The following is a 115,343-nucleotide window of genomic DNA, read 5'->3' on the forward strand; positions in this document are numbered from 1 at the left end:
GTTCGGCCGTCTCAAACGGTCTCTCTCGCTAAGGTCCTGATTTATATGGTGGGCGCACCAGGGCTCGAACCTGGGACCCGCTGATTAAGAGTCAGTTGGTCCGATTTCAGCGCGCCGCGTCGTTGATCAATTGCGCCGCGGGCGCAGCTACGCGACTGCGTTGCGAAAAGGCGGGCACTTTCCGCGACCGGCCCAGCAACCCCAGAAAGCCTTCCTCACATTGGCTGCCGCGAGATTCTTTTTGATCTTCCGGTGCACACACCGCGCACACGCCGCCCTCTAACCAATTGAAAAAATTTGAACTCTCGTCCCAATCCATCCTGGGCGCCGTAGAAAATCTGCGATCTAAGCGGTTCATTTTATTGATATATTTCGGATCTGATCGGCCCTATCTACAATTGGACCGACCGAGAAATCCAATTTGATGAGGCTTCTGCCACCGGGCTCTTCTAGGGCAATATATGCCTAAATTGGAAGCGGAAATCACATATTCGGATTTTCAGTGCACACGTAGCGGAGTTGAGGGCGCACACAGGTTCGTGGCCAGAATTTCTCCAGTGCTCGGCTTCCGGGCTCACTTATACTCACTTCGCGATGTGAGTATAACTTCCGCTCTTGCCACGGCCCTTCAATCGGGCGACACGCCAAAAATTGACGAGTTCGCGGGACCGTTTTAGACGCCGGCCCCGAACCGATGCGACCAAGAGCGGCAATCGATGCGTATTTGGCCGAAAGACAACCTCGGCCGAGTGCGCTCGCGCTGACGACAAATTAGCTGTCACTCACATCGCCCCGATCCCGAAGCACTTGTTGTCCATCTCCAGCGAAATGGCCAGGCCCGTTCGTTTCGCCTTTCCTAAGCTGAAATGTCGATTGGGCCGAAGCATCTTTACGAATGGGTGCCCCGACCGACGCTGCTAGTCATCAGGGGCAATTCATGATCGCACCCTTCTCCTCCCTCTCACTCGCTCGGCGTCGCCTGTTGGCGCATCTGCTCTCCGCATTGAGAGCTGCGCTTCCGATCAACCCGCCTGTTTCTAGAGGCCTGCTCACGTTGGCCCGCGCTGGATTTTTCTTGATCTACCGGTCCACACGTTATGCACACGCGGGCTTCTAACGTACTGAGAAACTTGAACTCTCGCTCCAATCCATCATGAGCCAATTTGAGTGAGCTCCGGCAAACAGGGTCTCACGAGATCATATGCACATGGTTGCCTGACCGGTGGGAATGTCGTGGTTCGAACAAGACTTCCACGCTAACGTATCGATCCACGATCGGTAACCGGCCCGTGCATTAGCCTGAATGCGTGCCCCGGCTCTCTACCGCACTCAGGCGCGGATCATCATGATTGTCGCGATATTCGAGGCCAAGCGGACCGATCGCCGAGACCTGCGTGACGTATTCGCCGGACTTTGCCCAGTGGAAATGCCACGTTTCGCCAGGCAGGACGAGGACGCTACCCGGCGGATAGGCCTCCACCTTGCCGCCGTCGAAGGTTTCGCCGAGCCCTATGTAGAAGACGCCGGACATCACCGTGTAAATCCGATCCTCCGGATGCTTGTGCGGCATCAACTTCGTGCCACCGGGCACTTTCACTCGGACGACGTAGGGACCAGATTCAGCCGGATGGCCGACCATGACGGCCAGCCGCGCGCGCGGCGGAAAGGCTGGAAATGGCTTCCACGCGATATCCTCGGGCAGGATGGCCCGGAACCTGTCTTCATCGGGCTGATGCATTTTGGTCTCCTTTGCCGATGTGCTTGATGCATTCACGTCTTGAGCGTGTCGGGGTCGATCGGCATTTTGCGCAATCGCCTGCCGGTGGCTGCAAAAACCGCGTTCGCCACGGCCGGGACGATGCCCGAGGTTCCAGCCTCACCCATTCCGCCGGGAGGCTCCGCCGACTTTACGAGGTAGACCTCGATGGAAGGCGCCTGGTCGATGCGCAGCATCTGATAGGTATCGAAGTTGGCCTGTTCGACGCGACCGCTTTTCAGCGTGATCTCACCGTAAAGGGCCGCGGTGACGCCGAACATGACGCCGCTCTGGATCTGTGCCTGCACTGTGTCGGGATTGACCACGATGCCGCAGTCCATCGCGCACACGACGCGGTGCACGCGGACCGATCCGTCCTTGGCAACCTCGACCTCCGCAACCTGCGCGAGATGGCTTCCGAAAACATTCTGCAAAGCGACGCCCCGGCCTCGCCCCTGGGGCAATGGTGTGCCCCATCCTGCCTTCTCCGCCGCAAGCTCGAGTACAGCCTTCGCACGCGGGTTGTGGTCCAGCAGCGCACGGCGATAGGCGACCGCATCCTGCTTGGCCGCTGCCGCCAATTCATCGATGAAGCTTTCGGTGACGAATACGTTGTGCGAGGGACCGACGCTGCGCCAGAAGGCCGTCGGAATGCCGGGCGGTTCGACGCGAACATATTCGACATGGAAGTTCGGAAGCGAATAGACGAGGTCGATCGCGCCTTCCGTCGTGTCGGGATCGAGCCCGTTCCTGAATGCGGGCGGAAGCCACCGCGCGATCACGGAGGAGCCGGCGAAACGGTTGCTCCATGCCACAGGTCTACCGCTCTCGTCGAGACCGGCCTCGATGCGATCGACCCAATAGGGACGGTACATGTCGTGTTGGATGTCCTCCTCGCGCGTCCACACCACCTTCACGGGACCATCGACTTGCCTGGCGATCTCGACGGCACGTACCGCGCCATCGGCCTCAAGGCGGCGCCCAAAGCCTCCGCCGATCAGATGATTGTGGACCGTGACCTTGTCGGGCGGCAGGCCGGCTGCCTTCGCTGCCATCGCCTGCACTCTTGCGATCGCCTGCGTGCCGACCCAGATCTCGCACTCATGGCCGCGGAAGTGGACCGTGCAATTCATCGGCTCCATCGTTGCATGCGCCAGGAATGGCAGGTGATAGCTTGCCTGGACCCGGGTCGCGGCGCCGGCCAACGCCTTCGCGGCGTCGCCGATGTCTTGCGCAACCGGACCGGCCTTCAGAGTGGCGTCCTCGAGCTCGCGGGCGATGTCTCGCGTGCTGAGACCGGCATGGCGCCCGTCTTCCCACTCGATCCTGAGTGCCGCCAGACCCTTCTTGGCCGCCCCCATGTGATCCGCGACGACGGCAACGGCATCGTCGAGCCTGACGATCTGGCGCACGCCTTTGATGGCCATCGCCGCACTATCATCCACCTTCTTCAGTCGACCGCCAAACACCGGCGATTGAGCCAAAGTCGCGAACTTCAGCCCGGGTGGCCGCGCGTCAATTCCATAGAGGGCGGAGCCGTTCACCTTACCCGACACGTCGAGCCGCCGAGCCGGCGTGCCGATCAGCTTGAACTCATCCGCATTCTTCAGAACCACTTTGGCAGGCGGAGGGATCATCGCAGCCTCGACGGCGAGCTCACCGTAATTGAGACGACGCCCGCTCGGCGTATGGACGACCTCGCCCGCCTCGGCCCGGCAGTGTCCTGCACCGACGCCCCAGCGCCGTGAGGCTGCTTCGATCAGCATGATCCGCGCAGTCGCGCCAGCTTCTCGCAACGGCTTCCAGGCGCCGCGAATCGCGTTCGAATTTCCGGTGGCCTGCACACCCAGCAGCGGGTTGGCATAGAGCTTTTCGTTGGGCGGCGCATGTTCGAGCCGTACCTGCTCAAGGCCGACTTCCAGCTCTTCGGCGATCAGCATCGGAATGGAGGTGTAGGTGCCTTGCCCCATTTCAACATACGGCATGGTCAGGACCACCTGACCGTCACGGCCGATCCGGATGAAGGCGTTCGGCTCAAACGTCTCGGCGGAGGAGCTTCTGCTCTCGCCAATCGGCAAGCTCAGGCCCAGCACCAGACCGCCGCCGGCCAGGGCCGTCTTCACCAGAAAGCTGCGACGGGACAGCGCGACAGTGGCGTCAGACGCCTTGCGATCCGATGTCATGATCAACGCTCCTTCACCTGCGATCCGGCGGCAAGCTTGATCGCCTCCCGAATGCGGACATACGTCCCACAGCGGCAGATGTTGCCGCTCATGGCATCATCGATATCCGCGTCGGTCGGATGAGGCTTGTCGGCGAGCAGCGCCGACGCCGACATGATCTGGCCGGACTGGCAATAGCCACATTGCGGCACTTCATGCTCCAACCAGGCCCTCTGAACCTTCGCGCCTGCTGACGTCCCGCCGATCGCTTCAATCGTGGTGACCTTGCCCTCGCCGATGCTATCGACAGTGGTAATGCAGGAGCGGACTGCCGCGCTGTCGAGATGGACCGTGCACGCTCCGCACAATGCCATGCCGCAGCCGAATTTCGTACCGGTCATGCCGAGCACGTCGCGCAACACCCAGAGCAGCGGGGTGTCGCCATCGACGTCGACGCTGCGCGGGATTCCGTTTACATCGATTGTGAAGCTCATATGATCCTCCTTGAATTGCGACAGAACGGGCACGACTTGCGGTCGCGCGCGGGACCGTTGAGTCATCCGCCCAGCTGGCCGACGTGAAAACCGAGCCGATTCTCCACGTCACCGGGGCGATGAAAGCCGCGCGCCATGAGCGCCTTGATGCGGCTCTGGGCTGCGGGGCGTGCGAGAGCGGCCAGGAACGCGTCCCACTCGGGCTTGATCTCGACATCGGGCGGCAGGCTGGCGATATCGACGAGGCGCTTGGTCTCGGCGATGGCGTCCTTGTCGAACGTGGCGATACGCATCGCGAGCGCCTCGACGAAGCCGTCCAGCTCGGCATCCGGCAAGGATCGGTTCACATAGCCATATCGTTCGGCCAGATCACCATGGACGTCGTCGGCGCTCAGTAGAACCTCAAGCGCGCGGCCACGGCCCATGAGGCGTGGCAATCGTGCCATCGGTCCTCCGCCCGGCACGAGGCCCGCGCCGACCTCCCATTGCGACAGGATCGCCTTCTCGCGGCTGGCAAAGCGCATGTCGCTGGCGAGCGCGAGCTCGCTGCCGACACCGGTCGCGCGGCCCCTGATCGAAGCGATGGATACAACAGGCGCGCGGCTGAGGCGCACCAGGGTGTCGGGCAGCGACTGCAGGCCTGTCGGTCCGGGCGGCACGGCAAGCGATTCCTCTAGCGGCGCAAGGAAATCGTAATGCGTGATGAAGAATCCCTCGACGGCGCTGTCGAACACCACCACCTTCACTTGCGGATCTGTCTCGATCGCGGTGACGATGTCGCTGAGCAGCGGAAGATGCCTGGGGCCGAAGATATTGACCGGCGGCATGTCGAAGGTGACACGCCAGTAGGTCGGCAGCCGGCGTTCTAGGCGGATCTCGTCGGTCGCAAATTTACGTTCGGGACGGTTCATGGTCTCACTCCTGATCTATGCCGTTTCAGATTGACTGGCGCAGCGGGCGGAATGCGGTGCGCATCTCCGCAGTGAACAATGCGGGCTGCTCCCAGGCTGCAAAGTGGCCGCCCTTGTCGAGCCGGTTGTAATGCATCAGCCTGGGATAGGCTTTCTCGGCCCAGCTGCGCGGCGCGGCATAGATCTCGTCCGGGAAGACGCTGACGGCGACGGGAATCTGCACCTGCTTGGGCGCGAAGAACACCAGCTTGTTCTCCCAATAGAGCCGCGCCGACGAGACCGCGGTGTTGGTGAGCCAGTAGAGCGTGATATTGTCGATCACATCGTCCCGCGACAGGCCTTCCGTCTTGCCGTCGAAGACGCGCGCGATCATCGCGGCGCTGCGCGCATCATGGTCGAGCATCCAGGACGCGAGGCCCGCGGGGGAGTCGACCAGGCCGTAAAGCGTCTGCGGCCGGTTGGACATCTCGATCGCATAGCCGAGGCCGTGCTTGTAGAATTCGTCGAGCTGATCGTAGGCGATGCGCTCCTCAGCCGAGAGGTTCGCCGGTCGCGTCCCGCCCGGCTGAAGTGCCTTGGCGATATCGTCGGGGACGGTGGCGGGCATGTTGGTGTGGATGCCGAGCAGCTCCGGCGGCGCGATCAGCGCCATCTGTTCGGTGACAGCATTGCCCCAATCACCACCTTGCGCCACGTAGCGAGTGTAGCCGAGACGCTTCATCAGCACGATCCAGGCGCGCGCGATACGCTGCGGATCCCAGCCGAGCGTGGTCGGCTTGCCGGAGAAGCCGTGACCGGGCAGCGAGGGAATGACCAGATCGAATGCGTCCCTGGCGTGCCCGCCGTGCGCAGTCGGATCGGTGAGCGGATCGATGATCTTGATCTGCTCGATAATCGAGCCTGGCCACCCATGCGTGACGATCATCGGCAGCGCGTTTTCGTGCCGCGAGCGGACGTGAATGAAATGGATGTCGACGCCGTCGATCTCGGTGACGAATTGCGGCAGGGCGTTCAACCGCGCTTCGATCTTGCGCCAGTCGTAATCGCTCTGCCAATAGCGCACGAGTTCCTGCGCTGTCCTCAGCTGCACACCTTGCGACTGGTCAGTGACGATCTCGCGATCCGGCCAGCGCGTTTCCGCCAGGCGACGGCGCAGATCGAGCAGGTCCTCCTTGGGCACGTTGATGCGGAACGGGCGGATCGCCTCGCTCGCGGCAGCCTTCGCCGGATGCAGCGGCAGCAGGCTCGATACACCGGCGGCAACGGCTCCCATCGCGGCCTGGCTCAGCAGTTGACGACGGTCGGGGTTGAGGATGTCGGCGCGCGCCTGCGTGGTCATTGCGAATCTCCCTTGCTATGATCGGTCGGTGGCCGATCTCGAGATCGGGCCGTCGCTTCGTCGTGCATGGAGATTGACGCAGCCCCCTTTGCCTGGCGAGTTATCGGTTGTTAGACCTCGTTAGCCCTTGCGAGGGTGCGCGATCAGGACGAGCGGCGATGTTGCTTCGGGCGATGCAACGCGAAACGGCGCACGACAGCGAGCCGCCGTGCGCCGTGGGCAGAAAATGCTGTTGCTTTAGGATGGCAGGGACTGACCAGCCTGCTCGCGCACGATGTACTCGGCGTACCAGTCGGGCCAACTCTCGTCGTGCACGCCAGTGCGTTTCTCGTGCTCGCCATGTGCTACCGCCGCACGACCCAGCGCAGCAGCCAGATCGGCAGCGGAGGAGAATGTCGCGCCGTCACGCTCGATGCGTCCGGGCAGTCGCGTGGTCACCTCCTGCAGGAACCAGCCGTTGCCGTCAGGATCGCTGAAGGAGGCGAACGAGCTGTAGCTACCGCGCTTCGGATCGACGCCGCCGATCCGGACGGTGCCGAACAGGTAGGGGTCATCGGCGCCGGTATGGACATCGCCACCGCCGTGAAAAGCTTCGCTGACAGCAATCCCTCGCTCGATCAACTCATTCCTTGCAGACTCGAGATCGGACACGATCAGATACAGACCGCGTGTCGAGCCCGGCGACGCCGACGTGACATTGCGGCCGAAGATCACCGAGCAGGCAGAGCCCGGCGGTGTGAACTGGACCACGCGCCATCCATCGCCAGCGGCGAAATCGGCGTCCAGTCGCCAGCCTAGACGCTCGTAGAACGCCTTGGAACGGTCAACGTCGGACACTGGAATCACGACGACTTCGAGCTTTAGATCAACGCTACGCGATGCCGATGTGCCTTTCCCTGCGTCGCGATCAACTTCAAGTTTTGCCATGTCGAACTCCCGATGTATGAGGCGGGCCCAAAGCTGACCCCGCTGTTGCATCACCTGCTTGCTCTTAGTGTCGTGGCGCAGCGTTCGTGACAGCCTTCAATCTTCAGGCGATAGTCGGCATCTCGATGGAGATCCGAGTGCCGCCCTGCCCCGCTTCGCCATTCAGGCGGGCGTGAATGCTGCGCGCAAGCCCTTCCAGGATACGGCTGCCGGTGCCCCGGAGCTGACCTGTCGCACCAATGCCGTTGTCAGCCACCGTGCAGATCCATGTGCCATCTCGGCGGAGGATCTCGATTCGGATCAACGCCTCATTCTTGCTCGGGAAGGCGTGCTTCGCCGCATTCGTGACCAGCTCGGTGATCATCAGCGCAAGCCGATGACATTGGGATGCTGATAGAACACCGTCTTCGACCAAAGCCTCGCAGCGGACGCCGGCGGGCTCCAGGACCGCTGCCGAAAGTGCTTCGCAGAGATTCTCAAAGAATGTCGCAACGGACACGGACGGCTCGTCGCTGTTCGAAAGCAGTTGGTAGAGCCTGCCAAAGGCACAGATTCGCCGCTCGAACCGATCCACCGCCCCCGAGACGTCCCGACTGCCGGCTCGGGTGAGGTCGCGGCGGACCGAGGCGCCCAGCAATGTCAGCGTGTTCTTCATGCGGTGATGGGATTCCTGCAGCACGAGCTCCCAATCCCGCGATTGATCCTCAAGGCCAGAGACGAACTGAGATCGAACGGTACCTCCGTTCGGAATGGAGCCGATGGCGGACATGATAGCCTCCCCGTTGGTTGGACCTAGCTCGAGGCTCATACTGGCCGCGCAGCGCGCGTTTAGCTCGTTAGACGTTGCGAGATTCTGTTATGATCGGCGCGGTCACGATCCAAAGCGGACCCCCCTGGGGCGACCTCGACCGCGCTGACGAATTGTCGCGGCGGCGCGATAAGCTGCTCACGCTAAAGCTAAAATGCTTGGGTTCCCCTTCAGACGTTTCGGCGGTTGGCACGCCTTTCGCCACGCCTAGGCCGTTTACTCGCAACATCGTTCTGCTAGACAGAAACGTGACAGAGTCCCTTACTGGAATTTGTGCCCATGCCGGACACCAGCGATCAGGATTCGCCGATTTCCTTTGGGGCCTTCCAGCTATTTGCGAGCTCGCGCCGGCTCGAGAAAGACGGAGCCCCGCTTCACCTCGGCGGCCGCGCGCTCGACATTCTCATTTTTCTGGCCGAACGGGCGGGCCAGGTGGTGGACAAGCGCGAGCTCATCAAGCGCGTCTGGTCCGACGTGACCGTCGACGAAGGCAGCCTCCGCTTCCACATCACCACGCTGCGGAAGGCCCTGGGAGATGCCGGCGAAGGCTCGCGATACGTCATCAACGTGCCGGGACGCGGCTACTGCCTCGCAGCCCCGCTGCTCCGCTCGACACCTTTCCACAGCCAGCCCACCCAGCCGGCCGGCCCTGCGCATCCATTGCCGTCTCCGCTGGCGAGGATGATCGGACGGGACGAAGCGGTCGAGCAGGTTTCCACCGAGCTTGCCGCGCATCGTTTTGTCACAATCGTCGGCCCCGGCGGGATCGGAAAGACCTCGGTCGCAGTGGCCGTGGCCCATCGCGCGCTCGAGACTTTCGACGGCCAGGTGTACTTCGTGGATTTCGGCGCGCTTTCGGACACGAGCCTCGTTGCAGGGACGATTGCGGCCGCGTTGGGCCTGACTGTCAACTCGGACGATCCGGCTCCGGGACTACTGACGGTCCTGCGCAGCCGGCGAACGCTGCTGGTGTTCGACAGTTGCGAGCACGTCATCGACGAGCTCGCTCCGTTGGCCGAGCGGATCGTTCAGGAGGCGCCAGGGCTGCATGTGCTCGCGACCAGCCGCGAATCCTTTCGAACGGAGGGTGAGCGCGTCCATCGGTTGCTTCCATTGGCTTGCCCACCCGAGGGCGTGGAGCTGGGGATGGCCGAAGTCCTTGCCTATCCTGCAAGCCAGCTCTTCGTGGAACGCATTGCAGAGAGCCTGAGCGGGTTCGAGCTGAGCGAAGAGGATGCGCCGCTCGTTGCCGAAATCTGCCGACGCCTGGACGGTATCGCGCTTGCCATCGAGCTCGCCGCCGGCCGTGTCGACGCCTACGGCATCGCCGGGACGGCGTCCCTGCTCGACAGCCGGTTCTCGCTGCTGTGGCGGGGACGACGCACCGCGATTCCGCGGCATCAGACTTTGAGCGCCGCGCTTGCCTGGAGTTACGACCTGCTGCCCGCAGCCGAAAGCGCGGTGCTGCGCGGATTGTCCGTGTTCGTCGGGCCGTTCACGCTGGAGGCTGCGCTCGCGGTCGCATTGAGCCAAGGCATCGGCGAATTTCAAGCGGTTGAAGCAATTTCGAACCTGCTCTCAAAATCGCTCATCGCAACTGTTCCTGCGGAACGGCTGCGCTATCGGCTGCTCGATACGACGCGCACCTTCGTCGGAGGCAAGCTCGTCGAGAACGGCGAGGCGGACCGCGTCGAGCGTGCACATGCCGAATATTTTCGCGATTTCCTGCGCGACATTGCGTTGAAGTCCGCGGGCCTGCAATCGACCGGCGGCTTCCTTCCCTACGCCGACCATCTGCCGAATGTTCGGGCCGCGCTGATCTGGAGCTTTTCGGACAAGGGCGATCGGACGATCGGCGTCGATCTGGCGGCTTCAGCCGCCCAATTCTTCCTCGAACTGACTCTGCTGACCGAGTGCTATCGCTGGACCCGGCAGGCCCTTGCCTCGCTAGACAAGCCAGCTGCGGACATTCGCCAGGAGATGACGTTGCAGGCTGCACATGGCGTGTCCGTGATGTTCACGCAGGGCAATACCGAAGCGGTACGGTCGGCGTTCACGCGCGGCCTTCAGCTTGCAGAGGAGCTTGAGGACCTACATTGGCAGCTCTGGCTTTTGCGCGGCCTCCATATCTACCTGACGAGGGTCGGCGATTTCCACGGTGCCCTGGGCACTGGAGAACGGGGAGAGGACGTCGCGCGGAAGCTGAACGATCCTGCCGCCACATTCAACGTGGAGTGGATGGTGGGGGTCGCTCATCATTTGATCGGCAACCAGCACGAAGCCGTACGGTTCTGCGCAAGCGCGATGGTGCACAACCCTGACTCGCAGCGGTTGAACATCGGGCATCTCGGCTATGACGACCGCATCGTCGCGCTGGTCGCGCTGGCGCGCGGGCTCTGGCTCACGGGACGGCCGGATCGCGCAATCGAAGCGGCCAGATACACAGTCCGCGAGGCCGAACAGCTCGAACAGCCGCTCACGCTCGGCATTTCCTTGATCTGGACCATCTACGTATTTCTCTGGGTCGGCGATTGGGCGAATGCCGAAATCCTGATCGAGCGGCTGATCGATCACTCGGCGCGACACTTTCTCGGGCCCTATCACGCCGTAGGCATCGGCCAGAAGGGCGAGCTGCTGCTGCGCCGCGGTGACCTTGCCGCTGGCATCGAGCATCTTCGCGCCAGCCAGGCCACTCTTTATGCGACGCGACACCGGATCATGACGACGGTGTTTGCTACGGCGCTCGCGGAGGGTCTCGCGGCGCAAAATCATGCGGTTGAGGCCTTGTCCACGATCGACGAGGCCATCGCGGAGATCCCCGGCCATGGCGAATCTTTCGATATGCCCGAGATGCTGAGGGTCAAGGGGGATATCCTTGTCCGGTCGGGCGAAGCCGCCGAGGCCGAACGCTTTTTCCGCAAGTCGCTCGACCTGTCGCGTCGTCAATCCGCCCTCGGTTGGGAGCTCCGCGCAGCGATCAGCCTCGGCCGCGTGTGGCAACAGAGCGGCAGAGCCGGGGACGCCCGCGCCCTGCTCGCCCCACTTGTCGCGCGCTACGGCGAGGGCCTCCAGACCCGCGACCTGATCGCAGCGAATGAGCTCCTGGGCGCACTAAATCGATAACGCCTTCAACGGGATACCGCCAAAATCCCGGCTCGCAAGTCCTAACAAGTTCTAACACGCCAAGCCGCAGCCACCCCGCCATGATGGAGGGGCTTCATGGTGATATGGCGGGACATGTCTCTTCTCGACGACGTCTTAAGTGCCAGTGGCGGCTTGGCCCGCTGGAACAGTCTAAGCCGGTTCACGCTCCACCTTTCCATCAGCGGAAAGCTGTTTGACGGCGTCGGGCGTGCCGGTGAATTCAAGGATGTGACTGCGGAAGGCGCCACCCGGACGCAATCCATCCGCTTCATGGGGATCACCGGCGGAAAGTATTCGGGCTCGTTTCAGCCGGATGCGATCACGGTCGAAACCTTGCATGGCGAGGTGCTGAGAACCTGGCGCAATCCCAGCCCTGCGTTCCCGGACTCCGACTCTGCCGTTCTCGCAGACGAGTTGCAGCTCGTCTTTTTCTGCGGCGTTGCGATTTGGAACTATGTGGTCGGCCCATTCCTGCTTGCGCGTCCAGACGTGGTTGTGGAGGAACTGCCGCCCTGGGAGGAGAGGAAGGAATCGTGGCGCCGGCTACGGGCGCGAATTCCTCCGAGCGTGATTACGCTCGCACCCGAGCAGGTGTTCTATTTCGACGCAGACGGATTGCTGCGGCGGACGGATCACGACCTCTTCGGAATGAAAGTCGTGCAATATTCCTGGGCACACGGCAGCTTCGGCGGCCTGATCGCGCCGACACTTCGCCGCGTGCACATGCTGCAGCCCGACGGAAGCGTGGTCGCCAAGCCGGTGTTGATGGACATCGAGATCTTCGACGCGTTCTTCGAATGATCGCGACAACAGCGATCGCTCTCAACGCCTAACAATACATAACGAGCCAACAGACGGCTTGGGGTGCAGATTGCACTCAGCGAGTAACGGAGTTCGAGCGAGACCCAAGCCGACGCGCCTCCACGCTCGCGTGGAGGCCTTCGAAGGCCTCCGCAAAGCGCACGCTACACTTATTGGAGAGGACACTGTCATGGACCTGCTTTCCTACGCCAAGACCATCGCTGGGCGCATCGAGGCGGAATCGACGAAAGCCAAGGTGCCGGTTGCAATCTGCATCATCGATGTACACGGCAACATCATTCTCAAGCACCGCATGAGCGGCGCCCCGACATTCTCGCTCGAACTTTCGGAGCGAAAGGCCTACACGTCCGCGCTCGTGGGGCTTCGAACCGCGGACCTGTCACCCATGGTACAGCCCGGCCAGGCGCTATTTCCGTTGATGGGCGTCGCGGGCGGACGCTTCTGTTCGATGGGCGGAGGAGCACCACTCTCCATCGACGGCCAACTCCTCGCCGGCGTCGGCATCAGCGGCGGCACCGTGGAGCAGGACGTCCGGATCCTCGAAGCAGGGCTCCGCGAACCCGCCCCCCTCGACAAGATCGAAATGAAGCTCGAGGTCGTCGTCCTCCCGGTTTCGAACGTCGAGCGTTCCAAGCGGTTCTATGCCGAACTAGGCTGGCGACTCGATATCGACTACGAAGGCAAGGACGGCTATCGCGTAATCCAGTTTACTCCGCCGAGGTCCGAGTGTTCGGTCATCTTCGGCAGCAAACTCACGACTGCCGCCCCCGGCTCGGTGAAAGGGCTTCACCTCGTTGTGTCCGACATTCAAGCGGCACGCGACGACTTGCGCCGCCGCGGCGTCGCCGTCAGCGAGCCCTTCCACGATCCCGTCGGCATTTTTCATCACATCAGCATGCACGACCTCGTCCCCGGTCCCAATCCGGAGCGCAAGAGCTACGCTTCCTACGCCTTCTTCGTCGATCCCGACGGCAACGAATGGATATTCCAGGAAATCACCGCACGACTGACCGGACATATCGAGGAAGGTGACGAGAGCTTCACGCCCGAACTCACGGCGGTTGTCCGACGCGCGGAAGCCGCCGCGCAGGCAAGCGCCGACGCAGGCGTTCACGCAGCGGCATGACATTGGAGCAATGACATGAGCATTCCGACCACGCTCGCCCTCTCAGCGGCCCTGGCCTGCGCATCGGTGCAGGCTTCGGCGCAAGATCTGCGATCGAGCCGCCGCTCGATCAGCTATCACACGGTGGATATTCGAGGCCTCAAGGTCTTCTATCGCGAAGCCGGCCCCGCCGACGCGCCGACCGTGCTTCTGCTGCACGGCTTTCCTTCCTCCTCGCGGATGTGGGAACCGCTGTTGCCGCTGCTTGCGGACCGATATCATCTGATCGCGCCCGATTATCCCGGCTTCGGCAACAGCAGCGCACCATCCCCGTCCGATTTCACCTACACCTTCGACAACATCGCCGGCGTGATCGGCGAACTCGCGAACAGGCTCGGTCTCACCAGCTACGTCCTGCTGATGCAGGACTATGGTGGTCCGGTGGGCTTCCGCATGGCGCTGGACCACCCGGAACGTGTTCGTGCCATGATCATCCAGAACGCTGTTGCCCACGAGCAGGGTTTGAGCCCGCTTTGGGACGCGCGTCGTAGATACTGGGCCGATCCCGCGCATGAACTCGAGGCGCTCAAGGCGAACTTCACGTCTCTCGAGGCGACGCGTCAGCGCCACCTCGGCTCGAGCCCACATCCCGAGCGCTACGATCCGGACGCTTGGCTCGATGAATACGCCTTTCTCACGCGTCCCGGCCAGCCCGAGATTCAGACGACATTGTTCCTGGACTACCGAACCAATGTCGCGTCCTACCCGCAATGGCAGGACTGGCTGCGCAGGAGGCAACCTCCGATCCTGGTGACGTGGGGCAAGTACGACCCCTCCTTCACCGTCGCCGGCGCGACCGCCTATCGCGACGATGTCCCGACGGCGGACGTCCACATCCTGGAAGCCGGCCACTTCGCATTGGATGAGGCGACCGACGAAGTTGCCGCCTTGGTCCGCGACTTTCTTGCAAGGCTCGAAGGGCAAAAGGGCTGACCACCAGCGGCGTAATCACGCTGCGCCTGCACACAACGGAACCACGATAGGAGCCATTCATGTCAGACGATGTTGACCACAATCGCCGCCGCTTCTTCGCAGGCGCCGTGACGATGCTCGCTGCAGCCCAGCTTACGCCGGGCACAGCCGCGGCCAAGCCTGCGAAACCTGCCGCCGGCGTCAAGATAGGAGGCAACACTTCGTTCGCCTCGCTGAAACAGATCGATGCCGGCCTTCTCAACGTCGGCTATGCCGAAGCAGGCCCCGTCGACGGCCCAGCCGTGATCCTGCTGCACGGCTGGCCGTATGACATCTACAGCTTCGTTGATGTCGCACCACTTCTCGTGGCCGCCGGCTACCGCGTAATCGTGCCCTATTTGCGTGGCTACGGCACCACGCGGTTCCTGTCCGATGGGACGATGCGGAACGGGCAGCCATCGGCGATCGCTGCCGACATCATCGCTGTGATGGATGCGCTCAGAATCGACAAAGCCACGATCGCCGGCTTCGACTGGGGCGCGCGGACTGCCAACATCATCGCGGCGCTGTGGCCGGAGCGCTGCAAGGCGATGGTCTCGGTGAGCGGCTATCTCATCGGCAGCCAGCAGGCCGGCAAGATGCCTCTGCCGCCAAAGGCAGAGCTTCAATGGTGGTATCAGTTCTACTTCGCGACCGAGCGTGGTCGCGAAGGCTATGAGAAATATCGTCGGGAGTTTTCAAAACTAATCTGGCAGCTCGCGTCGCCGCAATGGCACTTCGACGATGCCACTTTCGAGCGCAGTGCCGCGGCATTCGATAATCCGGACCACGTTGCGATCGTGATCCATAACTACCGCTGGCGTCTTGGCCTTGCCGAAGGTGAAGCAAAGTATGATGGCTATGAGGCGCTGCTTTCACGGGCTCCTGTCATTGGTGTCCCGACCATTACCATGGAGGGCGACGCCAATGGGGCTCCACATCCCAATCCGTCGGCCTATGCCAAGATGTTCTCCGGCAAGTATTCGCACCGCACGATCAAGGGAGGCGTGGGCCATAACCTGCCGCAAGAGGCGCCCAAGGCATTTGCCGCTGCCATCATGGACGTTACTGCCGACGTCTGATCAAAGCGCGACCGTCTAGCCGATCCGAGGTTCGGCTGGACGGCACCTCTGCTGCTTGGATGAGAGATCCGGTTTCTACGGCGTTTTCTTCGGTTATGCAGCGCCACTTAACAACGCTTAACGAGCGATCATCCGCATTTGGGCATACCTGTCAGGGTAGTTCTCACGAAGGAAAATCGACGGATGATTGCGCTGCTGGCGAATGCGATCGAGGCTCATGGCGGCCTAAACCGATGGAATGCCCGCAAGCGCCTCACCGCCACAATCGCGGCGGGCGGCGACGTTTGGGTCCTGAAAGGCGTCGAACAGGATCATCTGCAGCGAACCGTGCGGATTGATCTTCACCGTGAGCAGGCTCTCATTGAGCCGTTTGGAAGAAACGGCCAGCACAGCGAGTTCAGGCCCGAGCGGGTCGCCATTGTTGCCGCCGACGAACGTGTCGTCGCTGAGCGAAAGGACCCGCGCACCTCATTCGCGCGACACGATATGCGGACGCATTGGGATCCGCTGCACCGAATTTACTTCGAAAGCTGCGCCCTCTGGACCGGCCTCACCACGCCGTTCCTGCTTTCCGACAAAGCTTCGGACGTGCACGAGATCGAGCCATGCCATGAGGGAAGTGAGGTGTGGCGGGGGCTGCGGGCGACCTTCTCGCCGGCGATCGCAAGCCACAGCATCGAGCAGGACTTCTACTTCGGTCCCGACCTGCTCATTCGCCGCCATGATTATCGTGTCGAAATAGCAGGGAATTTTCCCGTCGCCGAGTACGTGTCCAACCCCGTCGACGTCGACGGCATCAAGATCCCGACGAGACGGCGCACTTATCTACGTGACGAGACGACCCTGGCCCCGATGCTTGATACGCTGATGATATCCATCGATCTCTGGGATTTGCGGTTCGACTGACCCTCAACCGGTCAGACGAGCGACGAATCGAGCATGAGCCGAGCGGCCTTCAGATCAGCCGTCTCAAACCCTTCCGAGAACTTCGCATAAGTCGCGGCAAGCTCCTCCAGGTGACTTAGCGTTCCCTGCTCGCGCCTCAGGCGCACCATCGACATATCAGTCCGCAATCGCCAGGAGAGCGCGCCCTGCTGGTCAGCCAACGCAGCCGACGACCGGAGACTTGATTCTGCGGCATGAAGATTCCCATTGCGCAGCTCCAGTTCCGCCCGCACGCGCAAGAGCTCCGGCATGTCGAAGGCGCCGCCAGCAAGCTCGATACGCGCGATCGCTTCGTTCAGTATTCCAAGTCCATCGGACGGTTGCCCGAGTTCGGCCAAGCCCCAAGACAGGTCAGCAACGAATGCGGAGGCGTAGAGCTCGTAGCGATCAGCATGCAGGCGCGGAAGTGCGATTCTCAGCGACTCGACACCGCCGCGCAAATCCCCGCCGGCGATCATCGTCTGCGCCCGGAAACCGGCCGCGACCGCCTGGTAGGGCGCGAGGCCATGCAGGCCGGCATGCGTTTCGAGCCGACCGGCCATCGCCTCGACCGCGGTCCAGTCTCCGATCCACCCGTACAGCGAGGCGGACCAGCAGAGCGCTATACAGTGCATGACGACATCGCGAGGCGCGCCGGCACCCGTCAGTGGGCGAACACAATCCACGGCTCGATCGGGAAAGCCGCGCAGCCACAACACGCGAGCAAGCGGTATCTGCGGTGTTCTGGAATAGGCAAAATGGCCGGGTCGCGCCCCGCGTAGCGCCGCGTCGTTGCGAACGCCTTCGTCCAAATGAAGCTGCGCCTCGGCCTGGTTGCCGACGAGATGATGGGATACCCCGATGAGGGCCTTTGCGCCGGCGATCCCCGCCGCATCACCGATCAGACGAGCGACGCGCTCGGCCTCAAGTGCCACCGGCAGCAGATGCCGATAATCGCCTGTCCGGCGATAGAACATGTTCAATCGCGCCAACAGCCTGAATGTGTTGGCGTCGTCTCCGATCGCGGCCGCGATCTCGAGTCCGCGTCGAAGTGCGGCCTCGGCTCGCTCGCCATTGCGTTCCGTGAACATGAAGGCATGACCGAGCGTGGCTTGAAGCTCCAGCTCCCACTTGCCTCCGCGGTGACGGTCGTCGAGAACGGCAAGCGCGCGCTCAGACCAGATGCGCGCCTCATTAAGCAGGTTGAGCTCGACGAACAGACGTGCACAACTGCCTGCGAGCGGAACACGAAGTTCGCCACCGTCGTCGTGAGCGTAGCTCCATTGAAGCGCGGCACGGGCGTCTGCCAACAGGCTGCCGCGGCCGAGCGCAGGCAACATCCGATCTGCAGAGGCAGAATCGGCCATGCCCGCTTCGAGGGAGCGGTGAATGTGTTCGGCGTGACGCCGCGCGACGTCCTGGGCTTGGCCGCTCTCACCGAGCTTGTGGAGCGCATAGGCGCGGGTGGCGTCGAGCAGGCGGAAGCTTCGCGACAAGCGGCTCGGTTGCGTCGACAACAAGGACTTGGCTACGAGTTGCTCCAGTGCGTCGACGGCGCCTTCGACAGGCTCCCCCTCTTCCACCACGACGGCAATTGCATCCTGCCGCGTAAAGGGCCCGGCAAAAATGGCGAGACGCTGAAGGACCAGCCTCTCGGCCTCGCCGATCAGACCGAAACTCCAGTCAAGCGTGGCGCCGAGCGTCTGTTGTCGCGGCGGCGCCGTGCGTCGGCCCCGCCACTCGAGCTTGAGCCGGCCATCGAGCAATGTTGCTATCTCCCGCAAGCCGTAAACGCCAACGCGTGCGGCAGCGAGTTCGATCGCCAGCGCAATGCCGTCAAGCTTGCTGCAAATCTCGGCAAGAACCTCCGCATCCTGATCGGTGATATCCAAGCGGTGGCCGGCAGCAGCTGCACGTTCGGCAAAAAGACGCGCGGCCGGATAGCTCAGCACCTCACCGGCGTTGAGCCGAGCGCCCTGCGGGGGGCCTGGTAGCGGAACGAGTTCGTAAATGTGCTCTCCCTGCACCAATAGCGACTCGCGACTGGTCGCAAGAATGGTGATGTCGGATGCCTCGCGGTGAATCGTCTCTGCCAGACGTGCGACATCTTCAATCACATGTTCGCAGCTATCGAGCACGAGAAGCAGGCGACGTCCGCGAAGAAAGTTGATGATGCTTTCGGTTGGATCGGCGTGATGAACGACGAGGCCAAGAGCGGCGGCCACCGTGGTGGCAACGAGCGTTCCATCCTTCAGAGGACCAAGATCGAGAAAGTGGATTTTCCCCTCGAACTCCTCCCACATCTTATGTGCGATCGCGATGGCAACGGTTGTCTTTCCAATGCCGCCCGGTCCCCTCAGAGTGACGAAGCGCTCGCTCAGCAGACGTGCCGAGAGCTCGGCCAGGACGTCCTCTCGTCCGACCATTCGGTCGAGGCGATATGGGAGTGCGGATGGCGGGTCTATCGCCCCGGCCTGGGTCTGCGGGATCTCCGCCGGCGGCGAACTGCGTTCGCCCCGTCGCACGGGCGCGACGAAGCAATACCCTCGGCTCGGAATATTGGTGATATAGCGGGCTCCCTCCTTCCCATCGCCCAGGGCTTTCCGGAGTTCGGCAACGTGCACGCGCAGGCTGATCTCTTCTACCGCGAGGCCAGCCCACACATATGCGAGGATGTCACTCTTCGGCACGACTTCGCCGGCGCGATCCACGAGCAGGCGCAGGATGTCAGTTGCCCGGCTGCCAAGCTTGACTGGCAACCCGTCCTTTTCGAGGATTCGTGATCGAAGAGAAAACGGGCCGAACGTGACCGGATCGAAATCCCGACCTGCCCCGGTGTTGCTGTGGGGGGAGCCGGTCGCTGCTTCCGGCTGTGTGCTGCTCTTGGGAGAGTTCATTCCGGGTGCGCGCCTTATCGCCAAGGATACGGCGAGCGCGCGGCACTGCGTAACCTCGACTGCGATTTCGGTGAGCCAGAGTATAGGCAGGGCCGGACCGAAACTCAACGGATCCGCGCGAGTCGGTTTCCGGCTTTGGGCTGCCCATCTTGAGCTCAATCAGCGCCTATGGCGACGCTCAAGGCGACACGTGTCGGCATTCGACCGAACGGCGCCCACCAGCCCATGCGACGGCCCGTCGAAATCAAGGACGGCATTGCCGCACATGGCAAGGCCAGCTGCCTTCGATCGATCGGAAGATCAACCACGTTCCGAGAACCTCGCTTCAGCCACCGCCTGGCCGAGCCTCATCTCGGTTTCGGATCGGCGCTGTAATCCTCGTTCGAGGAGAGATGCCGCGCGTTTCCGGGTGCCAGGGTGAGCCACCGATGTAAAAAAAGCCAATAACGAAGGGGGGAAGACCGCATCTGCCGGCAAAGTGACCTCATCCATCAAGGCCTTGGCACCTACGATGGCGTGCTTCTCGAACGAGGCAAGACGACGCGCAAAGGATTCAACAAAGGTGGATAGCTCCCCGTCCGGCAAGGCTCTGTTGACATAACCATAGCGTTCGGCGAGCTCCGCCGAGAAGTCGTCCGCGCCCAAGATCACCTCCAACCCACGCCCACGGCCCATCAGACCAGCCAACCTCGCCATGGGATTGCCGCCCGGCACCGCACCGAGGCCCACTTCGAATTGCCCGAGGATTGCACGCTCGCGGCTGGCGAAGCGCATGTCGCAGGCCAGCACGAACTCGCTCCCGGCCCCGCGGGCGCGCCCGCGAATCTCCGCGATGGAGGCAACCGGCGCACGTGACAGCCGAACGAGCAGGTCGATCCAGGGATGCATGCCCGTGGGACCCGGCGGCATCGCGGCGACTTTGCGCTTGTCCGCGAGCACATCCCAATGCGCCAGGAAGAAATCCGGATCCGCGCTTCGGAACACCACGACCTTGATCTCTGCATCGCTTTCGAGCTCCGCAAGCAGATCCTGCAGTTCGCCGATCGTGTCGGGATCAATCAGATTGATGGGCGGGTTATTGAACGTCGCCGTCCAGAGGCCGGAAGACGGCTTGTCGATGGTGATCTGTCGAGCCATTGAGTTTTCCCTTCCAGTCAGGAAAGACGATTCAGAACGGGGGACATGCCGACGAGAAGGTCACGCGGCTGACGCTGCGGAATTCATTGCCGACAACGCCTCGACGATTTCCTGCGTGGTCACGATCGCGCTGGCGTAGTTCGGCATGTTGATCTCCAGCGCGGCCCGCATCATGTCGTCGGAATAATCGGCAACTGCGTCCTTGACGACCGTCACGTCGTATCCGAGCTCGGCAGCAAAGCGCACGGTCGCCTCTATACATGTGTGAGCGACCAGCCCTATGACGATCAGCCGCTGGATACCATGCCGCTTGAGCTGCAGGTCGAGGTCGGTATTCGCGAAGCCGCTAGAACACCAATGTTCGTCTGCCACGATCTCTCCGGGCGCCGGCACGAATTCCGCGCGAAACTCTCCACCCCAGGTGCCGAATTCGAAGCTCTTGTTATTCCAGGCTCTCCTTTGAATTGGGGCGATGTATTTCCAGGAGGCATAATCGCCGGGCCGGTAGCGGTGATGCATGGCATAACAAACACGAATGCCGGCGTCCCGAGCAGTCTGTAGCACCTGGATCATGTGCGGAACGCAGTCGTTGCTTTCGGCCACGGCCTTGATCCGGGGCCAGATCTTGCCTCCCTCCGAGATGAAGTCGTTGTAGGGATCGACCACCAGCAGGGCGGTGATTTCCTTCTCATAGGACAGTTGTGTCATCGAACTCTCCTTTCGGGCTACCGGTTGTTCTGCAGCGCCGCGCGCTCGATGCTGGCGGCAAACAACGGTGTTTCGCTCTGGTTGTGAGCGATCGAGAAGGGCTGGCGCTGCGCCCGGAACAGCTCGAACGGAATGCCCTGCTTGCCGATGAACGTCATGAACTCGTCCGTGGCATGGGTTTTGACCCTGTTGGTGAACTCGCATTTTCCAGGTTCGATTTCCTTGACGCTCAGCTCCCAGGTCACGTGAATGGTGGTCCGCCCGTTCGGCGTGAAGACGTCGGATGTGGAGTCGAGGATCAGGTGATCTTTGCGGCCGAGCGTTTCCACGTAATGCTGAACCATGAGGCTGCCGCCGATGATCTCGACATTGATCGACATGCGCTTGCCATCGGACGTGGTCGTGAAGCCCGCGGCGATATGCGCAGGCGAACAGCCCTGATATTCGCGCTCGGACAGATTGAAGCACCAATTGGGGATATCGATCCGATCGATCGGCGCATTGATGATGGCGGTGAAGCTGGAATCGACGATCTGGTTGTTCATCTCTTGATCTCCCAATGTGTTGCATGTCATCGGCACGTTCGAGCCGAAGTCTTTCGCGGATCCGCACGGGGCAGATCCTCGTCGTACATTCGGCATTGGATTGCCGCTGTCCTGCGAACACATTGCTACGGGCGGCCGCCGTTTGCTCGTTATGCGTTGTTATGGTTCGTTAGCTTCCGCGAGACGGCTCGATATGCGAGGATTGCCACGACGAACCCGATGCACGGGCTCGTCTCGGGAGCTGCCATGAAGCTCGGCATTTCCTTATTCCGGGCCGAGTTCCAGTGTCTACCGTTCGCGGGGCGCAAGCGAGACGCCAAGATCGATCGCCAGTGCGAGCATCAGAGCGGCGCCGCCGAGTCCAAAAAGGACCGAATAGTCACTTCCGGCCTGTGCGAAGATCCACGAAAATCCGTAAGCAGCAACCGCCTGGAACAGGGCAAAGCTGGTCGTGGCGTGGCCCCACCTCGCTCGCTGTTGCTCAAGCGAGTGCGGCGCCAGTTCATGCACCCGTCCAAGGACCAGGGGCACGATCCCGGGCGTGAAGGCACCGACCACCACGCTTGAGACGATCAGTGACGCCGGCGCCGTGCTGACAGTGGGCAGCAGCACGGCCGCGGTCTCGACCAGGAACGCCGCGCGCAAAGCCGGACCGAATCCAGACCGGTCGCCCAGGTGGCCGGTGACGAGTGGCCCGACGACTGCGCCCAAGCCGTAGAGCACCCAGTAGCGGGACCCCGCGGCGATGCCCTGGCCAAGGCCACGCGCTACGAAATCGACGATGAAGACCATGTGCGGCACCAGGGCTACCGCATTGAGGCCGTACTGGAGCAGGAGCGCGCGGGCAGCCAGCGAGCCACGATGGTGCTTCGCGTCATGCAAAGGCGTGGCAACAGGTTTGGCCTCCACAGGCCAATTCCACCAGCTCGCGAGCGTGAGGAGCGCCGAAAGAAGACCAAGACCGTACCAGCTCTGCGACAAGCCCTGCTGCAGCAGCAACGGCACCAGCGTGCCCGATGCGGCCACTCCCAGGCCCACGCCAGCGAAAATCACGCCCCCGACGATGCCGCGCCGGGCGGCGGAAGTGTGCGGCAGGATGACGGAAGCCGACAGCACCATGATGATGCCGCCGGTCAGGCCGGACAGGAAGCGCCAAGCGAAGAACCACGCAAACGACAGCGGCGTTGCGCTTGCAAAAAAAGAGAGCGTAGCAAGCAACATCATCGCCCGCAGCGTGCGGACCGCACCGATTCGGGTCGCGAGAGCCCGCGCCGCGAGCGCGCCGGCGAGATAGCCGGCCAAGTTCGCCGCACCGAGATAGACGACATCTGACGCGCCGAACCATTTCGCTGCAATGAGCGCCGGAATTAGAGGCGTGTAGGAAAACCGTGCGAGCCCGAGGCCGACCAGCGACGCAGACAAGCCTGCTACGGCGTATCGCCAGGTTGATCGTGAGTCCAACTCCGGTCGCGGGTGCAACCGGGGCTTGATGTGCCGCTTCGTATCTGCAGTGGTCATGTCATCCTCCTGCGCGCGAAACCCGGGCGGATCAGTCCGTCCGCGCGGCTCGGCGGCGCCGGAATTCCGGCACGGGCAGGCCGCCCCAGCCCCAATTGTCGGTGTCGACCTCCTCGATCACCACGAAAGTGGAGTCGAGCGGCTTGCCGAGCACGTCGCGCAAGAGCTCGCTCGATCCCTTGATCAACGCAGCTTTTTCCTCCGCCGTGAGCGACGCCGCTCCCGGCTTCGTTCCCTCGCGGGTCACTTGAATGGTAACGATTGGCATGGTCTCGCTCCGCGTTCAGTGACCTGCGCTCTGGCCGCCGTCGACATGCAGGATCTCGCCGGTGACAAAGGAGGCACCCTCGAGGTAGAGCACCGCATCGACGATGTCCGACATCTCACCCATGTGGCCGACCGGGTGCAGCGCGTCGAGCTGCGCATGCGTCGCGACCGGATGCATCGGCGACTTGATGATCCCGGGCGACACGGCATTCACACGGATGCCGCGCTTGGCATACTCGATCGCAAGCGACCTGGTCGCGGCATTCAGCCCACCCTTGCTCAGCGAAGCCAGTACCGACGGCACGTTCGAGTTGGCCTGATCGACCAGCGTCGTGGTGATCTGGACAATGTGACCCGACCCCTGCTTCTCCATTTCCGCAATCGCGAGTTGCGTGACGTTGAAGAAGCCCGCGACGTTTGTGCCCATCACCGCCGCATAGTCCTCGGCCGTGTATTGCGTGAACGGCTTTGCGACGAAGATGCCGGCGTTGTTGACCAGCGTGTCGACCCGACCGAAGCGGGCGATCGCCTGCGAGACGGCGCGTTCGGCGGTGGAGCGATCGGCGATGTCGCCGGCAACGGCGAGGACGTCATCGTCGTCGGATGGCTTGATGGAGCGCGCCGTCGCCACGACGCGGTAGTTGCGATTGCGAAAACCCTGGACCAGGGCTGCGCCGATACCCTGCGACGCACCGGTGATGATGGCAACCTTCTGCTCGATACCCATGAGAGGCTCCTGTTGCTGGTTGAAAGCTCCGCCAGCGCCGGCTGGCTTGCCTCCTCAGCTACGCTGCGGCGGCTTGCTTGCGAATATCCGCGGCCCGGCAGACACTCTTTCGCCAGGCGAACGAATGCGGGGCTGGCGCCTCGAGGTGGTTGTCGCGACAAGGCTGAACGCCTAGCCTGCCACCGGAATGTGATGGTGCGGCAGGAAGGCATGGATCGACTGGATGCGATGAAGGTGTTCGTCCTTGCGGTGGACGAAGGAAGCTTGGCTGCGGCAGGGCGCAAACTCGGCCGCTCCCCGGCCGCGGTGAGCCGTGCAATCGCCTTCCTGGAGGAGCGTGTCGGCGCCGAGCTGCTGCACCGGACCACGCGATCGATCAAGCTGAGCGAGGACGGCGAGCGCTATGTCGAGGTTTGCCGCCGCGTCCTCACCGAGCTCGAGGAGGCCGAGAATATTGCGACCGGAGCGCGCGCGGCGCCGCGCGGCCTTCTCACGATCACGGCTCCCGTCGTGTCGGGCGAGATGGTCTTGCGCCCCATCCTCGATGCGTTTCTGGACGCCTGTCCGACCGTGTCGGCAAAGCTCCTGCTATTCGACCGCGCGGTCAATCTGATCGAAGAGGGTATCGACGTCGCGCTTCGCATCGGTCCCTTGGCGGACTCGTCGATGATCGCGATGCGGGTCGGCGAGATCAGCCGTGTCGTCGTGGCGGCGCCGCGCTATCTAAAGCAGCATCCGCGTATTGCCGAGCCCGGCGACCTCGCCAAGCACCAGATCGTCGCCATGGCGCATCTGCCCAATTCCTGGACGTTCGCGCCGCAGGCCGGCTCGTCAGCGCCGCGCACCGTCCAGTTCAATCCGCGCCTGATCGTCAACAGTACCTATGCGGCAGTCGCCTCCGCGGTCGCCGGGCGCGGCGTGGCGCGGATGTACTCGTACCAAGTGGCGGAGCCCCTCGCCCGCGGCGACCTCGAGATCGTACTGGCCGACCACGAGGATCCGCAGATGCCCGCGCATCTGATCTGCCCGCAGGGCCGGCTCGCGGTGCCAAAGGTGCGCGCCTTCACCGACTTTGCAGTGCCGCGCCTGAAGAAGCAGTTTGCATCGCTGAAGAGGAGCATCACGGCACGCTGATCATTACAGCAGTCGCTTAGCCGCATGCGCCTTGCACATGCGTTCCGTCCACTGCCGTCCGTGAAGAACTCTGATTTCAGATTCGACTCGCACCGAAGCCTCAATGACGGCAACTTGAACGGACCACAGTGCTACATCATGGTGCTACGCGCTGTCCGTTTCCGGCAGTTCGAGAAATGATTGTATCTGAAGCACTTTTTCACTGCCATCAGACGGTGGCGGAGAGCGTGGGAGTCAAACCCGCGATTTTCGATCATTACGCGTCGAGTAGCCGAGATTGCAAGTAGGCACTCGCCGGCCTGCTGCCCTCGGAAATCCAGATTTTGCAAATGCGCCACGAGCCTGCTCACGTTGGCTGTGGTGAGATTTTTCTTGATCTCCCGGTGCACACGTCATGCACACGCCGACCTCTAAGCGATTGAAACCCTTGAACTCTCGTTCCAATCCATCATGGGGGCCACGGAAAAGCGATGAGACAACATATGGATCATATAGACTTTCGAGCCCCCGACGGGAATAGCGGATTTCATGACCGTGCCGGGCCCGATGGCACGCTCTGCGAGCCAATCGGCGCGGGGAAAGCCGGCGCCAGACCAGACGGCAAGCGGTTCGCGGCAGCACGGCGCGGCGCCGCGCTCGAACGCGTACACGTCGAACGCGACCAGTCCGCTGCCAGCGAGTAGCGCGCGAAGAGCATGCTCACTCACGTGGGCCGTCGGAAGATTTGCCTTGATCTCCCGGTGCACATGTCGTGGACACGCCCCCTAACCAACATGAGAGATCGAAAGCGGAATCAAGCGCGCTATTGCAGCGCAGGCTGCTCCAATCACGTCGCCATGCAGCAAATCTGTGCAGCGTGGTTGCGCCTGATCAGATCAGGCTTCGCCACTCGGCCGTCGTTACCTTGCTTGTAGCGGGCCGCGAGGATTGGCGTACGCCGCGGCGCTACACCAAGCTCAAGCAGCAGCTCGCCCGAGCACTCGGGCGAGCTCGCTGGCTTCGACAGGGAGCGCCGGTCCAATGCACAAGCTCGTGAGACAGCGTCTGAAAACAATCGACCTGCTTTGCGCCCACGCATGTACCGCCTTAGCCACCAGCCGCCCGCGTGAAACGCGAGGGCAACGCCGATAAGGGGAGAGAACGAACGTTTCCTTTCCGAACGGAAGAACGTCGGAACGCAAAGCGGCAGATGACGCTATCGAGACTCTCATTCACGTCGCGCATGCGGTGTCCGTGAAAGGCCATCCAGTTCTCGATGCGACGCATGCCTGAACGTCCCAAGCCCGGCTGCGCCAGGAGCTCGGCCTTGGTGTGAAGCGACGCAATCTCGAGGAGGTAGTGCATGCGCGTCACGGGCTCTCTGCCAACCAACGCCGCAAGCGGACTGTGAACCAGAATGCCTGCAATTCGCTCAGGGAGAAGGCTTTGCCCCTGCTTGGGAACGAGAGCTTTCCTCACGGTCAATTCCAGCTAGACTTTCAGAAATTCCAAGATCGTTCTAAGAACTCCTCTAGCAAAGCCAATCGGCGTTGTCTCACACGTACACGCTGCGGTTGATCTCGATTAGACAGGTTCTAGATCGGGGAACCCCAAAGCGACAGCGGAGCACGCCTGCAGGGTGACCGCGAGAACGCCGGCTATTGTGTAATGAGAACGGGACGATTCGTGATGCGTTTCAATCTCCATCCGCGCAAGGCTTTTGGAGCTGCGATCTCTCCCGGATCGTGTTCTAGGCGATGAGTTCCCGGCGCGAGATTGTCGAGAGCAGAGACTCCGCAATCTCCTGCGACCGCACGGCAATCACCGAAAGCAGCGTGTCGCTCAGACCGTGAGAGGATTCCGAATAGCCCTGGAGGTGGATCTGCGGCCGGAACGCCGGATTGATCACGAGCCGGTAGTTGCGATCCAGCGCTGCATCGCGAATGTAGCGACGGATCGGTTCGAGAAACCCGTGCGGCGTCTCCCTGTCGTATCCCGTCGCCAGCACGACCACGTCATAAGTCGAACGACGGTTTTCGCCGCGGAACTTGTCAATCACGCCGATCTCGATGCCGTCCGGTCCCGCATCCACATTGGAAATCTCGCTGCGGGGACGCAACATGACCCTTGTGTCGCCACCGACGCGCTGCTGGTAGAGCAGCCGATAAAGCTGGTCCAGCAGGTCGGCATCGACGACGGCGTAGTTGGTGTTCCGGAAGTTGCGGACGATCGCATCCCGCCGCTCGGCAGGCTGCGCGTAGACGAAGTCCGTATAGTCGGGGTTGAAGATCTCGTTGACGAAGGGACTGCTGTCGGACGGCTTGAGAGCATGGCCGCGGAAGATCAGATCGATATGCGCTTCGGGACATCGGCCATGAAGATCGACCGTTACCTCGGTCGCGCTCTGTCCGCCACCGACGACGGCCACACGCACGGACCGGCCGCGCGGGACAACGCGCTCGATCAGGTCGAGATAGCGGCTGGAATGCAGCAGCCTGCGATCGTCGGTAGCCTTGGCAAACACCTGCGGAACATAGGGCTGGCCTCCAACCGCGACCACGAGATTTCGCGCCAGCCGCACGGTCTCCCCGCCGGCGAGCGAGCGCGAATGCACCCGCAACGACGTCACCGTCTGCCCGGCCGTCACCGGCTCGACGGCGACGATGGTCTCGCCGTAAGCGGCCTGCGACTTAAAATGGCTCGCCACCCACTGCAGGTAATCGTTGAACTCGACCCTGCTCGGATAGAACGTCCGGCAGTTGATGAAATCCAGTAGGCGGCCGCGCTTATGCAGGTAGTTCACGAAGGTGAAGGGACTGGTCGGATCGCGCAAGGAGACCAGATCTTTGAGAAACGATATCTGCATGTCGCTGCCCGGAAGCAGCATGCCGCCATGCCAGGTGAAGTGCGGCTGCTTCTCCACGAACAGCGGCGTGCATTTCAGCCGTGATCGCTTCGCGCATTCGTCCAATGCGATGGCGAGCGCGAGATTGGAAGGCCCGAATCCGACGCCAATGACGTCGTGCTCGATCGCAAGTTGATGGGACATGAAGCCGCGCTCCGCTTGCGCTTTAAGACGAGACCGTTGGGCCGGCGGCTGCCGGAAGCCAAAGCCGATCGCCGAAGAAGCGCTCGCGCAACAGCATGACCAGGGTCGCGCGCTTATGGGGAAAGTTGAAGTTCTTGATCTTTGCGAATCCCGAGCGCTCGAGATTGCGAAGCTGCTGCGTATGCGCCGCCGCCGGCTCCCCGACGATCCGCTGCGTGCGGCAATCGTCGAGGAACATGTAGTGCATCAGAGACGGCAGCCACGCGCTGATGTAACGAGCGCCGCGAAAAGCGTCCTCGCCCACGACCACGTGCCATCCCCGGTCATAGTCGTCGGCATCATAGAACGGCGCAATGCGATTTTCCTTGGCCCAATAGAGCTCGAAATAGCCGAACGGCTGCTCGCCGAAGCAGCCGATCAACGGCAGCATATGAGGATCGGCCAGAATGCCGGCCAGATATCGCCGATGCTTGTCGAGATCGCCCGCCTCGTTCCAGAATGCATCGACGCGAGGATCGTTCATCCAGCGGTGCAACAAATGGAGGTCATTCTCGAGATCGGCCACGCGAAACGAGATGACCTCCGACAGCCAGGGAATGAAACGACCGTACACCTTTCCCGCCGGCTTTGCGGCGCGGCGCGGATGACGCTTGTCGTCCGTCATGACGTGGAGTTGCGGCAATGGCGGTCGCCCGGGGTTGACCAGCCAGTTGTCCCGCCGCTGCATCACCAGTTCGGGCAGCAGCACCAGTCGCCCCTCGGACATGATGGCAAGACCACTCTCGGTCAGCTCTCGTGCAAGCGGCGCTCTCCCAGCGAAGTCCAGAACAAGCCGATCGGCGCCAGGTCGCCAGGCAAACAGCGCCTCGGCGGACGCCGACACCGCCCGTGCCGCAACCTCGCGGTCGTCCGAGGCATTCAGGATATCGAGGTGATCGACGCGCTCGCGCAGACGCAGTTCCAACGCGGTCACATCGGCGGCGACGACGCGAAGGCGATCGCCCTCCTGGAAAACGGTCTGAGCGGAATATGGGCCGACCGGGAACGCACGAGGTCCGGTCCCGGAATCCGAAGCCTTGTTCATCCGGCCCTCGCATCTCGATCATCGCTGAGGCGTGGTGTAGATCACTCGCCTACAGGCTGACAAGGAATGCGCGCACACGCAGATTAGATTCTCTACAAATCTGACGGCCTGTCGCAAAACGGGATCGTATGCCGTCATTTGTGCGACAGATGGCGCCAGCGGCTCGCTACATTGTGTCTAAAGCGGCGCATCGGTTGGAACTGCGGAAGGCCCAGCGACGTTGCTGGCCCTTGCCTCGCTTGCGACGATCTTGCCGTCGCGCAGCCGCACCAGATGATCCGCAATCCCGAAATAGCGATCATCGTGTGAGATCACGATGATGGTCTTTCCGAGACGCTTCAGATCGGGCAGCAGCTCCGTATAGAAGATGTGCCGGAACGCCGGATCCTGATCCGCGGCCCATTCGTCAAACACGAGCACGGGTCTTTCCTCCAGCCATGCATTCATCAGCGCCAATCGCTTGCGCTGTCCGCTCGACAGGTCCGTCGTCGTGAACACGCCGTTCTCGACCGAGACCTTGTGCGCGACCTCCAGCCGCTGGAGATAGCGTTCCGCCACATCAGGAACCACGCCCTCTCCACGAATGAGATCCTCAAACAGATAATAGTCGGAGAAGATGGTCGTGAAGAGCTGGCGGTAATCGTCGCGTGTCTCCGTCAGGACCGGCGAACCGTCGCGCAGCACGGCGCCGCCATGCGGAGCATAAAGGCCCAGCAACAACTTGATCAGGGTCGTCTTTCCACTGCCGTTCTGCCCCACGATGAAGACGATGTCGCCTTGCCGAACGAACAGATCAACCGGCCCGAGGACAAAGGGATCGCTGCCCGGCACGGCGCGAAAAGCATAGGTTACGCCGCGGAGCTCGATGGATTCGATGGCGGTCTTGCCGGGTGCAGCGGGCGCACTGGCCAGCAGATCGTGCTCGGGGCTCGAGAACTGCCCCGAGAGCTCCGCAATGCGGCGCATCGCGACCTGGGCGCGACCGAGCGCCGGCAGGATGCCGATGACCTGGTCAATAGGCCCGCGCATAAAGAGCAGCACCAGCACGAACCCGCTGGACACCGCAGCGGGACTGTCGGGCCACAGGAACGGTCGCAAGGTCAGCGCCACGCCGATCACGACGAAGAACAGCATCGTCCCGAACGCCCGCGCCGTCACGAACAGATTGATCGACCTGATCTGCACCGAGCTGATCCGGTCGACGGTCTGCTGGAGCTGCTCGACATAGACGCGCCGACGGCGCACCCGATTGAGGCGCAACTCCTTGGCACCTTCGGCGATCGCGCGATATTGCTTGTGCAGCTGATCTTCGGCCTCTCGCGCGGTGCTGAAGCCGCGAACGCCGCGCGTCCTCGCATATCCATGCGCCAGCGATCCCAGCACGATGACGACTCCCGTGATCAGGAAAAGCTGCCAAGACAGCACCGCCAGGTAAACCATGCAGCCGAGCGCGATCACGAGCGACACGAAAAAGGACGAAAAGAAGAACGCGAAATCGCTGATCGTGTCGACGTCCTGCGTGAGAACCGGGATCAGGCGATGCGTCCGGTAGATTTCGAGCTGATCGATCGGCGCAGCCAGGATTTTGGCGGCGAGCGACTTACGAAGCTCGGCGATGATCCGCTGTCCGACAAAATTGGCGCTGATGTCGGCGCCAATGGAACCGATCAGGATCAGAAGGCACAGGCCAGCGAAGGCGAAAAACAGCGTTACCACGTCGGCCTGCGTGGCATAAAGCCCATGATTCACGACCGCGAGCAACGCCGCGACGGAGGCACCGCCGACCACTCCGAGAACGCTGCCGCCGAGCACGAGTGGCCAGTAGGGCCGCAGGAGCTGCAGGATCTGCGTCGTCAGGCCGCTTCGTGAGTTCATGATGAGAGCCGCGCTGGAGGAGACCTGAAGCGAACCTATATGGCCGGACAAGCCGTGCCGAAGTGATGCGAATACATGATGGCAGCACCGCAACTCCAGCGGTTATTTTCGCTGCTCTTTCGATGGATTCTAATTTGGGATCGGCAATGCCTTTAATATGATGCGGGTAGTATCGCTTTTGCATCGCAGCCGGCGAGCGAGCAGGATTTTTGATCCAGAGCCGTGCCAGGCCGCGACATCCGGACATTTGAAGCGCTTGCAGGCTGGCATCGGACAGGCCGGTGGAGAATGAGTTTGGACTTGCTGATCTCCGAAACCCGCATCGCGCTTCCCGACGCCGCCGGCCTCGCCGCGCGGATGATCGATCATCTGGCCGAGCATGACATCGCCTTCGAGGACCGGGACGGTCTCATGGTGGCGAAACTGCCGTTCGGCACCAGTTTCCTCGCCGTCGAGGCCGAAGCGCTCAAGATCCGCGTCGAGGCCAACGACAAGGGCAATCTGGAAATGCTGCGCTCGGTCGTCGCCTCGCATGTGATCGAGTTCGCGGGAGACATTGCCCCAACCATCATTTGGTCAGGTCACGAATCCAACGGCGGCACGCTGGCCAATTTCCGTGAAGTGCGGCTGAAGGCCGCGATCACCCTGACGCCGCACATGCGGCGGCTGACCTTCACGGGCGACGATATCGCCCGTTTCGTGAATGACGACGACCTGCACGTGCGCCTGTATTTTCCGCCCGAGGGCCTCGCCAAGCCCGAATGGCCGTGGCCCGCGCCCGACGGACGTATCCTGTGGCCGGAGCCCGACCGCAGGCCCGTCACCCGCTATTACACGATCCGCCGCATCGAGTTGCAGAGCCGCGAAATCGACATCGACTTCGTAGTCCATGATCATGCCGGGCCGGGCTCGGCGTTCGCCGTCAACGCGACGGCCGGCGCCATCTGCGGCATGGCTGGCCCGCTCGGCCGGGGCATTCGTCCGGCGCGCTGGATGCTGCTGGCGGGCGACGAAACCGCCCTGCCCGCCATCGCGCGAACTCTGGAGACGCTGCCCGCGACAGCGGCGGGTGAGGCCTTTATCGAGGTCGCAGATCGGCGCGAGGAAGTTCCGCTGGTCGCCCCGGTCGGGGTAGCAATCCGCTGGTTGCATCGCGAGGGCCGTCCAGCCGGGACGACGCAGCTCCTGATCGACGCCGTCAAGGCGGTGCGATGGCCGCACCATCAGGACGTCTTCGCCTGGATCGCGTGTGAGGCGCAGGCGCTGAAGGCCCTGCGCAACCATCTGCGCGATGAGCGAAAGCTTTCCCGCGACCAGCTTCTGGCCGTCGCCTATTGGAGCCTACGCCAACCATGACGATCCAACACGCGCAGACGAGCGAAAGGACGCTCGCCTTGCCCGACGTCACGCAGGCCTCACTGGAAGCGCCCGCCCCCTTGTTCCAGCTCGACAAGGTCGGCTTCGCGGTGGCCGGGCGCGCGCTGCTCGAACCGCTGACGCTATCTCTTCCCGCACGCAGCGTCGTCGGGCTGATCGGCCATAATGGCTCCGGCAAATCGACCTTGCTGAAATTATTGTCGCGCCAGCAGCCGAGCTCGTCGGGAACGATCCGTTTCGAAGGCCGCGCACTGCGCGCCTGGAGCGATCGGGACTATGCCCGCAAGGTCGCCTACCTGCCGCAGCAGACGCCGCCCGCCGCCGGCATGCTGGTCAAGGAGCTGGTCGCACTCGGTCGCTATCCCTGGCACGGCGCGCTCGGACGGTTCGGTGACATCGACCGCGAGAAGGTCGCAAACGCCATGGCGTTGACCCATATCGAACCCTTTGCGGATCGCCTGGTCGATACGTTGTCCGGCGGCGAGCGCCAGCGGGCGTGGATCGCCATGCTGGTTGCGCAGGATGCCGAGTGCCTGCTGCTCGACGAGCCGACCTCGGCGCTCGACATCGCTCATCAGATCGAAGTGCTGTCGCTGGTCAGGCAGCTCGCCCGCGAGCGCAATCTCGGCGTGATCGTGGTGCTCCACGACGTCAACATGGCCGCCCGCTTCTGCGACGAGATCATCGCGCTGCATTCCGGGAAGCTGATCGCGCGCGGCACACCGGACAAGATCATGACGCCGGCCGAGCTCGAAACCATCTACGGCATCCCCATGGGCGTGATGCCGTCGCCGGACCATGGCCATCTCATCAGCTTCGCGCGGTGAGCGCCGTCAACCGCGCTGCGGGCGCAGCAGCCAGATGAGATAGGGTCCAGCAAGCATCATGGCGAAGATGCCGGCGGGCATCTGGAACGGGAAGATCACCATGCGTCCGGCCCAATCCGCCGTGACCATCAGGATCGCCCCGATCAACGCGGCCAGCGCCGCCTGATGCAGCGCGCGCTGCGCCCCCATCATCCGTGCCATATGCGGCGCGATGAAGCCGACCAGGCTCAGAAGACCAACCATCAGCGTGGCCGTCGCCGTCAGCAACGCCGTCAGCAGCATGATGATGACGCGGCTCCGCGTCAGCGAGATGCCGATCGAACGCGAGGTCGCAGGCCCCAGCGGCAGGATATCAAGCCAGCGGGACAGCATTGGCACCATGATCAGCAGAACGAGCGCCGCGGCGGCGAGGATTGCGGCCTCGGCCGGGCCGATCTGGTAGAGCGAGCCTGTCAGCAGCGACAGCAGCGTGCCGATGCGGGGATCGCCGGTCGCCAGCGCCATGGCAATGATCGCGCCGAATGCCGCGCTCATGGCGACGCCTGCCAGCAGCACGCGCTCCGGACTGAACTCGGACCGCCGGCTGAACAGCAGCACCAGCGCCAGCACGATGAAGGCGCCGATCCCGGCCGCTGCAATCTGCTCCAGCCGGGTGTGGGCGGGAAAGAGATAGAGCAGAACGATCACGCCCATCGCGGCGCCATAGCTGATGCCCATGACCTCCGGCGCGGCCATCGGGTTTCCGGTCATCCGCTGCAGCAGCGTGCCGGCGACCGCCAGCGTCGCGCCCGCGGCCAGCGCCGACACCACGCGCGGCCAGCGCCACGGCCAGAATTCCTGCAAGCCCGACAGGCCGCTCCAGCGCCAGCCGTCGGAGCCGACGCCGAGGGCCAGCGCGATCCAGACGGCGAGCAGCAGCAAGACTAAGGCCAAAAGGATCTCGCGCCAGGGATGATCGAGCCGCGCCGGAGCGGATGGCGTGAGGTTTCCCATCGGCATGGTGGCTCGCAGCCGTGGCAGCAGCACGAGCAACATTGGCGCGCCGATCAGGGCCGTCACCGCACCGGCCGGCATTTCGCGATAGCCGGGCGGGATCAGAAGCACGAGCTGATCCGTCAGCCACAGCAGCAGGGCGCCGCAAAGTGGCGCCCAGATCAGCCGGTCGCGAAAGCGGCGCGCGCCTGACAGCATGACGATGGCCGGCGCGGACAAACCGACAAATCCCATGACGCCGACCACGCTGACGACCGACGCGCTGAGCGCGATCGCGATGACGAGCGCGAAGACCCGGGCCCTCGTCAATCCGAGGCCGAGATTGCGCGCGGTCTCGTCGTCGAAGCCGAGCAGGGTCAGCGGACGAACCATCGCCGCGATCAGCACGATCGAAATCAGCAGCCGCGGCGCCAGGAAGGTGACGTTGCTCCAATCCTGCTGATTGAGGAAGCCGGCGCCCCAGATGAACAGACCGATCAGATATTCGTGGTTGAGCAGCACCAGCGCCTGGGTGGTCACCGCGCAGTAGTAGCTGACGATCAATCCAGCGAGCACCAGGACGACGGGCGACAGCGCACGCTTCCAGGTCAGCCCGAACACGCACAGGAACGCAGCGAACCCGCCGCACAGCGCAATCCACTCGCGGCCGAAGGCCAGCAGCGACGGCGCCCACAGGGTCGTCACGGCCAGCGCAAGATAGGCGCCGTTCAGGACGCCGATGGTGCTCGGCTCCGCAAGCGGATTGCGCAACACCTGCTGAGAGACCGTGCCGGCAAGACCGAGGGCTGCGCCGGCCAGCAGCGCCACTGCGATGCGCGGAAACACGGTGTAGTGCACCAGCATCTGCTGGGGATCGGTGACCTCGGGCCGCCACAACACCGGCAGCCAGGCGCCTGCGGGCAGATATCCGGACAGGTTCCGCCAGGTCAGCGCGGCCGCGGCTGCCAGCAGCAAGCCGATCAGCACCGCCGGATGCATCTCCAAGCCGGACCGGGCCGGCAGTGCCTCAACCTTGCTCATGGCTTTCCCGCGGCAGACGTTCGGCGAGAAGGCGGGCGAAACGTTCGGCCGCCGGCACGCCGCCATAGAAGAACTGGTTACCCAGGACCGTCAGCCGATGCGACCGAAGAGACGGCAGGGTTTGAAGCACAGGGCTTGCCTTCAGCAGCGCTTCGACATCGGCGACCCGCGAGGTCATCAACACCAGCCGCGCGTCCGGAACCGCGGCGAGCACTTCGAGCCCAACACTGGTATGGCCCCATGGGCCGCTCTGTCCCGTCCAGGCATTCTTCAATCCGCACCGATCGAGCACCTCCTGATAGAGGCTGTTCGGTCCGAACACGAGCGCGCGGTTGCGCGCGATCTCGCTGACGAGATAGAGCGGCTTGCCGCCGCGACCCTGGAGCCGCTCACGATAGCCGGCCATGGCGACGTCGAAACGGGCGAAATAGGCTTCGCACGCCGACTGCACTCCGAGACGTTTGGCAAGCTCCAGCGTCGAATGGCGCGCCGTGTCGAGAGGATGCCCGCCGGGTCTGAAGATCGTAAACGTTTCGACCGGCGCGATCAGCTTGAGCCGGGGGACGGCGGCCGCAATGCTGGGGTCGATGACGATGATGTCGGGCGCGAAGCTCTGCAGCAGTTCGAGATTTGGCTCCGAACGCAGACCAATTTCCTGAACCGCGGACGGAACGGGCGGCTCGACGACGAGCCGGCCATAGCGCTCGATCTCCGGAATCACCAGCGGCACAACGCCGAGCGCCAGGATCGTCTGGGCACAGGCCCAGCCGAGCGCGGCGACCCGGGGCCCGGATTGCGATCCAGCGGTTTGGGCAAACGCCATGGGCCATGGACCCGCAAGGGCCGTGCCTCCGATCGCTGCGCCCGCGCCGAGGAGCGCACGGCGGGACAGCCTATGGTCTGGAATAGACGTGCTCATGGGATCCGTTCAGGCGCCTCTCGCAGAGAGGCCGCGAGAGATGATGATCATGACATACTTTGGCTCACGCTGCATTCCATGTCAGGCCGCCTTTTCGCCAGCGGCGAGAAAGGCCTTGGCCAGCGCCCGCCCGATCGCCGCCCGCGCCTGCAAGGCATCGGCCACGACATTCCCCATGCGAAGGAATTCATGGATCATGCCGGGATAAACGTGCAGATCGACGGGAACACCGGCCGCCGCCAAGCGGGCTGCATAATCGTTTCCCTCGTCCACCAGCGGATCGAACTCGGCGAGGACGATGCATGCGGGAGCGAGGCCCGACAAATCATCCGCTGCGAGCGGTGCGAAACGCCAATCGTCGCGATCCGACTCGTCGCGGAGATATTGCCGGAAGAACCAATCGACGGTGCTACGCTCCAGAAGATGGCCGGTACCGTAGCGCTCGTAGGATGCGGAGCTTTGTCGGGAGCTGAGACCGGGATAAGCGAGAACCTGAAGCACCGGCGGCGGAAGGCCCGTGTTTGTCCTCGCTTCGATCGCGAGCGCGGCGGCAAGCGTTCCGCCGGCGCTGTCGCCGCCGACGGCGACCCGGCGGGGATCGAGCCCGATCGCGCGGCCCTCGAGGCCGATCCAGGTCAGCGCATCGACTGCATCCTCGAAAGCGGTCGGAAACTTGTGCTCCGGTGCGAGCCTATAGCCGACCGACAGCACGGCCGCACCGCTGTCCTCGGCGAGGCCGCGGCACAATGGCTGATGCGAATCGAGGCTGCCGACGACGAAGCCGCCGCCGTGCATGTAAAGAAGAACAGGAATGGGAGTGCGTTCGCTCGGCTGCGCGCTCGCATAGAGCCGCGCCTCGATGATCGCGCCATCCCGCACCGGCAGCGACAAACGCCGTTCGTAGGCGAGCGCCGGCGGATCGACGTCGAGCAGCGGCGAGGACGCATCGAAATCGGCCCGCGCCTGCGCAGCAGTCAATTGCGGAAACGGAACGCGCGCGCCGCTTTCGGTGCCGGCCTGCACCATCTCGAGCAATGCCGCGATATCTGGATCAAGACTCAAAGACTTACTCCGCTGGCTCCGGGACCGTATCCTGCGCGATCGTCGACGCCTCCGCCGGCACGAGCAGACCGCAGATCTCATCGAGCAGGCCGGCATCCCTCAGGATCGTGAAATGGTTGTCGCCGACGAAGCCGCGATCGACCGCCTTCGGCATCTGCGATTCCAGCCGATCACGCTGTGCCAGACGGGTCGAGGTCCACCAGCAGAGCGGCGTGGCTTCCAGGCCCCGCGGCAGCGCTGTGTTCTGCGCCAGCCTGTTGAGGTGCCGTCCGACTGCGAATGCAGCGGACAAATCATCGGCGCCGAGCGAGGCGTCGTTCGCTCTCACGCTCCTGCTCTGCTCCACAACAGAGGCGACCAGATCGCGGATGCGCTCCGGCGTCTCCGGCAAATCAGCGCGTTTCGCTGCCTCGACCTGCGCCTTGATGCGAGAGGCCGCAGCGCTCGGAAGAACCGCGGACAGCAATCCTGCGAGATCGTCGGCCCAGTGTGCCATCGACTCCTGCCGGTTCGGTCCGTCCGGCTGCCGCGGCACGAAGCTGTCGACCAGCGCGAGACGATCGACGCGCTCACCGCCGCGTTCGAGCTCGGCCGCGACGAGACCGACCAGCAGTCCTCCCAAGGACCAGCCGACCAGGCTATAGGGACCGCGCGGCTGCATCCGCCTGATCTCGGCCGCGTAGTCCACGGCCATGGCTTCGAGGGAGGCGTCGGTCCACGAGGGATCGACCAGCATTCTCGATTGCAGCCCGATCAGCTGCCGGTGCCCTTCGAGGCGGCGCGCCAGCGGCCCGTAGTCGAACACGGTGCCGAAGCCCCCATGCACAGCGAAGACCGGGTTCACGCCGCGAACCGCGGCATTCAGCGGCAGCAGCGCCGATGGCGCGGGTGCGACGGCGGACGCCGCGGTGGCGCTGCCGGCGAGCAAGGCGCGGATCGTCGGCTTCTGAAGCAGATCGCGCAGCTTGATCTCGATCCCGAACGTCTTGTCCTGACGGACCCGCGCCACGACCTTGAGGCACAGGATTGAATTGCCGCCAAGCTCGAAGAAATTGTCGGTGACGCCGACCTGCGGCACCTCCAGGATCTCGGACCACAGGCGCGCCATTGCAATCTCTGCCGGGGTTCGCGGGGGGACGAAGCTCCGCATCGACGCATCGGGAGCCGGCAATGCACGCCGGTCGATCTTGCCGCTCGACAATGTCGGCAACCGCTCCAGCACCACGATCCGAGCCGGCACCATATAGGCCGGCAGGACGAGCTTCAGGAAACCGGTCAAGCGCTCGACCAGCGTCTCGGCCGCATCAGGCGCGGCGTCATCTGCCGCCTTCGGCGCGACATAGGCAATGAGCTGATTTCCGGCTGCACCCGGCACCGCCACCACCGCGGCCTGCGCGATTGCCTCGTGACGGAGCAGTGAGGTCTGGATCTCTCCGAGCTCGATCCGGAAACCGTTGACCTTGACCTGGTCATCGCTGCGGCCGAGATATTCGACGGTGCCGTCCTCGCGCCACCGCGCCAGATCGCCGGTGCGGTACAGCCGCGCTCCCGGGGCCGACGAGAATGGGTCAGGCACGAAGCGCTCTGCGGTCATACCGGCCTTGCCGTGATAGCACCGTGCCAGCCCAAAGCCGCCGAGATAAAGCTCGCCGGCGACGCCGGCGGGAATAATGTCGAGCGCGGCATCGAGAATGTAGGCACGGCGATCTCCGACCGGCACGCCGATCGGCGCGTAGGGCGTGTCGCATTCCGACGCGCCATCGACTTTCCAGACCAGCGGCGTGACGACGGTTTCGGTCGGACCATAACCATTGATCAGAATGCGTGGCTTGAGAACGCGCCTGACCTTGTCGAAGCCCGCCTTCGGCATCGCCTCGCCGCCGAACGAGTAGAGCTTGACCGGCGGTGGATTGCCGCTCTGCTCGACGCAATCGGCGACCTGCTGGAGGTAGGCCGGCGGCAATCCGATATGGCTGACGCGATGGGCGTGCAGGTTCTCGACGGTCTGTTCCGGCGTCCACAATTCGGCGTCACGCATCAACAGCCGTGCGCCATGCGACAGAACTGTGAGCCAGCGCTCATGAGCGCCGTCGAAGGCCAGCGATAGGAAATGCAGCTCGCAGGAGCTTTCGTCGATCTCGTAGAGGCTGCCCGTGACGCGACAGTGCATCGCCAGCGGTCCGTGGGCGACAGCGACGCCCTTTGGCGTCCCCGTCGAGCCCGAGGTGTAGATCAAATAGGCAAGGTTCTCGTGGTGCAGTTCGGGTTGGGGCGGATGGTCGGGTCCCGCGTCGAAATCGAACGTGAGCAGCGAGATTGTTTCAACGCCATCCGGGCTGCCATCGAAATCGAGCCGTCCCGCCAACAGGAACGCGATCGCGGCATCGCTCATGACGAACGCGCGCCGCTCAGATGGCAGCTCGGGATCGAGTGGAACGTAGGCTCCGCCTGCTTTGAGCACGGCCAGCAGCGCGATCATCGTGACGCCGGTTCGCTCGACCACTACGCCGACGCGCTGCTCGGGCTTGAGCCCCCGGGCGATCAGGTGATGCGCCAGGCGGTTGGCCCTGCGCTCGAGGTCTCCGAACGAGAGCACCGAGCTGCCGATGGTCAGCGCCGTCCGCTCCGGATAACGCCGCGCATGGCTGCTGATCGCCTCATGCACCAGCGGCAGGGGAGCGCTTGACGTCGCGTGCCGATTGCAACGATCTGCAAGAGCGGCATCGAGCTCCGTGACGGGATCGATGCTACCAAGCAAGGCCGCGGCATCCCGCGTCAGCTCCGCCAGCAAGTGCTCGAACTGCACCTTGATCTGGGTCGCCTGCACCGCGGTGAAATGGCTCGGCATATAGGTGTATTCGACCTGAAGCGTGTCTTCGACCAGCACCGAGAGGTCCATCGGATAGTTCGTCACGTCGACATTCTTCAGACCGCTGAACTGCAACCCGCCTGCACCGCGGTGCATGCTGCGTTCGATCGGATAATTCTCGAAGACGATGATGCTGTCGAACATGGTCTGACCGGCGCGGCCGGCCCAGCCCTGGATGTCATAGAGCGGCGTGTGCTCGTAGTCCCGGATCGCCGAATTGCGGTCCTGCAGCGCGCGGAGCCATTCACCGATCGGGCTTTCGGGCGGAATCGTATCGATCACGGGCAGCGTGTTGATGAAGAGCCCGAGCATCTGCTGCGATCCGTCGAGACCGGCCGGACGACCGGCCACGGTTACGCCGAATGTGACTGTGTTCTGGCCCGTATAGCGTTGCAGCAGCAGCGCCCACACGCCCTGGACGACGGTGTTCAGCGTGATCCGTTCGCGGCGCGCGAACGCCTTCAGCTCCGCGGTCGCGGCCTCTCCGAGACGCGTGTAACAGCGTTCGTGGCCGGATGCCTGATGGCGGCGCGCGCCGAAGGCGTCGGCGAGCTGCGTTGGCTGATCAAAGCTCCTGAGTTGTTCACGCCAGAAAGCTTCGGCAGCCTTCGCGTCCTGCGCCTGCAGCCAGGCGATATAGTCGCGGTAGCGCGTCGCGTTCGCGGCAGCAGCGCCGCCGTAATAGCACTCCAGGACTTCTCCGACGAACCTTGCCGAGCTCCAGCCGTCCATCAGGATGTGATGATAGGTCCAGATCAGCCGATACAGGTGGTCCTGGAGGCGCAACAGCCGCACCCGCTGGAGCGGCGGCCTCTGGAGATCGAACTCGGCGGCGCGCTCATCGGCAAGAGCCGCCGCAATTCTTTCATCACTGATCGCCTGCCCCCGCCAGTCCTCCTGTGCGAACGGCACGATGGCGTCGCGATAGACGGCTTGCAGCGGGGAGCCGGAGAGCTCACGCCAGAGGAAGCCGGTCCGCAGCATCTGATGACGCGCGCTCACCTCGCGCCACGCTGTGCCGAGCCGTTCCGGGTCGAGGCCCCGGATCTCGACACTGACCTGATTGACATAAACGCCGCTGCCAGCATCGCGCAGGCTGTGAAACAGCATGCCCTGCTGCATCGGCGACAGCGGATAGACGTCCTCGACGCGGCTCCAGTCCAGACCGAGCCGTTCGAGCTGCTCACTGGAGAGTCCCGCCAGCGAGCCACGCTCCGATGCGGGGTCTTCCTTATCGGGCTCGACATCTCGGGACGACGCAATCAGCAGCTCGATGGTTTGATGCCGGAACACGTCGCGCGACTCGATGAGCACGCCTTCGCGCCGCGCGCGGCTCACCATCTGCAGCGAGATGATGGAATCACCACCGAGCTCGAAAAAATTATCGGTGACGCCGATGTTGGGCTGGCGCAGCAGATCGGCCCAGATCGCGGCCAATGCAGCCTCCGCCGGCGTGCGCGGCGCGATGCGTTCTGACTCCGCGAGCTGATCCGGCGCCGGCAATGCCTTGCGGTCGATCTTGCCATTCGGCGTCAGCGGCAGACGCTCCAGCACCACGATCCGCGCCGGGACCATGTAGTCGGGCAGCACCGAGGACAGCGCCGTTTTGAGCGCCGCCCCATCCAGCGCTTCGCCACTGACATAGCCGACCAGCTGGCGGCCGGTGCCGGCCTCGCGCGCCACCACCACGGCCGCGCGGACGCCCGGCTGCGCCTGCAGCCGCGCCTCGATCTCGCCGAGCTCGATGCGGAAGCCGCGGATCTTCACCTGGTAATCGGCACGGCCGACATAATCGAGCACGCCGTCGGATCGCCACCGCGCCACATCGCCGGTGCGGTACAGCCGCGCCCCCGGCGGACCGAACGGATCAGGGATGAAGCGCTCCGCCGTCAGGGCGCCGCGCTGCCAATAGCCGCGGGCGAGCCCGCTCCCGCCGATATAGAGCTCGCCGGCGACGCCGACCGGCGCGAGGTTGAGGTCACCGTCGAGAACGTAAAGCGTGGTGTTGCCGATCGGGCGGCCCAGCAGCGGACGATCATCCATCGCATCGAGCCGATGGCGCGCCGACCACACCGTGGTCTCGGTCGGACCGTACAGGTTCCAGACTTCGCCGGCTTGCGCCACCAGCCGCCGCGCCAGATCCGGCGGCAGCGCCTCGCCGCCGCACAGCACCCGGCAGCTCGCCGGCAGCGCAGGGCCGTCATGATCGAGCAGCATCCGCCAGGTCGACGGCGTGGCCTGGATCAGGGACACGCCATGCCGCTCCACGATCGCCTTGAGCTTGGCAGGATCATGCGCGGCCGCGCGATCCGCCAGCACGACGCAGGCGCCAATCGTCAGCGGCAGCCAGAGCTCAAGCACTGCGATGTCAAAGGACAGCGAGGTCAGGCCAAGCACCCGGTCGGCGGCCGTCATGCCGGGCTGCTCCGCCATGGTCGCGAGGAAGTTTGTCACGGCGTCGTGGCGAACCATCACGCCCTTGGGCAGACCGGTCGAGCCCGAAGTGTAGATCACATAGGCGAGGCTCTCACCGTGAACGGCGACATCGAGATTGGCGGCATCGCTGCCCTCGCCGTCCTGTCCATCAACGAGCCAGGCTTCTGCGCCAGTCTCCGCCAGTATGTCTGCGAACTGATCGTGCAATCCCTGTTGCGTCAGCACCAGCGCCGCGCCGCTGTCGCGCAGCATATGCGCCAGCCGCTCCGGCGGGTAATCCGGATCGAGCGGCAAATAGGCCCCGCCGGCTTTTAGCACCGCCAGCAGCGCGACCAGCATCTCGACGCCGCGGTCGAGCGCCAGCCCGACCACGATTTCGGTCCCGACGCCGTGATCCCGCAATCGTCGCGCCAGCCGGTTGGCGCGCGCATTCAGCGCGGCATAGCTCAGCTCCGCCTCGCCGAACACCAGCGCGATCGCCTCAGGTGACTTCCGGACCTGTGCTTCAAATTGCTCGATCAACGACTGTCGCCGATCATGCGCCTGCGTCCGGTTCCACGTCTCCAGCAACAGCTGCCGCTCGTCTGGGGGCAAAATGTCGAGCTGCCGGACCGGCGCACGCGGCGCGCGATCCAGCGCATCGGCCAGTTGATCGAGTGCCTGCTGCATCATGGCGCAAATGCGATCGGCCGAGAACGGATGGACGATCTGGGCGGTCAGGCCAAGCGCCTGGCCATAATCCTCGACCGCCAGCATCAGGGGATAATTGGTGCGTTCCTCGCCCCCGAGCCATTCGATGCCGGTGCTCTCCCTGTTGGCAGCCAGATCCGCCGGCATTGCATTGTGCCGATAGTTCAGGACCGCGCTGAACAGAGGCGCAGGTGCCGTGACGCCGCTGCATCGCTGCGCGAGCGCCAGGGAGGCGTGCTCGTGTGCCATCAGTTCGGTCAGCCGGCGATGCGCATCACGAACGCTGTCCTCGACCGCAGCGTCACCAAGATCCAGCCGCAACGGCAAGGTGTTGATGAACAAGCCCATGGTGCGATCGCCGCCCGCGCCGGCGTGCATGCGGCCGAACAGGACGGTCCCGAACACCACGTGCTCGCGCCCGCTGGTTCGCGCCACCACCTGCCCCCAGGCGAGATGGCAAAGGCTGGCGAGGCTGACGCCCAACCGCCGCGCCTGCACACGAAGCCTTGCGTTCAACCCTTCAGGCAGCATTCGCCGGGCTTCCACGACGCCACCGCCGTCGCCGTGCACCCGGTCCAGTCCAAACGGTGTGGTCGGCTCGTCGATGTCGGCGAGCATGCCGCGGAAGAAACGCTCATGCTCCACGGTCGCCGCCGATCCGCGCGCCTGTGCCACCAGATTCCGGAACGGATAAGGCGGCGGCAATTCGTGGCTCCGCCCGGACAGGATCTTCCCGACCTCGTCGTGCATCACTTCGAGCGTGGAGTGGTCGCCAATCAAATGATGCAGCAGGACCAAAAGCAGCCAGCGCTCTCCACCCGGATCGGCCGCGACCGCAAATCGCAAAAGCGGCGGCCGTCCGAGATCGATCCGATGCAAACGCGGATCGAATCGTCGCGCGAGCTGCTCATCCCCAGGGCCTTCGCCATCCAGCACGACCTCGTCGACGACCAAGGACGCCTGCCGCCAAACCACCTGTGCCGGCGTGGACAGTCCGCTCCACACGATAGACGTTCGCAGAATGTCGTGACGGGCGACCACCTGCCGGACCGCGTCGAGATAGCGATCGAGCAGGTCGCGGCTGGCAAATGCCATTCGGCCGACCAGCAGATAGGGATCGCCTTCCTTCGACAGCAGGTGGTGGAAGAGAATGCCATCCTGAAGTGGCGAGAGGCCGTAGACATCCTGGATGTTGGCGACGCCGCCAGGAACGTCGGCCACGATGCTGTCGATGTCGGATTGCGTCAACGTGATCAGCGGCAACAATTCCGGTGTGATCGCCGTCGTCTGCCGGGTGATCTGATTGACCGGAACGTCGGCTTCTACGCCGCCATCGAGGCTGGCGGCAAATTCCGCCAGCACCGGCTTCGCGAACAGCATGCGCGCATCCGCCCTCAGCGCATGCCGCTGCAATCGCTCCAGCATGCGCACTGCGAGCAGCGAGTGGCCGCCGAGCTCGAAGAAGTGGTCACTGCGTCCGATCCGATCGACGCCCAAGAGCTCGGCCCAGATATTTGCGACAATCTGCTCGACCTCGCCTCGCGGCGGTTCGAAACGGCGCCGCGCATATGCATCGTTCTCCGGCGCCGGCAGCGCCTTGCGGTCCACCTTGCCATTCGGCGTGAGCGGGAGTGCATCGAGACTTACGAACGCTGACGGCACCATGTAGTCCGGCAGACACGCACGCAGGTGATCGCGCAACGCGCTGGCAAGCTCTCCGCCATCGCGCCTTACGCCCCCCCTAGCGGCCACATAGGCGACCAGCCGCATGTCGCCGCCATGATTGCGCTGCACCAGCACGATTGAATCGGCAACGTCGGCGTGCTCGTTGAGCCGAAACTCGATCTCACCGAGCTCGATGCGAAAGCCGCGGATCTTGACCTGGTAGTCGTTGCGGCCGAGAAACACAATGTTGCCGTCCGGGAGATAGCGGCCGAGATCGCCGGTGCGGTACATGCGCGCATCCGCATCGCCGCGGAAGGGATCGCGCACGAAGCGCTCTGCCGTCAGATCGGCGCGATTGAGATAACCGCGAGCGACTCCGACCCCGCCGATGTAGATTTCGCCGACGGCACCGAGCGGAACGGGCGCACCGAACCGGTCCAGGAGATAGATCCGCGCATTCGGCAGCGGACGACCGATCGGAGCCGCGTCGTCGTCAAAGTCCCGATGCCGCAACCAGCTCGTGGCGCAGACCGTTGCTTCCGTCGGCCCATAACCGTTGAAGACGGCAATATCAGGAGGCAATCCCTTGACCAGCTCGGCCCTGGGCAATTCACCGGCAAGAACGAGAACCCGCAACGAGGCGAGCCGTTCGAGATCGGTCCGCCCGTGCAGCATCGCCGGCGGCAAGGTCGCATGCGTGATCGCATTGTCCGCGAGATAGCCGAACAATGCCGCGGTGTCCTGATGCTCGCGCGTGCCGGCCAGAAACAGCGCGGCGCCCGAGCACAGGGCCATGACGATTTCCCAGATGCTGGCATCGAAGCTGAGCGAGGCAAATTGCACGACGCGACTGCTCGAATTGACGTTGAACAACGCCCGCTGCGCCAACGCCAGATTCACCAAGCCACGGTGCTCGACCATCACCCCCTTCGGCCGACCGGTCGAGCCGGACGTGTAGATGATGTAGGCGAGGCTTCGCGCAGTCAGTCCTTCGAGAAGATCACTCGGATCCGACGTCGCCTGCCCCGCGTCTGCGTCGGGGTCGACGATCTCGCAGGTCCCATCTGGAATGATCGCGCGTCCTGTGGCGTCTGCGATCAGCAGGCGCGGCCTGGCATCGTCGACAATCTGACGTAGCCGCTCCGCAGGATAAGCGGGATCGAGCGGCAGATAGGCGCCGCCCGCCTTCAGCACGGCCAGCAGGCTCACCACCATTGCGATGCCCCGCGGCAGGCAGATCGCAACGGGCTGATCCGGCACCACTCCCAACGTGATCAAGTGCCGCGCAAGCCTGTTCGCCCGCGCATCGAGCTCGCTATAGCTCAGACGAACGTCCTCGTATGCCAGCGCAATGGCGTCCGGCGCCCTTCTCACCTGCTCCGCAAACAGATCTTGAATGCAGCTTTCGGAGGGAAACGGCGTGGCCGTCTCGTTCCAAGTGTCGAGAACGCGCCTGCGCTCATCGGCACCAATGATATCGATCCGGTCGACCTCCTGGTCCGCATCGGAGATCATCGCCCGCAGCACGGTCAACAGATAGCCCCGATGGCGCGTGATCGTCGCTTCGTCGAATAGCGACGTCGCATAATTCAGGGAGCCGACAATGCGCCCGTCCATCTCGCCGAGATTGAGCTCGAGATCGAACTTGACCTGTTGCAGCGGAATATCAGCGACCTCGGCTTTGAGGCCGGGCAACTCGAGAGGCCCCCTCTCGTTGTTTTGCCAGGCGAACACGGCCTGGAAGACCGGTGTCTGCTCCGGCCGTCGCAGCGGTTGGACGATCTCGACGACCTGCTCGAACGGTAGGTCCTGATGATCCTGCGCCGCGAGCGCCGCCGCGCGCACGCGGCGGAGCAGTTCGGCCACGCTGGGCTCCGCCGAGAGATCAACGCGGAGAGCCAGCATGTTGACGAAGAATCCGATCAGGCCCTCGATCTCCGGCCTATTTCGGTTGGCCGTCGGAGTCCCGATGACGATATCGGTCTGCGAGGAGAGTCTCGACAACACCACTGCCCAGGCCGCCAGCACCGTCATGAAAGCACTGGCGCCATGCGACTGACTCAGTCGCCTGATGCCGGAGGCCAGCTCCACATCGATCTCGATCGGCAGGGACGCCCCGGCGAGCGACCTGATTGGCGGACGCGGCCGATCCGTCGGCAATTCAAGCACGGCAGGAGCGTCCGCGAGTGCTTCTCGCCAATAGTCGACCTGCCGCTGCAAGCGTTCGCCCGACAGCCATTGCCGCTGCCAGACGGCATAGTCCGGATACTGGATTGCCAATGGCGGCAGAGGATCGTCCTTGCCGGCGGCGAATGCCCGGTAGAGAGCGCCGAGCTCGCGCATGAGCACGCCGATCGACCAGCCATCGGAGACGATGTGATGCTGGGTGAGCAAGAAGAGATGCTCTCCCTCCGCCATCCGGATCAGGCGACCGCGGACCAACGGTCCTGCGGCGAGATCGAACGGCGTCGCGGCCTCCTCGCGGCAGAGGCGCGCCAGCTCCTGCTCGCGATCGTCCCGGCTACTCAGATCATGCTCGAGCAGCGGCACACGCGCATCCGTGGGCAGCAGCACCACGCGCGGCTGTTCGTCCACTACGCGAAAGACGCTGCGCAGGGCTTCGTGGCGCGCGAACACACGGTCGATGCTGCGACGCAAGGCTTCGAGATCGAGCTCGCCCGTAAGCCGCAATGCTCCGCGAATGTGATAGCTGGAATTCGTACCATCGAGCTGCGTCAGCAGCCAGAGCCGCTGCTGCGCAAAGGACATTTCCAACGATCCGCTCCGCGCCACCACCGGAATGGCACTGGCGCCACTCCTGTCGGCACTCCGGCCGCGATCCCTGGCCAGCGCGACGAGCTTTCTCATCTGCTGGGGATCCAGATCGCGTAAGCTCGGCTTTGCCGTGTCAGCCATGCTCACTGCTCCGTTCCCACCAGTTCCTGGAGCTCTTCGGCATCGAATTCTTGCTCGATGAGCCTGATCGACACGACCCGGGCAAATGAGGCAAGATCGGGATGAGCGAACAGATCCGAGACCGCGATTGACACGCCGATCTCCTGCGACACCCGGCTCAGCACCCGCACTGCGAGCAAGGAATGTCCGCCGAGCTCGAAGAAGTGATCGTTGCGTCCGACCTGATCGACGTCGAGCAGCTCCGCCCAGATCCCAGCCAGCGCAAGCTCGATCTCGTCCTCGGGTGCCTCGTAGGTGCGACGCATCAACGCATCCTCGCCCGGCGCCGGCAGTGCACGGCGATCGATCTTACCGTTAGCGGTGAGCGGCAACTGCTCCAGCACCGTCACCGACGACGGCACCATGTAGTCAGGCAGAACGGCGGACAGTGCATCGCGCAAGGCGCGGCCCTCGAGCGACGGCCCGCCACTCGCATAGGCGAACAATTGGCGCCCGGTCCGGCCTTCGCCCGCCACAACGGCCGCCGCACGCACGCCACGCTGCTCGAGCAGACGCGCCTCGATCTCTCCGAGCTCGATACGGAAGCCGCGGATCTTCACCTGCTGGTCGGCGCGGCCGACATATTCAATCACGCCGTCGTCGCGCCAGCGCGCGAGATCGCCGGTGCGATAGAGGCGCGTGCCATCGACGCTGAACGGATCGGGGACGAACCGCTCCGCGGTCAGTGCAGCCCGGTTCAGATAGCCGCGGGCCTGGCCAACACCACCGATGAACAGCTCGCCGGTGACACCGACGGGAACGATATTGAGGTCGGAATCGAGAATGTGCGCCGACCTCGCACCGACGGGCCGCCCGATCGGTGCGGGCTGGCGAGGTGTCAGCGCCGCGGCGTCGACGATCCACGCCGTCGGTGCGATCACCGTCTCTGTCGGGCCGTAGGCATTGACCAGAAGATGGATATCGACGGCCTCGCGAAATGCCCTGACCCCGGTATCGGACCAGGCTTCGCCGCCGACGATACAGGCCCTGATCGCCAGCCTGCGCCCACCCTGCCGCAATGCCGCGCTCAATTGATCCGCATAGGCCGGCGGCAGGAAGATCGAGGTCACCGCATTGCGGGTCATCTCGCTGACGAGATCGTCAATCAGGAGACCGGGCTTCGAAGGCAGGACGAGCGAACCGCCCGTCATCAGCGGCACCAGCCATCGCTCGTGGGCGATGTCGAAATTGATCGATGCCGTCTGGAACTCGCGGTCACGCGAGGTCATGCGGTACAGCCGGCCGATGGCTTCGCAATGCATCGCCAGCGGTCCGCGCGCAACCGCCACGCCTTTCGGCGCGCCGGTCGACCCGGACGTGTAGATGACATAGGCCAGGCTGTCCGGATGGATTTCGATGTCGAGGTTCCCGCCGTCCTCGCCGGCGCGCGGCGATGGCTGGTCGATGCAGAGCGCCTCGACCCCGGCTTCGCGCAGCACCGGTGCAAGCGGCTCGAGCAGCGCGCCTTGCGTCAGGACCAGCGCCGCGCCGCCGTCACGCAGCATGTAGGCAAGCCGCTCGGCCGGATAATCCGGATCGAGCGGCAGATAGGCGCCTCCGGCCTTCAGAACCGCGAGCAACGCGATGATCATGTCCGGGCTTCGGCTCAAGGCAATGCCGACCAGCCGATCCGGACCGACGTTCCAGAGGCGAAGGCGTCGTGCGAGCGCGTTCGCACGCGCGTTCAACTCGCCATAGGAGATGCGCTGGTCGCCGCAGACGATGGCAATGGCAGACCGCGCCTGCGCGGCCTGTGCTTCGATATGCATCACGACGTCGGCGCAGGATGATGCGGAGGTCAGCCGCGCTGCGCCACTCCATTCGAGAGCTCGTCGCGCGTCCTGCTCGCCTGCCGCAGAGAGATCACCGAGCGCACGTTCCGAATTCGCCGCAATCCGTTCCAGCAGGGCGTGGAGAATGTCGCGAAGGCGCAGGATCGCCGCCTCGTCGAACCGGCTCCGGTCATAGTTGAATTCAATGTTCAGCCGATCGCCGGCGGCGAACACCGCGACCGCCAGCGCATAGTTCGTCGGCGTCACATGCGCCACACGTCCCAGCCGCGGACCACCTTCCCCGCCTCGTAGCACCCCCTCGTCGATCGGATAGTTTTCGAACACCAGGATACTGTCGAACAGCGGCTGCCCGGCACGGCCGGCGAGGCGCTGAATGTCGTAGAGCGGCGTCCAACCGTGCTCGCGCAGCGCCAAATTCTGTTCCTGCAACTGGCGCAGCCAATCGCCCACGATAGCTTGCGGGCTGGTCGCATCGACGATGGGAAGCGTGTTGATGAAGAGGCCCACCATCTCCTCTGAACCGGGCAATTCGGCCGGACGGCCCGAGATGGTCACGCCGAAAGAGACCGCGGACTGCCCTGAATGACGCCGCAGCAGCTGTGCCCACGCGCCCTGGATGAGCGTATTGAGCGTCACCCGTTCATGCTTTGCAAAGGACTTCAATCGCTCGGTCAACGCTGCGTCCACCGCAAGCCCGACGCTGGCATGGCCTTCGGCGAGGGATGTTTTGGGGGGCGTCAGTGTGTTCGCGAGCAATGTGGGCGCCTCAAGCCCTGCCAGAGCCTCGCGCCAGAACCTCTCGGCGCTCTCGCGATCGCGGCCCTGCAACCATGCAATGTAGTCGCGATAGCCGCCCTGCACGGCCGGCAGCGGGCGGCCGCTCGCCTGCTGCAACACCTCGGCCACGAGCCGGGCCGAGCTCCAACCATCGACGAAGATGTGATGATGGGTCCAGATCAGCCAATGCCTGTCGTAGTCGAGACGGATCAGACGGATACGCTGAAGCGGCGGCTGCGAAATGTCGAAGCCCATCTCGCGCTCACGCCGGGATATCTCCGCCAGCGCGGCTTGCAGATCCGGAGGCGCGCTGCCGCGCCAGTCCTCCTCGACGAACGGCACCGTCACATGACGATGCACCATCTGCTGCGCTGCGCCCGACAGGTTCTGCCAGACAAACCCGGTCCGCAGGGCCGCATGCCGGTCGCTGACTATCTGCCACGCGGCTTTCAGCTTGCCCGCATCGACGCCGAACAGTTCGAGCCCGACCTGATTCACATAGGCGTCGTTGGCACCGTCGCGCAGCGCATGAAAAAGCATGCCCTGCTGCATCGGCGAGAGCGGATAGATGTCCTCAATGCCGCGAAGATCCAAGGCCGCAGCCAACCGATCGAGATCAACCTGAGCGAGCCCAGACAACGGGACATCCGATGGCGTGAGGCCGAACGCTCCGTTGCAGCAATGGGCGATCAGTTCGCGCAGTGCGTCCTTGTAATGTGCGGCGAACCGCTCGACCGTCGCGCGCCGGTAGCGCTTGCGTCCGTATCCGATAGATAATTCCAGTCGGCCTTCACGCACGAGGCCAGTGATGTTTAGCCAGCCGCGCATGGGTGCCGTGGCGCTACGCGAGGGACCTGCACTCTCCGCTGCGAAGGAGAAGTGCTGGTTGGTCCCTATGTTGGCGTCGAAGCGTCCTAGATAGTTGAAGACGATCTGCGGCTCCGCCAATTGCGCCAGAGCATGGCGCTGCTGTTCAGAGCCGAGATGGCGCAACACGCCATAGCCGATCCCGCGATTCGGAATGGCGCGAAGCGTCTCCTTGACCGCCTTGATCAGCGACGCCTCGTCGCCTGCATCTTTCAGCCGGACCGGGAAGGCCGTCGTGAACCAGCCGACGGTGCGGGACACATCCGCATCTGGGAAGATCTCCTCGCGGCCGTGGCCTTCGAGCTCCACGGTGATCTCGTCGTGCTGGCTCCAGCGCGACACCGCGCGCACGAGACCGGCGAGCAGGAGATCGTTGGCCCCGGTCCGATAGGCAGCCGGCGCCTGTTCGAGGAGCTGCGACGTCAGATCGGCATCCAACACCAAGGACACCTCGCCGCCATCACCGACGCGATCGACATCGCCATGGTCGTCGTTGCATGGCAGGCGTGCGCCGGCGCCACGATCCAGCCAATACGGCAATTCGGCCGCGATCTCCGCCGTTCCCGCATAGGCATGCAGCCGCTCGCTCCACGAGGCAAAGGAGTCGCTCTTCGGCGGCAGCGCGACGGGACTGCCACGCTGCAGCTGGTCATAGGCCAACGCCAGGTCTTCCAGCAGGATACGCCAGGACACGCCATCGACGACGAGATGATGGATCGCAAGCAGCAAGCGTTGGCTACCGTCCGCCAGGTCCATGCCGACCGCGCGCAGCAGCGGTCCCGAAGACAGTGAGAGGCTTTCCTGCGCAGCGCGGGCGAGCGCCGTGACCTCCATCGCGCCGCCGACGCCCGCATGAAGCCATAACAGTTCGGTTGAACCCGGCGCCGGTCCCTGCTCCCCCCGCCAAGCACCATCCACCTGCTTGAACCGCAAACGTAACGCATCGTGATGGTCCGAGATGGCCGCAAGCGCGCGCCGCAGCGTCTCCCAATCGACCTGCATACGGGGCAGCAGCAGAACCGCCTGGTTCCAGTGATCCCGGTTGGCAATGTCCTCGGCGAAGAAGCGCGTCTGAATCGGCATCAGATGGGGCATGCCAGATGCGGTGTCGCCGACTGACGCCTTCGCCGCCGGTCTCTCCTTCTTGGTCGTCCCCGCCGATATCACGGCGACCGTCGCCAACCCGGCAATCGTCTGCTGGCTGAAGATCTGCTTCGGAGTGAGCCGGATGCCGCGCTTGCGCAAGCGGGCGATGATCTGCAGGCTCAGAATCGAATCGCCGCCGAGTTCGAAGAAATTGTCATTACGGCCGACGCGCTCGCGAACGAGCACCTCGCACCAGACCGCCGCGATGGCAATTTCAATATCCCCCGCAGGCGCGGCATAGCCGGCCGACGCCCCCTCTTCGGCCGGTTCGGGCAAGGCGCGACGATCGACCTTTCCATTGGGCGTCAGCGGCAATTGCGCCAACATGACGATGTGTGACGGAACCATATAGTCCGGCACGATTGCAGCCAGCTGTTGCTTGATCGCATCGGCCTGTGGAGCGGCGCCGCTCTCAGCCACGCAATAGGCGATCAGCTCCTGGCGCTCACTTTCACCGATGGCGCGTGAAACGACCACCGCGTCACCGATCCCCTGCAGCGCCTTGATAACGCGCGCGACCTCGCCCAACTCGATGCGATAGCCGCGCAACTTGATCTGGTCATCAGAACGACCCAGGAATATCAGCCGGCCCTCGCGGTCGCAGCGGACACGATCCCCGGTTCGGTAGAGGCGCCCGCCCGCGGCGCCGAACGGATCCGGCACGAAGCGTTCCGCGGTCAGGCCCGCCGCGCCGCGATAGCCCCGCGCCAGCCCAGCGCCGCCGACATAGAGCTCGCCAACGACTCCGATCGGCACCTCGTTCAAGGCGTCATCGAGGACATGGACGCGCAGATTGGCAAGAGGCAGACCGATCGGAACCGAACCGTCCCCGCGGCCTGCCGCGCACTCATGCGTCACCGCGCCGACGGTCGTTTCCGTGGGCCCGTAATGATTCAGGATCCGGCATTCCGGCCGCAAACGCCGGACGTCGTCCAGCAGCGCGCCATCGCACGCCTCGCCGCCCAGGACGAGCGCGTCGCGGGGGAGCGGATCGGCCGAGTGCGAGGCCTGAAGCAGCCCTCGCAGATGGCTCGGCACGATCTTGAGAATGTCGACCTCGCCCTCGCGCATCGCTTGTGCAAACGCATCCGCGTCGAATACGGCCTCCGGTGACAGCAGATGCAGCGTGCCGCCGGATGCGAGCGCACCGAACAGGACAGTGTGGCCGAGGTCGGCCGCCACCGTCGAAACCATCGCCATGCTCGCCGACGGGCGCGGCTTCAGACGTTGCAGCAGAGCCTGGACATAATTGGCCAAGGCCCCGTGCGAGACGCTGACGCCCTTAGGCGCGCCGGTCGATCCGGAGGTATAGATGACGTAAGCGGTCTGCGTTGGATGAATGGTCGTGTCGAGCGGCAGGCTCGATACCTCGGCGCGCGCCGCTTCCGCCTCCGCGTCGAGCACCAGGCAGCCCAGCTCGCGCGCATCCGCCAATTTGTCGCCCGCCGCAAGCATGATGTCGATGCCGCCGTCGGTCAGGATACGGCGGACGCGCTCCAACGGCCATTTCGGATCGAGCGGGACATAAGAGCCGCCCGCCTTCAGCACACCGAGCAAGGCGACGACAAAGGCCGGAGAGCGCTCGATCCACAGCGCAACCGGTGTCTCGCGTGCCACGCCCTTCGCGATGAGGGCGTGTGCGATACGATTTGACCACTGCTCGAGCTCCGCAAAGGTCAGTTGCCCCCGGCCGCATCGAATGGCGATGGCGGTCTGTCGATCTACTGTCGCCGCGCGATGAAGGCTCACCACATCGGCGAAGCCGAACGCCGCAGCCTCACTCGGCACGGTCTGCCGGTGTCCGTCGTCGATGACGAAGTCCGATATCCGCCGCTCGGCGTTGTCGGCAATCTGGCGCAGCATCGAACCGAATTGCGTCGCCAATCGCGCGATAGTCGGACGCTCGAACAGATCGGTGGCGTAGTTGAACGTGACCTTCATGCCGACGCCATCGATGACGTCGAGGGCGACATCGAAATGCGAACCAGCGAGATCGACAATGTCGATGTCGGCAGTGAGCCCCTCGACGCCGGAGAAACCGCCCGGCGCCGTCATGTAGTTGAACTTCGCCTGGAACAGGGGATTTTGCCCACCGCTGCGTTCGGGCTTGAGGCTGTCGACCAGCATTTCGAACGGAAGATCCTGGTGCGCCAGTGCCTGGACCACCGATTCCCTGACCTGACGCAACAGGCTCGTGAAGCTCGCTTCGGCGGTCATCTCGGCCCGCAGCACCAGCGTGTTGACGAAACATCCGATCAGTCGTTCGAGCTGCGTATGCCGGCGCCCGGCGACCGGCACGCCGACACGCAAATCACTCTGCCCGGTGTAGCGCTGGAGCAGCGCGTAATATGCGCCGAGCAGCAGCATGAAGACGCTGACGCGCTGCTTGCCGGCGATCTCCCGGAGCCGGGACGCAAGCACGGCGTCGATGGCCAGACCGATCGTATCGCCGGCATGGCTCTGGATCGTCGGGCGCGGCCGATCATGCGGCAGCGCCAGCACCGGGTGAACATCGCCGAGCTTGGCGCGCCAATAGGCGAGCTGCCGATCGCCCTCGCCGTCCGCAAGCCAGCTTCGCTGCCAGGCCGCAAAATCAGCATATTGAATTGCCGGAACCGGCGGCACGCCTGCGCCTTGACCAGTACCGGCCCGATAGAGAGCGGCCAGCTCTTCGAGCAACACATCAAGCGACCTGCCATCGACGATGATGTGATGGGCCAGCAGCAGCAGTTCATACGCATCGTCCGCGAATTGAAGCAGCACGACGCGCAACAATGGCCCGTTCACGAGATCGAACGGCTTGCCGAGCTCTGATCGCCTGACCGTCTCCGCGCGCTCGGAGCGCTCCCGCACAGAATAGGCGCGGAGATCCTCGTGCCGGACGCCGATGCTCACGACATCGTGGATGAGCTGCGTTCCACGACCGTCTCTGGCGATGAACCTGGTGCGCAATATCTCGTGACGACGGACGATCTCGCCGAAAGCACGCGAAAGCACTGCACGGTCGAGCCGTCCCTTCAGACCGATTGTGCTCGCAACGGTATAGGCTGTCCCAGCAGGATCCATGTTCCAGAGGAACCAGAGCCGCTCCTGTGCGTGCGACAGCATCGTGCGATCGGCCGCGACGGCCCATGGGATCGGCGGGAGCGCCCGGCCAGCGCCGGTGCCCGCCAAAACATCGATCCGGCCAGCGAAGGCCGCAAGCGCCGGCGCGTCGAAGAAGGTGCGCAGCTCCACTTCCACGTTCAGGCGGTCGCGGATCGCCGCGGCTACTTGGCCAGCCGCGATCGAGTTTCCGCCCAGCACAAAGAAATCGTCCTCGCGATGCACCGCCGCGACGCCAAGCGCCTCGCACCACATCGCAGCGACGGCGCGCTCGGTATCAGTCGCCGGCACCGTCAGGGATGCAGTGCCGCGGCGACGCCCTCTCTCGAACACCGCGAAGCTGTCGAGCGTGTTGTCGGCGAGACGCGTTGCGCAGGCCGACCGCTGCAGCTTGCCGCTCGTTGTCAACGGCATCGCTTGCGGGTTCAGCAGAACGATCACCGCCGGATATTCCTGCGCCTGCCGGAGGACGGCTTCGCCGATCGCATGTGCGAGCGCTTCCGGGTTGCTGCGCTTGAGCACGGCGCGGCTGAACTCCGCCGCCACTCCGATGGCCTCACGCCCATCGACCTCGACGGGAAAGGCGGCAACCCGTCCGCTGCGGACGGATTCGACCTCGGCTTCGACCGCCTGCTCCACGTCCGTCGGATAGACGTTCTGCCCGCGAACGATCAGCAGGTCCTTGAGACGACCGGCCACCACGAGTGCGCCGTCGCGAAGGAAGCCGATGTCGCCGGTCCGCAGCCAATGCACGCCATCCCGCTCGACGAAGGCCTGATGTGTGGCCTGGGCATTGTTCCAATATCCATGCGCGACGCTGGGACCCGAGGCCCAGATCTCGCCGACCTCATTCGCCTCGGCCTCGGCGGAGCCGTCGATACGCATGATGCGCATGGCGTGACCAGCGGCGGTTCGACCGCATGCCACGAGGTCCGTGCCTTCGCTGGCGCTCGCGATGCGGCCGGCGGCAAGTTCCGCGGTGTCGAGCGTGTAGCTGACGGTCTCGGCGGTGATGTCGCCGGCCGTGACCAGCAGCGTCGCCTCCGCAAGTCCATAGCAAGCCGTCAACGCCCGTCGATCGAACCCGGCCCGCGCAAACCGGTCGCCAAATTTCTCGAAGGTGGTGCGGCGGACGAACTCCGAGCCCGAGAACGCAAACCTCCACCGGCTGAGGTCGAGCCGACGGATGGTCTCTTCCGAGATGCGGTCGGTGCAGAGTGAGTACGCGAAGTCGGGGCCACCGCTCAACGTGCCGCCGTGACGGTCGATGGCCTCGAGCCAGCGCCGTGGCCGCTCCAGGAAGTTCCGTGGCGACATCAGGACGCCGGTAAAGCCCGTGAACAGCGGGTTCAGAAGTCCGCCGATCAGCCCCATGTCGTGATAGAGCGGCAGCCAGCTCACAAACACATCGTCCGGCGTTCCACTACAAACCGCTTCGATCGCACGCTCGTTGGCCGCTAGATTGCCATGGGAGACGCAAACGCCCTTCGGCTGCGAGGTCGAGCCGGATGTGTATTGGAGGAACGCGATCCCATCGGTGGCAGGCCTCGTCTCGCACCAGTCCGCGGCGAGATCGGGCGAAATCGTGTCCACCGCAACGATCTCCACGTCGGCGAGCTCGGGCAATGCCGCCTCGATGAGACCGCGCAGCCCCGTCTCCACCAGGATGAAGCGAGGCGCGGCATCCCGCAGGATACCGTTCAGTCGTCCTGCATAGCGCTCGGGACCGCCCTCAGGCGGATACGCCGGCACGGCGACTACGCCCGAATACAGGCAGGCATAGAATGCGACGGCATAGTTGATCCCGCTCGGAAGCAGAATCACCGCCCGTTCGCCCGCACCGCCCATCTGCTGAAACCATGCCGCAAGCGCCCTGATCCGAGCGTCCAACGCGGCAAACGTCAGCTCATCGGCAACGTCGTCGCCCTCCAGGAATCGCAACGCCACCTTCTCCGGTCGCAAGGCGGCATGCTCTCGCAAGCGTTCGACGAGGTCGGATCTGTCCATGTTCTCAAATTCCTGTCCGGCCGCGCGCCGGAAATCCCCGCCGCCCGAATGAGACGTGCCGCTGATCACCCTTGCCGATCACCCCTGCCGATGAGCTTCCGCCATGGCGACGATCACCTTGCGCGGACCCCTGAACGGGGCCCGCGCGTGCGCGGTGAGCATGTTGTCGAGCATCACGACGTCCCCAGCCTGCCAGGGAAAGCTGATCTTGTGCCTCTCCAGAACGGTCCGGACCGTTGACAATGTTTCGTCCTCGATCGTCGAACCGTCGCCATAGAAGACGTTGCGCGGTAGATCGGCTTCGTCCTCGACCACGTCGAGCAGACTCTCGCGCACCTCCGGCTCGAGATTGGAGACATGGAACAGATGCGCCTGGTTGAACCAGACCCACTCCTTCGTGACCGGGTGCTGCGCCGTGCCCTGACAGACCTGGCGCGTACGGAGTTCGCCATCTTCCTTCCACTCGCATTCGATGTCGTGGCGAGCGCAGTAAGCTTCCACCTCCGATCTGGAGTCGGTGCCGAACACCTGCTGCCAATCGACGTCGAGCCCGTTGCCGTAGTTCCGCACATACATCACGCCCTTCTCGGCGAACCGCTCGCGAATGGCCGGCGGCATGTCGCGATAGATGGCGCGGCTGTCGGCGATCGGCGTCTCGCCGCCTTCCAGCGCCGGCTGCATGCAGTAGAACCAGATCTTCATCGGCCAATCGCGGGTATAGGCCTGCTCGTTGTGCAGCGGGATATGCTGGTGCGGCGGATACTCCGTGGACGTGTAGACGCCTGAGGTCACCTGCGAACGCGGCGTCGACCCGAACTCGTAGGTCAGCAGCGGGTGGCCGAAATCGGCCGCGAAGGCTCGAAACGCATCGGGACCATCGAGCGCGAAATCGCGAAACACGATGCCGCCGCTGTCGGTGAGGTACCGGTCGATCGTTGCACGCAGCATGGGAAGGGATTCGCCGAGCGGCTGCCCGGCCTCACCTGCCCTAAGCAGCATGGGAAGAGCCTTGCCCTCAATGAGTGGCTGGACGGAGAACGCGCTCATGATCCTCGCTCCGATGCAAACCGGTCGATCGCCCCGATTGCCGGGCCAGCGCCCAGCCGATCCGGTCGATCAGTTCGGCCTGCTGTGTGTGAATGAAGAAGTGATGCCCGGGCAGAATATCGAGCGTGAATGCCGCCGAGGTCTCCAGCCGCCAAGCCTCGAGTGCTTCGCGGCTGGTCTCGTCGTCCGCTCCGCCGAAAACGTGTACGGGGCACGGCAATGGACGCCGCGGCCGGTAGGCATGGGCTCCGCACATCAGAAAATCTGCGCGCAGTACCGGCAGCGCGGATCGCATCAACTCGGCATTCGACAGCGCCTCGTCGGGTGTGCCCTGAAGATCACGCAGCTCCTGCATCAGCGCCTGGTCGCTCAGGGGATGGCGCCACTTGCTGCCGTCCCGAACCGCCGGCGCTTCCGCACCCGAGGCGAAGAGAATGGCCGGCGCAGGCACTCCGCTATCGAGCAGGCCATGTGCGAGCTCGAACGCGATCACGGCACCGAGGCTGTGCCCGAACAACGCATAGGGCCCGTCGAGCTGCGCCGCGAGTTCACCAGCCAGCTGCGCCGCCAGCACGCCCGGATCGGTCGCCAGCGGCTCGTCCATGCGCGCACCACGCCCGGGCCATTCGACCGGCCGAACGTCGATCCATGACGGCAGCAGCCTGCGCCACCGCGCATAGAACATGGCACTGCCGCCGGAATAAGGCAGACAAAGAAGCCGCATCGGACGACCAGACTTCGCTGACTACGTCGTCTGCTGAGGCGACGCGCCGTCCATGAACTTGCGCAAGCTGAGCGGGCGCATGTCGGTCCACACCTGCTCGATATGGTCGAGACATTCCTTCTTGCTGCCTGACTTGCCCACCGCCTTCCAGCCGGCCGGAATCTCCTTGAACGTCGGCCAGATGGAGTATTGCTCTTCGTGATTGACGACGACGGTGAAGGTGACGTCGTCTCTGTCGAACACCATCATGGCGCGATCCCCTTTTTGGAAAGCGAAAGCAGAGACGTTTGACTAGGTCAGAAGCCGACGAGGGTCAAAGCAATATCGACGCGCCTTTTTGTAAGACCTCAAAACTGGCGACGGGAGAACACAATGCAACCTCCGCGCTTGCGCGCCAATACGCGGGAAAATATCGAGATTTCAGAACATGTCGCAGATTGCTGCAATTCTAACTGCGTAAGAAGGAACTTTTCCGATGTAGCGTGATGGTGCATTTTATCGCGGTGGTGTTTCATGACACTGTCATCAATCGCGACAAGTGCAGCTTGCTGATTATGGACCAACGAAAAACCGCCGCGGACCAGATCCACGGCGGTGCGCATCGGGAGTACCAAGGACCAGCGTTCAGAAATTGAACGTCGTCGACAGGAGGTAGGTGCGCGGCGCGCCGAGTGATACCGCGCTACTCACCGTGCGATAGGAATTCCAGTACGCCTCGTTGAACACGTTCTCCACGCTGGCGCGAACAACAATCGGCTTGCCGTTCCAAGGCGATAGGAATGTGTAGCGCGCGCCAAGGTCAACTCGCGTCCACGCTGGAAGCTCCTGCGTATTCGCATCGTTGGCGTAGCTTTCGCTAGTGTAGATGACCCGGCCGGTCATAGTCAGTCCCGGCAGGAACGGGGTGTCCCACTCGGCGCCGAGGTTCAAGTTAACCGCCGACACGCCGACGGGAACCTTGCCATTGTAGTTGACGATGATCGATCCGACGGAGACCGCCTGCCTGACGACCTCGCCGTCAATGAAGCTCACACCACCCAGCACCCGGAACGTCGGGGTCACCTCCCCGAAGGTGAACAGTTCGAAGCCCCGATTGCGCTGCTCGCCGGAAAGTCGCCTCGCAGGTAGGGTTTGCCCCGGCACTGCGACCGAAATAATGTTCGGACTGGTGATGTCAAATGCGCTGGCAGTAAAGCCGATCCGGCCCATATCGACCTTCATGCCGACTTCCTTCTGCTTGGTCTGAGCAGGAGGAATGATCTCGCCAACGTTCGAATACGACGTGGCGCCGACAACGACTTCGGGCGCCTTAAGGCCTTCGATGTAGTTTGCGTAAAGGGAGATGTTCTCCACCGGCTTGACGATGACCGCATAGCCGGGACTCCAGGTCGGAACGTCGACACTCGATTTGGCAGAGGTCAGCAGGTTCACGCTGTCTACGCCCGCTGTCTGCCGCCTCGCCCCGACAACAAACTGAAGCCTGTTGTTGAACATCGACATCGTATCAGCGATACCGACACTGGTAAGCTTGGTTCGCGTCTCCAGATTCTGGGCGACGGTAGCGAAGTTGGGATAAGGGATCGGAACCGGATTGTACAAGTTTGAATTGATCGCAGCGCCTGCCCTGCCGAACGAACTGTAATCTCGCTCGAAAGCCGAGTAGTTCACAGTCAAGAGATGATTGATGGGGCCGGTATCCACCGAGGCTCGCAGCCCGACCTCACCTGTATAATTGTCATAAACATCGCGCCCGCTGAATGGAACGGCCGTCCAGTTGCCGTTCGCGTTCGTGATGCGCGGCGATGGATAGACGTAGTCGATCTCGCTCTTGTGATATCCAGCCGCACCGTACGCCGTCACCGACTCCGTTAAATCGACTTCACCGCGCGTCATGGCAAACGCGTCTTTCGGTTTCCATGTCGCCCATTCCGGCATGTAATTGGCGCCGGGCTTCGGAAGGGCGGGAACTGGGATGGTGGTCGCGAACGGAGGACTGGTGGTAAACGTCAGGAACCGCAGCGGCGGCTTCAGATCATCAGCCTGATAACCGATATCCGTTGAAAAGCGCACGCGTTCACCCCGGTAGTCCAGGTTGAGCACGGCGTTGCCGAACTGATCGGTCTGCCGATCATACGCAGTCGAGCCGCCCCGCGCCTCACCATTGAACCGGACGCCCCATTCTTTATGTTCGCCGTATCGACGGCTCACATCGGTTTGCAGTCCGAACTGAGACCTTGATATGTAAAGTGCAGTGAGTTGCGTGATGTCGAAGTCAGGTGCGCGCTTAGTCACCAAGTTAATGCTACCACCATTGGCACCTGCAGGCGGCATGCCGCCGAGAAGCACGCCCGGTCCCTTCAGAACCTCGACGCGCTCAAGGAAATTCGCTGACGTGGAATAGAACGGCGCCATTCCATAGAGGCCATTCATGGCGTAGTCGCCACTGTCGTGGTAGAAGCCCCTGATGTAGACACCATCGATGCCATTGCCGGCAGGCGTCTTCACCCGGACCGAGGGATCGTTGAACAGCACATCGCCGACGGTGCGCGCCTGCTGATTCTTGATCAGCTCCGCCGTATAGCTCGTCTGGTTGAACGGCGTGTTCATCACGCCGCGATTGCCGAGCAGACCGAGGCTTCCGCCGGTTGCGACTTGGCCGCCTGCGTAAGCGGGCGGCACCGTGCCGACCGTACCGGTCGAAGGCACCACGTAGGGAACGGGTGCAGCGTGGCGCGGAGCCACCGCGGCGACGGATCGCTGTCCACGCGAGGCGCGCGTCGACTGTGATCTCTGGACCGGCTGACGAGCTCTCGGCTTGGAGGCATCCACGGTCACGGGCGGCAGATTGGATTGCGCAACCGCACGCTGAAGGTCACCCGAAAATTCCATCGACAGTGCGAGATAACTCACCGCGCCCAACGATAGTGTACGCACGATTTTCCTGGCCGAGAGTTCACGCGTCATTCCTGCGCCCCAATTCCACTTGCAAGCACGTCCCCGTCGCTTCCTAACATACGACGGTGCTGCGAGAAGGAATTGGGACCTAGAAATTATCTAAGGTTGCACGACGAAACCGTCGTGATCGGAGAAGCGATTTCCTGTTTCGAACTTCACTGCAAATTTTCGAAAGCTTCTAGTTTCAAATCGTTCTAAGCGCCGATCCAACATGTGACATGCAGGCGATACGCTGTCACTCCGTCCGGAATTCTGTATTTAGCCAAGCAGGTTGCGTATGGTGCGCACGAATATTCTTGCACCAATTTCTATCAACTGATCCGGAAAGTCGTAGTTCGACTCATGCAGCCCGGGATGCTCTTTGCCGGCTCCCAGGAAAAACATCGCCGACTTCGAACGGGAGCCAAAACGTCCGAAGTCCTCGGAGCCACGCAGTGGAAGGCCCTCCGCCGAATGTCGCACCCCCTCTGCGTCCAGCGCGCTTCTAAGCTGGGCAACAGCATCGACGTCGTTTGCGCAATGATTGAAGACGTCGCGATAAGCGATTTCCGTGCTCAGCCCCTCGCCGGCCGTCACGCGCCGAACCAAGTCTTCCGCCTCCAGGCGGAGCCGTTCCATCATCATGTCGGTGCATGTTCTCAGTGTCGCCCACAATTCGCCGAAGCCCGGCGCGATACCGAACGCAGGCTCCCCAAGTCTTGCGTGGGTGACCGTCAGCATTGAGAAGTCGTCGTCTAGCTCCGTCCCGCGCCCGAGCGCGGGTATCTCCAGCAGAAGCCTGGCGAGCGCGTCTTTCGGGGAGATACCGAGCGCCGGATTCGACGCGTGCGTCGTTCGTCCTGATAATCTGATCTGCATTCCTTGCGAGGCGCAATTCACCAAACCTTCGGCAAGAGAGACCTGTCCAAGACCGAGGCCGGGAAGGTTATGCAGCGCGAAGACAAAGTCGGGCCGCACCTGCTCAAACTTCGCGTCAGCCAGAACGGCGGCCGCACCGGACCCGTCCTCCTCGGCCGGCTGAAACAGGAGCGCTACGCGACCTCGGCTTGGACGTTGCTGGCTCAGATTTTGCGCTACGGCCGCCAGAATTGCCATATGACCATCATGACCGCAGAGATGGGCCTTTCCTGCTATCAGCGATCGATGCTTGAGTTCTGATTTTTCTTGAATCGGCAGTGCATCCAGTTCGGCCCGAAGCATGATCGTCGGGCCAGACTCACGTCCATCATAGATTCCAAGCACGCCGTGACCACCGAGGCCCGAAACGATCCTGTCGGCACCCGCCGCCTGAAGACGGGCCCGCACGGCTTCCGCGGTTTTTGCCTCTTGCCCCGACAGTTCCGGCACGGCGTGAAGATGGCGTCGCCATGTCACCAATTCATTCAGATCGTTCTCGGTCAGGAACATTGGGCTTCTTTCTCACTCATGACCGGCGGCGAAACGCCTGTTGTAGTCGCTGCACTGCTCTCGTCAATTCGATCGCGCGGAAGCCGAGCTCAGTATCACGCCTCAGACCGTCTGCTCAAATTTGCAGTCGATAGATTTTTGTGCATCTCCCGGTGCACACATGGTGCACACGCCGCCCCTTAGCCGATTGAAAATATTGAGCTCTCGCTCCAATCCATCACGGGCGCCGTAGAGAGCTTTCCATCGTCGCGGTCTCGCCGCGGGCCTGCGGCCGACGCCTTCGTCAGCGCGGGACGACGGCCGTCGCCTCGATCTCGACACGCGAGGATGGCTCGACGAGACGCACGACCTGCACCAGCGCCATGCTAGGGTAATGGGTGCCAATGACCTCGCGATAGACTCTGCCGAGCGCTTTCAGGTTCGACACATATTCGTCCATGTCCACGACGTACCAGGTCAGGCGCACGAGATGGTCCGGCCGCGCGCCCCCCTCTGCCAGAATCGCGACGATGTTCTCGAGCGTCTGGCGGACCTGCGCAACGAAGCCGTCCGCAAATCGCCCGGCTGCGTCCCAACCGACCACACCACCCGTCACGATGAGTCGTCCTTCGGCCATGACGCCGTTCGCATACCCCTTCGGCTGCCGCCAGCCGCTGGGCTGAAGCAGTTGCAGACCACGCGTCGCGGGGACTTCCGGCTTGCTGATCGTGCTCATGCGTAGTTCTCAATCCCTTCAGCGCGGCTTCAACAGCTCGCGGGCGACAATCAATTTCTGGACCTCGGTCGCGCCCTCGTAGATGCGCAGCGCGCGGATTTCGCGATAGAGACTTTCGACGACCTCTCCCTTGCGCACGCCGCGGCCGCCGAACATCTGGACGGCACGGTCGATGACGCGCTGAGCGGTCTCGGTGGCGGTCAGCTTCGCCATGGCAGCTTCGCGCGTCGTCGGAAGCTTCTGCACATCGCGGCGCCAGGCCGCGCGGTAGGTCAGCAACGCCGCGGCATCGGTGTCGGTCGCCATGTCGCCGAGCGCGGCCTGGGTCAGTTGAAGATCCCCCAGCGTCGCACCGAACATGTTTCGGCTGCGGACATGCGACAATGCCTCGTCGAGCGCGCGACGGGCAAAGCCGAGGGCTGCGGCGGCGACCGATGCGCGGAAAATGTCCAGCGTCTGCATCGCGAGCTTGAACCCGCCCCCGGGCGCGCCGAGCCTACGGCTCGCGGGAATCCGGCAATTGGTAAAGCGCAACGTCGCCAGCGGGTGCGGCGCGATGACGTCGATGCGCTCGGCAATGCTAAAACCGGGATCATCCGGAAAGACGACGAAGGCCGAAATGCCGCGGGCGCCCGGCGCCTCGCCCGTTCGCGCAAACAGCGTATAGACGTCGGCAATGCCGCCGTTCGAGATCCAGGTCTTCTCGCCGTCGATGACGTAGTTGTCGCCGTCGACCCGCGCCGTGCAGGACATCGCCGCGACGTCCGACCCCGCCTCCTTCTCGGAGAGCGCGAAGGCCGCGAGCCATTCGCCGGAACGCACCTTCGGCAGCACGGCCTTGCGCAACTCCGCCGAGCCACCCAGTGCAATCGCTCCGGAGCCAAGCCCCTGCATGGCGAAAGCAAAATCGGCGAGGCCATCGGCATAGGCCAGCGACTCGCGCGACAGGCAGATCGAGCGGGAATCGATCGACGTCGCATCGCCATCGGGCGCCGCGACCGCGCAATCGAGCAACCCCGCCGCGCCCATCGCGCGCACAAGCTTGCGACAGGCACCATCCACATCATTGTGATCGATCTTGCCGAGGGCTCCCGACTGCACGAAGCGATCGAGCGCCTCGCCGATCGCAAGATGGCGGGGCTCGAAGAACGGCCAGTCCAGCCATTCGCGCCGGATCATCTTTACCACGGAGTTCATCCGATCCCTCCTTCGCTCACTGCGCGGCCACGGCAGCGGCACGCGCCAGATTGGCTTCGTATTGTCCCTTGGCGGACAGATATTGCTTTGGCCAGTTGACCGCTGTGATCCCGATGCGCGCGGCTTCGTGCAGCGTCCAGGCCGGGTCGGCGAGATGCGGCCGCGCAATCGCGCAGAGATCCGCGCGGCCAGCCGCGAGAATCGAGTTGGCGTGATCGGCCTCGGAGATCGCACCGACTGCTATCGTCTCGATGCCGACTTCGTTGCGGATCAGATCGGCGAATGGCGTCTGGAACAGGCGGCCGTAGATCGGCCGTTCCTCCTTCCAGACCTGTCCCGAGGAGCAATCGATCACGTCTGCTCCCGCCTCCTTGAACATCGCAGCGAAGATCGCGGCGTCGGCCGGCGTGTTGCCGCCTTCGGTCCAGTCATGGCAGGACAGCCGCACCGACATCGGCCGATCGGATGGCCACGCCGCGCGCATCGCCCTGAAGACCTCCAGCGGAAAGCGCGCACGATTTTCGTGGTTGCCGCCATACTCGTCAGTCCGCCGGTTGGTCAGCGGCGAGAGGAAGCTCGATAGCAAATAGCCATGGGCGCAATGAAGCTCGAGCCAATCGACACCGGCGTCGGCAGCACGGCGCGTTGCGGCGACGAAATCGTCGCGGACGCGGTCCATGTCGCTGCGGTTCATCTCCCGCGGCAACTGGCTGTGCGGCAGATAGGGCAGCGCGGAAGCCGAGATCAGCGGCCAATTGCCTGAAGCCAGCGGTTGGTCAATCCCCTCCCAGGCGAGCCGGGTCGATCCCTTCCGCCCGGCATGGCCGAGCTGGATGCCGACCTTGGCATGTCCGAGGCTATGGACCAGATCGACCAGCCGGCGCCATTGTGCCGCTTGCTCATCATTCCAGAGCCCGAGACAGCCCGGCGTAATCCTGGCATCCGGTGAGACGCAGGTCATCTCGGCAAAGATCAACGCGGCGCCGCCCATGGCGCGCGCTCCGAGGTGGGCGATGTGGAAGTCGTTGATCAGCCCGTCCTTCGCCGAATACATCGCCATCGGCGAGACCATGATGCGGTTCGCCAGCGTGAGGCCGCGCACGCGGTGCGGCGTCAGCATCGGCGGCGGTACCCGTTCGCCGTCCTCGACGGCGATGCCCGAGCGCGCGGCAAACCATCGCTCGAATCCTTCCAACCAGGCACGGTCGCGCAGGCGCAGGTTTTCATGGCTGATGCGCTGGGAACGCGTCAGCATCGAATAGAAGAATTGCGGCGGTTCGAGCGTATCAGCATAGCGCCGGCCGACCACCTCGAACCATTCCATCGCATTGCGCGCGGCGTTCTGGATGCGCGCCACGTCGACGCGGCGTACTTCCTCGTAGGCCTCCAGCACGGTCTGGATGCGGTCGCGCCCGTGACCATGGCGATCGAACTGGTTGGCGAGCTCGATGGCGTCGTCGAGCGCGAGCTTGGTGCCCGACCCGATGGCGAAATGCGCGGTGTGCGCGGCGTCCCCCATCAGCACGACATGGGAGCGGCCGTTGAACACGCTCCATTTGCCGCAGATCAGGCGGCTGAAATTGAGCCAGGCCGAGCCGCGCAGATGGCGGGCGTTGGTCAAGAGCTTCGCACCGTCGAGCGTCTCGGCGAAGATCTTCTCGCAGAAGTCGATCGACCCTTGCTGATCGAGCTCGCCCAGCCCGTGAGCATTGTAGGTCTCTTCCGTGGTCTCGACGATGAAGGTCGAGGTCTCCGCGTCGAACTTGTAAATGTGTGCCTGGAACCAGCCGTGCTCGGTCCTCTGGAAATCGAACGTGAAGGCGTCGAACGCCTTCTTGGTGCCGAGCCAGATGTAGCGGTTCGGCCGGATCACCATGTCCGGCTGGAACTGTTCGGCATAGCGGGCGCGAATCCTGGAATTCACACCGTCGGTGGCCACGATCAGGTCGGCGTCGGGGAATTCAAGATCGGACTCCACCTCACGCTCGAAGGCGAGCTCGACACCCAGAGCCTCGCAGCGCCTCTGGAGAATGTTGAGCAGATGCTTGCGACCAATGCCGATGAAGCCGTGGCCGGTCGTGCGCTGCCGCGTCCCCTTGAAGACCAGCTCGATGTCGTCCCAATGATTGAAGGCGTCCTCGATCTCGGCCGCGCTTTCGGGGTCGGCAAGACGCATCGCAGACATCATGGCATCGGAGAATACCACCCCCCAGCCAAACGTATCGTAGGGCTTGTTGCGCTCGACGACCGTGACGACATGTTCCGGATGTCGACGCTTCATCAGGAGGCCCAGATAGAGGCCGGCCGGCCCGCCGCCGATACAGACTATGCGCATGATCCCTCGCTTTCGCGCGTTGCGCCGAGCTCTCACCCAATTATTTTAAGTATAAAATATTTCCTCGACGCGTGCCTTGTCAAGGCGGTTCTGCAAAGGCCCTGGAGGGCACGCCCCTCGCCGCAGCGTCGATCTGAATTTTAGTGTAAATCGGATGCACGGCGGCGCCGATTCCGGATCCCTCGGACCCAGCCTTGAATTTACTTTTGGCACGAACTATCTTGCCAATGTCCACGAGAGCTGCGCCAGCTTTCGTAAGCCACGAAGCCCGGGAGATTCGATTGGCACTCGCGAAGGAGTCCACCCCTGTTTCGGCCAAGAACGAGACGGATCAGGAGGCTGAGTACAGGGCTCAAACACGCCTTTGGCTCCGACTGCTCGCCTGCACGTCCCTCATCGAAAGCGAGTTGCGGCGCCGGTTTCGCGAAGAGTTCGACTTCACGATGCCCCGCTTCGACGTTCTCGCCCAGCTCGACCGCGAACCAAGCGGACTTGTGCTGGGAGAGCTGCCCAAGCGCCTGATGGTCTCGGCCGGGAACCTCACGCCAATCGTCGACCGCCTGGTCGCAGATGGATACATCACCCGCACGGCGTCGAACCTCGACCGGCGGGTGCAGATCGTCTGTATGACGGTCGAAGGCCGCAAGATCTTCAGGCGAATGGCCAAGAGCCACGGCGCATGGCTTGCCGAGCTGCTGGCGGATTTCCCGGCAGATCGGTTCGATGGATTGATCGGCGAGCTCGACGAACTCAAGGCCGCCGTCAGGGACGCCTTGCAAAAACCTTGAGCGAATACGACGTCAGCGTCGTACCTTCACTCCGGCCGCTTCGCGATCCCATGTATCCGTCGTGACACCGGCATCGCGCAGCACGCCCTTCTTGATCTTGCCGTTCTCCGTCAGCGGCATCTGACTGAGGATTCGCACATAGCGCGGAATGGCGAAATGGGCGATCCGCCCTTCGCAATGCCTGACGACGTCGACGGGCTGTAGCAAGTGGCCCGGCTCCAGCAGAATTGCAGCGGCAACTTCGTCCTCACCCAACTCCGACGGCAGCGGGTAGATTGCGCAGGCAGCGACCGCGGGATGCGACTGGATCGCCTGCTCGACCTCCCACGAGGACACGTTCTCGCCGCGCCTGCGGATGGAATCCTTCATGCGATCGATGAAGCGATAATGCCCGTCGGAATCGCGAACGACCCGATCGCCTGAGTGGAACCACAGATTTCGCCAGGCCTCCACGGTCTTCTCCGGCATGCCGAAATAGCCGGACGCGAACGCAAAGGGTTCTCTCGCGCGAAGCACGAGCTCGCCGGCCTCTCCATCAGGCAGCGCGGAATCATTCTCGTCGACGATCCGCGCCTCAATGCCATCGGCCAGGTACCCCATCGTCCCCGCCCGATCCGACGGAATCGTGCCGGCGAACACGAAATTCGTCTCCGTCGACCCGTAGCCGTCGACCAGCGGTACGCCGAAGCGCTCGCGGAACGGGCTGTGGATTTGCGGCGGCACGCCGCCGCCAAGAGCGACACGAAGGCGATGCATTGACTCGTCTGCGCTCTTCGGCTGTGCCAGCAGCATCGAGGCCATCGCACCGAGCAGATAGCCGACCGTCGCATTGTGCTGTCGCGCGGCAGCCCAAAAGCCGGAAGCCGAGAACTTCGGCTCGAGCACGTACGTGCATCCGTTCAGCAGCGCCTGATAGAACGCATTCAGCGCGTTGGTGTGGAACAGCGGCAGCGTCGTGAACAGCACATCGCCCTCGCGGATTCCGAGCGCGCGCGCCGAATAGACGCCCCACCAGAACAGCTGCGCCTGCGGACAGCACACACCCTTCGCAGGCCCCGTGGTGCCCGACGTATAGAGGATCGCAACGGTGTCACCGGGACGCACGGCGCCGGCCGGGGCTGCGGCGCCAAGAGGCGGCAGCGGGACCGCGGAAAGCCTGGCACCGATTGCGTCGGCGGCAGCTCCGATGATCCAGGTCCGAGGCGGCAGCTCGACATCCGCCTCGACACTCTCGACCGCGCTGGCGAACTGAGCCTCGATGACGAGCAGCGCGGGACGCGAGTTGCGGAAAATGTGGGACAGCTGGAAGCCGCGCAAGGCGGTATTGATCGGGACCGCAATCGCCCCCAGCCACGCACAGCCGAGATAGACCTGCAAGAACTCCGGACGGTTCGAGCACATCAGCGCGACCCGGTCGCCCGGCTTGATCCCGGTATCGACCAGCGTCTGGGCCGACGCAGCCGCAATCGTCGCAGCCTGCGTAAAGCTCCAACGCGCCTCTCCGGCAACGAGCAGAAGGCGATCGCCGTAACGCTCCGCCTGGCGCGTGAGCATCGTCGAGAGGATGCGCTCAGACGGCGGAAACGACGCCATCGCGCGCGCCCAGGCAGGCGTCACGTCCTCACCGCCGACCACCTCGGTGATGTTCGCCAGCGCATCTTTCTCCATTGCGACCATGCTCGCACCTCAAGGCAACAGCTTGTACTTGCCGTCCTCGATCTGAACCATGATGCGCGAGCGATCGTCGACTCCATGCCGGTCCGCCGGCGTGTAGGTGTAGACGCCCTGCGTCCCGACGACCTCCTTGGTGGTGAACAGTGCCTGGCGAATCGAGGTACGGAACTCAGGTGAGCCTGGTTTGGCACCGGTTGCCAGCGCACGCTTGGCGGCGTCGGCGAAGATCAGCCAGCCGTCGAAGGAATAGGACGAGAATGAATCCGTCGGCGCCTCGCCGTTGGCCTTTTCGAAGGCCGCGCGGAAATCCAGGGCGACCTTCTGGATCGGATTGCTGGCCGGAAGCTGCTCCGCCGCGGTCACAGGTCCCGTCGGGCACATGATGCCGTTGGCGGCTTTGCCGGCCAGACGAAGGAAATCGGCGCTGATCAGCCCGTGATTGCCGTAAAGCGGTCCCTTATATCCCCGCTCGGACAGAGCGATGACCGGCAGCGCGCCTGGCGTGCCGGTGCCGCCGAGCATGATGGCGCCGGGACGCGCAGCGAGTGCGCGCAGCACCTGAGCCGTCACCGAGGCGTCCGACCGGGCGTAGCGTTCGTTGGCGACGACCTTGATGCCGGCGGCCTTCGCACTCTGCTCGAGCGAGTTGTACATGAGATCGCCGAACGCATCGGAGAAACCGATGAAGGCGACGGTCGTCAGGCCCTTCGCCTTCATGTGGTCGACGATTCCTTGCACCAGAAGCGGCGTCGGCTGCGGCGTCTGCACGACCCAGGGGCCGCCGTCGCCTGACGGCACCGGTGCGATCGGCGACACCGCGATCATCGGAATCTTCATCTCGATGGCCGCGGTCGCCATCGCGAGCGTCTGAGGAGCGCCGGACGTGCCGATCAGGATATCGACCTTCTCCTGCTCCACCAGCTTGCGCGCATTGCGTGCTGACGCGGTCGGATCGGAGCCGTCGTCGAGCTGGATGACCCGCAGCTTCTCGCCGCCGATTTCGCCGATATAGGCCTGACCTGCGGCGACGCCCTTCGCGTTGGGAATGCCGATCGATGACACCGGCCCACTGAGGCCGGTAACGAATCCGACGAGGATCTCGGCTCGCGCGAATTGCGGAACGGCAAGCAGCAATGCAGTGGAAGCCACCAGGCTCTTGATCAAGTTCATGGCACCTGTCTTTCGGGAGAATTTCTTGGTCTGATTGGCGAGCGCCATTGATTGGGGCTCAAGTGGACGACACCAGAGCGATGACTCGAAGCGGGCTGCCGGAACCGTTCTGGATCTTTAGTGGCGAGGCCACGATGACGGCGCCGGTGGCCGGAAGCTGATCCAGGTTACACAGGCATTGCAGGCCGTAGCGGCCCGCGCCGTGCAGGAAGTGATGCGCCGGATAAGGCGGCTCGAAGTGTCCGGCCTGCCCCGCATCCGTGCCGATGGTTTCGGTGCCGAAACCGATGACACCGCGCTCCTCCACCAGCCACTTCATCACCGCCGGGTTCGGGCCCGGCGTATGCGCGCCGTCGTCCCTGAGATTGGAGTAGTCACGCCAGCCCTTCTTCGACCAGTCGGTCCTGAGCAGGACCCAATTCCGCTCAGGGATCCGGCCGTGCCTGGCTTCCCAAGCTTCGACAATCGGGACGGTCAGCAGGAAATCGGGATCCTGCGCCGCCTGCGCCGAGCAGTCGATGACACAGGCCGGTGCGATCATGTCCTTGGCCGGCATCGTGTCGACGGCATTGTTCGGCAGGTTCTTGCCGGTGAACCAGTGAATCGGCGCGTCGAAATGCGTGCCGGTGTGTTCGCCGAACGTAACGTTGTTCCAGTACCAGGCCGGGCCGCGACCATCGTATCGCGATATCTCCTGGATGCGGACAGGCGCGGCCTGACCGAATTCCGGCGGCAGGACGATGACCGGAAAGTCCGGACTGAGTGTGAAGGTCAGATCGACGACGCGCACCGCGCCGGAAGAAATCGCACTCGCTAGCTCCAGGAGATTGCTTTGCATCGTCAAGTCCTCCAGCTCGGTTGAAATCCCGCTTCTTATCGGTCGAGCTCGCGCTCGAGCGCTTTCGGATTGGCCGCGAGACGTTGCCGGATCTCTTCGGCGACATCTCCGACATACATCTCTTCGAGTCCGTTCTTGAGACCCGACACGATCGCCTGCGCGATCGCGCGCGGTGCGACCTTCGGCGGCGGCACGGTCTGGAACCATTCGGTGTCGACAGGGCCGGTGAACAGGTTCATCACCCGGACGCCACCCGGCCGCAGCTCCGCGCGCAAGCAATGTGACAGCGACAGGCAGGCGGCCTGCGAGGCCGAGTAGGCGCCGAAGGCGGGCCAGTTCGCCAGCGCATAGACCGAGAGAATATTGACCCATGCCGCGCTGCTGTTGATGCCATCGGCACCGCGCATCCGCATGGCCGGGCCAAAGGCTTGAGCCAGATTGATGAAGCCGAGATAGGCCTGATCGATCTCGTCCCGTGCGATGCTCGTGCCCCTGCGGTCGAGCAGGCCGCCCGGCCGGACATATTCCGTCGTGTTGACGAGAATATCGACCTTGCCGCCGATGTCGGCCGCAAGATCGGTAGCCGATTTCTCGTCAGCCGCATCGAGAGTCACGATCTCGATCCCGTCCTGACCGCGCAGCCGCTCCTCGCCGGCGAACGGTCGCCATGGTTCGGCAATGCCGACGAACACCGTCTTGGCACCCGCCGCCTTCAATGCGGCGACGGCTTCCTGACCGATGACGCTGCGGCCATTGGTGACGAGCACGCGACGGAATTTCGGATCGGCCGTCATTTCCCGCCACTGCTTGTCGTCTGCCATGTTGGGTGTCTCCGCTTCGGGATGGGCAAAGGCCACCGCCTGGCCGCTCTTGTCGAGTTGCAGCGACATGCTGACGGCCGCGCCCTCTGCACAGTCGGCATGAAGATGTGCGACGATCGTCGGACCGCAATCCATCTTGATGAGGCCGATCCGCCACGGTGCCCGTTCGCGGAAATAGACGTCGCTCGGCACCCGCGCCGTTGTCTCGGCAAGCAGTACACCTCGCCGCGGCGCATCGACGAAAGCGAGGCCGGCCGAAAGACAAGACGGACAGGCTTCGCGCGCCGGATAGGTAAAGGCGCCGCAAGCCTCGCAGCGCTGCAGCATGAAGCGGCCTTCGGCGGCCGCGCGCGTGAACCCGTGCGATATCCTGCTGCGCGGTCGCGGTGGCGAGGCCGGCAGCCGCGTCCGCAGCAGCGGATTCTTGCGCCGGGGCGGCTTGATCTGCTCTATCATCGCGACGGTCCAGCAAGGATCGCGGCACCCGAGGCGAGACCACGATCATAGTTGATCATACCGAACCCCGAGGCCAGAGCGAGGCTCGCATTCCTGACCTGCGTGGGACCGGCACTGCCCAGAACCTGCCGCAACCCTTCAACGAGGCCGAGATAGGCGCCGGCGGCACCGGCCTGCCCGACCGAGAGCTGTCCGCCCGAGGTGTTGTGCGGGAAGTCGCCATCGATGGTGAGATCGTGTTGGCGCACGAACTCAGCGCCCTCGCCCTTCTTGCAGAATCCGAGATCCTCGAACTGCATCATCGTGATGACGGGATAGTCGTCATAGGTCTGCACGACATCGAGATCGTCAGGCTTGACGCCGGCCATCGCATAGAGCTCGTCGACATCCATCGCCCAGCCGCCGCGCACCTGCATCGGATCGTCGGCAAAGGCATTGTGCCGCTCGATCGTCGAAAGGAGTCGCGCGGCGGGCAGCTTCAGGGATGAAGCCGTCTCATCGCGCATCACGAGGAAAGCTTCCGCGCCCGCACAGGGCATCACGCAATCAAACAGGTGGATCGGATCGGAAATCGGCCGGGCCGCCAGGTATTGCTCGAGCGTGAGCGGAGCCTTCATGAGCGCATGCGGGTTGCGCAGGGCATTGGCGCGCTGGGCGACAGCGATCTTGCCGACGTCCTCGCGCGCGACGCCGAACATTCGCATATAGTTGCGCGCAATCAGCGCAAAGCTGGCATTGGCGCCGGCCGCGCCGTAAGGATAGACGGCGTCCTGATTGAACCGCGAGAAATTCTCCAGCGTCAGCCTGAACGAATCGACGTGATTGGTGTCGCCAGCGACGCACGCCACGATGTCGGCATCGCGCGCCTGAACCGCGCGCGCCGCCTTGCGCAGCGCCGCAATAGCGCTGGCGCCGCCGAGCGGGATCGTGTCCAACCACCGGACGCAGAGCCCGAAATGCTGTGTCAATCCGATGCCACTGTCGGTGCCCATGGTGAAACTGGAGACGCACAGGCCGTCGATGTCGGAGGCCTTGATGCCGGCCTGCGCGACGAGCGCGCTCAGCGCCCGCCCGATCCACCACTGCGCGCTCTCGATGGAGTAGCGCACATAGGGAATCGTGACGGGAGCCGCGATCACCACGCCGTCATATGGTGCGCGCAAGGTGTTGGTCACCGACCGCCCTCGTTCATCCGCCTCAGACCACCGTCAGTTTCACGTCAATATTGCCGCGGGTTGCGTTCGAATAGGGGCAACGCTCATGCGCACCGGCAACGACCTCTTCGGCCACGGCCTTCTCGACACCGGGCAGGCTGACCTTCAGCTCGACAGCGAGCGCATATCCGACGGGCACCGGCCCCATCGCAACCTTCGCAGTCACGGACGGCTCGGCAGAGGGCACCACCTTCCGCGTGCGCGCGACGAGCTTGACCGCGCCGAGAAAGCAAGCGGCATAGCCGGCCGCAAAGAGCTGCTCGGGATTGGTGCCTTCGCCGCCGGGACCACCCATCGATTTCGGCAAGGACAGGGACACCGAGAGCAGACCGTCAGCGCTGACCGCCTTGCCATCCCGACCTCCGGTCGCCGTCACCTCGGTCTCGTACAGGAGCTTTTCGGGGGTCATCATGATTTGTTCTCCAGAAACGGTGTTTCGACGACTAGCGGCCGTTACGGGCAAGTAGCGCGCGGAAGTCATCGCGGGCCTGGGCGCTGGCCCGCCTGAAGCTCGGCCCGCGGCTGGGCTCGGTGCCATTGAGCTTCCGGAGCTGTACCCACATCTCGGCACTCTTGAGCGCCACGGCCGCGCAGTTGACCACCGGAGCGTGGCCGACCTTCAGGCCATGCTCTCGCCCGATCAAGAGGCCTGGCAACACGCCGGCCGGGATCACGACATCCGCGCCGCGTTCCACCAGCGGGAGCGCGCAGGCGACGAAATCCTTGATCATGCGGGCTTGGGCGGCGGCGTTTCCGGCGAACGCATCGGCGAAATCATCCGGCCTGCAGCCAAGGCCGGTCACATGGACGACGCGATCGCCGAGGCCGTAACGCTCAGCCTGCTCATAGTGCAAGACCTCGAAGACGGGATCGAGCGTCACAAGACCTAGCCGCCGCCCGAGTTGTGAGGCCGCCAGCAACGTCGCCTCGCCAGTCCCAATCACGGGAATGTCGAGCGCCGAGCGCAGCTCGTAGAGTCCGGGATCCTGAAAATGCCCCATGACGAAGGCGTCGAACCCACCCTCCTCCGCCGCAATACCGTTGTCGATTGCCTGGACCGCACAGCCCAATTCCGCGAGCCGTCCGAACTCGCGGTCCGGCGGACTGATGCCCTGGACGTGGACCGTCGTGCCTGGCGCAGCGATGTCGTTCAGGTATTCCGACAGCCGCGCCATGTAGGGCGCATTCACGCTCGCATCAACAAAGCTCTGCCAGAAGATGCGCATCGTCCTTCTCCTCAAGCGGTGATCGGAGGATCGGTCGTCGGCTGCCGATGAATATATTTCAACCATAAACTAATTGACGCGTCAAATGCGCGCGGCGGCGACGGCGACCCGTGCCGTCGGGGTCAAGGCGAGCACGGCGTTTTCTATGCGTCGATGAGCGCAGGAGGGCCGCACACTGACGAAATTGTATGCAACAACATTTTTTTCTGACAGCCCCGTGACACGTGTTGACGGCGCCACCGGAGTTACTTTAGGCTTTAAGTAATTCCTCGCCGGTCAAAGACCGGTGGCCATGACAATGATGTTGCAGGGCACCGATTTTGAGAGACTCGATCGTGTGGACAGTCGCCGTGCTCGAACAGCCGGCCTTAGCAGCAGCATCGCCGTTCGCGCATCGCGGCGGCACCGACGACCTTTCATCGCTCCGGAAAAGGCCCGCTTGCATGTGCCGGTGGGCCTATCGTTCGCGCGGCACGCAACATCATGGCTGCTGAGCGCCGGGCGAGCACACTCTCTTCGGTCGCGCTCGGTATTTGGCGCCGCAGCAATGTTTTCAATCGGTCGGTTCGTCGTTCGGGGACCCCGTGCGGCAGCATCGAAGCATTCCTATCCAGCATCAACGGAGGAGAACGCATATGCGCAAGACTCTGAGTTTACTTGCACTTGCCGCCGGCATCGTCACAGCCCCCGCCGCGCGGGCCGATATCACCATCGGCTTCGTCACCTCGCTCAGCGGCAACGGCTCGTCGATCGGCATCCCCTACGGGCGTGGCATCAACGCGGCCTATGAATACAAGAAGACCGTCAACGGCGAGACCATCCGTCTGATCCAGCTCGACGACGGCTCCGACCCGTCGGCCGCGACCCGCAACGCGCGCAAGCTGGTGGAAGAAGAGAAGGTCGACCTCCTGATAGGCACCGCGACGGCGCCCTCGACCATTGCCATGGCGGCGGTGGCGAGCGAATTGAAAGTGCCGATGATCGCGGTCTCGCCGATCGGCAAACTGCCGGAAACACCCGAGCAGTGGGTGGTGTCGGTGCCGCAGCCTGCGTCCCTCCTCGTCAAGATCATCGCCGATCGCATGAAGCGCGATGGCATGAAGAACATCGGCTATATCGGCTTCTCCGACGCCTGGGGGGACCTCGTCTACAACGGCGCCAAGGCGGCGGAGGCCGCCGGCGACGTCAAGATCCAGACCAACGAGCGCTATGCGCGCACCGACACCTCGGTCACGGCGCAGATCCTCAAAGTGCTCGCGGCGCGGCCGGACGCCGTGCTGGACGGCGGCTCGGGGACGCAAGGCGCGCTGCCGCTCCTCAGCCTCGCGGAGCGCGGCTTCAAGGGAAACACCTACGGCACGGTGGCGCTCGTCAATCCGGACTTCGTGAACGTCGGCGGCAAGGCGGCCGAAGGCATCCAAGTCTCCGCCGGCCCGGTCATCGTGGCCGAGCAGCTGCCCGACGAACATTTCGCCAAGAAGATCGCGCTGGATTTCCGCAGCGTCTACCAGAAGGTCCATAACATCCCGACCACCGACGGCTTCTCGGCCTACTCCTTCGACGCCTGGCTGATCTTCGCCAACGCAGCGGAGCGCGCGCTCAAGACGGCGAAGCCCGGCACGGCGGAATTTCGCGCCGCCCTGCGGGACGCGATCCTCAGCACCAAGGAGCTGCCCGGCGTGCACGCCATCTACAACTTCAAGCCCGGCTCGGTGACCGGCGTCGATGAGCGCGCGCTGGTCGTGGTGCGCCTGACGGGCGGCGCCTGGAAATACGCGCCGTAGTCGGACAGGGCAGGCCACCAGAACAAGGGGACGGCGTTCTCAATGACGAGCGACATCGCAGCCATTCTTGCGATCGACGGGATCGCCACCGGCGCAGTCTACGCGCTGGTGGCGATCGGGACCGTCCTCATCTTCACGGTGACACGGGTCATCTTCATTCCCTTTGGCGACATCGCGGCCTTCACGGCGCTGACGCTGGCGGCGCTCGACGCGAAGCGCTTTCCGGGCACGGGTGCGCTGGTCGTCATCCTTGCGTGCCTCGCAACCCTGATCGAAATCGTCTCGCTGCTGCGCAATGGCGAGCGTCGGCAGCTTCCGCGCGCTCTCTTCTTCTATCTCGCATTGCCGCTGGCCGTGGTTGGCCTCGCCTCGCTGACCATGCGCGCCGATCCGCCGCTCGCCATCAGGCTCGTGCTGGCCTTGATGCTGATCACCCCCATCTCCCCGCTGCTGGACCGGATCGTCTTCCGTCCCATTGCGGACGGAACGGTGCTGCTGCTCCTGACTGTTTCCGTCGCCCTGCACTTCGCGCTGGTCGGCCTTGGGCTGCTCTTCTTCGGTCCCGAGGGTGTCAGGACCGAGCCGCTGACGTCATTGTCGACCGAACTTGCGGGCGTGCTGATCTCGGGCCAGACCATGCTGATCGTGATTGCAGCCCTCGTCTTCTCTGGCCTGCTCTATCTCTTCTTCGACTTCACGCTGGTCGGTAAATCGCTCCGCGCGACGGCCGTGAACCGGACCGGCTCCCGCCTGATGGGCATACGTCCCGCCCGCGCCGGCACCATCGCCTATCTCCTGGGCTCGCTGATGGCCGGCGTCTCCGGAATCCTGATCGCGCCCGTCAACACCATATTCTACGATTCCGGCTTCCTGCTCGGCCTCAAGGCCTTCGTCGGCGCCATCGTCGGCGGCATGACGAGCTATCCCGGCGCGGCCATCGGCGCCGTCGGCGTCGGTATCCTCGAAAGCTTCGCATCCTTCGAGAGCAGCGCGCTGAAGGATGTCATCGTGTTCTCGCTTCTGATCCCGATCCTGATCTGGCGATCCCTCGCCTCGCTGCATTCCGAGGAGGAGATCGAGGAATGACGCGCCTTCACGTTCAGCTCGCGGCAGTGGCGGCGATAGCGTGCCTCGCGCTCGCGCCATTCGTCCTCAACCCCTTCAGCATCACGCTGATGAACTATATCGGCATCTATTCGCTGGTCGCGATCGGCCTTGCCCTGCTCACCGGCGTCGGCGGCATCGTGTCCTTCGGACAGGCCGCCTTCGTCGGCGTCGCGGCCTATGCCACGGCCTGGGTCTCTGCTCTGAATGGATATTCCCCGTGGCTCGGCCTCGTGTTCGGGGTGGCGCTGACCTGCGGCGTCGCGACCGTCCTCGGCGTTGTCACCTTGCGGCTCCAGGGCCATTTCCTGTCGCTCTCGACCGTCGCCTGGGGGCTCGCCATCGGCTTCCTGTTCGGCAATGTCGAGGGGCTCGGGCGCTTCAACGGCATCTCGTCGATCCCGCCGATCAGCATCGGATCACTCGCGCTCGTCTCGAGCGCCCAGATCTATTTCCTGATCTGGGGCATCGTCGTCGTGGTGCTTTTCCTCGGATACAATCTCCTGGACTCCCGGGTCGGCCGCGCCATGCGCGCACTGCGCGGCGGCAATATCCTGGTCGAAAGCCTCGGCATCAACGCGTTCCGGATCAAGCTCGTGACCTTCGTGATCGCGGCCTTCCTCGCCTCGCTCTCCGGCTGGCTCTACGCCCATATGAGCCGCTTCATCAGCCCGGGGCCGTTCGAGGCCGGCATGGGCATCGAATATCTGATGATGTCGATGGTCGGCGGCGCCGGCAGCCTGCTCGGCGGCGTCGTGGGCGCCGCTATCGTCACCCTGCTCAAGAACAGCGTGCAGGACTATCTGCCGCTGATCGCCAAGGGCGCGTCCGGCCAGCTCGAGATCGTCGCCTTCTCCGCGCTGTTCATCCTGTTCCTGCAATGGGCGCGGCAGGGCATCGTGCCGTTCGTCGCGCGCTACTTACCGAAGATCAAGCGCGAACGGCCGCCAGCCGCCCCGCCCCTGCCCCGCCGTCCCCAGCCGAAACCGGGCGAACTGCTTCTGAAGGTCGACGGCGCCGAGCGGCGGTTCGGCGGTCTCGTCGCGGTCAACAATGTCAGCTTCAAAGTCCGCTCCGGCGAGATCCTCGCCGTCATCGGCCCGAACGGCGCCGGCAAGAGCACGATGTTCAACTGCCTGACGGGCGCGCTCAGGGTCAACAAGGGCGAGATCGTCTTTGCCGGACGCGCCATCTCGCGCGATCCACAATCCCGCATCGCGAGGGGCGGAATCGCCAGGACCTTCCAGCATGTGAAGCTGCGGCCGCGCATGAGCCTGCTCGAAAACGTCATGCTCGGCACCTACGCGCGCACCAGCACGGGCCTGTTCGCCGGCGCATTCCGCCTCAACCAGCGCGAGGAAGCCAGCACCCGGCACGAGGCCTTGAAGCAGCTCGAACGCGTCGGGCTCGGCGACAAGCCGTTCGAGCTCGCGGGCAATCTGCCGCTCGGCAACCAGCGCATCCTGGAGATCGCGCGCGCTCTCGCCGCAGACCCGGCGCTGCTGGTGCTGGACGAGCCGGCCGCGGGCCTGCGCCGCCAGGAGAAGCTCAGGCTTGCGGAGCTGCTCCGCTCGCTGCGGTCGGACCATCTGACCATCCTGATCGTCGAACATGACATGGAGTTCGTGATGTCGCTGGTCGACCGCATCGTCGTGCTCGACTTCGGCTCCAAGCTCTGCGAGGGCGCGCCTGCCGCGATCCGGAGCGACGAACGGGTTCAAGAGGCCTATCTCGGAGGCGTCGCGTGAGCGAGATGTTTTCCATGACGGATGTGACCGTCTGCTACGACAATGTCGAAGCGGTCCGCAACGTCTCGCTGTCGGTCGAGGAAGGCCAGATCGTCACCGTGATCGGCCCGAACGGCGCCGGCAAGACCACGCTGCTGATGGCCGCTATCGGATTGCTCGCCTCCCGCGGCCGCCTCGCCTTTCAGGGCAACGACATCGGCAGGATGTCCGTCGAGGACCGCGTCGAGCGCCGGCTGTGCCTCGTGCCGGAGAAGCGCGAGCTGTTCTCCGACATGTCGGTCGCCGATAATCTCCTGCTCGGCTCCTACAGCCTGCGCGACCGCTCGGGCGTCCAGAAGACGCTGGACGAGGTCTATGATCGCTTTCCGCGCCTGAAGGAGCGGCAGCGCCAGGCCGCCGGCACCCTCTCCGGCGGCGAGCGCCAGATGCTGGCGCTCGGGCGCGCGCTGATGGCCAAGCCGAAGCTGCTCATGCTCGACGAGCCGAGCCTCGGCCTCGCGCCGCTGATCGTGCGCGAGATCTTCCGCACCATCGCCTCGCTGCGCGATCTCGGCGTCTCGATCCTGCTGGTCGAGCAGAACGCCCGCGCCGCGCTGGAGACGGCCGACTATGGCTATGTGCTCGAGACCGGCGAGATCGTGCAGTCCGGCCCCGCCAAGGATCTCATCCACGATCCCCGGCTCATCACAGCCTATCTCGGCGGACACTAGCGCTGATCTGGACAGGCAGGGTCGCTGGAAAAACAGAAAGTCGAAAACAACCCCATGCACAGTAGCCGCTGACAGCGTTTTCAATGACTTGCGGCGAGGCTTACGGATTTTACGAAAACAGGTTGTTCCGTCGGGCAAAACAGGGGCATAATGCCATCATCGCCGCTCCGGATGCCGACGGCTTCAACCGCCAACCTGGACTTCCGTTTTCATAAGGTACACTGCAAGACGCGCCGACCGTCTGAATCCGTGCGACGCCAATTCTCCAACGCTCTCGCCAATCTAGCGCGTGGACTCGTAACGCGCGGTCAGCCATAGCCGTGGATTTCACTCGTCAAGCCACCGCGTGACCTTTCCATCGATTGGTCCCAGTTCCTAGTGGCACAGCGCCATGCTGATGGACGCGGACAATCGAGGTGTCGATCTCTGGACAGCGGCATCATGGGCAGCAGCAAGTGCGTCTAGAGTGACTTACATCACCTTATTCAAGTAACCCCCTCCGATCGTGCGCCGTATGTCGCGCTGATTTTGAACTCCCCCGCTTTGCGTGGCCACCAACGGCTACTCTGAACTCGAACTCCATAGGGAGGAAACCATGATTACCAAGACGCTGTTCGTCGGACTTCTTACAGCCGGATTTCTCTCTGCATCTTTCGCAGTTGATGCAGAAGCAGAACCAACTCGTTCCCAGCAGGTGAAAAACGTGGGAACTAGCCAGAATGGTGCCCGGGCGGGCTCCATGGATAGCTGGCCGCAGACCATGGACGAACTGACCAACGCCTATAACTGTGGTCCGTATGCGGACAAAGAGTCGGCCAAGAAGTGCAAGAAGTAAGCACGTTTTTTGATCGCTCCAGTGCTGCTGAAGGGGTCAGCTACACGCTGGCCCTTTCTTTTTTGGGCAATAACTCCGTGGCGACCACAACTTGTCAGGGACGGGCGATGCTCTCTTACGGCCGTATTGCACTAGGACGGGACTCATTAAGGCGCAGCGACAGCCTGATTGACGCGAGTTGAGCGAAGGCAAGGTAGTTGGCAGCAAGCCTGTCATAGCGTGTCGCCAGGCGACGATATTGTTTGATCGTGTCAAAGAACCGCTCGACCCGGTTGCGGGCGCGGTAGAGATAGGGCTGAAGCAGATCGGATTCGCCGAAAAGCAACCGCAGCAGGATGTTGGCCACGCGCCCTTCCGTCCGCTCATGCCTTGGCGGAACGCTCCTTCCTGCGACCCCTTTGCAGCCGCGATCCGGCGAGTTAGCCTCGTTTTGCTTGGTCAACCCAGCCAAAGGGCACACCATGAAGATTGATGGAAGCTGTCACTGTGGTGACATTCGATACAAGGCGGAGGTCAACCCGGACAACGTGATCATCTGCCACTGTACGGATTGTCAGACACTATCAGGTGGTGCCTTCCGCACGGCGGTTCCCGCCGTGGAGGGTACGTTCGTGTTGTTGTCCGGCGCGCCGAAGCGCTACGTCAAAACCGGAGAGAGTGGCAACAAGCGCGAGCAAGCATTCTGCGGCAACTGTGGCACGCACCTCTACTCCGCTCCGCCGGGTCTCGCTTCAAGAGTGGTGGCGTTGCGGGTCGGCAGCATCCGACAGCGAGATCAACTCGTTCCCAAGGATCAGTACTGGTGCCGCTCGTCTCAGAAATGGTTGCAGGGCCTCTCCTCGATAAAGAGGACAGAGAAGCAGCCGGTCTTCGACCCCAAAGGCGGCTTCGGCAGTTCAACCATCGACTAAGCAGATCTGTAGCTGTGAGCCGGCGACTGCAGAGGCGAGCGCTACGCAAGGACCCGGCTTTCGATTTCGCCGCGCTCGATCGTCAGCGTCACGTCGGCGAAGGTCTCGAGCAGCTTTGGGTTCGACTCTGTGATCAGCAGGGTAATGTCCCGGTCCTGCGAACGAAGCCGACGCAGCGCCTCGGCGTACCTCTGCGCCAGCACAGGGGCGAGGCCCTGGAACGGCTCGTCCAGAATGACGAGGCGGGTGCCCAGCATCAGGGCGCGACCAAGGGCGACCATCTTGCCTTGGCCGCCCGAGACGGATCCCGCCGGGCGATCCGCCAGTTCCTTGAGTTCCGGCAGGACGGAGTAGGTTCGCTCCAGCCGCCGGCGCGCCTCGTCCGCGCCAAGTTTAGCGACGCGACCGGGCAGAAGAATGTTTTCTTCCACCGTAAAGGCCGAGAAGAGACGACGGTCCTCGGGGGCGTAGCCGATGCCCAGGAAGGGCCGGCGGTGCGGAGGAACATGCCCCAGGTCCTGACCGCTCAGGCGCACGGTACCGCTCGCCTTCGTGAAGCCCATGATGGTCCGTACCGTCGTGGTTTTGCCGGCGCCGTTTCGCCCGATGAGCGCGGCGGTCGCGCCCGGCGGCAGCGAGAAACTAACGCTGCGCAGCACCGGCGCATCGGCGATCGCGACGTTGACGTTCTCGAAGTCCAGCATCGCCGTCATATGCCGATCACCTGTTCGCGGACCTTGGGATCGGCCAGAACCTCCGCGGGCGTGCCGACCTTTTGGATCTTCCCGACGTTCCACACCGCGACTCGGTGGGCATAGCGCTCCACCATGTCCATGTCGTGCTCGACGAAGACCGAGGTCACCTTCTCCTTGGCGAGCGCGGACGTCAGGATGTCCATGATCTCCAGCTTCTCTGCGGAGGCGACGCCCGAGGTGGGCTCGTCCATCAGGAGCAGTCTGGGCTTCAGCGCGAGCGCCAGAGCGATGTCGACCAGCTTGCGTTGTCCCTCGGGAAGCTCCCTCGCTTTGCGAGATGCGTACAGCTTGACGCCGACGAGATCCAGGAGGCGCTCCATTTCAGACAGCTCAGGCAGGGCGGAAAGAGCCCTAAAGCCGGAAGGGCTTCCCAGCCGCGAGGCTGCGGCGATCAGCATGTTCTCCATCACAGTCTGATCGAGAAAAAGCTGCGGTATCTGAAAGGCCCGCGCGATGCCGAGCTTGGTGATCGTGCGCGGGAGCTGCGCCGTGATCTCCTGGCCAAGGAAGGTGATGCTTCCGGCCTGCGGCCGCAGATAACCCGTCGAGATGTTGAGGAAGGTGGTCTTTCCGGCGCCGTTCGGTCCGATGATCGCGAGGTTCTCGCCTTGGAGCACGTCCAGATCGATACCGTCGGCGGCGACGACGCCACCGAACCGGATCTTGATGCCCTTCGCAGAAAGGAGGACGTTGGCCATCAATGTCCTCCCTGCTTCGCCTGGCCGTAGCGCTGCCTGAGACCTATCAGTCCGTTAGGCGCATAGAGAATGATGACGATCAAGACCGCGCCGAGGATCAGCTGCCAGGTGTCGGCCAGGTGGGCCGCCGCATAGAAGCGCACGCACTCGAACATCGCCGCGCCGGCGAACGCTCCGAAGGCGTGGGCGCTGCCGCCGAGGATCGCGATAAAGACGAATTCGCCCGACTTCGTCCAGAACCCGAACTCGGGCGTGGCGATCTGCTGGATGATCGCCACCAGCGTGCCGCCGATGCCGCCGAGAAAAGCCGAGATTACGTAACCTATCAGAAGCACGCGCCGTGCGGACGTCCCGAGATACTCGAGCCGGGTCTCGTTCGATTTGACGGCACGCAGCATGTGTCCGAGCGGGCTATCGAGATAGCGTTGCACGCCGTAGAAGGCGACGACCGCGATCAAGAGGCTCACGTAAAGAATAACGTACTGGAAGGTTTCGGGCGTAAACGACAGCCCCAACAGGGCCGGACGAGGGACCCGGATGCCGTCGGCGCCGTTAGTGTAATGAAACATCTTCTCCAGCAGCGACCACAGCACCATCGAAAACGCCAGATTCAGCATTCCAAAAAAGATCTCCCGGTAGCGCACGACGAAGAGCCCGACGATGAGGCCGAAGACGGCGGAGGTTATGCCGCCCAGCACGATGAAGAGCACGATGTCGCCGCCACCGACGTACTTGCCCCAGAACGCCGCGGTATATGCCCCGGTAGCGAAGAACATTGCATGTCCGAACGACACCTGTCCCGCCTGCAGCAGAAGAATGATACCGAGAACGACGATGCCCTTCGCTAGGATCAACGCGAACAAGGTTGCCCAGCTCGCTACAAAAAGGGGCGCGACGGCGCTGGCCAGAAAGAAGATAGTCGCGATCGTGGTGACCGGCTTGACGCGACCGCTCATCATATTTTCCTTACCTGCACGGCGCCGAACAGGCCGAACGGACGCACCAGAAGCACCAGCACCATCAGCAGATAGGGAACGAGAACTTCGAATTCCGGCTGGAGATAGATCACGAAGGCACGGGTCAGGCCGATCATCAGCGCGGTGAGCGCGGTGCCCTCGATCTGGCCGAGACCCGCGGTCGCAGCGACGGCAAAGGAAAGCACGATCATATCGGCGCCCATACCGGGGACCAGCGAGGTGGTCGGCGAAGCCAGCGCTCCTCCCAACGCGGCCAGACTCGCTCCGATGACGAAAGTGACGAAATATACGCGTTTTGCGTCAATCCCAATGGCCGTCGAAGCTTCGCGGTCCTCCGTGACCGCAAGGATCACCGCTCCCGACAGCGTCCTGCGCAGGAAGTAGCGGAGCCCGAACAGCGTCGCCAATGCGACGCCGGGCAGCAGAATGACCTGGTATGACGTGTAGCTGACGCCGAACACGGCGATGTTGGGAAGTAGTCTCAACGGCTCCGCGGCGAAGATGGGCTGCACGCCCCAGATTAGGCGCTGCAGGTTGTCCATGATCATGAAGGCGGCGAAAGTGATCAGAAGCTGGAGGACGTCCTCCTGTCCGGAGAGCGGTCGCAGCAGAAACCGTTCGATGAAACCGCCGCACACGACGCCGATCACGATGGAGGCGGCCAGCAGCGCGGGATAGGTGAGCCAAGGCGAGATCGGCGCGATTGCAAGGCTGAACGTCGCAGCCAGATAGGCGCCGAACGCATACAGCGAACCGTGCGCGACGTTGACCACGCGCAGCACGCCGAAAATCAGGCTGAGCCCGACCGAGACCAAAAACACCAGTGCGGCGTAGCTGATCCCATCGAGGATCGCCAAGATAGCGAGTGTCGAGTTCATGATGACCTTCGGAAAAGGTCCGTCCTCCGGGACGCGGCTCGGAGGACGGGGATCAAAAGTCGAGCGTGCCGTTACTGAGCTTTGAAGGTCGGCACGTCCATCTTGACGAAGTCCGGCTTGAGAGTCTTGAGCCACTCAACCGACCGTACGCCCGCCGGGTTGGTGATCATCTTCGGATCGAAGATCATCATGTTGTCGAGCAGCTTGAAGTCGTACCCCGGAACGGACTTGGTGACGCCGACCAGCTGAGCTTCGAGACCCTGGTTGTCCTCGGGCCGCAGCGTAATCGGACGGCCGAAGCCGGTGGCGAACTCGATGCCCGCCGTCGCGTCGACGACCTGTTCGCGGGTGGGCCAGTTGCCGCCGTTGGACTTGATCGCCTTGTCGTAGGCCGTCTGCAGGGCCTTGAATGCCTGCGCCATGTGATAGACCGGGTAGATCGGCCATGCACCGGTCTTCGCCTTGAAGGCTTCATTGAACGCCTTGAAGGCGGCGTCGTTCTTCTTCTCGGGATGCAGGAACCAGTGGTCTCCGCGCGCGCCGACGATCAGGCCTTCAGGCAAGTCCTTGCCCAACCGCTGGATCGATGATTCGCCGATCCCGAGCACGAAGGTCGACTGCTGCAACAGACCGCGCTGACCGGCCTGGCGGACCAGCGTGTCGAGATCTCCGCCCCAAGACGTGGTCAGAACCACATCCGGCCGCAGCGCCAACAGACGGGAAACTTCAGTGGAGTAGTCCGGTGCGCCGAACTTCGGGAAGAGCTCCGCGACGACTTGCACGTCCGGCTTCATTGCCTTGAGCGCGGTCGAAAAGATCTCCCAGCTCTCCCGACCCCATGCATAATCCTGATTGACCACCGCGATCGTCTTAAAGTCGGGCTTGGTCTTGAGCAGGTAAAGGAGCACGGCCAGCATTTCCGGCGTGCCGTTCGCCTGAGTCCGGAAATTGTAGCGGTACTTCTTGGTTTCGAGGATGGAGGCCGCACCGCAGTCCCACATGAAATTCATGACTTTGAGGTCTTCGGCGACGGGCACCAACTGGGTGCAGCTGCCCGACGAGATCGAAGCAAACGTGGCATCGACCTTTTCGTCCTGCACAACGCGTCGGTAGTTCGAGACGAGCGCTTCGCCTCCCGCGCCTTCGTCGATGAAGGAGAGCTTGACCGGCACGCCGCCGATGCCGCCCTTCTTGTTGAGGTCCTCCGCGATCATCTCCGCCGCGGCCTTCGCCGGCACACCGAAGACTGACGCAGGGCCCGACAGGAACGTCGTGATGCCGATTTTGAGCTCCGACGGCTTGTTCTGCGCAAGCGAGGTGCCCGTAAAGGCCGCAACTACAAGCCCGGCCGCAACCGCAGCCTTGAGAAATTTCATTGAAAATCCTCCCTGTTTTATTGTTGCGCCCGGTTTCAGCCGCCGTGCGCTTCTTCTTGCAACAACGCTACTATAATTGTCGCGTGTTGCCAGCCCTCTTCTGTCATTCGCGAGCCGACGAACCCGGTTCGACGCCGTCGCCCATTTTGTCGGCTGCGCATCGATTGTAACGGACAAGGGCCCCAAATGGTCGATGCCTCCAATTCCAGCGTGCGAAAAAACAAACACCGACCGCGCTTTGCGCTTTGGGCCCATCGCGACATACTGCGCCGCCGCACGAACTCGGTCGCTATAGGAGCAAAGCAGATATTGCTTTTGGCCGCATCACGCTCGGGTTACGGGTACGCGGCCTAGGACCTAGCCGCGACCACCCTAGTCAGCATCGGAAAATGCTTGTTGCCGCCTGCGAATGGCGGGAATTTCACGAAGTCGGCACGCATGTGCTTGATCACGTCGGAGCCGAGTGCATGCGCGAGGGCTTGCGGGCTGTCGAACACCAGCTTGTTGCGTTGCATGTGCTCGACGCGCCGCGACGGCAGCCGGTCGACCCAGTCGATGCGGGTGTAGATCTCGATCTGGCGGACGTTCGGGAAGGTCCGCATGATCGACGGGTGGTGCTTCAGATAATGCAGGTTCCAAGCGTTCATATCCTCGGCCGGGCCGGGATAGTGCACGAGGTAACTGCACGGGGTGGTCGTTCCCGCCGGATGCTCTGCGACATCGACCGGAAACGGGCGCGTCAGCATCACCTGGTGTGCGACATCGAGTCCGGTGAGGCCGGATAGCCCGGCCCCTGTTGCGAGGCTGGCGAGGACGCCGCCGCGGTCCATTGCCGCCTCGCAGGCGAACAGGTCGGGAAACCGGAGTTGAAGCGCAAAGGCGGGGCCGGTGCCGTCGGCCTTGTAAGGATGGTCGACCGACTGTTCGAGCGGCGTGAACAGCAGGGCCTCGGTCATGTCGGGGATCGATCCGACGAGCTCCGCCACGGAGGCAACCTCATCGGGACGAACTCGCCGTTCGCCTGTGGAACCGGAGAATGTCATGAACAGCGAGATCACGCGGGCGTCGCCTCGGTCCCCTCGCCCACACTCACATGCGCCATCAGTGCGAAGCGAATGTCATCGGGCCATGGGATCGCATGATGATCGACCAGCGAGGTCGCAGCAAGGATCTGGCGCGCGCGCCAGCGCGGGCCATTCGCGCCGGAGATGACATGCTCGAGATGGAGAGATGACCCACCGACCCTGATGATGCGCAGGTTGAACGTCAGGAGATCGCCGAACATCGACGGCCGGGAGAAATCGCAATTCAGGTGCACCGTGGGCGTTCCGATCTTCCGGACGGTGATCAGCTCCGGCCATGGAAAACCGATCCGCGCCCAGAAATCTTCGACCACGCCGTTGAGGAGGTTCAAATAGGACGGGAAGTACGCGATTCCCGAGGGATCGCAGTGTCCGAACCTGAGCTGGCGATCGAACGAAAAATTCGTCATCAGATCGCAACAACGGGGTGGCGGATGACGCCGACGCCGTCGACGCCGGCCTCGACCACGTCACCCGGCCAAAGCCATTCCTGCGGGCTCATGCCGGCGCCGACGCCTTCAGGCGTACCGGTGGCGATGATGTCGCCCGGCTCGAGCGTCATGCCGGACGAAATGTCCGATATCAGCACCGGGATGTCGAAGATCATATATTTGGTGTTAGAGTCCTGCTTCATGACCCCGTTCTTGGTCAGCCACAGCCGCAGATCGTGTGGATCAGGAATCTCGTCCGCGGTCACGATGCACGGGCCGAACGGCGCATAAGTGTCCATGCCCTTGGAGAAAATCCACTGTCCGGCGCGGCGATTGTCGCGCGCGGAAATGTCGATCATCACCGAATAGCCGAAGACGTGGTCCATCGCCCTGTCGGTCGCGATGCGCGTTGCGGTCTTGCCGATGATGACGGCGAGCTCGACCTCCCAGTCGAGCTGCTGCGTCATCTTCGCATTGTGCTGGATCGCCGCGCCGGGGCCGATCACCGAGGTCGGCGGCTTGGAGAAGACGACCGGCTGCTTCGGCAGGTCCTTGTCCGTATCCAGGCTCTTGGCGGATTCCGCCACATGCGCCCGGTAGTTCAGCCCGATGCCGAAGATGTTTTTCCGCGGCCGCGGGATCGGCGCCTGCAGCTTTACATCCTCGACCGCGACCGCCGAGCCAGCCGGGAAGCGGCCATTGGCGTCCGCCAGTGCATCCCTGAGCGCAGGCAGCAGGGTCACGCTGTTGTCGATGAACGACAGCATGTCACCCGGCCATGTCACGCCGCTGGACGCACCAAGGTGCTCGACATCGACGACCAGTCCATTGACCAGGGCTCCAAGACGGGCACCGCTGGAGCCCAAGGTGTAGGTGACGAGACGCATGAAGGCTTCTGTCCGGCTGTTCTGGTTGAATTCTGCAAGGGCCTATCAGGCGGCAACCGACTGATAACCGCCATTGTCGCCATAGGCCTCTTCCCGATAGAGCCCGAGGCCCTCGATGACGGGCAGGTCGTTGAAGCAGAACAGGCAGGCATCCTCGCTCGCTGATGCATTGCCGTGCTCGTGCCAGGCCCAGGAGGGAACGCAGAAGATGTCGCGCTCTTCCCATTCGAGCCGCTTGCCGCCAATGATCGAATAGCCGCGCCCCTTGGCGACCTGGTAGATGAAGCTGCCGGTGTGCCGGTGCGACTTGGTCTTCTCGCCGGGGCGCAGCAGCTGCATGCTCGCACCGATCGTCTGCATCACGTGCCCGCCGGTGACCGGGTTGACGTAGTTCATGAGGATGCCGTCATAGGGCGAGCCATCGGTCGCGGCCGCATATTTCTGCAAGGACTCGTAGGTCGGCTCCCACTCATATTTGAACATCGGCGAATAACCCTTCGACCAGCGCGAGTCCGCCGGCCGAAGACCGGGATTGCCCCAGGTCCGGGTCATGTCGTCCACGGGATAGCCGGACGGCTCCTGCTGGATGTTCGGATGCACGACGAAGAAATTGGCTTCCAGCGCGTTGACGAGCGGGATGTCCAGGCCATCCTGCCAGATGCAGACCGAGCCGTCGCCTTCGACGCCATGCTCGTGCCAGGTGCCGTTCGGCGTCAGCACGAAATCCCGCGCGCCCAGCGTCATCTTGTGACCGTCGACGATGGTGTAGGCGCCCGCGCCCTCCATGATGAAGCGCAGCGCCGAGGCCGAGTGGGCATGGGCCGTGGCGACCTCGCCGGGATGCATCACCTGCAATCCGGAATAGAGCCAGCCGACCGCGGCCGACACGTCGCGCCGCCCTGGATTGTTGAGATAGATCACGCGCCGGCCGGCTTTCTCGGGCGAGACCAGCTCGACCGAGCGCAGCACGTGCTCGCGCAGATCCTTGTAGCGCCAGAGCACGGGAACCGAGGCCGATTGCGGCGCCCACGGCTCGATCTTGTTGGCGACGGTCCAGAGCGCTCCGGCTTCGTACCTTTCGAGATCCTTGTAATAGGCCTCGAGCTCGGGGGTGTCCTCGACATTGGCCCGGCCGATCACGTTCTCGCGCATCCTATCCTCCAAGTCCTGTCTTATGATCCCGCACCCTCAAGCGAGCCAGCCCGTCATTCCGCTCGACCTGGAATCGACGCGAAGCCCGCCTGCTCCGGTCCGGCGACGGCTTCCGCCTCTGCCAGACCGAGCGGCGTCTGTGGACGACGGTTGACCCGCAGATCGAAAATGTCGAACCGGTTATAGTGCCCGACGATGTCGTGCATCTGCTTCGGCTGGATGCAGCGCTCGAGGTCGATATCGGCATAGACGATGCCTTCGTCGTCGATCAAGGGATCGCCGACCACGCGCCCGTCCGGCCCGATGATACCGGAGAATGCGCTCGACTTCCGTTGCAGACGTGCGCGAGCGTCGGGAACGACGGTCTCCATCGCCGCGATGATCTCCTCCGATACGGTCGAGCAGGAGACGATCGTGAAGATCTTGCCTTCGAAGGAGTGGGCAATCGCGCGCAATTTGATCGCCTCCGCCATGTCATAGTCAGGGGGCGCGACGGGAAGCGAGATATAGCTGGCGACGTGCACGAGCTCGCCCTGCCCGAGCAGCGCAAAGCGCGCGAGCGTGTTGGTGTTCTCGCCGCAGGCCAGGCCTCCGAGACGCCCGATCTCGGTATCATAGACGCGCAGGCTCGACCCGTCACCGCCGGTCCAGGTCAGCTTCTCTGCCCAGGTCGGCACCAGCTTGCGATGCTTGCCGAGCAAGGCGCCGTCAGGACCGATGAAAACCAGCGTATTGTAGATCGCGCCGAGCGAGACCGGGCTGCGCTCGTTCACGCCGAGCACGACGTGGCATCCCGTATCGCGCGCGGCCTTGCAGACGATTTCGACCTCCGGCCCCGGCACCAGCACGGACGCCTTGGCGAGCTTCTCGAACCATGCACTGCCGGTGACGGGATCGGTGATCCAGTTCCAATAAGGATAGCCGGGAACGAACACTTCGGGGAACGCGACGAGCTTCGCCCCGTTGGCTGCGGCCTCACGGACCAGTGAAGCCGCCTTCTCCGCGGTCGCGCTTGCGTTGAGATAGACTGGTGAAGCCTGGACGGCGGCAGCTTTAAAGCGAGGCAGCTTCAGCATCGGCCCTACCCTGTCGCTGGCTCATGACCGCCTTGTCGGAGAGAGCATCCGCAAGCGTGATAGCATGGCGCGGCGTTGACTTACTTCACATGTAAACGTATGCTATCGCATATTTCTGGAGGGTGCAATGGCTGAACGGTCTTTTGCTCGCGAGGTCGAGGATCTCAGGCTCGGCGATGGCGACACGTTCCGCGGCGAAGGCATCCTCGCCATCACCAAGGCGCTGCTGCAATCGGGGGTCGCCTATGTCGGCGGCTACCAGGGCTCGCCGATCTCGCATCTGATGGACGTGCTGGCCGACGCCAAGGACGTGCTCGACGATCTCGGCGTCGTATTCCAGAGCTCGGCCAACGAAGCCGCCGCTGCGGCGATGCTGTCGGCATCGGTGATGTATCCCCTGCGCGGCGCGGTGGCGTGGAAGTCGACCGTCGGGACCAACGTCGCCTCCGACGCCCTTGCCAACCTCGCCTCGGGCGGTGTCACCGGCGGCACCATGATCATCGTCGGCGAGGACTATGGCGAAGGCTCCTCCATCATGCAGGAGCGTACCCACGCCTTCGCGATGAAGTCGCAGATGTGGCTGCTCGATCCCCGCCCCGAGCATGAATGCATCGTCAATCTGATCGAGAAAGGCTTCGAGCTCTCCGAGTTCTCCAACACGCCGGTCATGCTGGAGGTGCGCGTGCGCGCCTGCCACATGCACGGCAGCTTCGCCTGCAAGGACAATGTCAGGCCGGCGCACACCATCAAGGACGCGCTCAACAATCCCAAGCGTGACGTCAACCGCATCGTGCTGCCACCGGCGGCCTATGAGCACGAGCAGGAGAAGATCAAGACGCGGATGCCCGCGGCTATCGGATTCATTCGGGACAACAAGCTGAATGAGTGGATGGGGCCGAAGCAGGGCAAGGTCGGCATCATCATGCAGGGGGGCATGTACAACAACGTCATCCGCGCGCTGCAATATCTCGGGCTGTCGGATGCCTATGGCAACACCCAGATCCCGCTCTACATCATGAACGTCACCTACCCCGTGATCGATACCGAGGTTGCGGAATTCTGCGTCGATAAGGAGGCCGTTCTCATCGTCGAGGAAGGCCAGCCGGAATATCTGGAGCAGGCGATTAATACGGTCTTGCGCCGCAAGGACATCCAGGCGCGCGTCCACGGCAAGGACGTGCTGCCGATGGGCGGCGACTACACCGCTCAGGTGCTGCTCGGCGGCGTCAGGGAATTCCTGGAGAAGACCGAGCCGCGGCTGCTCGGCAACCGGCCGCCGGCGCCGGACGCAGCGCCCGTGCTCAATCACCCCGCGGTCGAGAAGCTCAAGCAGGTGGTGCCGGCGCGCCCGCCCGGGCTTTGCACCGGCTGCCCGGAACGGCCGATCTTCGCCGCCATGAAGCTGGTCGAGGAAGAGCTCGGCCAGCACCACGTCTCCGCAGACATCGGCTGCCATCTGTTCTCGATCCTGCCGCCCTTCAACATCGGCGCGACCACGATGGGCTTCGGCCTCGGCCCGGCCTCGACCTCGGCCTTCAACGTCAAGGCGGACAAGCGGTCGATCGCGGTGATGGGCGACGGCGGCTTCTGGCACAATGGACTGACCAGCGGCATCGGCAATGCCGTGTTCAACAAGCATGACGGCGTGTTCGTCATCGTCGACAATTACTACACTTCTGCGACGGGCGGTCAGGACATCCTGTCCTCGCGCGCGGTCAACAAGCGCCGCAAGACCAACAATTCGATCGTGCAGGCGGTGAAGGGCATCGGCGGCCAGTGGGTGCGCCAGCTCGACCGCACCTACGACGTCGGCAAGATGCGCGACACGCTGAAGGAAGCGCTGACGACGAAAGAGGAAGGCCCGAAGGTCATCGTCGCGTCCTCCGAATGCATGCTGAACAAGCAGCGGCGCGTGAAGCCGCAGATCAACAAGGCGATCAAGGACGGGACGCGCATCGTCAAGGAGCGCTTTGGCGTCGACGAAGACGTCTGCACCGGCGACCATGCCTGCATCCGCCTCTCCGGCTGCCCGTCACTGTCGGTGAAGCAGCTCGACGACCCCTTGCGCGACGATCCGGTCGCGGCGATCGATAATTCCTGCGTCGGCTGCGGCAATTGCGGCGAGGTTTCCGAGGCCGCCGTGCTCTGCCCCTCGTTCTATCGAGCCGACGTCATCCATAATCCGACGCGCTGGGACATGTTCAAATCCAAGGTCGCCATGAGCGTGATCGGCTGGCTGCAGCGTCGGCGCGACCGCCGGCGTCCGGCGCTCGAGGCACTGGCATGAGGGACGAGACGGTCCGGCTGGCCCTCCCCGCCGCAGGCGAAGCGACGGAGCGGCCGATCTCGATCGCGATCGTCGCGATGGGGGGCCAGGGCGGCGGCGTCCTGACCGACTGGATCGTTCAGCTCGCCGAGAACCATGGCTGGGTCGCGCAGTCCACCTCGGTGCCCGGCGTCGCCCAGCGCACCGGCGCCACCATCTACTATATCGAGGCGATGCCGCCGCTCGACGGCCGCAAGCCGATCCTGTCGCTGATGCCCACCCCGGGCGACGTCGACGTGGTGATGGCGGCGGAATTCATGGAGGCCGGGCGATCGATCCTGCGCGGCCTCGTGACGCCGGATCGCACCACGCTGATCGCGTCCAACCACCGCTCGTTTGCGATCGGCGAGAAGATCGCGCCGGGCAACGGCATCGCCGACGGCGGCGCCGTGACCGGCGCCATCGGCATTGCGGCGAAGACCGAGATCATCTTCGATCTGAACGCGCTGGCGATCGCGCATGGCAGCGTCATCTCGGCCGCGATGTTCGGCGCGCTCGCAGGCGCGGGCGTGCTGCCGTTCAGCCGCGACAGCTATCTCGACGTCATCCGCACCGGCGGCAAAGGCGCCAAGGCCAGCGTCGAGACGTTCGAGGCCGCCTTCGAGCGGGTCAAGACCGGCCCGACCGAAGTTGCGGCCCCCGCGCCAACCAAACCGACCGACGATACCCCCTCTTCCGCGACGCCCGATCCGCAGCTTGGCGAGCTCGTCGCAAGATTGAATGGGGAGCTGCCCCAGCCTGCACTCGGCATGGCTCGTGCAGGCTTGCGGAAGGTCGTCGACTTCCAGGACATCGCCTATGGCGGCGAATATCTCGACATCCTCAAGAGGTTGCACGCAGCCGACCGAAACGCCGGCGGTGACGCACATGCCTATGCCTTCACGGAAGCCGCGGCGAAGTACCTCGCCAACGCCATGACCTATGACGACGTCATCCGCGTCGCCGACCTCAAGACGCGCGCCGGCCGCCGCGCGCGCATCGAGAGCGAACTCGAGATGTCGAACGGACAGGTGCTTCAGACCACCGAGTTCATGCATCCCCGCATGGAGGAAGTGATGGGCATGCTGCCGGCAGGCTTCGGCCGCTGGCTCGGCGCGCGGCCGCGCCTGCTCGGCTGGCTCGATCGCCGCGTCAACCGGGGACGCCGGGTGCGAACCTACTCGCTGCCCTGGTTCCTGGCCCTCTATGTCGTCGGCGGAATGCGCGGCCTGCGCCGCCGCTCGCTGCGTCACGCCATCGAGACGGCGCACCGGGATTCATGGCTCAAGGCCGCGACCGAGGCGGTCGGCACCAATTACCAGCTCGGTGTCGAGATCCTGCAATGCCGACGCCTCGTCAAAGGCTATTCAGACACCCACAGCCGGGGGCTGTCGAAATTCGACAGGACGCTCGCGGCGATCAAGCTGGTGGAGCGCCGCGAGGATGCCGCCGACTGGGCGCGCCGCCTGCGCGAGGCCGCGCTGAAGGACAGCGCCGGAACGGCGCTCGACGGCGTGATCCAGACCATAAAGACTTTCGCATGATTCCACGGGCGCCGGACGCAGGATTGGATTGCCGTTCGCCCCTCAGGAGGTCAGGATCGGACGGCTTGACTACGATTCTCAGGTTGTTAATCGGAGCGAACGACCCGCAGTAATTCCCTTCACTCGACGAGACATTCTGTACTCGATGGTCATGCGATGCCGGCAGCACTCAAGGAGAACGTTGTTCCCGTCCCTGGGCAGATCGAAACCCGGCTCTGGCTCCAATTGCTGTCGCTGCATGGTGAGCTGTTCGCCTCGCTCAATTCGATGCTGAGTTCGGAGTTCGGCCTGTCGCTGGCAAAATTCGACGTGCTGGCCCAGCTCGATCGTTACCAGGAGGGCCTCGCGCTCGGGCAATTGTCGCAAAATCTGAAGGTGACCGGCGGCAATGTCTCGGGGCTGGTACAACGTCTTCTCGCCGACGACCTCATCAGCAGGGAGATGTCGAGCGAGGACCGGCGGTCCTTCATCGTGCGCCTGACGCCGAAAGGCGAAGCGCTGTTCCGGCAGGCCGCCGAAATCCACAAGAAGCATCTCGCCAGACGGCTCGAGAACGTCCCGGCCCGGGAGCTGGACACCGCGCTGTCCGTGCTGAAATCGCTTTCCTCGAAACTTCATACCGAGAGCAAGAAGCAAAGTCGCAAGAGATAATGGCCAGAGAATCCAAGAGCAGATGGAAGTCGGGTCCGCCGAGGACGAGGGACCAGCTGCAAACCTATATTCCGTATCTGTTCAACCGGCTCGCCAATCGCTGGAACCTGGATCAGAACCGCGATTTGAGCGAGCACGGCATCAACAATGTCGTGTTCCGGACGCTGTCGGTGCTGTTCATCTACAAGACCCTCACGGTCAACGAGGTCGCCGTTCTCGCGGTGACCGAGCAGTCGACGGCGAGCCGCATGGTCGAGTCCATGGTGTCGTCGGGCCTCGTCAAGCGCGAGATCGCCGAGGAGGACCAGCGCCGCCGCGTCGTCGGCCTGACGCCGGAGGGCGAAGCGCTGCTGCGCAAGATCTGGCCGATCATGGCGAACAATTACGACAGGCTGGTCGCGGGCATCGAGCCCGACGACATCGAGGTCTGCGCGCGCGTGCTGGCCAAGATGGTCGAGAATATCCGCCAGAACCAGATCTAGAGCGCGCGCGTCAAGGCCCGAGGCCGACGAGGCTGGTACCGCCGCAGACATAGAGCACCTGGCCGGTGACGAAATCGGAGTGCTCGTCGAGGAAGAACGAGATTGCGTGCGCGACGTCCTCGCGCGAGCCGAGCCGCCCGACCGGAACGTTGCGCGCCATCCGCTCCTGCTGCTCGGAGCCCTTCGGGATGATGCCCCAGAAATTATCGGTCAGGATCGGTCCCGGCGCGACGACATTCACGGTGATGCCGCTCGCGGCAAGCTCCAGCGCCCAGGTCCTTGCCATGCCGTGCACGCCGGCCTTGGTGGCCGAATAGGCCGAGCGCGTCACTGCCCCCATCGCGGCGCGCGAAGAGACGAACACGATGCGCCCGAAGCGGCGCGCACGCATCCCTTCCAGCGCCGCCTGGGTCAGGAGCATCGGCGCGCCCAGATGCAACTGCGCCAGCATCAATATGTCTTCCGGCTTGGCGTCGGGCAGCAGGTTCGGCAGGATGACCCCGGCATTGTGGACCAGGTTGTCGACGGCGTGATCCCGGCAGATCTCCTGCGCGATCGCACGCGTCTGTTCGATATTGGTGAGGTCGGCGCGATAGGCCGCGAGCAGATCATGTGTCCAGCCGGGCTGCTCGAGCCCGACCGAGACCACGCGCTGCCCGCGCGCGACGAGCTTCTTCGCCAGGGCCTCGCCGATCCCCGAATTGCCGCCGGTGATGAGGGTGGTGCGGATCTCGCTCATGATCAGACCTTCTTTGATCAGACCTTCTTGATCAGACTTGCCGCTTCTTGAGGTCGCGCAGGTCGAAGAACGCGCCCTCGCCCATCAGCTTCCCGACAAAATCCTTCAACCCGCCGCGCTGGATCTTCTCGGTCGCGGTCAGCGGCAGGCTGTCGGCGAAGCAGATCCAGCCCGGCGCCTTGTAATAGGCCATCTGCTCAAGGCTCCAGCGCACGATCTCTTCGGCGAGCGCGCGGTCCGCGCCGGCCTTCTCAGCGACGATGACCGCCGCAACCTCGTCGCCGCGCACCTGATCCGGCGTCGCCGCAACCGCGGCCTGCCGGATCGCGGGATGGCGGTTGAGAACGGATTCGACCTCGACCGCGGCAATGTTCTCGCCGGAGCGACGGATCACGTTCTTCTTGCGATCGACGAAGTGCAGGTCGCCGTCCGCATCGCGCGACACGATATCGCCGGTGTGCAACCAGCCGCCGGCCCACGCCTCGGTGGTGGCAGCCTCGTTCTTGAGATATTCGCGGAAGAAGCCGTAGCGCGGATCGGCGCCGGCGCGCCGCACCAACAGCTCGCCGGGCACATCGACCGGGGCATCATTGCCGCCGTCATCGACGATCCGAACCTCGATCTCGGGGGCCGGGCGGCCAAAACAGCTGGTGCCGACCTTGCGCGGCTCGACATTGGCGGCGATGACGCCGCCGCTGCCGGTCTCGGTCATCGCCCAGGCCTCCAGCAGCGGAAAGCCGAAGCGCTGCTCGAACGTGGCATGCAGCAGCTTGTCGACGCCGGCGCCGAAGCCGAAGCGCACGCTGTGCGCGCGGTCCAGCTCCGACGGCGGCGCGCTCATCAGCATCGAGGGCATCACGCCGAGATAATGCAGGCAGGTGGCACGGCTGTCGCGCACCGAGGCCCACCAGCTGCGCGGGTGGAAGCGATCGAGCATGGTCAGGCAGCCGCCGACCGACAGCATCGCCATCAGAGACACCGCCATCGCGTTCATGTGGAACAGCGGCAGCGGCGTGATCATACGCTCGCCGTCTGGCTTGAGGTCGATCAGCCCGCCGACGTCGCGATACCAGTTTCCGCAATGCAGGAAATAGGTGTTGGTGAGCACGCAGCCCTTGGGCTGGCCCGTCGTCCCCGACGTATAGAGCAGCGCGCATTCGCTTCCCTCGCTTGCCGCGGTCAAGGGCCGCGCACCGCCGAAGGGCGCGGGAACGTCGTCCTGATCGGCCACGACAGGGATCGGCCGGCCGGCCTGACGCGCGGCCAGCCCCACCTCCTCGCGCCGTTCGGTGAGGACGAACGCGGCATTCATCTCGGAATGCCCGATGATGTATTCGAGCTCGCTGAGACGGAGGTCCGGATTGATCGGCACCACCGAGACGCCGAGCGCATTGAGCGCGAACCACAGCTCGATGAAGACAGGCCTGTTCTGGAACAGCAGCCCGACCCGGTGGCCTTCGCCGTAGCCGCGGCTCGCAAACGCCGCGCGACGGTGCTCGACCCGGTCGAGCATCGCGCGGTAGGAAATCTCGCCCGCCGCTATGCCGTAGATGCCTGCGGTCTCCGGCAGCACGTTGAGGAAACCCGCCTCGCCGCGGCGGAGCGCGGTCTCTTGAAAACGGGCATGGACAGTGGTCGCAGCGGTCAAGGCAGTCTCACATGAAAAGCTGGATGTTGCCGAACGGCGCATCGAAATTGACGAGATCGACGCGCTTGAGCTTGATCTTCAGGGCATCGCCGACCTGCACGAGCTCGTGCGAGGCCCATCCCGAATAGCGCTCCAGCATATCGCCGCGCGTCTCGGTGTAGATGTAGGAGGTTCGTGCCTTGAACATTCCGGCAGCAGGATCGCACGCGACGATCCGCGGTGCCTGGAGCAGGTGATGGCAACGGCTCTTCGGCTTCTGGCTGAAGGTGCGCTCGCCGGCGAGCCGCTCGACCCGCACCTTCAGCAGCAGAAGATCCTCGTACATCAGAGACGGCTGCAGCACCGGATCCTGCTGCTGCCATTCGAGCGGCATCCAGTAACGCCCTTCGGGGTGAAACAGATCGAGCCAGGCCTGCCACTGCATCGTGTCGAGCAGCTCGGCCTCGCGATAGATAAAGTCCGTGATGGTGTTCTCGCCGATCATTCCGCGGCCTCGATGCGCTCGTCCATGCCCATGGTGATGAATTTCGCCCAGGCGTGAAACTGGTTCCGCATCTGCCGCTCGGACGTGCCGTTGATCACTGCCGTGACGTCCTGTTCCTCATGGCCATCGTAGAGCCGACGCAGATTGACCCATTGATTGCCGTTGGACTTCAGTCCTTCCTGCGCCCGCTCGTACATCTCGAGGTCGTCGTGGCCGACGATCGAGGTCGGCGCGTTGATGAACCGGTTGTACATCAATGCGCGCTCGTAGAGCTTGTCGGGCGCGCCGACCAGGCGATAGACCCAGCTCTCGACCAGCGTCTTGTCGACCGCGATGGGGATGAAATTGCGTAGGATCTGGACAGCGCCCTTCACCATGATGTTCGGGAAGTAGACGGTGTTGTGCCTGACTTCGCCGAGAATCTCGTGCGCACGCTGCTCGCCATAGGCCGCGACCATCTGGTCCAGATAGCCCGGGATATCCGAATAGTTCGAATGGATAGAGTTAGCGACGCCGGTGTGGCCGTGGCCGTTCGGCCAGATCCGGATGCCGCTCTGCTCGTAGAACTCGTACGGGCTCATGAAGGGACCGTAGAGCTGCACCGCCATCGGTGTTTCCGTGGAATCGCCCTGCTCGCGCTTCCAGACCTTGACCGCGGTGCCGGCCGAGCTCTCGTGCGCCACCATCGGATGGCAGGTGTCGGTCTGGTTCTCGACCAGCATCTTCCAATTGCACGTGTGCATGTAGCGGATCGGTGTCGCCTGTACCGCGAGCTTCCCCTCCGGCGAGCGGTCGACCATGTTGTCGATGGTCGAGAGACTTTCGCCGAAATAATCCTCGAAGGAGACGCCCTCATCGCTCAGGCGAGCGAAGATGAAATCACGGTAGATGACGACGTTCCTGACCCTCGACAAGCCCTCATTGGCCTGGGTGTCGCCGAAGCCGGTGCCCTCGTAGCCCTTCTTCAGCGGGATCGCGAGCAGGGAGCCGTCGGTCTTGAAAGACCATGCGTGATAGGGGCAGCGGAAGAACTTTCCGGTGTTGCCGCAGGGTTCGGACGCGATCTTCACGCCTTTGTGCGGGCAGCGATTGTAGAACACATGGATGGACCCGTCGGTATGGCGGCTGGCCATGACCGGCTGCCGGCCGATATTGGCCGTGATGAAATCGCCGGGTTTTGCAAGTTGACTGGCATGGCCGACATAGACCCAGCTGTTGGGAAACAGGTGCTCCATCTCGAGCTCGAAGATCTCGGCATCGACATAGACGTCGCGATGCACCTCGGCCTCGCGCACCAGCGCCGCAATCGCGTGGGCATTCCCGCCGTATCTTTTCATGGCGTCCCTCGTCTCCCCTAGAGATCCAGCACCAGTCGTTCCGACTTCGCGCGTGACACGCAGATCTGCATGACCTTGTTGGACGCCCTCTCCTCGTCGCTGAGGATGACGTCGCGATGATCGGGGACTCCCGCGATCACGCCGCACTGGCAGATGCCGCAATCGCCGCGCCGGCAGTCGTAGAGCACGTCGAAACCAGCCGCCTCCAGCGCCTCGATGATGGTCTGCCCCGCAGCAACGCCGACGACCTGCCCGGTCGACTTGATCTCGACCTCGAACGGCTGGTCAGGCGCCGACGTCTGTTCGGATTTGAACAGCTCGTAATGAACGCGATCCGCTGATACGCCGGCGGCGGCCGCAGCGGCCTTCACCGCCTCGATCATGCCCGAAGGGCCACAGACATAGACGTGGGTGTTTGCTGCGGCATCGCCGAGCGCCGCGGCAATGTCGAGGCGGGATTCATCGCTGTCGTAGTGGACGGACAGCCCTCCGGCGCAGATCTCCTGCAATTGCGGCAGGAACGCCAGCAGTCCTTGCGTGCGCCCGGCATAGTGCAGGCGATATGAGCTTCCCCGCGCCGCCAGTTCCGCCGCCATCGACAGAACGGGCGTGATGCCGATGCCGCCGGCGAACAGCAGCGCCGGCGCTGCTCCCTCGTGCAGTCGGAAATTGTTGACCGGCGCGCTCGCCTTCACGACGTCGCCGACCTTGAGCGCGTGCATGAATTGCGAGCCGCCGCTCGAGGCCTCCTCGCGCAGGACACCTAGCGCCAGCGCATCTTCAGGAAGTCCCGGCAACGCCATCAGAGAGTACGGCCGATCTCCGCCATTCGGGAGCGTCACGCGGAGATGCGCGCCTGCCTGCCATTGCGGCACGACGCCGTCCTCCACACCAAACACAAGGCTCCGTATGAACGGCGTCTCCGCGACATACGACCTGACCTTGAGCTTGAGCGGATGCACGTCCATTCAGGCATCTCACGGATTATATGAATTTGCATATTTTTAGACATGTAATAATTCGCTTGTCAATCGTCAGCGTGGGGCAGGTCCGGATGATGCAATCAATGGATCGCCAGCTGGCGTCTCGGGCGATCGCCCGCCGGCAACGTCAGTGGCCAGCCGGGGGGCTCGCTACCGGCTTGCCGCCGGTCGTCAGGCCCGGCGCATCATGCGCTCTCCTGCGCTCGGCATCGAGCAAGGATACAAGGGGCGAAAGCCGGCGGTAATGGCGATCCGGTGATACTTCGAGGCACCTGCCCATCTCGGCACGCAGCTCAGGAAGGCGGCAGGCGGCATACCGGACGCAACGAATGCAAGCTGGCCGACTTCATTCCAGAAATCAGAACTTACAACCTGACAGCGCCGCTCCTCCCCACGTGAGGGCACGTCGCGATCAAGCGGCAGCCGCCTGGTATAGGCACTCGCGAAGCCAGGCGTGGCCTTTGTCCTCCTGATTGCGCGGATGCCACAGCGCGACGATGCGAGCGGGCGGCAGATCGAGCGGCGGTGGCGTGAGATCGAGCTCGTGGGCGAAACGGATCAGGAAGCGCCGCGGAAGAGTGCAAATGCAGTCGCTGTGCGCAAGGATGACCGGCGCCAGCGCATAGGTCTGAATCGAGACGGCGACGCGCCGGGAGCGGCCGAGCACCGCCAGCGCGTCGTCGACCAGGCCCGAGAAACCGCCGCCATCGGCGGAGATCAGCAGATGGTCGAGCGCGCAAAAGCTGTCGAGATCGAGCGGACCGATGCCGCGGGGATGACCCTTGCGCTGTGCGGACAGGAAGCCGTCTTCGAACAGCGGCCGCTGCATCAGCTCGCCATGTGCGCGGTCGGCGCCCGTCACCAGGATGTCGATCTCTCCCCTTTCGAGCTGATCCACGACATCGCGCGCGGGGTGAATAAGGGCGAGCCGCGCCCGCTCGGCCATCGCGGTCAAGCGCGCGACCAGGCCGGGCGCCAGCGTCACGGCCGGATTCTCGTGGATGGCAACGATGAAGGTACGCTGGCTCTTGGCGGGGTCGAACTCAGCCGGCCCCTCCACCATGCGACGAAGCTTGCCGAGCACGTCCGCAAGCGCCGTCTGCAACTCCACCGCCCTCGTCGTCGGCACGACGCCGCGCCCGCTCGCCGCGGGCACGAACAGCGGATCGGCAAAGATCTGCCGCAACCGGTTCAGCCGCGCCGAGAGCGCAGGCTGCCCGATATTGAGCCGGGAGGCCGCGCGCGTCACGTTCCGCTCGCGCAGGAGAGCCTCCAGAGCCAGCAACAGACCGAGGTCGATCTCGGCGAGATCGTTATCATCGGCCGGCCGACCCCGGCCGTGTTCCGCATCCTGCATCGGTGGCACCTCCGTCTGGGGCATGTCGCGACCGCGACGAGCCGCGATACGAGGGTTAGGGCCAAAACGGCGGCGTGAAAAGCTGGGCCAGCGTCCTTTCCGATATCGACAATGTCGATGGGACCTATCGAGCCCGCGACTCTCCCCAAGGCTTGGCGCGCTTCGTACCTCACCGTCACCGCGGCCCGGGCAACCAGCCCTACGCCGCGGTCCAGTGGAGGACATCTTGATGATTCACGCGGCCAAGACCTATCAGGTCGGCGAAGCATCCATCACGCGGATCGACGAGTTGCGGCTTGCCGCATTCAGGTTCGACGCGCTCTATCCGGGAGGCGAGCCGCGGGCGCTGGAGCGCCATCGCGACAGCCTGGAGGCGGGCTCGTTCGATGCTTCGACCGGTACCTTCATCCAAAGCATTCACAGCTGGCTGGTCAGGACACCGCACCACACGATCCTGATCGACACGGCCACCGGCAACGACAAGAACCGGCCGGAGGTTCCGCCGCTTCACCGGCTCAACGAACCGTTCCTGGCGCGGCTGGCCGCAGCGGGCGTCACGCCGGAGCAGGTCGACTACGTGCTGCTCACCCACGTGCATGCCGATCACGTCGGCTGGAACACCCGCCTCGTCGACGGACGCTGGGTCCCGACCTTCCCGAATGCGACCTACGTCTTCTCCGCGATCGAGCAGGCCTATGGCGAGAGCCTCGCGACGGGCACAGAGTCGACCGGAGCGGCCCGCCCGGCACCGGCCCTCGGCCCCGCGCTGCGCAAGCCGGCCGACCGTGTCTATGACGACAGCGTCCGGCCGGTGATCGAGGCCGGACTTGCCAGGCTCATCGCGGTGGACGGGAGCGAGGCCATCGAGGGCATCTCGTTCGTCCCGACGCCCGGCCACAGCGTCGATCACGCCTCCATCCGCCTCGTCTCGCGTGGAGAGGAGGCGCTGTTCGCCGGAGACGTGATGCACCATCCGCTCCAGGTCTATGAGCCTTCACTCAATTCCTGCTTCTGCGAATTCCCGGAAGCCGCGTTGCGCTCGCGCGCCTTCGTGCTGGAGGGCGCTGCCGAGCGGGGCTCAACCATCTTCACCACCCATTTCGCACAGTCATCGGTCGGCCGCGTCAGCCGCACCGGAGGACGCTTCACCTGGCAATTCGTCTGAACGGAGAACGATCATGAACCAGCACGCCAGCACGCGCGTCGACAGGCCCAAGATCGTGGTCGAGGATCTCATGATCCCGAGCGACACGGCGGGACTTTCGCTTCACTTGCGCAACAAGCGCCCCGCGGCGCTCGAGACCTTCTCCGCCGAGCGAACCATCCTGATGATGCACGGCGCGACCTATTCATCGGGAAGCCTTTTCGATACGCCGCTCGGTGGCCTCTCGTTCATGGATCATCTCGCCGGCCATGGCTACGACGTCTTCGCGCTCGACGTGCGCGGCTATGGCCAATCGACCCGCCCGTCCGAGATGGACGCGCCGCCGGAGCAGTCCGAACCGCTCGTGCGCACCGAGGCCGGCGTGCGCGACCTCGCCAGCGCCGTCGCGCACATCCTGAAGCAGCGCAGGATCGCTCGCCTCAATCTGGTTGCAATGTCCTGGGGCGGCTCGGTGGCCGGCGCTTACACCGCAGGCAACAACGACAAGGTCGTCAAGCTCGCGCTGGTCGCGCCGCTTTGGGTGCTGCAGGGCCCAGCTCCGATCGATGCTGGCGGGCGCCTCGGCGGCTATCGCAACGTTCCGGTGCTGGACTTCAGGGAGCGCTGGCTTTCGGCTGCGCCGGAAGCGGCACGATCGAGCTTGATCCCGGCGGGCGGCTTCGAGCGCTGGGCCAATATCTCGCTCGCCACCGACCCGCTAGGCAGCGCGCAAGCGCCTGCCATCATGCGTGCAGTCAACGGCCCGATCCTGGACATCCGCGAATACTGGGCCGCGGGCAAGAGGCTCTATGACGCCGCCGACATTCGCGTGCCCGTGCTCCTGGTCCACGCGGAATGGGACCAGGACGTTCCTATCGACTCGGCGCAGAACTTCTTCCTTTCGTTGAAGCATGCGCCATACCGGCGATGGGTCGAGATTGGCGAAGGCACGCACATGGTTCTGCTGGAGAAAAACCGTCTGCAGGCGTTCGATGCGATCAACCAGTTTCTCGGCGAAGATTACAGCTAGCGCGGCGTCCTGCTGCACCGCGAAAATCACTCGCGCCGCAACATTCAAAAATGAGACTGCCAGTCAAGCCGAACGAGGCCGCGATGGGTGCAGCGCATCCGACTTCGGTTAGCTTTCCTCCAAAGCCGCGGGCTTCGAGAGCCACGGGCACCATACGGTTCGTCGCGGCAACAAGCGATGACACAGGGAGGAGCACATGTCGAAATGCAGCATCGGACTGCTCGCGTTGAGCAGCCTGTTTCTTTCGGGCGCGGCGATCGCCCAGGAAAAGATCAAGGTGGGCGTGACCGCAACGCTCGAGGGCACCTACACGGTGCTCGGCGAGGACGGCATGCGCGGCCACCAGACCGCGCTTAACGTGCTCGGCAAGAAGGTCGGCGACAAGGAACTCGAATTCATCGTCGCTTCGACCGATGCAACGCCGGACTCCGCCGTGCGCGCCGTGCGCAAGCTGATCGAGCAGGACAAGGTGCAGATCCTGCTGTCGCCGCTCTCCGGCGACGAAGGCATCGCGGTCAAGAATTTTGCCAAGAGCCATCCCGGGCTGACGTTCATCAATGCCGCATCCGGTGCGCAGGAAACGACCTATGTCGACCCGGCACCGAACTTCTTCCGCTACAACATGGACGGCGCGCAGTGGCAGATCGGCCTCGGCAAATACGCCTATGAAGAGAAGAAGTATCGCAAGATCGCGACCGTCGGCGAGGACTATTCCTTCATCTATACCCAGGTGTTCGGGCTGGTGCTCGAGTTCTGCGGCATGGGCGGACAGGTCACCAACCGGCAATGGGTGCCGCTGGGAACGAAGGACTTCGCCTCCGTCATCGCTGCCCTGCCCGACGACGTCGATGCCATCTATCTCGGGCTTGGCGGCGCCGACGCTGTCAACTTCCTCAACCAGTATCAGCAGGCCGGCGGCAAGGCGCATCTGATGGGCGGTTCCATCATGATCGACCAGACGATCCTGTCGTCGAAGGGCAACGCCAAGAACGCGCTGATCGGAACCATCGCGGCGAGCGGACAGGCCGACACCTGGGAGGATCCGGGCTGGCAGAAATTCGTGAAGGCCTATCAAGACGCCTTCCCGCCCAACAAGCGCTTCCCGAGCCCGTCGCTGCTCGCCACCAACTACTATAATTCAACCATGGCGCTGATCCTCGCACTGCGTCAGGTCAACGGCGATCTCTCCAACAACCAGGCCAAGTACAAGGAAGCACTGGCGAAGATCGAGCTCGACGCACCGAACGGCAAGATCAAGCTCGACTCCAACCGCCAGGCGATCGGCACCAACTTCGTCACCGAAGTCGTCGACGACGGCAAGGGCGCGCTGTTCAGCAAGGTCGTGAAGGTGATCCCGAACGTGAACCAGACGCTCGGCTACGACCCGGCCGTGTTCTCCAAGATCGGGCTGCCGAGCCGCACCGTGCCGGAATGTAAGAAGTACTGACGCATCACGTCAGGCAGACGCAACCGGGGAGCGACTCGCTGACGCGGTCGCTCTCCGCTCTTGCAATCTCGGCGGTGTTGTTGAAGGCTGGCCGAAAAGACAAGAACATTCGGGAGGGGAAGGCATGAGCCGTGCGCTCGCCGTCTTCCATGGCCGCTTCGGCCGGGCGACGGTTTATCAGTTGAACCGGCCTTTCAATATCCACGCCCATCGCGAAGGTCATCTGATCTTCCATGTCGGCGGCATGTCGGCATGCATCGATGTCTCCGACGGGCATTACGATCTCACCGAGACGTCGGTCGTCGCCGTCAATCCCTGGGAACCGCACAACTTTCTGCCGACCGATCTTGAGGGCGGCGCCATCTTCTTCGTGCTCTACGTCAACGCCGAATGGTTTGCGCCGGATGCCTCCGGCTCCGACCGGTTGCGCTTCGGCCGCACCCAGTTCAAGCGCACGCCAGCACTCGACAAGCACATCAGGCGGACCGCCGCGCTCGTGTGCGGCGCACCATCGCTCTCCAGTCTCGATTCCGAGCTGAGGCGGCTGATCGACATCTGCTACGACGAAAGCTGGCAGCAGGCCGAGATCGCGCGCGATCCGCGCGCAGGCGGCGCCGTCACCGACTTTCGCGTGCGCAAGTGCATCAAGATGATGTCGGAGAGCCCCGGCGCTGAAATCGAGCTCGACGCCATCGCGCGCGAATCCGGCCTGTCGCGACCGCATTTCTACCGGCTGTTCCGCGTGCAGACCGGCGTCACCCCGAACCTCTATCTCAACACGCTGATCATGGAACAGGCGCTCGAAGCGCTGGTGGCGAGCGAGGTACCGATCGCCGACATCGGCTTCGATCTCGGCTTCTCCTCGCAGAGCGGTTTCACGCGCTTTTTTGCCGCCAATGTCGGGATGGCCCCGACCGATTATCGTCGCGCCGCCAAGGTTTTGCGCGCCTGAGCGCAGACCACGAAAAGATACTCACGATCAAATGTCGTCCTCCCCGTCTGGCTAGGATGTCGGCAACGCGATCCCGAAAGAGAGGATCGTGAGTGACGGGAGGACGTTCGTCCATGGCAGGGCCAGCAGCCGGCAACGGCTTGCATGCCCCCTCGCCCCACTCGCGGGGAGAGGGTCGGGGTCGGGGAGAGTCTCCGCAAGCGCGGTGGCGGTTTGACTCGCGGAGAGCCCCCTCACCCGGCGCTGCGCGCCGACCCCTCCCCGCGAGCGGGGCGAGGTAAGCCATGAGCCGCTTCGTCGAACGCCATCCGGCCTGGGCGCTGATTACGATCATCGCGATTGCGGTCGCGCTCTGGCTGGTCTTCGCGGTCTGGCCGCCCGGGCTGGAAGAGGCGATCGGCCGCAAGCGCGTCTTTCTCAACGCGGTCTTCAATGGCATCACGCTCGGGGGCCTCTACTTCCTGGTCGCCAGCGGCTTCACGCTGATCTTCGGCCTGATGCGCAACGTCAACCTGGCGCACGGCTCGCTCTATCTATTCGGCGGCTATATCGGCTACGCCATCAGCACATCGTCCGGTTCGTGGATCCTCGGCTTCATCATCGCCTTCATCCTGACCGCTGCCGTCGGCGTGCTGCTGCAGGTGATCGTGTTCCGCCGGATGGAGGGTCAGGATCTCAGGCAAACCATGGTGACGATCGGATTGTCGATCGTGTTTGCCGATCTGATGTTGTGGGCCTGCGGCGGCGACTTCTACCAGATCCAGACCCCGAACTGGCTGATCGGTCCGATCGAGCTGCCGCTGATCACTGCGATCAAGTCCTCGGGCGAGCCGGTCTATCTCAGATATCCCATGGTGCGGCTCGTGATCTTCATCGCGTCCGTGATCATCGGTGTGGCGATGTGGCTTGCGCTCAACCGCACCCGGATCGGCATGATCATCCGTGCCGGCGTCGACGATCGCGATATTCTCGCCGCGACCGGCGTGCGCATCCAGCTCGTCTTCGTCGGCGTGTTCGCCTTCGGTGCTGGGCTTGCGGGCATCGCCGGCGTCGTCGGCGGCACCTTCCAGTCATTGTCGCCCGGCGAAGACATCCGTTTCCTGCTGGCGTCCCTCGTCGTCGTGATCGTCGGCGGCATGGGCTCGATCCCGGGCGCCGCGCTCGGCGCGGTGATCATCGGCCTCGCCGAGCAGCTCGGTTCGGTCTACATCCCGACCTATGCCATCGTCGTGACCTTCCTGATCATGGTGCTGGTGCTGGCGATCCGGCCGCAAGGCCTGTTGGCGAGGCGCTGAGATGTCGCTCGCCCACGATGCCCGCCTCGCCGTAGGCCGCGCCACCGAGGCGCAGCGCGCGGCCCGGACCTGGCCGGAGATCAACAACCCCGCCGCCTGGGCCGTCGCGGCCATCCTCGTAATCATGCCGCTGATCGCGAGCAGCTTTTTTCTGATCGAGATCTTCGCGACCACGCTGATCCTCGGCACCATGGCGCTGAGCCTGATGTTTCTTGCCGGCTATGGCGGCATGGTCAGCCTGATGCAGCTCACCATTGCAGGTTTTTCGGCCTACATGGTCGCCGTGTTCGGCGTCAGCGGCAACGCCAATATCAGCCTGGGCTGGCCGTGGTGGCTCGCAGTGCCGATGGCGCTGGCGCTGGCGACCGCGTTCGGCACGCTCGGCGGCGCGCTCGCGGTGCGTACCGAAGGCATCTACACCATCATGATCACGCTCGCCATTGGGGCTGCCTTCTACTATTTCACCAATCAGAACTGGGCGATCTTCAACGGCCATACCGGCATCAACAACGTGGCCACGCCGCGCTTCTGGGGCGTGAACTGGCGCGCCGACATTCCCTTCTACTACATCGTGCTCGCCGTCGCCGCGTTCTGCTATTTCGCGGTCCAGTATGTCGTGCGAGCGCCCTTCGGACTCGCCCTTCAGGGCGTACGCGACAATCCGCGGCGCATGGCGGCGCTCGGCTTCAACGTCAACGCGCACCGGATCGCGGCCTATGCCTTCGCATCCTTCATTGCGGCGCTGGCCGGCGTGCTCCAGGTCTGGAACTACCGCCAGATCTCACCGGGCTCGGTCAGCGTCGGGGCCTGCATCGACGTGTTGATCATCGCCGTCGTCGGCGGTATTACGCGCCCGATCGGGCCGTTCATCGGCGCGCTGACATTCGTGCTGCTGCGGACCTTCGCGCTCGACTTCCTGGTCCGGCTAGGACTCGACGGCAACCGCTTCCGCCTGCTGATCGGGCTCGGCTTCCTCGCCATCGTGTTCTGGTCCTCGGACGGCGTCATCGGCCTGTGGCAGCGCTGGCGTCAGCATCAACGGCGCGAGGTGAGCCGCTCCGGTAGAGGGCGCGGTCATGGATAGCGTCGCCCAGCGCCTCTCCGCCGTCGGTGCCGGCGCTGCGCTGGAGCTGCGCGGCGTGACGCGGCTGTTCGGCGCGCTCGCCGCGCTGACCGACGTCACCATCACGGTGCGACCGGGCGAGCGGCGCGCCGTGCTCGGCTCGAACGGTGCCGGCAAGACCACGCTGTTCAACTGCATCACAGGCGATTTCCCGCCCTCCTCCGGCACCATCCGCTTCTTCGGCGAGGACGTCACGCATTTCCCGCCCTATGAGCGCATCCGTCGCGGGCTGCGCCGCACCTACCAGATTTCGGCGCTGTTCCCCGGCCTTACCGTGCAGGACAACGTCTATCTCGCCTGCCGCGGCGTCTCGCGCGGACGTTTCTCGTTCCTGCGTCCGGGGCAGAACGACGCACTGATGCATGCCGCGGACAATCTCGTGCAGGCCGTGCATCTATCCGCCGTGAAGGACCAGCGCGTGGCCGAGCTCGCCCACGGCCAGCAGCGCCAGCTCGAGATCGCGCTGGCGCTCGCAGGCGCACCGCGCTTCGTGCTGTTCGACGAGCCGGCCGCGGGCCTGTCGCCGACGGAGCGGGCCGAGCTGATCGAGATCCTGACCTCTCTGCCCGCCCATATCGGCTACATCATCATCGAGCACGACATGGACGTCGCGCTCCGCGTCGTCGAGAGCGTCACGATGATGCACAACGGGCGCGTCTTCAAGGAGGGCCTGCCGGAAGAGATCCAGTCCGACCCTGAGGTGCAGGAGCTTTATCTGGGAGGCGGCCATGAATGAGGCCCGCCGCAGCAATCCCGCGCTCGAGGTTCGCGGCCTCGACGTCTATTACGGCCACTCGCACGCCCTGCAAGGCGTCGATCTCACGCTGGATAGCGGCGTGTTCTCCGTCGTCGGCCGCAACGGCATGGGCAAGACCACGCTGTGCAAGGCGATCATGGGGCTGGTCGGCGTGAGTGGCGGCTCGATCCGCGTCCGCGGCGAGGATGTCACGCGGCGGCCGCCGGCCCAGATCGCCCGGCTCGGCGTCGGCTATGTGCCGCAGGGCCGCCGCCTGTGGCGCTCGCTCAGCGTCGACGAGCATCTGCAGCTCGCCGGCGGCCTGCGTTCGGGCGCATGGACCGTCGAGCGCATCTACGACACATTCCCGCGCCTCGCCGAGCGCAAAGGCCACGGCGGCGGCCAGCTCTCCGGCGGCGAGCAGCAGATGCTGGCGATCTCGCGCGCGCTGCTCACCAACCCGCACTTGCTCATCATGGACGAGCCGACCGAAGGCCTCGCGCCCGTCATCGTCGCGCAGGTCGAGGAGATGCTGCTGCAGCTGGGCGAAGACGGTGACATGTCCGTGCTCGTGATCGAGCAGAACATCGGCGTCGCCACCGCGATCTCGCGCAACGTCGCGATCATGGTCAACGGCCGCATCAACCGCATCATCGACTCCGCGCGCCTTGCCGCAGACCGCGAGCTGCAGCAGCGCCTGCTCGGCGTCGGGCTTCATGCGGAGCTCGAGACGGATATCGACGTCGCCGCTTCCGGCGCCGAAACGACACCGACACCGGCGCCACGGCGGGACGGGCCGGTGCGCATCTACATCTCCAACCCGACGCTGCCGACGCGATGGTCGCAACCGGTGCCGATCGCGCGCATCGAGGCCGCGGCGCGGACGCTCTCGACGCAAGTCGCGCGCGTCGACGAGACGGCGCGGCGCAAGCGCGAGCCGGCGGCGGCGCAGGCCTCGGGCCCGCCGGTGGTGCTGGTCGTCGGCACGCTCGACACCAAGGGCCAGGAGCTGCGCTACATCCGCGACATCATCGCCGAAAGCGGCCTGCGGACGCGGCTGGTCGACGTCTCGACCAGCGGCAAGCATTCATCCTGCGACGTCTCCGCGCAGGAGATCGCCCTGAACCACGGTCGCGGCGGCTCCGCCGTGTTCGGCACCGACCGTGGTGCCGCCGTGACAGCAATGGCGGACGCGTTTGCCAACTGGTTGCGGCGTCAGGGCAATGTCGCCGGCGTGATCTCCGCCGGCGGGTCCGGCGCGGCCTCGCTGGTCGCCCCAGGCATGCGCGGCCTGCCGGTCGGTGTGCCCAAGCTGATCATCTCCTCCGTCGCCTCAGGCGATGTCGGGCCCTATGTCGGCCCGGCGGATATCACGATGATGTACTCGGTCACCGACGTACAGGGGCTGAACTCGATCTCGCGCGCGGTGCTCGCCAATGGGGCCAATGCGCTCGCCGGCATGGTCAAGGCGCGGCTCGACACGCGTGCCGCCACGGCGCGCGAGGCCAGCGGGCTGCCCGCAATTGGCATCACCATGTTCGGCGTCACCACGCCGGCCGTGCAGAAGATCGCCGCCGACCTGCGCGGCGATTTCGAATGCCTGGTCTTCCATGCCACTGGCGTCGGCGGACGCTCGATGGAGAAGCTCGTGGAGTCCGGCCAGCTCGCCGGCGTGATCGACCTCACCACGACTGAGGTCTGCGACCTCCTGATGGGCGGCGTGTTTCCCGCGACCGAGGACCGCTTTGGCGCGGTCATCCGCAGCCGCCTGCCCTATGTCGGCTCGCTCGGCGCACTCGACATGGTCAATTTCGGCGCGCCCGACACCGTTCCCGAGCGCTATCGCGGCCGCAAATTCCACGTCCACAATCCGCAGGTGACGCTGATGCGGACGACCGTGGAAGAGAACGAGCGCATGGGCCGCTGGATCGGCGAGCGGCTGAACCAGATGGATGGCCCGGTGCGTTTCTTCCTGCCCGAGGGCGGCGTCTCCGCCCTCGACGCACGAGGCCAGCCGTTCTGGGATCCGGATGCCGACGCCGCGCTGTTCCGCACGCTGGAGCGGACCGTGCGGCAGACCGGCAACCGCCAGCTCATTCGCATCCCTAAGAACATCAACGATCCCGATTTCGCCGCCGCCATCGTCGGTGCGTTCCGAACCCTGTTCGGGCGCACCGGGGTGCGGCGGAGAGTAGCGAGGTGACCGATGGCCAGGTTTGAACGCGCGGCGCTGCTGAAAAGGTTTCGCGACATGGCAAGGCGCGGCGAGCCGATCGTCGGCGGCGGGGCCGGCACCGGGCTCTCAGCCAAATGCGAGGAAGCCGGCGGCGTCGACCTCATCGTCATCTATAATTCCGGCCGCTACCGCATGGCCGGGCGTGGCTCGCTCGCGGGCCTGATGGCCTATGGCGATGCCAACGCCATCGTGCTGGAAATGGCGAGCGAAGTGCTCCCCGTGGTCGACCAGACCCCGGTGCTGGCGGGCGTCAACGGCACCGATCCCTTCCGCGACATGGACGTCTTTCTCGACCAGCTGAAGGCACTCGGGTTTGCCGGCGTCCAGAACTTTCCGACCGTCGGCCTGATCGACGGCACCTTCCGCGCCAATCTCGAAGAGACCGGTATGTCCTATGCGCTCGAGATCGACATGATCGCCAGGGCGCACGACAAGGACATGCTGACCACGCCCTACGTGTTCAGCGAGAAGGAAGCCGCAGCGATGGCGATCGCCGGCGCCGATATCATCGTCTGCCACATGGGTCTGACCACCGGCGGCACGATCGGTGCGCAGACCGCCTTGAGGCTCAACGACTGCCCGGCGCGGATCGACACCTGGGCCAATGCCGCGCTCAGCGTCAATCCGGACATCCTGGTATTGGCGCATGGCGGCCCGATCGCCGATCCGGCCGACGCCGATTTCATCATGAAGAACACCCGTCATTGCCACGGCTTCTACGGCGCGTCCTCGATGGAGCGGCTGCCGGTGGAGCGGGCGCTGACGGAACAGGTGCGGCAATTCAAGGCGATCGGCGCGCGATAACGTCTGATTGGTTCGAGGGAGGAAAAGATGTCAGGGATGTTGGTCGGTGAATTGATCCTCTGGCTGATCGTCGCGATCATCGTGATCGTGGTTGGCGTCTATATCGTGAACTGGCTCTACCACCGCTCCTCCAAGGAGACATCGTTCGTCCGCACCGGCTTC

The 115,343-nt window shown here is 63.8% G+C and carries 84 protein-coding genes and 2 pseudogenes (1 of these 86 running past the window's edge); 30 read left to right on the top strand and 56 right to left on the bottom strand.

The window, feature by feature from the left end; all coding sequences use genetic code 11:
- Positions 1-1,294: 1,294 nt before the first annotated feature.
- From GA0061099_RS29265 to GA0061099_RS29295, 7 genes are all read right to left on the bottom strand, one after another.
- Positions 1,295-1,738, bottom strand: coding sequence for a cupin domain-containing protein (locus GA0061099_RS29265; RefSeq protein WP_074448205.1), 444 nt, complete (start codon positions 1,736-1,738; stop codon positions 1,295-1,297).
- A gap of 32 nt (positions 1,739-1,770) precedes the next feature.
- Entirely contained in the window at positions 1,771-3,939 is a 2,169-nt protein-coding gene (locus tag GA0061099_RS29270) for a xanthine dehydrogenase family protein molybdopterin-binding subunit (protein ID WP_074448168.1), read from the bottom strand.
- Between the two features lie 2 nt (positions 3,940-3,941).
- The gene (locus GA0061099_RS29275; RefSeq protein ID WP_074448206.1) at positions 3,942-4,412 is read right to left on the bottom strand and encodes a (2Fe-2S)-binding protein; all 471 of its coding nucleotides are present in this window, start codon (positions 4,410-4,412) and stop codon (positions 3,942-3,944) included.
- A gap of 62 nt (positions 4,413-4,474) precedes the next feature.
- On the bottom strand, positions 4,475-5,323 hold the full coding sequence (locus GA0061099_RS29280; RefSeq protein ID WP_074448169.1) for an enoyl-CoA hydratase/isomerase family protein: 849 nt from the start codon (positions 5,321-5,323) through the stop codon (positions 4,475-4,477).
- 25 nt (positions 5,324-5,348) lie between these two features.
- Positions 5,349-6,662 (bottom strand): epoxide hydrolase family protein, encoded by a 1,314-nt coding sequence (locus GA0061099_RS29285; RefSeq protein ID WP_074448170.1) that lies wholly within the window; start codon positions 6,660-6,662, stop codon positions 5,349-5,351.
- Positions 6,663-6,899: 237 nt separating this feature from the next.
- Positions 6,900-7,589, bottom strand: coding sequence for a VOC family protein (locus GA0061099_RS29290; protein WP_074448171.1), 690 nt, complete (start codon positions 7,587-7,589; stop codon positions 6,900-6,902).
- Between the two features lie 103 nt (positions 7,590-7,692).
- A complete protein-coding gene (locus GA0061099_RS29295; RefSeq protein WP_074448207.1) occupies positions 7,693-8,358 on the bottom strand; it encodes a sensor histidine kinase in 666 nt (221 codons plus the stop codon).
- A 318-nt stretch (positions 8,359-8,676) separates the two neighbouring features.
- Between GA0061099_RS29295 and GA0061099_RS29300 the strand changes: the two genes are divergently transcribed.
- From GA0061099_RS29300 to GA0061099_RS29330, 6 genes are all read left to right on the top strand, one after another.
- On the top strand, positions 8,677-11,520 hold the full coding sequence (locus tag GA0061099_RS29300) for an ATP-binding protein (protein ID WP_074448172.1): 2,844 nt from the start codon (positions 8,677-8,679) through the stop codon (positions 11,518-11,520).
- Between the two features lie 114 nt (positions 11,521-11,634).
- Positions 11,635-12,342: a hypothetical protein gene (locus GA0061099_RS29305; RefSeq protein WP_074448173.1), complete on the top strand. Its 708-nt coding sequence runs from the start codon at positions 11,635-11,637 to the stop codon at positions 12,340-12,342.
- Positions 12,343-12,532: 190 nt separating this feature from the next.
- The gene (locus tag GA0061099_RS40385) at positions 12,533-13,489 is read left to right on the top strand and encodes a heme-binding protein (protein ID WP_141697689.1); all 957 of its coding nucleotides are present in this window, start codon (positions 12,533-12,535) and stop codon (positions 13,487-13,489) included.
- Positions 13,490-13,504: 15 nt separating this feature from the next.
- Positions 13,505-14,461 (top strand): alpha/beta fold hydrolase, encoded by a 957-nt coding sequence (locus tag GA0061099_RS29320; protein ID WP_074448174.1) that lies wholly within the window; start codon positions 13,505-13,507, stop codon positions 14,459-14,461.
- 59 nt (positions 14,462-14,520) lie between these two features.
- The gene (locus GA0061099_RS29325; RefSeq protein ID WP_074448175.1) at positions 14,521-15,561 is read left to right on the top strand and encodes an alpha/beta fold hydrolase; all 1,041 of its coding nucleotides are present in this window, start codon (positions 14,521-14,523) and stop codon (positions 15,559-15,561) included.
- 183 nt (positions 15,562-15,744) lie between these two features.
- A complete protein-coding gene (locus tag GA0061099_RS29330) occupies positions 15,745-16,467 on the top strand; it encodes a hypothetical protein (RefSeq protein WP_074448176.1) in 723 nt (240 codons plus the stop codon).
- Between the two features lie 11 nt (positions 16,468-16,478).
- Here GA0061099_RS29330 and GA0061099_RS29335 read toward each other — a convergent pair whose 3' ends face one another.
- The 7 genes from GA0061099_RS29335 to GA0061099_RS29365 form a co-directional block, all read right to left on the bottom strand.
- Positions 16,479-19,382, bottom strand: coding sequence for an ATP-binding protein (locus GA0061099_RS29335; RefSeq protein WP_083235137.1), 2,904 nt, complete (start codon positions 19,380-19,382; stop codon positions 16,479-16,481).
- Positions 19,383-19,682: 300 nt separating this feature from the next.
- Complete coding sequence (locus GA0061099_RS29340; RefSeq protein WP_074448177.1) at positions 19,683-20,519, bottom strand: enoyl-CoA hydratase/isomerase family protein; 837 nt, start codon at positions 20,517-20,519, stop codon at positions 19,683-19,685.
- 60 nt (positions 20,520-20,579) lie between these two features.
- The gene (locus GA0061099_RS29345; protein WP_074448178.1) at positions 20,580-21,227 is read right to left on the bottom strand and encodes a cysteine hydrolase family protein; all 648 of its coding nucleotides are present in this window, start codon (positions 21,225-21,227) and stop codon (positions 20,580-20,582) included.
- Between the two features lie 17 nt (positions 21,228-21,244).
- Positions 21,245-21,772: a hypothetical protein gene (locus GA0061099_RS29350; protein WP_074448179.1), complete on the bottom strand. Its 528-nt coding sequence runs from the start codon at positions 21,770-21,772 to the stop codon at positions 21,245-21,247.
- 288 nt (positions 21,773-22,060) lie between these two features.
- The gene (locus GA0061099_RS29355; RefSeq protein ID WP_074448180.1) at positions 22,061-23,290 is read right to left on the bottom strand and encodes a YbfB/YjiJ family MFS transporter; all 1,230 of its coding nucleotides are present in this window, start codon (positions 23,288-23,290) and stop codon (positions 22,061-22,063) included.
- Between the two features lie 31 nt (positions 23,291-23,321).
- Positions 23,322-23,558: a tautomerase family protein gene (locus GA0061099_RS29360; protein WP_074448181.1), complete on the bottom strand. Its 237-nt coding sequence runs from the start codon at positions 23,556-23,558 to the stop codon at positions 23,322-23,324.
- Between the two features lie 15 nt (positions 23,559-23,573).
- Positions 23,574-24,284: an SDR family NAD(P)-dependent oxidoreductase gene (locus tag GA0061099_RS29365; RefSeq protein ID WP_024341669.1), complete on the bottom strand. Its 711-nt coding sequence runs from the start codon at positions 24,282-24,284 to the stop codon at positions 23,574-23,576.
- A gap of 210 nt (positions 24,285-24,494) precedes the next feature.
- On the opposite strand from GA0061099_RS29365, the gene GA0061099_RS29370 reads away from it, so the two are divergent.
- Complete coding sequence (locus GA0061099_RS29370; protein ID WP_074448210.1) at positions 24,495-25,418, top strand: LysR family transcriptional regulator; 924 nt, start codon at positions 24,495-24,497, stop codon at positions 25,416-25,418.
- Between the two features lie 1,729 nt (positions 25,419-27,147).
- Here the strand turns inward: GA0061099_RS29370 and GA0061099_RS29385 are convergent.
- The 3 genes from GA0061099_RS29385 to GA0061099_RS29395 form a co-directional block, all read right to left on the bottom strand.
- On the bottom strand, positions 27,148-28,446 hold the full coding sequence (locus tag GA0061099_RS29385) for a lysine N(6)-hydroxylase/L-ornithine N(5)-oxygenase family protein (protein WP_036001610.1): 1,299 nt from the start codon (positions 28,444-28,446) through the stop codon (positions 27,148-27,150).
- 22 nt (positions 28,447-28,468) lie between these two features.
- On the bottom strand, positions 28,469-29,530 hold the full coding sequence (locus GA0061099_RS29390) for a GNAT family N-acetyltransferase (RefSeq protein ID WP_036022212.1): 1,062 nt from the start codon (positions 29,528-29,530) through the stop codon (positions 28,469-28,471).
- 177 nt (positions 29,531-29,707) lie between these two features.
- Positions 29,708-31,405 (bottom strand): cyclic peptide export ABC transporter, encoded by a 1,698-nt coding sequence (locus GA0061099_RS29395; protein ID WP_050995851.1) that lies wholly within the window; start codon positions 31,403-31,405, stop codon positions 29,708-29,710.
- A 222-nt stretch (positions 31,406-31,627) separates the two neighbouring features.
- Between GA0061099_RS29395 and GA0061099_RS29400 the strand changes: the two genes are divergently transcribed.
- Both GA0061099_RS29400 and GA0061099_RS29405 read left to right on the top strand, forming a co-directional pair.
- On the top strand, positions 31,628-32,761 hold the full coding sequence (locus GA0061099_RS29400; protein ID WP_141697690.1) for a siderophore-interacting protein: 1,134 nt from the start codon (positions 31,628-31,630) through the stop codon (positions 32,759-32,761).
- Positions 32,758-33,609, top strand: a complete 852-nt coding sequence (locus tag GA0061099_RS29405) for an ATP-binding cassette domain-containing protein (protein WP_081492873.1) — start codon at positions 32,758-32,760, stop codon at positions 33,607-33,609. The genes GA0061099_RS29400 and GA0061099_RS29405 overlap by 4 nt, the downstream gene beginning before the upstream one ends.
- A 6-nt stretch (positions 33,610-33,615) precedes the next feature.
- On the opposite strand, the gene fhuB is transcribed toward GA0061099_RS29405, so the two are convergent.
- From fhuB to GA0061099_RS29475, 14 genes are all read right to left on the bottom strand, one after another.
- Positions 33,616-35,622 (bottom strand): Fe(3+)-hydroxamate ABC transporter permease FhuB, encoded by a 2,007-nt coding sequence (gene fhuB / locus GA0061099_RS29410; RefSeq protein ID WP_199751052.1) that lies wholly within the window; start codon positions 35,620-35,622, stop codon positions 33,616-33,618.
- Positions 35,609-36,445, bottom strand: coding sequence for an ABC transporter substrate-binding protein (locus GA0061099_RS29415; RefSeq protein WP_050995850.1), 837 nt, complete (start codon positions 36,443-36,445; stop codon positions 35,609-35,611). The genes fhuB and GA0061099_RS29415 overlap by 14 nt, the downstream gene beginning before the upstream one ends.
- Positions 36,446-36,622: 177 nt before the next feature.
- The gene (locus tag GA0061099_RS29420) at positions 36,623-37,603 is read right to left on the bottom strand and encodes an alpha/beta hydrolase (RefSeq protein ID WP_036022205.1); all 981 of its coding nucleotides are present in this window, start codon (positions 37,601-37,603) and stop codon (positions 36,623-36,625) included.
- Between the two features lie 4 nt (positions 37,604-37,607).
- A complete protein-coding gene (locus GA0061099_RS39435) occupies positions 37,608-48,179 on the bottom strand; it encodes a non-ribosomal peptide synthetase (RefSeq protein ID WP_083235135.1) in 10,572 nt (3,523 codons plus the stop codon).
- Between the two features lie 2 nt (positions 48,180-48,181).
- Positions 48,182-57,913 (bottom strand): non-ribosomal peptide synthetase, encoded by a 9,732-nt coding sequence (locus GA0061099_RS29435; RefSeq protein WP_036023853.1) that lies wholly within the window; start codon positions 57,911-57,913, stop codon positions 48,182-48,184.
- Between the two features lie 78 nt (positions 57,914-57,991).
- Positions 57,992-58,960, bottom strand: a complete 969-nt coding sequence (locus GA0061099_RS29440; protein ID WP_036023852.1) for a TauD/TfdA family dioxygenase — start codon at positions 58,958-58,960, stop codon at positions 57,992-57,994.
- Positions 58,929-59,684: a thioesterase II family protein gene (locus GA0061099_RS29445; protein WP_074448183.1), complete on the bottom strand. Its 756-nt coding sequence runs from the start codon at positions 59,682-59,684 to the stop codon at positions 58,929-58,931. Before GA0061099_RS29445 ends, GA0061099_RS29440 begins: the two co-directional genes overlap by 32 nt.
- A 21-nt stretch (positions 59,685-59,705) precedes the next feature.
- Positions 59,706-59,933 carry an MbtH family protein gene (locus GA0061099_RS29450; protein ID WP_036013449.1) on the bottom strand — a complete coding sequence of 76 codons (228 nt, stop codon included), beginning with the start codon at positions 59,931-59,933 and terminating at the stop codon, positions 59,706-59,708.
- 98 nt (positions 59,934-60,031) lie between these two features.
- Complete coding sequence (locus GA0061099_RS40390; RefSeq protein ID WP_141697691.1) at positions 60,032-60,286, bottom strand: hypothetical protein; 255 nt, start codon at positions 60,284-60,286, stop codon at positions 60,032-60,034.
- Positions 60,287-60,308: 22 nt separating this feature from the next.
- Positions 60,309-62,648: a TonB-dependent receptor gene (locus GA0061099_RS29455; protein WP_036023851.1), complete on the bottom strand. Its 2,340-nt coding sequence runs from the start codon at positions 62,646-62,648 to the stop codon at positions 60,309-60,311.
- Between the two features lie 249 nt (positions 62,649-62,897).
- Positions 62,898-64,046, bottom strand: a complete 1,149-nt coding sequence (locus GA0061099_RS29460) for an amidohydrolase (protein WP_036023850.1) — start codon at positions 64,044-64,046, stop codon at positions 62,898-62,900.
- 283 nt (positions 64,047-64,329) lie between these two features.
- Positions 64,330-64,761: a RidA family protein gene (locus GA0061099_RS29465; RefSeq protein WP_036023849.1), complete on the bottom strand. Its 432-nt coding sequence runs from the start codon at positions 64,759-64,761 to the stop codon at positions 64,330-64,332.
- A gap of 18 nt (positions 64,762-64,779) precedes the next feature.
- On the bottom strand, positions 64,780-65,958 hold the full coding sequence (locus GA0061099_RS29470; protein WP_036023848.1) for an acyl-CoA dehydrogenase family protein: 1,179 nt from the start codon (positions 65,956-65,958) through the stop codon (positions 64,780-64,782).
- 16 nt (positions 65,959-65,974) lie between these two features.
- Complete coding sequence (locus GA0061099_RS29475) at positions 65,975-68,293, bottom strand: bifunctional salicylyl-CoA 5-hydroxylase/oxidoreductase (RefSeq protein WP_036023847.1); 2,319 nt, start codon at positions 68,291-68,293, stop codon at positions 65,975-65,977.
- Between the two features lie 281 nt (positions 68,294-68,574).
- Between GA0061099_RS29475 and GA0061099_RS29480 the strand changes: the two genes are divergently transcribed.
- A complete protein-coding gene (locus GA0061099_RS29480; RefSeq protein ID WP_036013463.1) occupies positions 68,575-69,081 on the top strand; it encodes a MarR family winged helix-turn-helix transcriptional regulator in 507 nt (168 codons plus the stop codon).
- A gap of 12 nt (positions 69,082-69,093) precedes the next feature.
- On the opposite strand, the gene GA0061099_RS29485 is transcribed toward GA0061099_RS29480, so the two are convergent.
- From GA0061099_RS29485 to GA0061099_RS29515, 7 genes are read right to left on the bottom strand one after another with little or no spacing between them, the layout of a single operon-like run.
- The gene (locus tag GA0061099_RS29485) at positions 69,094-70,749 is read right to left on the bottom strand and encodes an ATP-dependent acyl-CoA ligase (protein ID WP_036023845.1); all 1,656 of its coding nucleotides are present in this window, start codon (positions 70,747-70,749) and stop codon (positions 69,094-69,096) included.
- A gap of 18 nt (positions 70,750-70,767) precedes the next feature.
- A complete protein-coding gene (locus GA0061099_RS29490) occupies positions 70,768-71,925 on the bottom strand; it encodes an ABC transporter substrate-binding protein (RefSeq protein ID WP_036023864.1) in 1,158 nt (385 codons plus the stop codon).
- A 58-nt stretch (positions 71,926-71,983) separates the two neighbouring features.
- Positions 71,984-72,763: a cyclase family protein gene (locus GA0061099_RS29495; protein WP_036013430.1), complete on the bottom strand. Its 780-nt coding sequence runs from the start codon at positions 72,761-72,763 to the stop codon at positions 71,984-71,986.
- A 35-nt stretch (positions 72,764-72,798) separates the two neighbouring features.
- Positions 72,799-74,040 carry an SDR family NAD(P)-dependent oxidoreductase gene (locus GA0061099_RS29500; RefSeq protein WP_074448184.1) on the bottom strand — a complete coding sequence of 414 codons (1,242 nt, stop codon included), beginning with the start codon at positions 74,038-74,040 and terminating at the stop codon, positions 72,799-72,801.
- A complete protein-coding gene (locus GA0061099_RS29505; RefSeq protein WP_036023844.1) occupies positions 74,037-75,215 on the bottom strand; it encodes a thiolase family protein in 1,179 nt (392 codons plus the stop codon). Before GA0061099_RS29505 ends, GA0061099_RS29500 begins: the two co-directional genes overlap by 4 nt.
- Positions 75,216-75,237: 22 nt before the next feature.
- Positions 75,238-75,666, bottom strand: coding sequence for an organic hydroperoxide resistance protein (locus GA0061099_RS29510; RefSeq protein WP_081492913.1), 429 nt, complete (start codon positions 75,664-75,666; stop codon positions 75,238-75,240).
- A 31-nt stretch (positions 75,667-75,697) separates the two neighbouring features.
- Positions 75,698-76,480: an aspartate/glutamate racemase family protein gene (locus tag GA0061099_RS29515; RefSeq protein ID WP_036023842.1), complete on the bottom strand. Its 783-nt coding sequence runs from the start codon at positions 76,478-76,480 to the stop codon at positions 75,698-75,700.
- 635 nt (positions 76,481-77,115) lie between these two features.
- On the opposite strand from GA0061099_RS29515, the gene GA0061099_RS29520 reads away from it, so the two are divergent.
- The 4 genes from GA0061099_RS29520 to GA0061099_RS29535 are packed head-to-tail and all read left to right on the top strand — an operon-like array spanning position 77,116 to position 81,826.
- On the top strand, positions 77,116-78,264 hold the full coding sequence (locus GA0061099_RS29520; RefSeq protein WP_036023841.1) for an ABC transporter substrate-binding protein: 1,149 nt from the start codon (positions 77,116-77,118) through the stop codon (positions 78,262-78,264).
- A 42-nt stretch (positions 78,265-78,306) separates the two neighbouring features.
- Complete coding sequence (locus GA0061099_RS29525) at positions 78,307-79,350, top strand: branched-chain amino acid ABC transporter permease (protein WP_036023840.1); 1,044 nt, start codon at positions 78,307-78,309, stop codon at positions 79,348-79,350.
- Entirely contained in the window at positions 79,347-81,116 is a 1,770-nt protein-coding gene (locus GA0061099_RS29530) for a branched-chain amino acid ABC transporter ATP-binding protein/permease (protein ID WP_074448185.1), read from the top strand. Before GA0061099_RS29525 ends, GA0061099_RS29530 begins: the two co-directional genes overlap by 4 nt.
- Positions 81,113-81,826 carry an ABC transporter ATP-binding protein gene (locus GA0061099_RS29535; RefSeq protein WP_036023838.1) on the top strand — a complete coding sequence of 238 codons (714 nt, stop codon included), beginning with the start codon at positions 81,113-81,115 and terminating at the stop codon, positions 81,824-81,826. Before GA0061099_RS29530 ends, GA0061099_RS29535 begins: the two co-directional genes overlap by 4 nt.
- A 320-nt stretch (positions 81,827-82,146) precedes the next feature.
- Here the strand turns inward: GA0061099_RS29535 and GA0061099_RS41875 are convergent.
- Positions 82,147-82,291, bottom strand: a pseudogene (locus GA0061099_RS41875) (IS5/IS1182 family transposase); the annotation flags it as partial.
- Between the two features lie 130 nt (positions 82,292-82,421).
- Between GA0061099_RS41875 and GA0061099_RS29540 the strand changes: the two are divergent.
- Positions 82,422-82,661: a hypothetical protein gene (locus GA0061099_RS29540; protein WP_141697692.1), complete on the top strand. Its 240-nt coding sequence runs from the start codon at positions 82,422-82,424 to the stop codon at positions 82,659-82,661.
- 115 nt (positions 82,662-82,776) lie between these two features.
- Here GA0061099_RS29540 and GA0061099_RS29545 read toward each other — a convergent pair.
- Positions 82,777-82,950 (bottom strand): annotated as a pseudogene (locus GA0061099_RS29545) (transposase); the annotation flags it as partial.
- 172 nt (positions 82,951-83,122) lie between these two features.
- On the opposite strand from GA0061099_RS29545, the gene GA0061099_RS29550 reads away from it, so the two are divergent.
- Positions 83,123-83,572 (top strand): GFA family protein, encoded by a 450-nt coding sequence (locus GA0061099_RS29550; protein WP_074448186.1) that lies wholly within the window; start codon positions 83,123-83,125, stop codon positions 83,570-83,572.
- 41 nt (positions 83,573-83,613) lie between these two features.
- Here the strand turns inward: GA0061099_RS29550 and GA0061099_RS29555 are convergent, their stop codons facing one another.
- From GA0061099_RS29555 to GA0061099_RS29600, 10 genes are all read right to left on the bottom strand, one after another.
- The gene (locus GA0061099_RS29555; RefSeq protein WP_081492912.1) at positions 83,614-84,285 is read right to left on the bottom strand and encodes an ABC transporter ATP-binding protein; all 672 of its coding nucleotides are present in this window, start codon (positions 84,283-84,285) and stop codon (positions 83,614-83,616) included.
- Positions 84,282-85,025, bottom strand: a complete 744-nt coding sequence (locus tag GA0061099_RS29560) for an ABC transporter ATP-binding protein (protein ID WP_036023835.1) — start codon at positions 85,023-85,025, stop codon at positions 84,282-84,284. The genes GA0061099_RS29555 and GA0061099_RS29560 overlap by 4 nt, the downstream gene beginning before the upstream one ends.
- Positions 85,025-85,981 carry a branched-chain amino acid ABC transporter permease gene (locus GA0061099_RS29565; protein ID WP_225143071.1) on the bottom strand — a complete coding sequence of 319 codons (957 nt, stop codon included), beginning with the start codon at positions 85,979-85,981 and terminating at the stop codon, positions 85,025-85,027. Before GA0061099_RS29565 ends, GA0061099_RS29560 begins: the two co-directional genes overlap by 1 nt.
- Positions 85,981-86,880: a branched-chain amino acid ABC transporter permease gene (locus GA0061099_RS29570; RefSeq protein WP_036013410.1), complete on the bottom strand. Its 900-nt coding sequence runs from the start codon at positions 86,878-86,880 to the stop codon at positions 85,981-85,983. Before GA0061099_RS29570 ends, GA0061099_RS29565 begins: the two co-directional genes overlap by 1 nt.
- A gap of 71 nt (positions 86,881-86,951) precedes the next feature.
- Positions 86,952-88,433 carry an ABC transporter substrate-binding protein gene (locus tag GA0061099_RS29575; RefSeq protein WP_244620996.1) on the bottom strand — a complete coding sequence of 494 codons (1,482 nt, stop codon included), beginning with the start codon at positions 88,431-88,433 and terminating at the stop codon, positions 86,952-86,954.
- Positions 88,434-88,606: 173 nt separating this feature from the next.
- Complete coding sequence (locus GA0061099_RS29580) at positions 88,607-89,242, bottom strand: hypothetical protein (RefSeq protein ID WP_225151112.1); 636 nt, start codon at positions 89,240-89,242, stop codon at positions 88,607-88,609.
- 68 nt (positions 89,243-89,310) lie between these two features.
- The gene (locus GA0061099_RS29585) at positions 89,311-89,748 is read right to left on the bottom strand and encodes an acyl-CoA thioesterase (RefSeq protein WP_036023826.1); all 438 of its coding nucleotides are present in this window, start codon (positions 89,746-89,748) and stop codon (positions 89,311-89,313) included.
- Positions 89,748-90,656, bottom strand: coding sequence for a fumarylacetoacetate hydrolase family protein (locus GA0061099_RS29590; protein ID WP_036023825.1), 909 nt, complete (start codon positions 90,654-90,656; stop codon positions 89,748-89,750). Before GA0061099_RS29590 ends, GA0061099_RS29585 begins: the two co-directional genes overlap by 1 nt.
- 45 nt (positions 90,657-90,701) lie before the next feature.
- On the bottom strand, positions 90,702-91,808 hold the full coding sequence (locus GA0061099_RS29595) for a cupin domain-containing protein (protein WP_036023823.1): 1,107 nt from the start codon (positions 91,806-91,808) through the stop codon (positions 90,702-90,704).
- A 53-nt stretch (positions 91,809-91,861) separates the two neighbouring features.
- On the bottom strand, positions 91,862-92,884 hold the full coding sequence (locus tag GA0061099_RS29600; protein WP_036013394.1) for a carbon-nitrogen hydrolase family protein: 1,023 nt from the start codon (positions 92,882-92,884) through the stop codon (positions 91,862-91,864).
- A 127-nt stretch (positions 92,885-93,011) separates the two neighbouring features.
- Between GA0061099_RS29600 and GA0061099_RS29605 the strand changes: the two genes are divergently transcribed.
- The 4 genes from GA0061099_RS29605 (at position 93,012) to GA0061099_RS29620 (ending at position 97,866) form a co-directional block, all read left to right on the top strand.
- Positions 93,012-95,171 (top strand): thiamine pyrophosphate-dependent enzyme, encoded by a 2,160-nt coding sequence (locus GA0061099_RS29605; protein WP_074448187.1) that lies wholly within the window; start codon positions 93,012-93,014, stop codon positions 95,169-95,171.
- Positions 95,168-96,733 (top strand): indolepyruvate oxidoreductase subunit beta family protein, encoded by a 1,566-nt coding sequence (locus GA0061099_RS29610; protein ID WP_036023819.1) that lies wholly within the window; start codon positions 95,168-95,170, stop codon positions 96,731-96,733. The genes GA0061099_RS29605 and GA0061099_RS29610 overlap by 4 nt, the downstream gene beginning before the upstream one ends.
- A gap of 156 nt (positions 96,734-96,889) precedes the next feature.
- Positions 96,890-97,384 (top strand): MarR family winged helix-turn-helix transcriptional regulator, encoded by a 495-nt coding sequence (locus GA0061099_RS29615; RefSeq protein ID WP_036023818.1) that lies wholly within the window; start codon positions 96,890-96,892, stop codon positions 97,382-97,384.
- The gene (locus tag GA0061099_RS29620; protein ID WP_036023816.1) at positions 97,384-97,866 is read left to right on the top strand and encodes a MarR family winged helix-turn-helix transcriptional regulator; all 483 of its coding nucleotides are present in this window, start codon (positions 97,384-97,386) and stop codon (positions 97,864-97,866) included. The genes GA0061099_RS29615 and GA0061099_RS29620 overlap by 1 nt, the downstream gene beginning before the upstream one ends.
- A gap of 10 nt (positions 97,867-97,876) precedes the next feature.
- Here the strand turns inward: GA0061099_RS29620 and GA0061099_RS29625 are convergent, their stop codons facing one another.
- The 6 genes from GA0061099_RS29625 to GA0061099_RS29650 form a co-directional block, all read right to left on the bottom strand.
- Complete coding sequence (locus tag GA0061099_RS29625; protein WP_036023814.1) at positions 97,877-98,605, bottom strand: SDR family NAD(P)-dependent oxidoreductase; 729 nt, start codon at positions 98,603-98,605, stop codon at positions 97,877-97,879.
- 31 nt (positions 98,606-98,636) lie between these two features.
- Positions 98,637-100,253 carry an ATP-dependent acyl-CoA ligase gene (locus GA0061099_RS29630; RefSeq protein ID WP_036023812.1) on the bottom strand — a complete coding sequence of 539 codons (1,617 nt, stop codon included), beginning with the start codon at positions 100,251-100,253 and terminating at the stop codon, positions 98,637-98,639.
- A gap of 7 nt (positions 100,254-100,260) precedes the next feature.
- The gene (locus GA0061099_RS29635) at positions 100,261-100,737 is read right to left on the bottom strand and encodes an aromatic-ring-hydroxylating dioxygenase subunit beta (protein ID WP_074448188.1); all 477 of its coding nucleotides are present in this window, start codon (positions 100,735-100,737) and stop codon (positions 100,261-100,263) included.
- Positions 100,734-102,074, bottom strand: a complete 1,341-nt coding sequence (locus GA0061099_RS29640; RefSeq protein WP_036023802.1) for an aromatic ring-hydroxylating dioxygenase subunit alpha — start codon at positions 102,072-102,074, stop codon at positions 100,734-100,736. The genes GA0061099_RS29635 and GA0061099_RS29640 overlap by 4 nt, the downstream gene beginning before the upstream one ends.
- Positions 102,075-102,091: 17 nt before the next feature.
- Complete coding sequence (locus tag GA0061099_RS29645) at positions 102,092-103,042, bottom strand: PDR/VanB family oxidoreductase (RefSeq protein WP_036023799.1); 951 nt, start codon at positions 103,040-103,042, stop codon at positions 102,092-102,094.
- Between the two features lie 427 nt (positions 103,043-103,469).
- Positions 103,470-104,414, bottom strand: a complete 945-nt coding sequence (locus GA0061099_RS29650; protein ID WP_036023805.1) for a LysR family transcriptional regulator — start codon at positions 104,412-104,414, stop codon at positions 103,470-103,472.
- 229 nt (positions 104,415-104,643) lie between these two features.
- Here GA0061099_RS29650 and GA0061099_RS29655 point away from each other — a divergent pair, with 229 nt between their 5' ends.
- The 10 genes from GA0061099_RS29655 to GA0061099_RS29700 form a co-directional block, all read left to right on the top strand.
- The gene (locus tag GA0061099_RS29655; RefSeq protein ID WP_036023797.1) at positions 104,644-105,579 is read left to right on the top strand and encodes an MBL fold metallo-hydrolase; all 936 of its coding nucleotides are present in this window, start codon (positions 104,644-104,646) and stop codon (positions 105,577-105,579) included.
- 13 nt (positions 105,580-105,592) lie between these two features.
- Complete coding sequence (locus tag GA0061099_RS29660) at positions 105,593-106,588, top strand: alpha/beta hydrolase (RefSeq protein ID WP_074448189.1); 996 nt, start codon at positions 105,593-105,595, stop codon at positions 106,586-106,588.
- Positions 106,589-106,784: 196 nt separating this feature from the next.
- Positions 106,785-108,035, top strand: coding sequence for an ABC transporter substrate-binding protein (locus GA0061099_RS29665; RefSeq protein WP_036013367.1), 1,251 nt, complete (start codon positions 106,785-106,787; stop codon positions 108,033-108,035).
- Between the two features lie 124 nt (positions 108,036-108,159).
- Complete coding sequence (locus GA0061099_RS29670) at positions 108,160-108,987, top strand: helix-turn-helix domain-containing protein (RefSeq protein ID WP_074448190.1); 828 nt, start codon at positions 108,160-108,162, stop codon at positions 108,985-108,987.
- Between the two features lie 284 nt (positions 108,988-109,271).
- Positions 109,272-110,282 carry a branched-chain amino acid ABC transporter permease gene (locus GA0061099_RS29675; RefSeq protein ID WP_036023789.1) on the top strand — a complete coding sequence of 337 codons (1,011 nt, stop codon included), beginning with the start codon at positions 109,272-109,274 and terminating at the stop codon, positions 110,280-110,282.
- 1 nt (position 110,283) lies between these two features.
- Entirely contained in the window at positions 110,284-111,366 is a 1,083-nt protein-coding gene (locus GA0061099_RS29680; RefSeq protein ID WP_036023787.1) for a branched-chain amino acid ABC transporter permease, read from the top strand.
- Complete coding sequence (locus GA0061099_RS29685; RefSeq protein WP_036023786.1) at positions 111,359-112,141, top strand: ABC transporter ATP-binding protein; 783 nt, start codon at positions 111,359-111,361, stop codon at positions 112,139-112,141. Before GA0061099_RS29680 ends, GA0061099_RS29685 begins: the two co-directional genes overlap by 8 nt.
- On the top strand, positions 112,134-114,344 hold the full coding sequence (locus GA0061099_RS29690) for an ABC transporter permease (RefSeq protein WP_036023785.1): 2,211 nt from the start codon (positions 112,134-112,136) through the stop codon (positions 114,342-114,344). Before GA0061099_RS29685 ends, GA0061099_RS29690 begins: the two co-directional genes overlap by 8 nt.
- A 3-nt stretch (positions 114,345-114,347) precedes the next feature.
- Positions 114,348-115,181, top strand: coding sequence for a phosphoenolpyruvate hydrolase family protein (locus tag GA0061099_RS29695; protein ID WP_074448191.1), 834 nt, complete (start codon positions 114,348-114,350; stop codon positions 115,179-115,181).
- 27 nt (positions 115,182-115,208) lie between these two features.
- Positions 115,209-115,343, top strand: partial view of a flotillin family protein gene (locus GA0061099_RS29700; protein WP_036023780.1) — the beginning only. 2,787 nt of this gene lie beyond the right edge of the window; 135 of the gene's 2,922 nt are visible here — the first part of the coding sequence; the start codon lies at positions 115,209-115,211; its stop codon lies beyond the right edge, outside the window.

Source organism: Bradyrhizobium yuanmingense, assembly GCF_900094575.1.
Taxonomy (GTDB): Bacteria; Pseudomonadota; Alphaproteobacteria; order Rhizobiales; family Xanthobacteraceae; genus Bradyrhizobium; species Bradyrhizobium yuanmingense.

Excerpts from the sequence above, each read along its gene's own strand:
- GA0061099_RS29650 (WP_036023805.1), bottom strand. The coding sequence starts at position 104,414 with ATGCAGGATGCGGAACACGGCCGGGGTCGGCCGGCCGATGATAACGAT.
- GA0061099_RS29615 (WP_036023818.1), top strand. The coding sequence starts at position 96,890 with ATGCCGGCAGCACTCAAGGAGAACGTTGTTCCCGTCCCTGGGCAGATC.
- GA0061099_RS29625 (WP_036023814.1), bottom strand. The coding sequence starts at position 98,605 with ATGAGCGAGATCCGCACCACCCTCATCACCGGCGGCAATTCGGGGATC.
- GA0061099_RS29335 (WP_083235137.1), bottom strand. The coding sequence starts at position 19,382 with ATGAACTCTCCCAAGAGCAGCACACAGCCGGAAGCAGCGACCGGCTCC.
- GA0061099_RS29345 (WP_074448178.1), bottom strand. The coding sequence starts at position 21,227 with ATGACACAACTGTCCTATGAGAAGGAAATCACCGCCCTGCTGGTGGTC.
- GA0061099_RS29540 (WP_141697692.1), top strand. The coding sequence starts at position 82,422 with ATGATTACCAAGACGCTGTTCGTCGGACTTCTTACAGCCGGATTTCTC.
- GA0061099_RS29355 (WP_074448180.1), bottom strand. The coding sequence starts at position 23,290 with ATGACCACTGCAGATACGAAGCGGCACATCAAGCCCCGGTTGCACCCG.
- GA0061099_RS29560 (WP_036023835.1), bottom strand. The coding sequence starts at position 85,025 with ATGGCCAACGTCCTCCTTTCTGCGAAGGGCATCAAGATCCGGTTCGGT.
- GA0061099_RS29685 (WP_036023786.1), top strand. The coding sequence starts at position 111,359 with ATGGATAGCGTCGCCCAGCGCCTCTCCGCCGTCGGTGCCGGCGCTGCG.
- fhuB (WP_199751052.1), bottom strand. The coding sequence starts at position 35,622 with ATGAGCAAGGTTGAGGCACTGCCGGCCCGGTCCGGCTTGGAGATGCAT.
- GA0061099_RS29450 (WP_036013449.1), bottom strand. The coding sequence starts at position 59,933 with ATGATGGTGTTCGACAGAGACGACGTCACCTTCACCGTCGTCGTCAAT.
- GA0061099_RS29270 (WP_074448168.1), bottom strand. The coding sequence starts at position 3,939 with ATGACATCGGATCGCAAGGCGTCTGACGCCACTGTCGCGCTGTCCCGT.
- GA0061099_RS29655 (WP_036023797.1), top strand. The coding sequence starts at position 104,644 with ATGATTCACGCGGCCAAGACCTATCAGGTCGGCGAAGCATCCATCACG.
- GA0061099_RS29610 (WP_036023819.1), top strand. The coding sequence starts at position 95,168 with ATGAGGGACGAGACGGTCCGGCTGGCCCTCCCCGCCGCAGGCGAAGCG.
- GA0061099_RS29565 (WP_225143071.1), bottom strand. The coding sequence starts at position 85,981 with ATGAGCGGTCGCGTCAAGCCGGTCACCACGATCGCGACTATCTTCTTT.
- GA0061099_RS29680 (WP_036023787.1), top strand. The coding sequence starts at position 110,284 with ATGTCGCTCGCCCACGATGCCCGCCTCGCCGTAGGCCGCGCCACCGAG.
- GA0061099_RS29290 (WP_074448171.1), bottom strand. The coding sequence starts at position 7,589 with ATGGCAAAACTTGAAGTTGATCGCGACGCAGGGAAAGGCACATCGGCA.
- GA0061099_RS29570 (WP_036013410.1), bottom strand. The coding sequence starts at position 86,880 with ATGAACTCGACACTCGCTATCTTGGCGATCCTCGATGGGATCAGCTAC.
- GA0061099_RS29385 (WP_036001610.1), bottom strand. The coding sequence starts at position 28,446 with ATGTCCCATCAACTTGCGATCGAGCACGACGTCATTGGCGTCGGATTC.
- GA0061099_RS29675 (WP_036023789.1), top strand. The coding sequence starts at position 109,272 with ATGAGCCGCTTCGTCGAACGCCATCCGGCCTGGGCGCTGATTACGATC.
- GA0061099_RS29300 (WP_074448172.1), top strand. The coding sequence starts at position 8,677 with ATGCCGGACACCAGCGATCAGGATTCGCCGATTTCCTTTGGGGCCTTC.
- GA0061099_RS29275 (WP_074448206.1), bottom strand. The coding sequence starts at position 4,412 with ATGAGCTTCACAATCGATGTAAACGGAATCCCGCGCAGCGTCGACGTC.
- GA0061099_RS39435 (WP_083235135.1), bottom strand. The coding sequence starts at position 48,179 with ATGGCTGACACGGCAAAGCCGAGCTTACGCGATCTGGATCCCCAGCAG.
- GA0061099_RS29305 (WP_074448173.1), top strand. The coding sequence starts at position 11,635 with ATGTCTCTTCTCGACGACGTCTTAAGTGCCAGTGGCGGCTTGGCCCGC.
- GA0061099_RS29670 (WP_074448190.1), top strand. The coding sequence starts at position 108,160 with ATGAGCCGTGCGCTCGCCGTCTTCCATGGCCGCTTCGGCCGGGCGACG.
- GA0061099_RS29510 (WP_081492913.1), bottom strand. The coding sequence starts at position 75,666 with ATGATGACCCCCGAAAAGCTCCTGTACGAGACCGAGGTGACGGCGACC.
- GA0061099_RS29605 (WP_074448187.1), top strand. The coding sequence starts at position 93,012 with ATGGCTGAACGGTCTTTTGCTCGCGAGGTCGAGGATCTCAGGCTCGGC.
- GA0061099_RS29500 (WP_074448184.1), bottom strand. The coding sequence starts at position 74,040 with ATGATAGAGCAGATCAAGCCGCCCCGGCGCAAGAATCCGCTGCTGCGG.
- GA0061099_RS29470 (WP_036023848.1), bottom strand. The coding sequence starts at position 65,958 with ATGAACTCCGTGGTAAAGATGATCCGGCGCGAATGGCTGGACTGGCCG.
- GA0061099_RS29455 (WP_036023851.1), bottom strand. The coding sequence starts at position 62,648 with ATGACGCGTGAACTCTCGGCCAGGAAAATCGTGCGTACACTATCGTTG.
- GA0061099_RS29285 (WP_074448170.1), bottom strand. The coding sequence starts at position 6,662 with ATGACCACGCAGGCGCGCGCCGACATCCTCAACCCCGACCGTCGTCAA.
- GA0061099_RS29645 (WP_036023799.1), bottom strand. The coding sequence starts at position 103,042 with ATGGACGTGCATCCGCTCAAGCTCAAGGTCAGGTCGTATGTCGCGGAG.
- GA0061099_RS29525 (WP_036023840.1), top strand. The coding sequence starts at position 78,307 with ATGACGAGCGACATCGCAGCCATTCTTGCGATCGACGGGATCGCCACC.
- GA0061099_RS40390 (WP_141697691.1), bottom strand. The coding sequence starts at position 60,286 with ATGCGCACCGCCGTGGATCTGGTCCGCGGCGGTTTTTCGTTGGTCCAT.
- GA0061099_RS29440 (WP_036023852.1), bottom strand. The coding sequence starts at position 58,960 with ATGAGCGCGTTCTCCGTCCAGCCACTCATTGAGGGCAAGGCTCTTCCC.
- GA0061099_RS29445 (WP_074448183.1), bottom strand. The coding sequence starts at position 59,684 with ATGCGGCTTCTTTGTCTGCCTTATTCCGGCGGCAGTGCCATGTTCTAT.
- GA0061099_RS29620 (WP_036023816.1), top strand. The coding sequence starts at position 97,384 with ATGGCCAGAGAATCCAAGAGCAGATGGAAGTCGGGTCCGCCGAGGACG.
- GA0061099_RS29515 (WP_036023842.1), bottom strand. The coding sequence starts at position 76,480 with ATGCGCATCTTCTGGCAGAGCTTTGTTGATGCGAGCGTGAATGCGCCC.
- GA0061099_RS29640 (WP_036023802.1), bottom strand. The coding sequence starts at position 102,074 with ATGAAAAGATACGGCGGGAATGCCCACGCGATTGCGGCGCTGGTGCGC.
- GA0061099_RS29635 (WP_074448188.1), bottom strand. The coding sequence starts at position 100,737 with ATGATCGGCGAGAACACCATCACGGACTTTATCTATCGCGAGGCCGAG.
- GA0061099_RS29295 (WP_074448207.1), bottom strand. The coding sequence starts at position 8,358 with ATGTCCGCCATCGGCTCCATTCCGAACGGAGGTACCGTTCGATCTCAG.
- GA0061099_RS29495 (WP_036013430.1), bottom strand. The coding sequence starts at position 72,763 with ATGCAAAGCAATCTCCTGGAGCTAGCGAGTGCGATTTCTTCCGGCGCG.
- GA0061099_RS29600 (WP_036013394.1), bottom strand. The coding sequence starts at position 92,884 with ATGCTGAAGCTGCCTCGCTTTAAAGCTGCCGCCGTCCAGGCTTCACCA.
- GA0061099_RS29520 (WP_036023841.1), top strand. The coding sequence starts at position 77,116 with ATGCGCAAGACTCTGAGTTTACTTGCACTTGCCGCCGGCATCGTCACA.
- GA0061099_RS29370 (WP_074448210.1), top strand. The coding sequence starts at position 24,495 with ATGGATCGACTGGATGCGATGAAGGTGTTCGTCCTTGCGGTGGACGAA.
- GA0061099_RS29595 (WP_036023823.1), bottom strand. The coding sequence starts at position 91,808 with ATGCGCGAGAACGTGATCGGCCGGGCCAATGTCGAGGACACCCCCGAG.
- GA0061099_RS29695 (WP_074448191.1), top strand. The coding sequence starts at position 114,348 with ATGGCCAGGTTTGAACGCGCGGCGCTGCTGAAAAGGTTTCGCGACATG.
- GA0061099_RS29465 (WP_036023849.1), bottom strand. The coding sequence starts at position 64,761 with ATGAGCACGATCAGCAAGCCGGAAGTCCCCGCGACGCGTGGTCTGCAA.
- GA0061099_RS29340 (WP_074448177.1), bottom strand. The coding sequence starts at position 20,519 with ATGGCTCGACAGATCACCATCGACAAGCCGTCTTCCGGCCTCTGGACG.
- GA0061099_RS29415 (WP_050995850.1), bottom strand. The coding sequence starts at position 36,445 with ATGGCGTTTGCCCAAACCGCTGGATCGCAATCCGGGCCCCGGGTCGCC.
- GA0061099_RS29690 (WP_036023785.1), top strand. The coding sequence starts at position 112,134 with ATGAATGAGGCCCGCCGCAGCAATCCCGCGCTCGAGGTTCGCGGCCTC.
- GA0061099_RS29555 (WP_081492912.1), bottom strand. The coding sequence starts at position 84,285 with ATGACGGCGATGCTGGACTTCGAGAACGTCAACGTCGCGATCGCCGAT.
- GA0061099_RS29590 (WP_036023825.1), bottom strand. The coding sequence starts at position 90,656 with ATGCGTCTCGTCACCTACACCTTGGGCTCCAGCGGTGCCCGTCTTGGA.
- GA0061099_RS29360 (WP_074448181.1), bottom strand. The coding sequence starts at position 23,558 with ATGCCAATCGTTACCATTCAAGTGACCCGCGAGGGAACGAAGCCGGGA.
- GA0061099_RS29665 (WP_036013367.1), top strand. The coding sequence starts at position 106,785 with ATGTCGAAATGCAGCATCGGACTGCTCGCGTTGAGCAGCCTGTTTCTT.
- GA0061099_RS29475 (WP_036023847.1), bottom strand. The coding sequence starts at position 68,293 with ATGCGCATAGTCTGTATCGGCGGCGGGCCGGCCGGCCTCTATCTGGGC.
- GA0061099_RS40385 (WP_141697689.1), top strand. The coding sequence starts at position 12,533 with ATGGACCTGCTTTCCTACGCCAAGACCATCGCTGGGCGCATCGAGGCG.
- GA0061099_RS29405 (WP_081492873.1), top strand. The coding sequence starts at position 32,758 with ATGACGATCCAACACGCGCAGACGAGCGAAAGGACGCTCGCCTTGCCC.
- GA0061099_RS29530 (WP_074448185.1), top strand. The coding sequence starts at position 79,347 with ATGACGCGCCTTCACGTTCAGCTCGCGGCAGTGGCGGCGATAGCGTGC.
- GA0061099_RS29365 (WP_024341669.1), bottom strand. The coding sequence starts at position 24,284 with ATGGGTATCGAGCAGAAGGTTGCCATCATCACCGGTGCGTCGCAGGGT.
- GA0061099_RS29550 (WP_074448186.1), top strand. The coding sequence starts at position 83,123 with ATGAAGATTGATGGAAGCTGTCACTGTGGTGACATTCGATACAAGGCG.
- GA0061099_RS29660 (WP_074448189.1), top strand. The coding sequence starts at position 105,593 with ATGAACCAGCACGCCAGCACGCGCGTCGACAGGCCCAAGATCGTGGTC.
- GA0061099_RS29395 (WP_050995851.1), bottom strand. The coding sequence starts at position 31,405 with ATGAACTCACGAAGCGGCCTGACGACGCAGATCCTGCAGCTCCTGCGG.
- GA0061099_RS29585 (WP_036023826.1), bottom strand. The coding sequence starts at position 89,748 with ATGACGAATTTTTCGTTCGATCGCCAGCTCAGGTTCGGACACTGCGAT.
- GA0061099_RS29490 (WP_036023864.1), bottom strand. The coding sequence starts at position 71,925 with ATGAACTTGATCAAGAGCCTGGTGGCTTCCACTGCATTGCTGCTTGCC.
- GA0061099_RS29460 (WP_036023850.1), bottom strand. The coding sequence starts at position 64,046 with ATGTTCCTGACCGAGAACGATCTGAATGAATTGGTGACATGGCGACGC.
- GA0061099_RS29350 (WP_074448179.1), bottom strand. The coding sequence starts at position 21,772 with ATGAACAACCAGATCGTCGATTCCAGCTTCACCGCCATCATCAATGCG.
- GA0061099_RS29320 (WP_074448174.1), top strand. The coding sequence starts at position 13,505 with ATGAGCATTCCGACCACGCTCGCCCTCTCAGCGGCCCTGGCCTGCGCA.
- GA0061099_RS29325 (WP_074448175.1), top strand. The coding sequence starts at position 14,521 with ATGTCAGACGATGTTGACCACAATCGCCGCCGCTTCTTCGCAGGCGCC.
- GA0061099_RS29265 (WP_074448205.1), bottom strand. The coding sequence starts at position 1,738 with ATGCATCAGCCCGATGAAGACAGGTTCCGGGCCATCCTGCCCGAGGAT.
- GA0061099_RS29435 (WP_036023853.1), bottom strand. The coding sequence starts at position 57,913 with ATGGACAGATCCGACCTCGTCGAACGCTTGCGAGAGCATGCCGCCTTG.
- GA0061099_RS29330 (WP_074448176.1), top strand. The coding sequence starts at position 15,745 with ATGATTGCGCTGCTGGCGAATGCGATCGAGGCTCATGGCGGCCTAAAC.
- GA0061099_RS29485 (WP_036023845.1), bottom strand. The coding sequence starts at position 70,749 with ATGGAGAAAGATGCGCTGGCGAACATCACCGAGGTGGTCGGCGGTGAG.
- GA0061099_RS29390 (WP_036022212.1), bottom strand. The coding sequence starts at position 29,530 with ATGAACAAGGCTTCGGATTCCGGGACCGGACCTCGTGCGTTCCCGGTC.
- GA0061099_RS29280 (WP_074448169.1), bottom strand. The coding sequence starts at position 5,323 with ATGAACCGTCCCGAACGTAAATTTGCGACCGACGAGATCCGCCTAGAA.